Source organism: Massilia sp. TWR1-2-2 (genome assembly GCF_049897565.1).
Taxonomy (GTDB): Bacteria; Pseudomonadota; Gammaproteobacteria; order Burkholderiales; family Burkholderiaceae_D; genus JAFCUW01.
The window spans coordinates 1-93,248 of record NZ_JAFCWM010000020.1; the positions used below are offsets into that span (position 1 = coordinate 1).

A 93,248-nucleotide genomic window follows, 5' to 3' on the forward strand; every position below is an offset into this window, starting at 1 on the left:
GTCAAATGACCTCACCCGCAGCGCGTGCCGACATCATCGCAATGGTCGAAAAAGCGGTTGCCGAGGGGGCCCGTCAGTGCAGAGCATGCGCGATCGCCGGCTTGAGCCCGCGTACCCTGTAGCGCTGGCAGCTGGCCGGTGTTGAACCGGATGGCCGTACCACGCGTATCCAGGACCCGCGCAATCAGCTCAGCGCGTCAGAACGTGAACAGATCTTGGGGATTGTCAACTCAGCTGAGTTCGGCCAACTTCCGCCATGCCAGATCGTGCCGCGCCTGGCCGACCAAGGCATTTATGTCGCCTCTGAGTCAACGTTCTATCGGGTTATGAGAGACGCCAACATGGTCAAGCACCGGCAGCAGCGCGACCAGGACAAGAGCGCAGCAAGCCGCGTGCTATCTGCGCTACGGGACCGAACCAGCTCTACAGTTGGGACATCACTTATTTGCCGAGCGGGGTGAAGGGAATCTATTTTTACCTGTACATGTTCATCGATATCTACAGCCGGAAAGTCGTCGGCTGGCAGGTCTACCGGGACCAACAAAGCGGTCTGGCGGCCGAGGTCATGCGCGACATCTGCGGGCGGGAAAAAATCCGGCCCAATCAGGTCGCGCTGCACTCCGACAATGGCAGCCCGATGAAGGGGTCGACGATGCTGGCCACCTTGCAGGCGCCGGGCGTCATGCCGTCGTTCAGCCGGCCGGCAGTGAGCAACGACAACCCGTATTCGGAATCGTTGTTCAAGACGCTGAAGTATCGTCCTGATTACCCAGGCAAAGCATTTGCCGACCTGGCGCATGCACGCAACTGGGTAGCCAAATTTGTGCGCTGGTACAACGACGAGCACCGTCACAGCACGATTAGATTCGTCACGCCTGCTCAGCGCCATGCAGGCTTGGACAGTGTCCTGCTGGCAGCCCGTAAGGCGTTGTATGACGCTGCCCGCGCAGCCAATCCACTGCGGTGGACCGGCCCAACACGCAACTGGACGCCGGTCAACGAGGTGCATCTCAATCCAGACCAGACCATCAAGGAAACGCGAGCCCCGGCGCAAAATGCGTCGGAGTTCAAAAAGGCGGCTCAAAGGCGGCTCACGCGACAACTAGCTTGACAGCCACCGTATTCGGACATTTCGCTTTTTGAAATGTTCGAATGTCAGACCTGAACCCAGCGTTCAATCGTTAGCCCCTTCCGGTCGGGTATAATCGAAGGTTCGATTCAACCCAATTCAAGACCGGAAACGCCATGGAAGCCGAACGCATCAACGCCCTCTCCGCCCTGCTTAACGACCTGACTGGTCGCGAAGCCGAACTTCGGAGGTATCTTTGACTACGATAAAAAGTCAGAGAAGCTCGAACAAGTCAACGAAGAACTAGAAGATCCGACCGTCTGGAACGATCCAAAACGCGCCCAGGATCTCGGTAAAGAGAAAAAGGCGCTCGAAGGCGTCGTGCACACGCTGCAAAAGGCCGACGCCGACCTGAAGGACGCGCACGACCTGTTCGACATGGCGCGCGAAGAAAGCGACGACGACACGCTCGAAGCGGTCATCGTCGACGCCGACGCCATCAAGCTCGTCATCGAAGGCATGGAGTTCCGCCGCATGTTCGGCAACCCGATGGACCAGAACAACTGCTTCATCGATATCCAGGCCGGCGCCGGCGGTACCGAGGCGCAGGACTGGGCCTCGATGCTGCTGCGCCAGTACCTGCGCTATTGCGAGCGCAAGGGCTTCAAGGTCGACATCCTCGAGCAGTCCGACGGCGAAGTCGCCGGCATCAAGACCGCCACGCTCAAAGTCGAGGGCGAGTACGCCTACGGCCACCTGCGCACCGAAACCGGCGTGCACCGCCTGGTGCGCAAGTCGCCGTTCGATTCCGCCAACGGCCGCCATACGTCGTTTACCAGCCTGTTCGTCTACCCTGAGGTGGACGACTCGATCGAGATCGACGTCAACCCGGCCGACATCCGCGTCGACACCTACCGCGCCTCCGGCGCCGGTGGACAGCACATCAACAAGACCGACTCCGCGGTGCGCATGACGCACGCGCCGACCGGGATCGTGGTGCAGTGCCAGAACGACCGCAGCCAGCACCGCAACCGCGCCGAGGCGATGGAAATGCTGAAGGCGAAACTGTACGAGCACGAACTGCGCAAGCGCATGAGCGAGCAGCAGAAGCTGGAAGACTCCAAGACCGACGTCGGCTGGGGCCACCAGATCCGCTCGTACGTGCTGGACCAGTCGCGCATCAAGGACCTGCGTACCGGCTTCGAGACCGGCAACACCAAGGGCGTGCTCGATGGCGACCTCGATGACTTCATCGCCGCCTCCCTCAAGCAAGGCGTGTAAGCAATGAGCCTCGAGAAAAGCGCATTCATCTTCGACATGGACGGCACCATCGTCGACAACATGGCCTTCCATACGCAGTCGTGGATCACCTTCTTCGAACAGCGCGGCATGACGATCGATGCGGAAGAGTTCTTCCGCACCACCGCCGGCCGCCAGGGCAAGGAGATCATCCGCGCGCACATGGGCGAACACCTCAAGGACGACGAGGTGCTGGCGCTGAACCTGGAAAAGGAATCCGTCTACCGCGAGCTGTACGGTCCGCACCGCAAGACGGTGGGCGGCTTCGATGAACTGATCCGTCGCGCCAAAGAGCAAGGCGTGGTGCTGGCCGTGGCCACCGCCGCGCCGAACGCCAACATCGAGTTCACGCTCGATGGGCTCGACCTGCGGCGCCATTTCGATATCGTCGTCGGGGCAGCCGACGTCGCCCGCGGCAAACCGAATCCGGACGGCTTCCTGCTCGCCGCCGAGCGCTGCGCCGTGCCGCCGGAACGCTGTATCGTGTTCGAAGACGCGCCGCTCGGCGTCGAAGCGGCGCGCCGCGCCGGCATGCGCTGCGTGGTGCTGACCACCACCCTGCCGGCCAACGCCTTCGACGAGTTCGAGAACGTCATCGCCGTTGCCGCCGATTTCTCCGAACTCGATATCGACGCCCTGTTCGCAGACTGACCAGCGCAGCCGTTCAAATCAACCTACCAATAAAACTATCATGACCACCGACATCCAGGACCAAGCCACGCAGCCGGCCGACGAAAACAAGATCATCGCCGAGCGCCGCGCCAAGCTGGCCACGCTGCGCGGCAATGGCATCGCCTTCCCGAACGACTTCCGTCCGCAGCACAAGGCCGCCGCCATTCACGAGCAATTCGGCGCCAGGACGCGCGAAGAACTCGAAGCGAACCCGGTGGCCGTGGTCATGGCTGGCCGCATGATGCTCAAGCGCGAAGCCGGCAAGAAGGCCGCCTTCGCCACGCTGCAGGATTCGTCCGGCGCGCGCGCCGATGGCCGCATCCAGATCTACGCCACGCTGGACCTGACCGGCGCAGCCGCGATGGAAGCGCTGCATCACTACGACCTGGGCGACATCCTCGGCGTCGAAGGTACGCTGTTCAAGACCAAGACGGACGAACTGACCGTCAAGGTCAGCAACCTGCGCCTGATCACCAAGTCGCTGCGCCCGCTGCCGGACAAGTTCCACGGCCTGTCCGACCAGGAAACCAAGTACCGCCAGCGCTACGTCGACCTGATCATGAACGAAGAGACGCGCCGCACCTTCAAGGCACGCACCGCCGCGATGTCGTCGATCCGCCGCTTCATGGAAGAAAACGACTTCATGGAAGTCGAGACGCCGATGCTGCACACGATCCCCGGCGGCGCTGCAGCCAAACCGTTCATCACCCACCACAACGCGCTCGACATGGAGATGTTCCTGCGCATCGCGCCGGAGCTGTACCTCAAGCGCCTGGTCGTCGGCGGTTTCGACCGCGTGTTCGAGGTGAACCGCAACTTCCGCAATGAAGGCGTCTCGCCGCGTCACAATCCTGAATTCACGATGATGGAGTTTTACGCGGCCTACACCGACTACCAGTGGATCATGAACTTCACCGAAGCTGTGATCCGCCAGGCCGCGGTCGACGCGCACGGCACCGCTCTCTTGACCTACGGCGGGCGCGAGCTGGATCTCACCAAGCCGTTCCACCGCATGACAATCGTCGAGTCGATTAACAAGTTCGCACCAGGCTACACCAACGAGCAGCTGCACGACATGGACTTCCTGAAGGCCGAGCTGCTCAAGTTCGGCGTCAAGCCATTCGCCACGTCGGGCCTGGGTTCGCTGCAGCTGTCGCTGTTCGAAGAGACCGCCGAAGCGCAGCTATGGGAGCCGACCTTCATCGTCGACTACCCGGCCGAAGTGTCGCCGCTGGCGCGCGCATCGGACACGGCGCCTGGCATCACCGAGCGCTTCGAGCTGTTCATCGTCGGCCGCGAAATCGCCAATGGTTTTTCGGAGCTGAACGACGCCGAAGACCAGTCGGCGCGCTTCCTGGCGCAGGTAGCGGCCAAGGATGCGGGCGACGAGGAGGCGATGTTCTACGACGCCGACTACATCCGCGCGCTCGAATACGGCATGCCGCCGGCCGGCGGTTGCGGCATCGGCATCGACCGTTTGATGATGCTCATTACCGACTCGCCGAATATCCGCGACGTGATTCTGTTCCCGCACTTGCGCCGGGAAGAGTAAGGAAGCTTGGTTGGGATGAGGGCTCGGATGAGCCCCCTTTTAGTATCCCGCACGGGCAAGCAAATATACAGCCAGGACGAGCAATGAGACGATCCCGATAATCCGCCATGTTTGGGCATTCAAGCTCGTCTGAACCTGTGCGATCATCGCGTGCATTTCGGTCCGAAGCTTTTCGTTGTCGATCCTGAGTGCGCTGATGTCAGTTTCAAGGCGGCTCAGAATCTTCGATTCGACAGTTCTCAGTTCGAGGCGCCGGTCTTGGATTTCCGTCTTGAGTTCAAGTCGGACCTCTTGGAGGTCCGCCTTGGTGACGTAGTTTGAGCGCACGACCGCCACGTCCGCTTTCAGGGACGAGAGGTCGTCTTCAAAGGAGCGCGAGTCGTGGTTCATATGTCCATGATCCCGCTACGCGGGATCCGCGTCAACAGACGCACGATTGGATCGGCGCGACCGTCGACTCCTCTCAGCTAAGCTACTGAATCACGCGATAGCACGGAACATACGTCTTGCCCGGCAGTTTCATTCGGCTCTGCTCGACGAACGAAGACAGTAGCGCATCCATCGGTCCCATGATTGCCGGGTCGCCGTGGATTTCGAAATGGCCGAACTTCTCGATTGCCCGGATTCCCTCATCCTTGACGTTACCTGCCACCACGCCTGAAAACGCGCGCCGCAGGTTCGCAGCCAGCAGGTGCGTGGCCTGGTTCTTGTGCAGGCTAAGGCCGCGCATATTCTCGTGGGTCGGCTTGAACGGACGCTGGAACTCCTCGTCGATTTTCAGCAGCCAGTTGAAGTAATACGCATCGCTGCGCGACTTGCGGAATTCGCGCACTTCCTTGATCGCCGTTTGCATTTCGCGCGCCACCAATTCGGGGTCGTCGACGATGATCTTGTAGCGCTGCTGCGCCGCTTCGCCAAGGGTCGCGCCGATAAACTCGTTGATCTGCTTGAAGTAATCGCGCGATGTCTCCGGGCCGGTGAAAATGAGCGGGTAAGGCATATCGGCGTTATCCGGGTGCAGCAGGATGCCGAGGATGTACAGGATCTCTTCCGCGGTGCCGGCGCCGCCTGGGAACACGATGATGCCGTGGCCGGTACGCACGAATGCCTCGAGCCGCTTTTCGATGTCCGGCATGATGACCAGGTCGTTGACGATCGGGTTCGGCGATTCGGCCGCGATGATGCCAGGCTCGGAGATGCCCAGGTAGCGGCCACCGGTAAGGCGCTGCTTGGCGTGGCCGATGGTGGCGCCTTTCATCGGGCCCTTCATGGCGCCCGGTCCGCAGCCGGTGCAGATATCGAGGTCGCGCAACCCCATCTGGTAGCCGACTTCTTTCGAATAGTTGTATTCGATCCGGTTGATCGAATGGCCGCCCCAGCACACCACCAGGTTCGGATTGCGCTGCGGACGCAGCACGTTGGCGTTGCGCAGGATGTGGAACACCGAATCGGTGATGCCGCCCGACTGCGAATTGTCGAATTTTGGATTGTCGGTAATCTCGCTGTTGATGAAGACGATATCGCGCAGCACCGCGAACAGGTGCTCGTGGATCCCCTTTATCATTTTGCCATCGACGAAAGCGATCGCCGGCGCACCCTTGATATCGAGCTTGATGCCGCGCTCGCGCTGCACGATGCTGATGTCGAACGACTTGTACCGCTCCAGCAGTTCCTTGCCGTCGTCGATCGAACTGCCGCAGTTGAGCACCGCCAGCGCGCAATTGCGAAAAACCTGATACAGGCCGCCCTGGCTGGTGTCGAGAAGCTTGACAACTTCGGCTTTCGACAGCACTTCGAGCCGGCCTTCCGGCGAAATTAGGGTATCGACAACGTCGTGGTCCATAGTGCAAATTCCTTTTCTGATTCTGTGTAACGAACGAGCCTGCAATGCCAATATACGACAACTGAAGCTAGTTTGTGCAGCGCAGTTTGAGGCGGGGGTGCGCGCGGCCAAATGAGGCGCGTTTAACACATCCGGCAAAAATTCGCTTGCGCCGGCCGATTTACATTAAAATGCAGCGCATTGGATTAGATGGCCTCACTCATCGCACATCCGGCGGCGTGAGGGGCGATAGAAGCTCCATATGATTATCCATTCATAACTATATCCGGGAGATCCCGCATGAGCGGTGCAGCTACACCTACGACGCCTGTCGTAATACCAGAATTCAAGCAGATAATGGGTCATCCAAGTCCGCTGTGGATGTTGTTCATGACCGAATTTTGGGAACGCTTCGCGTTCTACGGCATTCGCTGGGCGCTGGTTCTCTACATCGTCACCCAGTTCCATGGCGGTGCAGCTGCCGGCCAGGCCGACGCCAACCTCACTTACGGCTCCTACCTGGCGCTGGTGTATGCGGGCGCAGTATTCGGCGGTTACGTCGCCGACAAAGTCATCGGCTACCAGCGCTCGATCCTGATCGGCGCCGCCTTCATGGCCATCGGCCTGTTCGCCATCGCGATTCCCGATCCTGATATCTTCAAGGTTGGCCTGGCCACGATCATCGTCGGTAACGGCATGTTCAAGCCGAACATCTCGACCATGGTCGGCAAGCTGTATGCGCTCGACGACACCCGCCGCGACAGCGGCTTCACCATTTTCTACATGGGCATCAACGCCGGCGCCTTCGTCGCGCCGATCCTGACCCAGCAACTGGCGCAGAAGGTCTTCAGCATCAACGACATCCCGGCCTACAAGGTCGTGTTCATCGCCTCCGGTATCGGCATGCTGATCAGCCTTTTCTGGTTCGCCGTGGGCCGCAAGGCGCTCAAAGGCATCGGCGCTCCGGAAGCGGACGCACAGAACCCGATGCGCATGGTGTACGTGATCCTCGGCGCCATCGCCGTGATCCCGCTGATGTACTTCCTGCTCAAGGCCGGCGCGGCCAACCTGCAGATCGTGCTGTCGATCCTGTTCCTCGGCCTCGTCGTCATGCTGATCCGCGAAGGCATCCGCGACGGCGCGGTCGCTCGCGACAAGACGATTGCCCTGCTGATCATCTTCGCCTTCAATATCCTGTTCTGGATGTTCTTCGAACAGGCCGGCAGCTCGTTTACCTTCCTGGCCGAGAATATCGTCAACCGCGCCGGCGTGTTCGGCATGACGGAATTCCCGACCGCCTGGTTCCAGAGCGTGAACTCGGTGGCGATCATTGCCTGCGCACCGATCATCGCTTGGATCTGGGTGGCCATGGGCCGCAAGAACGTGAACCCGTCGATCCCGCGTAAATTCGGCCTCGGCATTCTGTTCAACGGCCTCGCTTTCGGCCTGCTGATGTACGCCCTGTCGTTCCTGGTCGACCCGACCATCAACAAGATCCCGTTCTGGACCCTGTTCGCGGTGTACTGGATCCAGTCGATCGGTGAGCTGTGCCTGTCGCCGATCGGCCTGTCGATGACCACCAAGCTGGCACCGGTGCGCCTGGTTGGCCTGGGCATGGGAGGCTGGTTCCTGTCGACCGGTATCGGCAACAACCTGTCGGGCATCTTCGCCAGCCACGTCTCCGGTGAAGCCGGCATGTCGGTCGCCTCTGCGCTCTCCGGCTACACGTTCGGCTTCTGGTCGCTGATGGCCGGCGGCGTGCTGCTGTTCCTGCTCGCACCGATGATCCAGAAGCTGATGCACGGCGTAAAGTAAGCCAGTCGCATACAGTAAAACGGCGGCCTGCGGGCCGCCGTTTTTCATTTCCTGCTCGGATTAGTTCAGGTGTCAGGTCTGACATGTCAGACCTGACACCAGCATTTTTTTAGGCAATGGGCACGCCGGCGCGGCGCATGTCGTCCATCTCGGCCACCAGCCAGGCGCGAAAGCGCTGCACCTTCGTCATGCTCGCCTTGTTCGGGTTGACCATGAAGCGGTAGCCGCTGCCGAAAGGCGCGCTCTTGCAGTTGATCTGCCTGAGCGACCCCTTGAGGATGTCCTGGAACGCGATCCCGTACGCTACCAGCGCGATGCCCTGCCCCGCCACCGCCGCCTGCGCCAGCACGCCCCAATGGCTGTAGCCACGCGAGAAATCGTAGTTGCCCTTCAGCGCCTTGTTCTCGTTAAGCAGCTGCAGCCACGATTCCGGCGTCTTCTCGTACAGCAGCGGGAAATTCGGCAGGTCGGCCAGGGTCAGGTCGGCCTGGCCGGGCGCCAGCAGGTGCGGGCTGTAGACGGCGATGAGCCGCTCGCGAAACAGCAGCGCCGAGTCGCCATCGGACACCGGTCCGTAGCGCACCGCCACGTCGGTGCTGTCGTCTTCCAGGTTGGCCGGCGCATCGTTCGAATCGATGCGGATATCGAGCTCCGGATAGAGCTTGGTGAAGCGGTGCATGCGCGGCACCAGCCACTTGATGGCAAACGAATGGGTGGTCGAAATGCGCAGGATCGATTCCTCGTCGCCTTCCTGCAGCGCGCCGATCTTGGCGCGCAAATCTCCCAGCATGCGCCGCACGGTGATGGCCAGCTCGTGGCCTTTTTCGGTCAGCGTGACGTGGCGCGCGTGGCGGATGAACAGCGCAAAGCCGACTGTCTCCTCGAGGTGCTTGACCTGCTGGCTGATCGCCGCCGGCGTCTTGTGCAGCTCCTGAGCGGCCAGCTTGAAACTGCCCCAGCGCGCGGCGCACTCGAAGTCGATCAGCCCGGAGAGACTGCGCATGGGCTTCAAGTCGCCTCCATGCATAAGTTTATCTTGCTCATGGGCTAAATTTTTCTCGTTTGATGCTTCTGTGCCCGGGGAGGAAAATATAACCGATTCGATAAGGAAACGCCATGCGCAAGAATATATTGGTTATCGGCGGCACCCGCTATTTCGGCAAACTGCTGGTCCAGCGCCTGCTCCAGGCCGGCCACCGTGTCACCATCGCCACCCGCGGCCGCACCAGCGACCCATTCGGCAACCGCATCGAGCGTATCTGCGTCGACCGCCAGAACGAAACTGCCATGCGCGCCGCCTTCGCCAACGTGGCCGGCTATGACATCATTTATGACCAGCTGTGCTACAGCCCACTCGACGCCGCCATCTCGGCGCGCGTCTTTGCCGGCAAGGTCAAACGCTACATCATGTCGTCGACCATTGACCTCTACCGCCCGCTGCTGGGCAGCCAGGACGCGCCGTTCGCCGAATCGGCGGCCAGGGTGCTGGCGCAGCCGATCGACACCGGCTACCCATGGCACGACCCGCGACTGGCCTGCGAAAGCTACGTGATGGGCAAACTGCAGGCCGAAGCCTACCTGTACCGCGACGGCACACTGCCGGTCGTGACGGTGCGGATCGGCCACGTGCTGGCCGGCGCCGAAGACTTCACCGGCCGCCTGGCGCATTACGTCGACCTGGTGCGCCAGCAGGCGCCGCTGCGCTACTCGAATGCGGCCGCGGCCTCCTCGTTCATGTCGATGCAGTCGGTCAGCGACTTCCTGCTGTGGACCGGGGCGCAGGACTTCAAGGGCCCGGTCAACGCGGCCTGCGACGGCGCGCTGTCGGCCTTCGACCTGTACCAGCGCGTCGGCATGGCGCTGGGCGAACCGGTCAAGACGATCCCGGTGCAGAACGCCGCGCCGGCCGGCCAATTGAGCCCGTTCGACTTGCCGTCGCAGCTGATGGTCGACACCGGCCGCGCCACCAGGCTCGGTTACCGCTTCGGTCACAGCGACGAGTGGCTCGACACCCTGATCCGCCAGCACGACCTGGCGTACGTCTGAGCGGTACTCCTTCAAGGACTCGAAAGTATCGCCCCGCGCGCCTTTGCTGATTGCACTATGCGCGCGGCAGTACCATGGCTTAAGGTTGGCTTAACCGGTAGCGGCTTATAATTTGCCGCGCATCGCCATCATTACCGGTATGGCCTTACCTGGAGAGCAGAACTTGACATCACCTTACATGCGGCCTCGCACGGCGCGCGGATTTTTCCTGCTGGCCGCCATCGCCGTCCTGCTGATCATCGGCGCCATCATCTACGGCGTGGCGGCGCTGCTGCCGAACGTGCCCTCGATCGACGCCGTCACTGACTACCAGCCGAAGATCCCGCTGCGCATCTACACCGCCGACCATGTGCTGATCGGCGAGTTCGGCGAGGAACACCGCGATGTCGTCCCGATCGCCAAGGTGCCGGCGCTGATGAAGAAGGCGGTGCTGGCGATTGAGGACAAGCGCTTTTACGAACATGGCGGCATCGACTGGATCCGCGCGATGGGCGCTGCCAAGTCAAACCTGGGCGGCGGCTTTCGCCAGGGCGGCTCGACCATCACGATGCAGGTGGCGCGCAATTTCTTCCTGTCGCGCGAGAAGCTCATCGGCCGCAAGCTCAATGAGGTCGCGCTGGCCTACAAGATCGAGGGCAAGCTGTCGAAAGACGAGATTCTCGAACTGTACATGAACCAGATCTATCTCGGCCAGCGCGCCTACGGCTTCGGCAGCGCGTCGCAGATCTACTTCGGCAAGCCGCTTGCCAGCCTGTCGGTGGCCGAGATGGCGATGCTGGCCGGCCTGCCGCAGAACCCGGCGCGCCACAACCCGGTAACCAATCCGAAGCGGGCCCGCGAGCGCCAGCAGCTGGTCCTGAAAAGCATGCGCGAGCTCGATTACATCACCGAAGCGCAGTACCGGCAGGCGCAGGACGCGCCGCTGCGCATCAACCAGAAGGGCCAGGAATTCGGCACCCACGCCGAATACGTCGCCGAACTGGCGCGCCAGGTGGTGTACGCGCAGCTCAAGGAAGAGGCCTACACCCGCGGCGTCGTCGTCACCACCACCATCGTCAAGGCCGACCAGGACGCGGCTTACCAGTCGATGCGGCGCAACGTGCTGGCGTACGACCAGCGCCACGGCTACCGTGGCCCGGAAGCTGCCATCGAGCTGCCGGCCGATCCGCAGGAGCGCATGGATGCGATCGACGAGGCGCTGCAAAAGCGCCGTTCGAGCGACGGCCTGCTGCCGGCGGTGGTGCTGACTGCATCGCCCAAGCTGGTGCGGGCCGAGACGGTGGACGGCGACACCATCGACATTACCGGCGCCGGGCTCAAATTTGCGGCCGCGGGATTATCGGCCGGCGCCAAAAGCGCCGCGCGCATCGCGCCTGGCGCCATCATCCGGGTCAGCCAGGAAAGCAAGAAGTGGAGCATCGTTCAGCTGCCGCAGGTATCGGCCGCCTTCGTCTCGATCGATGCCGGCACCGGCGCCTACCGTGCGCTGGTCGGCGGTTTCGACTTCAACCTGCACAAGTTCAACCACGTCACGCAAGCCTGGCGCCAGCCCGGCTCCGCGATCAAGCCTTTCCTGTTTTCGTCGTCGCTCGAAAAAGGCTTTTCTCCGGCCACGCGTATCCTTGACGCGCCGCTCGACATGCCGGGCGAAGACGCCGGCAGGACCTGGTCGCCGCAGAACGACGACGGCGTGTTCGACGGCCCGATCACGATGCGCTACGCGCTGGCGCACTCGAAGAACATCGCATCGGTGCGCCTGCTGCGCGCGGTCACGGTGCCGGCCATGCATGCCTACCTCGGCAAGTTCGGCTTCGACCCGGCGCGACATCCGAAGAACCTGACGATGGCGCTTGGCACCGGCGCGGCGACGCCGCTGCAGATGGCCGGCGCCTACGCGGTGTTTGCCAACGGCGGCTTCCAGGTCAAACCTTACCTGATCAGCAAGATCGAGGATGCGCGCGGCGTGCCGATAGACGTGTTCAAGGCGCCGGTCGCCGGCCAGGAAGAGAACCGCGTGCTCGACGCGCGCAACGCCTTCGTTACCGACAGCATGCTGCGCGACGTGACCCGCTACGGCACCGGCGCGGCAGCCACGCAGAAGCTCGGCCGCAGCGACATCGCCGGCAAGACCGGCACCACCAGCGACGCGGTCGACGGCTGGTTTGCCGGTTACGGCGCCAACGTGGTGGCGGTGGCGTGGATGGGGTTCGATGAGCCGAAGTCGCTCGGCGGACGCGAGTTCGGCGCCACGCTGGCGATGCCGATCTGGATCGACTACATGCGCGTGGCGCTGGCCAAACGCCCGGAAGTCGCGCGCCGCGCGCCGGAAGGCGTGCTGCGCCAGGACGACGACTGGATCTACGCCGAATATGCCGATACCACCGAGTTCAAGTCGATCGACGTGCCGGCCGCGCCGCCACCGCCACCGCCAGGGTCAGACCCCGGGTCTTCCGTTGGGGGGGCTGATCCCGGTTGAGTTAGCGGCAGCACACCGGGGTCCGGCCCACAAAACGGGTCAGACCCCACCGGCGCTTGGGAATTTGCGATGTGGCGGTTATAATAAGACGCTTTTTCACAAAATAACCCTCATGGAGTGCTGCGCATGGCGACGGTGTCACTGGCTGGACCAAAGGAAATCACGATCCGGGGCATCCTGCTCGGCATTATCATCACCCTGATCTTTACCGCGGCCCAGGTCTACCTCGGGCTCAAGGTCGGGCTCACGTTCGCCACCTCGATCCCGGCCGCGGTGATCTCGATGGCGCTATTGAGCGCCTTCAAGGATGCGACGATCCAGGAAAACAACATCGTCCAGACCATCGCTTCGGCCGCCGGCACCTTGGCGTCGGTGATCTTCGTGCTGCCTGGCCTGTTGATGATCGGCTGGTGGGCCAACGTGCCGTTCTGGCCGACCTTCGGCGCCTGCGCCATCGGCGGCGTTCTCGGCGTGATGTACACGGTGCCGCTGCGGCGCGCCCTGGTGTCGCAATCCGACCTGCCATATCCGGAAGGCGTGGCCGCGGCCGAAGTGCTGAAAGTGGGCACCTCCTCGCGCAGCGGCGCCGCCGAAGGCAAGGCCGGTTTGCGCGCGGTGATCTGGGGCAGTGTCGCCTCGGCGGTGTTTGCCGCCTTCGCCGGCGCCAAGCTGATGGCCGCCGACGTCGCCGTCTACTTCCGCACCGGACAGGGCGCCACCGGCATCGGCGCATCGAGTTCGCTTGCGCTGATCGGCGCCGGCCACCTGATGGGCATCACGGTCGGCATCGCGATGCTGGTCGGCCTGGCAATCGCCTGGGGCGTCCTGGTGCCGATGCTCACCACCTGGAATCCGAATCCTGCCCTGTCGGCGGCCGACCTCGCACTCGGCGTATGGAAAAAAGACGTGCGCCTGATCGGCGCCGGCGCCATCGGCTTCGCCGCCATCGTCACGCTGGCCGGCCTGGCCAAGCCCGTCCTGGGCGGCCTGCAGTCGGCCATGGCCGCTGCCCGCCACGCCAAGACGGCCGGCGCGGTCATCGACCGCAAGGAACAGGACATCCCGATCTTCATCGTCGGCCTGGTCACGCTGATCATGATGGTGCCGGCCGGCTGGCTGCTGGCCACCTTCCTGCAAGGCGGCGTGCTGGCCAGCGTGTCGGTGACGCTGGTGGCCATCGGGGTCGGCTACATCCTCGTCGCCGGTATTTTCGCCGCCGCGGTGTGCGGCTACATGGCTGGCCTGATCGGCTCCTCGAATTCTCCGGTGTCCGGCATTGCCATCCTCACCATCCTTGGCGCCTCGCTCAGCGTCGGCATGGCCGGGCGCCACATGATGGGTCCTGAAGTGGCGCACGCGCTGATCGCCTTTGCGCTGTTCGTCACCACCGTGGTGCTGGCGGTAGCAGTCATCGGTAACGACAACCTTCAGGACCTGAAGACCGGCCAGCTGGTCGGCGCCACGCCGTGGAAGCAGCAGGTCGGCCTGTTGATCGGCGTCGCCGCCGGTTCGGCCGTGGTGCCGCCGGTGCTGGAACTGCTCAATCGCGCCAACGGCTTCGCCGGCGCGCCCAACCTGCAGGCGATTTCATCGACCCCGCTGGCGGCGCCGCAGGCGACCCTGATCTCGACCCTGGCCAAGGGCGTGATCGGCAACGACCTGCCATGGAACCTGCTCGGCTACGGCGCCATCATCGGCCTGATCCTCGTGCTGATCAACTTCGCGCTGAAAAAATCGAGCAATAACAAGTACAGCCTGCCGCCGCTGGGCGTGGGCCTGGCGATCTACCTGCCGAGCACTGTCACCTTGCCGGTAGTTGTCGGCGCCTTCGCCGGATTTTTCTTCGAGCGCGCGGTCAGCAAGCGCACCTGGGGCGAACCGGCCAAGCGCATGGGCGTGCTGATCATGTCGGGCTTTATCGTCGGCGAGAGCTTGTTCAACGTGGCGCTGGCCGGCCTGATCGTCTCGACCGGCACCGGCGAGCCGCTGGCGATCGCCAACGGCCTGTCCGAGACGCAGCTGATGCTGGTGGCGACGATCCTTGGCGCCACTATCGTGGCGTCGCTGTATCGCTGGGCCGCCAGCAATGCGAAGCGCGTTCATGTCTGACATGACAGGCTGATACGACAAAAGCGGGACCCATGCGATGCATCGGTCCCGCTTTTTACATCCGCGTCGCCCAGGCGATGGCCCCTATCCCGACCATGTTGTACAGGCAGTGCACCATGATGCTGCTGCCTAAGCCGTCGCGGATGCGCAGGTAACCCATGACGGCCGCGCCGATCGCCAGCGGGAACACCAGGATGAAGATCAGCGGCGCCTGCATGCCGACAAACTGGTACGTGCTGGCATGGGCGATCGCGAACAGGTAGCAGTTCAGGTGGAAGACCTTCGGATAGCCGTGGATAAACGCTTTCGCCATCTGCGTTCTGGCGCCCGCCGATGCAGCCGCGCGGCGGCGCGCCACGATGGCGATGGTCCACAGTGCCAGCGCCGTGAAGGAGCTCACTGCCGCTCCCGTCATCGACGGCGCGACAGTGGCGACGGCGACGACCGGAACCAGGATCAGGCAAAACACCGGCATGCGCAAGCCGGCCCGATACACCAGCTCCTCGATCATCGGCCCAAGCACGCCGATCACCATGACCGCGGCCAGTACGTCTTCCGTCAGGCGCGGCGTCTTGTAGCCGATGCCGGCCGCTGCTTCGAGCGAATTGAGTAGAGCTGCCAGCGGAAGGCTCACCAGCAGCCATGCCAGCGTGAAGAAGATGATGCGATTGATACGTTCCTTGCGGGTCGACGGTTTGCCCCGCGCGCGGCGCGGCCGCATGATGAAGCGCGCGAAGTCGCCTGACTCGCAGATGGCGTAGCGCACCGCTACCAGCAGTATCCGGAATCGATCGAAGAACGAGCTTGCTGGCATATTCTTGCTCCGATGGCGGCACGCGACAGGAAAATATACCTCCGGGGGCGACTGGTTCATTGCGCCATGGCAAGTCGAAGCGCCTTGGAACGACAATCGTGCCCGGCTGGCTTGTCGGGTAAAATGCTTGTTTAGCATCCTGTCCTCCGCGCCGATGATCAACTGGATCGCACGATGGTTTCGTCCCGCCGCCGCCAGCACTGCCGCCGCCGCGATCGTGGCGCAGCAGCAGCAGCAGCAGCAGCAGCAGCAGCAGCCGGTGCACGCGCAGTACGCCGCGCCTGCGCCGCAGCAGGATGACGTTCGCACGGTCTTCTATCGCTGGCTCGCCGGCCCGCCGCGCGACGACATCCTGCCGTCCACCGAAAAACTGATCCTCGAAGAATTCAAACGCCTGGTCGAAGCGCCGCAATCTGCGTCCGACCTGGTGCCGCGGGTGCCGGCGGTGATCCCGCAACTGCTGCGCAGCCTGCGCGACGACAGCGTCTCCGGCGCCGAACTATCGCGCCAGCTGGCGCAGGACGTGGTGCTGGTGGCCGAAGTGATCCGCGAGGCGAACAGCCCTTACTACCGCCCCGCCGCGCCGATCAAGACGATCGAAGGCGCGATCATGCTGCTCGGGCAGAACGGCATGCGCATGCTGCTCGCGCGCGTGGCCTTTCGCCCGATCATCAGCAACCAGCCGGGCCAGTTCGCGCACCAGGTCGCGCCCCAGGTGTGGCGCCAGTCCGAGGCTTGCGCGCTGGCCGCCAGCATGCTCGCTCCCGGCAGCGGCGCCAATCCCTTCGAGGCTTACCTGGCCGGCCTGCTGCACCAGGTCGGGCTGATCGTCGCGTTCCGCCTGATCGACCAGATCTACACCGGCGATGCGCTGCCGCAGTCGGACGAGTTCTGCGCCGCGCTGCTGGCCGACTCCCAGCTGCTGTCGGCCCGCATCGCCGCGCTGTGGGAGTTCCCTGTTACAGTATCGAACGCGATCGAACAGGCCGGCGCAAAGGACGCCCTTGCCCTCGCCCGCGTCCTTGACCAGGCCGACCGCATCGGCATGCTGCGCGTGCTGGTCGACGCCGGCCAGTACGCGCCCGACGATCCCTTCGTGCTCCAGCATCTCGATCCGGCGGCGACGGCGATCTACCAAAAACTCAGCGACGAGGAACACTGATGGCGTTTCAGATCGAGAACAAGCTGGTGATCGGGGTCGCCTCGAGTGCCCTGTTCGACCTCACCGGCTCGCACCAGGTGTACCAGGACAGCGGCCCGGACGAATACCGCAATTTCCAGGAACGCAATATCGACGTCATCCTCGGCAAAGGCGTCGCCTTCCCGTTCATCCGCCGCTTCCTCAACATTAACAAGTGCTTCCCGCGCCAGATGCCGGTCGAGGTGGTGCTCTTTTCGCGCAACTCGCCCGAGACCGGGCTGCGCGTGATGCGCTCGATCGCCCACTATGGCCTCGACATTTCACGCGCCGCCTTCATGACCGGCACCGCGCCCTACCCCTACCTGCCGGCCTTTAACACGTCGCTGTTCCTCTCCGCGAACGAGCAAGACGTCAAGAGCGCGATCGCCGCCAACTACCCGGCCGGCCTGGTGCTGCCGTCGAAAATCGTCGACGACGATGACGACGTCGAGCTGCGCGTCGCCTTCGACTTCGACGGCGTGATCGCCGACGACGAGGCCGAAAGCGTCTTCAAGAAGGACGGACTGGATCAGTTTCACGCGCACGAGGCGCTGCACGTCGACCGCCCGCATGCGCCCGGCCCGCTGGCCGACATGTTCCAGAAGCTGGCGCTGATGCAGCGCATGGAAGAACGCGCGCAGCGCCGCGATCCCGGCTACCGCAAGGTGCTGCGCATCGCCATCATCACCGCCCGCAGCGCGCCGTCGCACGAGCGCGTCGTCACCACGCTGAAAAGCTGGGGCGTATCGGCCAACGAGACGTTTTTCCTCGGCGGGATGGACAAGGCGCGCGTGCTGTCGGTGTTCAAGCCGCATATCTTCTTCGACGACCAGCTGACCCACCTGAAGTCGTCGCCCGGCGGGACCATCCCGATGGTCCATGTGCCGTTCGGGATCGCCAACCGGCGCCCTGAGGCCTAGCTCGGCGTGGCGCAAGCGCCCCGCTTCGATGGGCGAATACGACTATAATTAGTCATTAAAGCCCATCGCTTCGCCCCTCAATGCCCTTCGATTTAAAGAAATCGCTTCCCAAGCCCGGCGCCCGTTTTGCGCTGCCGGCCTCGTACGGATCGGCCGACGCGTATGCGCTGGCAGTGGCCGGCCTCGAACTGAAATCGCGCAGGCAGATGCTCACCGTGATCGTCGCCAACGCCAGCGACGGCCAGCGCCTGCTCGACGAGATTCCGTGGTTCGCCGACGGCAAACTGGCCTGCAACCTGCTGCCGGACTGGGAAACGCTGCCCTACGACGCCTTCTCGCCGCACCAGGACCTGGTGTCCGAACGCCTGGCGACGCTGCACGAAGTGCAAAACGGCCAGTGCGACGTGCTGATCGTGCCGGCCACCACGGCGCTGGTGCGCCTGGCGCCGCCTTCTTTTCTCGCTGCCTATACATTCTTCTTCAAGCAGGGCGAAAAGCTCGACGAGGCAAAGCTCAAGGCGCAGCTGACGCTGGCCGGCTATACCCACGTGTCGCAGGTCATGTCGCCGGGCGAATACTCGGTGCGCGGCGGCCTGATCGACCTGTTCCCGATGGGCTCCACGCTGCCGTACCGGCTCGACCTGTTCGGCGACGAGATCGAAACCATCCGTACCTTCGACGCCGACACCCAGCGTTCGCTGTACCCGGTGCGCGAAGTGCGCCTGCTGCCCGGGCGCGAATTCCCGATGGACGAACCGGCCCGCACCAGCTTTCGCAGCCGCTGGCGCGAACGCTTCGAGGGCGATCCTTCGCGCACGGTGGTCTACAAGGACATCGGCAGCGGCATCGCCTCGGCCGGCATCGAATACTACCTGCCGCTGTTTTTCGAAGAAACCGCGACCTTGTTCGACTACCTGCCACAGGAAGCCTCGCTCGCGCTGGTCGGCGACATCGACGCGGCCATCAAGCGTTTCTGGCTCGACACGCAGTCGCGCTACCGCTTCCTCAAGTCCGACCGCGACCGCCCGCTGCTGCCGCCGGATGAATTGTTCCTCAGCGACGAAACCTTCTTCACGCTGGCCAAGCCGTATCCGCGCTGGGTAATCGTCAAGGATGCCGACACCGCCGCCTCCGAGCTGTCGGCGCCGGTGCCGAACATCGCCGTCAACCGCCGCAGCGACGACCCGCTGGCCAACCTGCGCAGCTACCTGGCGCAAAACGACGGCCGCGTGATGATCTGCGCCGAATCGAACGGCCGCCGCGAAACGCTGCTGCAGTACTTCAACGAATACAGCCTGGCGCTGGCCGCGGTCGAAGGCTTCGAGGGCTTTTGCGCATCGAGCGCCAAGCTGACACTCGGCGTGGCGCCGCTGCAGGCCGGCTTCGAGCTGTTCGACAAAGGCGCCGGCCATATCGTCTTCATCACCGAGACGGAGCTGTATGCCGGCTCAGGGCGCCGCGTCGGCAAGAAAAAGCAGGAAACCGTCACCCAGGTCGAGTCGATGGTGCGCGACCTGTCGGAGCTCAAGATCGGCGACCCGGTGGTGCACATCAACCACGGCATCGGCCGCTACATGGGCCTGACCAGCATGGACCTCGGCGAAGGCGAGACCGAATTCCTGCACCTCGAGTACGCCAGGGACACCAAGCTGTACGTGCCGGTGTCGCAGCTGCACGTCATCTCGCGCTATTCGGGCGCTTCGCCGGAAGACGCACCGCTGCACTCGCTCGGCTCCGGGCAGTGGGAAAAGGCCAAGCGCAAGGCCGCCGAACAGGTGCGCGACACCGCCGCCGAGCTGCTCAACCTGTATGCCCGCCGCGCGCTGCGCAAGGGCCACTCGTTCGAGTATTCGTCGCACGATTACCAGAACTTCGCCGACAGCTTCGGCTTCGACGAAACGCCCGACCAGGCAGAAGCGATCAGGAACGTCATCAAGGATATGACCGGCGGCAAACCGATGGACCGGCTGGTGTGCGGCGACGTCGGCTTCGGCAAGACCGAAGTGGCGCTGCGCGCCGCCTTCATCGCCGTCATGGGCGGCAAGCAGGTGGCCATCCTGGCGCCGACCACGCTGCTGGCCGAACAGCACGCGCAGACCTTCGCCGACCGCTTCGCCGACTGGCCGGTGCGCATCGCCGAACTGTCGCGCTTTCGCACCGGCAAAGAGATCAATACCGCCATCAAGGGCATGGCCGACGGCACGCTCGACATCGTCATCGGCACCCACAAGCTGCTCTCGCCCGACGTCAAGTTCGAGCGCCTGGGCCTCGTCATCATCGACGAGGAACACCGCTTCGGCGTGCGCCAGAAGGAAGCGCTCAAGTCGCTGCGCGCCGAAGTGGACGTGCTGACCTTGACCGCAACGCCGATCCCGCGCACGCTCGGCATGGCGCTGGAGGGCCTGCGCGACTTCTCGATCATCGCCACCGCGCCGCAAAAGCGCCTGGCGATCAAGACGTTCGTGCGCAGCGAAGACAGTTCGGTCATTCGCGAGGCCTGCCTGCGCGAACTCAAACGCGGCGGCCAGATCTACTTCCTGCACAACGAAGTGGAAACCATCGAGAACCGGATGGCGATGCTGACCGAACTGCTGCCGGAAGCGCGCATCGCCGTCGCCCACGGCCAGATGCACGAGCGCGACCTCGAAAAGGTGATGCGCGACTTCGTGGCGCAGCGTTACAACATCCTGCTGTGCACTACCATCATCGAGACCGGCATCGACGTGCCGACCGCGAACACCATCATCATGCACCGCGCCGACAAGTTCGGCCTGGCCCAGCTGCACCAGTTGCGCGGCCGGGTCGGCCGCTCGCACCACCAGGCGTATGCCTACCTGCTGGTGCACGACGTGATGAGCCTGACGAAGCAGGCGCAGCGCCGCCTCGACGCCATCCAGCAGATGGAAGAACTGGGCAGCGGCTTCTTCCTGGCCATGCACGACCTCGAAATCCGCGGCGCCGGCGAGGTGCTCGGCGAGAACCAGTCCGGCGAGATGCTCGAAATCGGTTTCCAGCTGTACTCCGACATGCTGCACGAGGCGGTCAAGTCGCTCAGGGCCGGCAAGGAGCCGGACCTGGCCGCGCCGCTGGCGACCACCACCGAAATCAACCTGCACGTGCCGGCGCTGCTGCCCTCCGACTTCTGCGGCGACGTCCACGAGCGCCTGTCGATCTACAAGCGCCTGGCAAACTGCGCCACCGCCGACAAGGTCGACGACATGCAGGAGGAGCTGATCGACCGCTTCGGCAAGCTGCCCGACCCGGTCAAGGCGCTGATCGAAACGCACCGCCTGCGCATCGCCGCCAAGGCGGTCGGCATCGTCAAGATCGACGCGCATGGCGAAGCGGCCAACCTGCAGTTCATGGTCAACCCGCCGATCGACTCAATGCGCATCATCGCCCTGATCCAGAAAAATCGCCACATCAAGCTGGCCGGCCAGGACAAGCTGAAGATCACCGCCAGCATGCCCGACCTGGCCGCCCGCGTGACGCAGGTCAAGCAAACCATCAAACAACTGTTAGCGTAATTACCCATGACGATGAACCTGGTTTTGCAGGGCCCCGGCGCGACGCTGCCGGCACTTGAACGCATCGCCGCGCTGGCACATCCGGCGCGCTGGGCCAAACTGGGCTCGCACGCGCTGCGCGCCGAAACGGTCGACGATTTTCCGGCGACCCGCGCCGCGGTCGAACAGGCGGCCTTCGCGGCCGGCATCGACGCCACCTTCATCGCCGCCGGGCGCAGCCTGGCCGATTTCGGCCTGGTGGCGATGGACATGGATTCAACCCTGATCACCATCGAATGCATCGATGAAATCGCCGACATGCAAGGCCTCAAGCCTCAGGTGTCGGCCATCACCGAGGCCGCCATGCGCGGCGAGCTCGATTTTGCCGCCAGCCTGACCCAGCGCGTGGCGCTGCTGAAGGGTCTCGACGCCAGCGCACTGCAGCGCGTCTACGACGAGCGCCTGCAGGTGTCGATGGGCGGCGAAGCGATGCTGGCCGCGGTCAAGGCCGCCGGCCTGAAGACGCTGCTCGTGTCGGGTGGCTTCACCTTCTTTACCGAGCGCCTTCGCGATCGGCTCGGGCTCGACTATGCGCACGCCAATGTGCTGGAAATAGACGCCGGTAAGCTGACCGGGCGCGTTGTCGGCGGCATCGTCGACGCCGAGGTCAAGAAACAGACTGTGGAACGCGTCTGCGCGGAACTTGGCATCGGCACGCAGCAGGCGATCGTGATGGGGGACGGGGCGAACGACCTGAAGATGATGTCGGTCGCGGGACTGTCGGTGGCGTTTCGCGCGAAGCCGGTGGTGCGTGCCCAGGCGGGCGTGGCGCTGAACTTCTCCGGCCTCGATGGCCTTGTCGCCATCCTCGCATAAGCGTTGAAGAAGTCTGACACTATGTGTCAGACCCGTTTGAGAGCAGAAAGTTCGCGCGGACGTCGAGCGTTGATGCCGCATCGTCGCTGTCGTCTTTCAAGGCAATGCCGGACACGCCGCGCCGGCGCGCTTCGGCCACCAGGTCGTGAAGCCTGCGCGCGGCGGTATAGTAATCCAACCCTTCCGGCCGCACGTTCGAGATGCAGTTGCGCCGTTCGTCGGTCATGCCGACCCACGGCTGCCAGGTCAGGTAAAGGCCCATGCTGTCGGGCGAACTGAGGCCGGGGCGCTCGCCGATCATCACGACCACCAGTTCCACGCCTAACAGCTGCGCGACTTCGTCGCCGACCGCCACCCTTGCCTGCTTGACGATCGCCAGCGGCGCGACCGACAGCGATGCCGGCGCCAGCAAGTCGAGCCAGCAGCGCAGGAATGGCAAGGCATGCCGCTCGATCGCCAGCGCCGACAGGCCGTCGGCGATGACGAAGCCGATGTCGTAGCGTCCGTCCGTGCGTGGCGCGCGCCATCAGCGCGCGCAGGTCGGCAAAGGCTTAGGTCCTGGCGCCGACCATGTGCGAGTACTGGGTCATGTCCGCTCCAACACCGTGCGGCGCATGCGCACGACGGGCACCCGCACGCCGTCCGACAGCTGCAGGTCGAACGATTCGACGTCGGTGAAACCGAGCACGCGGTACAGCGGCACGCCCGGCAAGGTCGACACCAGTTCGAGGGCGCCGAAGCCGGCGGCGCTGGCCTCGGCGGCGCAGTGCGTCATCAACAGCGAGCCCAGGCCGCGGCGCACCCACGCCGGTTCGACGAAAAAGGCGCGGATCCTGGCCGCCTCGGTGGCCGGATCGAGCAGCGGTTCGGGCGCCGATTTGGCCTGGTCGCCGCCAAAGCCGGTCGAGCGTTTGCCCCAGCCTCCGCAGGCGGCGATGGCGCCGCCCGTTTCGACGACATAATAGGTGCCGTCTGCGAGCAGCTGGCTATCGACGCCGAACACTTCGCGGGTGACCGCAACGGTTTGTTCCTGAGTATAAAAGCCGACGCTGAGCGCCGCCGCTGAGCGCTCGATCAGGGCGCGCAACGCCGACCTGTCGGCAGCAGTTGCCGGGCGGATCAGAAAGGCCTGTTCCATATGTTTCCGTAACATGTGGTTTGTAACAAAAGCCAAATTGTGTGGCAGGCTAATCCTAAATTTCCTATAGTACTGGTAACAAATTCGTGAGGACATTATGAAATTCTTGCTGACAATTGCTGCCGCCGCTGTTCTGGCGGGATGCGCGACGGCGCCGGCCTCGCGCAACTATTCCACCCAGTATGCACCGGCGCCGGCAGATCCGAGCCAGTGGCACGTCGTTTCGGTAACGCCAGTGCCGCCGGGCACGCGAGACCGTTACGGCAAAGTCGATAATGGCTGGTCTGACCAGTACAGTTCGGGTGCGGTTGCTTCGACCTATGCGCCGCAAGCCGGCTATGCGCCAAACAACTACTACGCGCCAAACAACTACTACGCGCCGAACAACTACTACGCGCCGAACCCGTATTACGCGCCGCAGCCGGTGTACGTGGCGCCGCCGATGTATGCGCCGGCGCCGGCTTATTATTATCCACCGGTGTCAATTGGGCTCGACTTCATGTTCGGGCGCAGCTGGGGCGGACATGGGCACCGCGGCGGACGGAACTGGGGTGGCGTCGGTATTGGTTCTCGCTGGCATCGTTAAGCTGATTTGACCAACTCATTTCGCACCATATTGGGGAGGCCGCACACTGTTGCGGCCTTTATTGCTTTGCGCCATACCTCCCGTAGTTCCTACCCTTGTTTGCTTACCATTTCCTTACACGGTTGCGTGAGGTGATTTGTCACAGCAAATCATTGCTGTTAGCAAAATGGTCCCATACAATGAATCATCGGTGGGGCAAGGTGCACCAGCGTACGGCACTATAAAAACACTTCCGGAGACAACACAAATGAATTTCAAGTTGAAAGCAATCGTTGCGAGCGTAGCACTCGGTATTTCGATGTCGGCCGTGGCTGCCGATCCGATCAAGATCGGCGTCGCCGGTCCATTTACCGGCGGCTCGGCGCCAATGGGCGTATCGATGCGTGACGGCGTCAAGCTGGCCGCGGCGGAAATCAACGCCAAGGGCGGCGTCCTTGGCCGCCAGATCCAGTTGATCGAGCGTGACGACGAAGCCAAGCCGGAGCGCGGCGTACAGATCGCCCAGGAACTGATCAACAAGGAAAAAGTCGTCGCCACCGTCGGCTATATCAACACCGGCGTGGCGCTGGCGTCGCAGCGTTTTTACCAGGAAGCGAAGATTCCTGTGATGAACAACGTCGCCACCGGCTCGATCATCACCCAGCAGTTCGCCAAAGAGCCGGAGAACTACATCTTCCGCAATTCGGCCAACGACCAGATCCAGTCGGCGATGATCGTCGAGGAAGCCGTCGCCCGCCGCAAGTTCAGCAAGGTCGCGATCCTGGCCGACTCGACCAACTATGGCCAACTGGGCCGCGAAGACCTCGAGAAAGCGCTGAAAGCGAAAGGCATCACCGCCGTCGCCGTCGAAAAATACAACATCAAGGACGTCGACATGACGGCCCAGCTGCTGAAGGCGAAACAGGCCGGCGCCCAGGTCGTGCTGACCTACGGCATCGGCCCTGAGCTGGCGCAGATCGCCAACGGCATGGAGAAGCTGAACTGGACCGTGCCGCTGATCGGCAGCTGGACCCTGTCGATGGGTAACTTCATCGACAACGCCGGCAAGAACGGCGACGGCACCCGCATGCCGCAGACCTTCATCCAGGACGCCAACACGCCGAAGCGCAAGACGTTCATCGACTCCTACGTCAAGGCGTACAAGCCAGCGGGCGACCGCATGCCGTCGCCGGTATCGGCAGCACAGGGCTACGACTCGATCTACCTGCTGGCCGCGGCCATGAAGCAGGCCGGCAGCACCGATGGCCCGAAAGTGAAGGCAGCGCTGGAGAACCTGTCGGAGAAAATCGAAGGCGTCGTCACTACCTACAACAAGCCATACAGCAAGGACGACCACGAGGCGATCGGCCTGGATAACACCGTATTCGGTGAAGTCAAAGGCGGCCGCGTCATCCTCGCCAAGTAAAGCCTGCCAGCGCCGTTTCGTGGCCAGTCTTGAGCATTCAAGCCTGGCCATTTTCTTGTTGACCGGTGGCGTCAGCGCCGCCCATTGGATGAAATCATGGAAATTCTATTACAGCTAGTCTTTAGCGGAATCGCGCTCGGCATGATCTATGCCGTCATCGCGTTCGGCTACCAACTGACGTTTGCCACCTCGGGCACCCTCAACTTCGGCCAGGGCGAATCGCTGATGCTCGGCGCGCTGGTTGGCCTGTCCTTGGTGAGCACCTTCCACGGCGGCCCGTACATGAGCTACCTGTTGATGATCCCGATCGTGCTGGTGTTCGGCGCGCTGCAAGGCATCTTCGTCGAGTGGATCGGCGTGCGCCCGGCCATCAAGATCAAATCCGAATTCGGCTGGATCATGTCGACCATCGCGCTGGCGATCATCTTCAAGAACGTCGCCGAAAATATCTGGGGCAAGGACGACCTGACCTTCCCTTCCCCGCTCAGCTCCACGCCGTTCCAGATCTTCGGCGCCAACGTGCAGCAGATGCAGGTGGCGGTGATTGTCGGCGCGCTGGCGATCATGCTGGCGGTCGAACTGTTCAACCGCAAATCGATCTACGGCAAAGCCGTGGTGGCGACCTCCAACGACCGCGACGCGGCCGGCCTGATGGGCATTAACACCAGCATGGTAATCACGTTCTCGTATGCGCTGTCGTCGGCCACCGCGGCATTTGCCGGCGTGCTGGTGGCACCGCTGACCCTGACCGGCGCCACGATGGGCGCATCGCTCGGCCTGAAAGCGTTTGCGGTCGCCATCATCGGCGGCCTGACCTCCGGCATGGGCGCCATCGTCGGCGGCCTGATTCTCGGCATCGCCGAAGTGACCACCGGCTTTTACATCTCGACCGGCTACAAGGAAGTACCGGGCCTGCTGCTGCTGCTGCTGGTCCTGGCGGTCAAGCCGGCCGGCCTGTTCGGCAAAGCCACGATCAAGAAAGTCTGACGATGAACAAGAAATCCCTACTCCTTGGCGTGGCCGGTGCCGCCGCGCTGGCGCTGTTCCCGCAAGTGGTCACCAATCCGTACTACGTCCACCTGGCGCAGACGGTGCTGATCTACGCGATCCTGCTGTTCGGCCTGGACATCGTGGTCGGCTACACCGGCCAGGTATCGCTCGGCCACGCCGGCCTGTTTGGCATCGGCTCGTACATCACCGGCGTGCTGGTGTTTAAATTCGGCCTGGCCTGGTACCTCGCCATCCCCGCCAGCATCGCCGGCACGGCGCTGTTCGGCGCGATCCTGGCGTTACCGGCGCTGCGCGTGACGGGCCCCTACCTGGCGATGGTCACGCTGGCATTCGGCACCATCATCGCGATCCTGATCAATGAGATGACCTGGCTGACCGAGGGCCCGATGGGCATCAAGATCGGCAAACCCGTCATCATGGGCGCCAAGCTGCATGAAGTGGGCTACTTCTACATGGTCGCCGCATTCATGTTCGTGTCGCTCGTGCTGGTGCACCGCATCCTCAAGTCGCACCTCGGGCGCGCCTTCGAAGCGCTGCGCGACAGCCCGATCGCGTCCGACTGCATGGGCGTGTCGGTGTACCGCTACAAGGTCTACGCATTCGTCATCAGCGCCGGCCTGGCCGGCCTTGCCGGCAGCTTGTATTCCTATTCCGAGGAGTACATCAATCCGAGCAGCTACAACTTCGAGCTGACCATCCTGTTCCTGCTGGCGGTGATCATGGGCGGGCGCAAGAGCCGCACCGGTTCGCTGCTCGGCGCGCTGATCGTGGTGATGCTGCCTAGCCTGCTGGCCGACATTGAACTGTTCCGCCAGATCGCCGTCACCGCCGCGGTGCTCGGCACGATCGGCGCCGGTATCGCCATCGCGCGCAAGCGCATCAACCCGCGCACCGCGCTGGTGCCACTGGTGGCCACCATCGGCATGGCGATGTTCTCGTACAAGCTCGAAAGCGTGACCGACTGGCGCCTGACCATCTTCGGCCTGATGACGCTGTTCGTCGTCTACTACCTGCAGGACGGTATCGTCGGCTGGGTGCGCAGCATGCTCGGACGCGGCGCGGTGCACGACAAGTCGCTGGCGGTGGAAGCTGCCAACGCCGATCCGTTCGCCGGCATGAAGACCGGCACTGCCGGCGCCACCTTGCTGAAGGTGGACAAGGTGCTGATGCAGTTCGGCGGCCTGAAGGCACTCAACATGGTCGACCTGAACGTGGCCGAGCGCTCGGTGCACGGCCTGATCGGCCCGAACGGTTCCGGCAAGAGCACGATGATGAACGTGCTGACCGGGATCTACAAGCCGACCGCCGGCCAGGTCCATTTCGACGGCGTGGCGATTGCCGGCCGCACGCCATCGGAAATCGCCCTCGGCGGCATCGCCCGCACGTTCCAGAACGTGCAGCTGTTCGGCGAGATGACCGCCACCGAGAACGTACTGGTCGGCCTGCACCACACGTTCGACTCGAACGTGGCCGACGTGATGGTGCATTCGCCGCGCTACAAGCGCGAAGAGCGCGAAGCACGCCAGCGCGCCGCCAGCATCCTCGAATTCGTCGGCCTTGGTTCGCTTGCCAACGAGGAAGCGCGCAATCTGCCTTACGGCAAACAGCGCCTGCTCGAAATCGGCCGCGCGCTGGGCCTCAATCCACGCCTGCTGCTGCTCGACGAGCCGGCCGCCGGCCTGACCGCGCCCGACATCAAGGAGCTGATGGCGATCATCCGCAAGATCCGCGACCACGGCATCACCATCATCCTCATCGAGCACCACATGGATGTGGTGATGGCGATCTCCGACACCGTCACGGTGCTCGACTTCGGCCAGAAGATCGCCGAGGGCACGCCCGCATCGGTCCAGAGCGATCCGAAAGTGATCGAAGCCTACCTCGGCGGCAGCAGCGATGACATCACGCCCGCTGTCGCGGCGCATTGAAAGGACGGCCATGTTAAAGATTGAAAACCTCCAAGCTGCGTACGGCAAAGTCGAAGTCCTGCACGGCATTTCGCTGGAAGTCCCGAAGGGCAAGCTGGTAACCTTGATCGGCTCGAACGGCGCCGGCAAGACCACGACCATGCGCGCCATTTCCGGCATGATCAAGCCGAAGGGCGGAACCGTCACCCTCGGCGGTCGCGACATCACGGGCCTCGAGTCGCACAAGATCGCGCGCTGCGGCCTGGCCCATTCGCCGGAAGGGCGGCGCGTGTTCTCCACCATGAGCGTGACGGACAACCTGCTGCTCGGCGCCTTCCCGCGGTTTACCCGGGCGCGCCCGAAAGGCGACGTCAAGCACGACCTGGAAAAGGCGCTGGAGCTGTTCCCGCGCCTGAAGGAGCGCCAGCACCAGCTGGCCGGCACGCTGTCGGGCGGCGAGCAGCAGATGCTGGCGATGGCGCGCGCGGTGATGCTCAATCCGGAAGTGATCCTGCTTGACGAACCGTCGATGGGACTGGCGCCGATTTTGGTGGAGGAAGTCTTCCGCATCATCACGCGCCTGAAAAGCGAAGGCGTGACGATGCTGCTGGTCGAGCAGTTCGCCGCCGCCGCGCTGAATGTGGCCGACTACGGTTACGTGCTGGAGAACGGCAACATCTCCGTGCACGGACCGGCCGAGAGCCTGAAGACCGATCCGAAAGTGATTGCCGCCTACCTCGGCGGCGGACAGTCGCACTAGGCGTGAATGGCTCGCCGCTGAGCCTGCGCGACTACCTCGCCGCGCTGGGCGTCGTCCTGATCTGGGGCACCAACTTCATCGCCATGAAGTATGCCTTGCATCACATGACGCCGTTCCAGCTCGGCGCCGGCCGCTACCTGTTCGCGGTGCTGCCGCTGATCCTGTTCGTGCCGCGCCCGCAGCTGCCGGCCAAGTGGGTGATCCTGTATGGCCTGTTCCAGGGCGTCGGCCAGTTCGGCTTCCTGTTCCTGGCGCTGAAGGTAGGCATGTCGGCCGCGCTGGGATCGGTGCTGATGCAAACCCAGGTCTTTTTCACCGCGCTGTTCGGCTTCGTGCTGCTGCGCGAGCATGCCAGCCGTTCGCTGCTGGCCGGCCTGTTCATCGCCGCCCTCGGCATCACCTGCTTCGCCCTGAACTACCTGGCGCCGGGCGCCGACACCGGCGGCACCACGGCGGCCGGCTTCGTGCTGGTGCTTGGCTCGGCGGCGATGTGGGCGGCGTCGAACATCGTCGTGCGGCGCGCGCAGCAAGCCACGCCGCAGTTCGAGGTGGTGCCGTTCATGGTATGGAGTTCGCTCGTGCCGATCATCCCGTTTGCCCTGCTGTCGCTGGCGTTCGACGCGCCGGCCACGCGCTGGCAATGGACGTCGGCGCCGCCGTCGACGTGGCTGTCGCTGGCCTACCTGGGCTGGTTCGCCACCATCCTCGCCTATGCGCTGTGGACCGGGCTGCTGAAACGGCACGCGCTGAACCGGGTGGCGCCGTTCAGCCTCGGGGTGCCGGTGGTGGGCATCAGCTCCGGCATGCTGGTGCTGGGCGAATCGGTCAGCGCCTGGCAGTGGGCCGGTGTGACGCTGGTGGTGGCCGCTCTGGCGACCGTCATGTTTGGCCCGCGTCTGCTCGAAAAGCGCGGATAGCGCCTTCACCAGCGACTTCCAGTGCTGTAAAATTGGCGCCTGATCCCATGCGCCCCCACGCTCTTGCCATGCCCATCATCGACGCGCAGCATACATGAAGCTGCGTACCTACTACCTGCTGCTGGCTTTTTCGATCGTACTGCCGGCGGCGGTGTTTTGCACCATCGCCCTGAAGGTACTGCTCGAAGCCCAGCACGACTCGGCCATCGAACGCATTCAGGGCAGCGTGCGGCTGGCGTCGATGGTGATCGACAGCGATAAGCGGCGCGCCGAAGCGGTGCTGCGCGCACTGGCCGGCTCCGGCGCCATGGCCGACGGCGACCTGCGGCGCCTCCACGATGAAGCGCATGCGGTCAATGCCGGCAGCGGCGCGTGGATCATCCTGTATGACCGCAACGGCGAGCAACTGGTCAACACGCGCCACGCATTCGGCAGCGGAAAACTGCCGATCAGGCCCGATCCGCAGCAGGTGGCCACCCTGCTCGCCATCGGCAAGGCGCACGTCTCGGGGATGCGCTGGGGTGCTGAACTGAAGAACAATTTCGTCATGGTCGAAGTGCCGATGAAGTCGCGCTCGGGCGAACAGTACATCATCGGGCAGGCGTTCTCGCCGGCGTTTTTCAACCGTTCGTTCGCCGGCAACGCGATTCCGCCGAGCTGGCGCGTGATGGTGCTCGACTCGACCGGCACGGTGAATGCACGCAGCCTCAACTCGGCCGCGTAGGTCGGCACCAGGGCCAAACCGGAACTGCTGAAGGCGATCGCCAACTCCGCGGCCGGCGTACTGCGCCACGACACCGCGGAAGCGGTTGAAGTGTCCGACGTCTACACGCGGATGGCCGGATCGGAGTGCCCGATCATGGTCGGCGCGCCGGTGGCCGAGATTGACAGCTCGGTGTGGCGCGGCATCGGCGCCATCGCCATCGGCCTTTTCATCGCGATGGCGGCGGCGTCCTGGAAGCTGGCGACCGCCTGCAGGAGGAAGTGCAATCGCGTGCGGCCGCCGAGCGGGAACGCAACCAGTTGCTGGTGCTCGAGAAGGATGCGCGCGCGCCGAACAACAGAATGCGGCGAAAGACGAATTTCTCGCCATGCTGGGCCACGAGCTGCGCAATCCCTGTCGGCGGTGGCCAGCGCCGTGCACATCCTCGACAGCGAACGCGAAGTCGACCCGTCGCTGCTGGCGCGCGCGCGCAACGTGGTGCGGCGCCAGACCGATCACCTGCGCAAGCTGGTCGACGACCTGCTGGAAGTGAACCGCGCGCTGATGGGCAAGCTCACGCTCGACAAGTCGCTGGTCGACCTGGGCGAAGTGGCGCGGCGCTGCGTCGAGACGCTGCGGGCGGGCGCGCGCACCGCGCACTTCAAGTTTCACGTCGATACGGTGGCGGCGACCGTCGATGCCGATCTCACCCGGCTGGTGCAGATCATCGACAACATCCTCGACAACGCCGTCAAGTACAGCCCTGACGGCGGACGCGTCGACGTCGTCGTGCGCCACGCCGACGGCTGGGCCGAACTGGTGGTGCGCGATTCGGGCATGGGGATCGCGGTCGAACTGCTGCCGAAGGTATTCACGATTTTCGTGCAGGGCGCGCAGTCGCTGCAGCGCGTGCAAGGCGGCCTCGGGATCGGCCTGTCGCTGGTACGCCGGCTGGCGGAGATGCACGGCGGGACGGTGTCGATCGACAGCGCCGGCAGCGGCAAAGGCGCCAGCGTGACGGTGCGCCTGCCGCTGCTGGCGCAACCGGCACACAGCGCGCCGGCGAACGCCGCCTCAAGCAGCGCAGCGCTGCGCCGCGTTCTGCTGATCGAAGACAACGAGGACGCGCGCGACATGATGGCGGCGCTGCTCGAACTGCTGTCGTGCGACGTGGCCACCGCTGCCACCGTCCCGCAAGGCATCGCGCTGGCGCAGGCGCGCCAGCCGGAGATCGCCATCATCGACATCGGCCTGGCCGGCATGGACGGCTACGCGATCGCCAAGGCCTTGAAGGACGACCCGGCGACAGCGCTCATCGCGCTGACCGGATACGGCAGCGCGGCCGACCGCCAGCGCGCATTCGATGCCGGATTTCAGCATCACTTCACCAAGCCGATCTCGATCGAACAACTTGAGCTTGCACTCTCGCCAACTGCGTTGTGAGCGCACAACTGATCAGGGCGCCCGAGGCGATAGCCGACACATTGTGATTGCGGCAGAAATGTTTTTCGTGGGAGTATAGTCCTTCCTTGTTCCACCTCAACCCGGTGAAACGACGCGCGGCTCCGGCCTTGCGCGCAACTTGTGCTACCGCCAAAGGCCGCCATGCAGCTCGACCCCTTGTCCTTCCCCGACCCGCGTACGTTGGGCAACAGGGCCATGGCGCTGGCCATGCTGGACGCGCTGATCTGCCCCGAATTCGAGTACCGCTATTTCACGTTCGACGCCGCCTGGGGCGACGATGAGCAGATGGGCGCGATGCGCAACGGCGATGGCGACCACTGGTTCCTGCACCTGTCCGACAGCGGCGCCGCATTGAAGGGATACGTGCAGGAGCTCGAGCACAGCGACACGCGCGCACTGGCGCGCGAAGTGCAGCGCCGCGTCCCCGCCGACTTCAACTCCTTTCTGCACGAGCCGTCGTTCGCGATGGACGCGGTGAGTTACTTCTACTGGCGCCGCAGCGGCGACCACGCCTGGACCAAGGTCGCGCACCCGGAACCGGGCCTGACGCAGTGCGCCGACGGCTCTGTCGACTACCTGTCGATCCTGCTCGCGCCGGCCGACTGCTACTACGATTACGCCACCGACTACTTCGAATGCGAGCCGCCGATTGCCAGCATCGACCATATCTACGGCATGGCGCCGCTGACGCCGGCGATCGTCAAAAGCCTCAATCCCCAGCTGTCGATGGCGGAAGCGCAAGCGGCGGCCGCCGCGATTGGGTATCCGCGGGTCAGCGCTCGCGCCAGCCTGCCCTGTTAAAAGCTGGTGTCAGGTCTGACATTCGCACATTTCCTAAACTAAAAGCTGGTGTCAGGTCTGACATTCGAACATTTCATGAAGACGAAATGTCCGAATGTCAGACCTGACACCGGTGTTAACGCGGCCCCAGCAGATCCTGCAGCGCGACCGCGTTGGTTGTCGCCGCGCCCGCCGCCGTATTATCGAACACGACCCACACGGTGCGCCCCGCCGCGGTATGCAGCCGCAGGTCGACCGCCAGCTCGGCGATGTAGTGCGGCTCATACGACGAATAGTAGATGCGCGGTGAACCGTGCAGCCGCACGTACATATCGGCGGTGGTCGGCACGGGCGGCCCGTCTTGGCCCTTGGCCGGATCGGCGATCACGCGCGTGATGTCATGGTCGGCCAGCAGATGGGTGGCCTCGTCGCCAAACCAGCTCGGATGGCGCGCCTCGCACGCGACCATGCAGCCAAACGACTGCTTCAGCAGCTTCAGAAAATCGGCCGCCGGGGCAGTGTCGAACTCGAACTTGGGTGGCAGCTGCATCAGCACGCAGCCGAGCTTTTCGCCGAGCGCGCCCGCCTCGAGCGCGAACTGGCGCAGCAGCGGCTGGCACGCGAGCAGGCGGGCGTCGTGCGTGATCGCGCGCGGCAGCTTGACCGAAAAGCGGAAGTGCTCGGGCACGCTGTCGGCCCAGCGCGCGTAGGTCTGCACGCGGTGCGGCTTGTAAAAGCACGAGTTGATTTCAACGATAGGAAAGGTCGCGGCGTAGCGTTCGAGGTGGCTGCCCTCGTCGGAAAACGACGGTTTGTTCTCGCGCGGGATGGTCCAGCCGGCGCAGCCGATCAGCGCCCGGCCGGGTTCGACCAGCAGCGGGTGCTTAAGTTGGTTGTCAGTGAAGGACATCGTTAAATTTTACGACAGAAGAAAACTTCCCCCTGGCACGTTTGGCCACGGCTGGGCGCCGAACGGAACGCACAGTGCGCGCCGCTGGTCTTACAATAGCGATCACACCAGCATGATGGAGGCATCGATGAGCGACCCTGTACACGTAGTATGTCCGCACTGCGACGCGGTGAACCGGCTCAGCGCCGAGCGCCTGGCCGACCAGCCCGTGTGCGGCAAGTGCGCAAAGGGACTGTTCGTGGCCAAGCCGCTCGACGTCGACGGTGCGCGCTTTGCCAAGCACATCGGGCGCAACGACATCCCGGTGCTGGTCGACTTCTGGGCGCCGTGGTGCGGCCCGTGCAAGATGATGGCGCCGGCCTACAACCAGGCGGCGCAAAAGCTCGAGCCGAAAATGCGCCTGCTGAAGGTCGATACCGAGCAGGCGCAGGAGCTGGGGTCGCGCTACAACATCCGCAGCATCCCGACATTGGCGCTGTTCCTCAACGGTAAGGAAATCGCGCGCCAGGCCGGCGCCATGGATGCCGGCAGCATCGTCGCCTGGGCGCAGGCGAACGGCGCCAGGTAGATCCGTACGGCTGCCATGTCGAAACGTTAAGCAGTCCTGTTACAATTGTCGAATAGCCATCAAAGGAGAGACCATGTCGCAGCAATTGGTATTAGACACTAACAGCGAAGACGCCAAACAATTTGCCCGGCTGATGTACATCGCCCATGCGCTGACCTTCTTCTTCTCGCTTGGCATGCTGTCAATCATTCCGGTGATCATCAACTACGTCAAACGCCCGTACACCGAAGGCACGCTCGTCTACAGCCACCATACCTGGATGATCCGCTCGTTCTGGTATTACGTGCTGTGGATGGTGGTCGGCGGCGCGCTGTTCGTCACCATCATCGGCATTCCGGTGGCTTGGCTGGTGTGGGTCGGCGCCTGGGTGTGGAAGGCCTATCGCCTGATCCGCGGCTTCGTCGACCTCAACAACAACCGCCCGATGCCAGTCTGATCGCCCCACCTCGTGATGATTTTCAGCAAGGTGTTCATTGCCTTGCTGAATTACTGTCCCAAAGGACATTCACGACACGAGGACGAGCGACATGAAATCAGTGCAGCAGGAAGTCGACGAGCGCAGCAACCTGGCAGGCACCAACAAGTTCGAACTGTTGCTGTTCCGCCTCGGTGGCGACCACAACGGCGAACGTAGCGAACTGTTCGGCATCAACGTCTTCAAGATCCGCGAGATTGTCGCAATGCCGGAAATTACCGCGATCGCCGGTTCGATGCCGCACGTGCTCGGCGTCGTCAACCTGCGCGGCGCGATCATCCAGGTGCTCGACCTGCCGGCAATTGCCGGCTGCGTGCCCAAAACTGGACTCAATATCATGCTGGTCACCGAATTTGCGCGCACCACGCAAGCGTTCGCCGTCGAATCGGTGGAAGAGATCGTGCGGCTCGACTGGAGCCGCGTGCTGTCGGCCGAGCAAAGCGCCGGCAACGGCGGCCTGGTGACGAGCATCGCGCGGCTCGACGACGATGGCGGCCGGCTGGCACAAGTACTCGACCTCGAAACCATCCTGCGCAACATGACGCCGACCGACCGGCCAGACGTCAACCCCGGCACGATCGGCCCGGCGATCAAGCTCAAGCCCGGCGCGGTGGTGCTGGCCGCGGACGACTCGGTGGTGGCGCGCGCGCTGATCGAACAGGGCCTCGATGCGGTCGGCGTGCCGTTCATTATGACCAAGACCGGCAAGGAAGCGTGGGACCAGCTGCACGCCATCGCCAACCAGGCCGAGGCCGAGGGCAAGACCGTCTACGACAAGGTGGCGCTGGTGCTGACGGACCTGGAGATGCCCGAGATGGATGGCTTCACGCTCACCCGCAGCATCAAGAAAAGCGCGCGCTTCAATAACCTGCCGGTGGTGATTCATTCTTCGCTGTCGGGGACGACCAACGAGGAGCATGTGCGCAACGTCGGGGCCGATGCGTATGTCGCGAAGTTTTCGTCGGGGGAGCTGGCGAAGGCGATTCGGGCGGTGGCGAGTAACGAACCGTGAACCAACGGTTTTTCGTTAGCGGGCCACCGGTTTGACGTCGGGGGTACTGCGGCGGCTACACCGGGTCTGACCCCGTGGGGTCAGACCCCAGACCTGACCCCAGACCTACAGCGCGCTGAAGGCTTGCTCGATGTCGGCGATCAGGTCGACGGTGTCTTCGAGGCCGATGTTGAAGCGCACCAGCACCCCGCCATCGCTCCAGCCGCTGCGCATTGCCTGGATCCGGTACGGCATCACCAGGCTGTTGGCGCCGCCCCAGCTGTAACCGAGTCCAAACAACTCCAGCTGGTCGACGAAGCGGTCGGTCTGCGCTTCCGTGTACCTGGCGTCGAACACCACCGAGAACAAGCCGCCGGCGCCGCTGAAGTCACGCTGCCAGATGTCGTGGCCGGGGCAATCGGCGAACGCCGGGTGCAGCACCCGGGCGACTTCCGGGCGCGCCTTCAGCCAGGTGGCCACTTTGCGTGCACTGGCGTCGTGCGCTTCGAAGCGCAGCTTCATGCTCGGCAGGCCGCGCATGACGAGGTAGGCGTCGTCGGGACTGACGCCCATCCCCAGCCGCATGTGGGCCAGCGCCAGCCGGTCGTTCAACGCGCGGTCGCGCGTGATCAGCGCGCCCATCAACACGTCCGAGCCGCCCGACTGGTACTTCGTCAGCGCTTGCATGATGATGTCGACGCCACGGTCAAAGCCGCGCAGCGCGAGGCCGGCCGACCAGGTGTTGTCGAGTGCGACCAGCACGCCCTTGTCGTGCGCCGCCTTGCAGATCGCCGGCAGGTCCGGCACTTCCATCGACACCGAGCCAGGCGCCTCGGTCCAGATCAGCTTCGTGTTCGCCTGGATCATGGCGCCGATGCCGGCGCCGATCAGCGGATCGTAATAGCGCGCCGTGATGCCGAAGTCGCGCGTGAGCCAGGTGCCCAGCTCGCGGTTCGGATTGTAGACGTTGTCCGGCAGGAGCACATCGTCGCCGGTCTTGAGCAGCGCGAAGTCGACCATGGCGATCGCCGCCAGGCCGCTCGGCGCCAGCAGGCAGAAGCTGCCGCCTTCGATTTCGGCCAGCCGCGCTTCCAGCGTGAACGTGGTCGGCGTGCCGTGCAGGCCGTAGGTATAGGCGTTTTTCTCTTTCCACTCGCCCGAGCGCATGGCCTCGACGTCCTTGAACAGGACCGTCGAGGCGTGGTGGATCGCGGTCGGGAATGCGCTGAAGCCTTCGGGAGCTGCGTAGTCGCTGTGGATCAGCGTCGTTTGCGCGGACTTCTTCGCCATGGTCAAGCCACCGAGGCCCACAGGTCGTGCGCGTCGGCGGCGGTGACGACGACATCGGCGAATTCTCCGACCACCAGCTTCTTGCCCGGCATGAGCGAGCGCTTGATGTGGACCACGCCGTCGATTTCAGGCGCATCGGCCGACGAGCGGCCAACCGCTTCGCGGGCGTTGACTTCGTCGATCAGCACGCGCACGCTCTTGCCGACCTTGGCCTGCAGGCGCTTGGCGGAGATCTCTTCCTGCAGCAGCATGACGCGGGCGCGACGCTCTTCGCGCAGCTGTTCCGGCACCGGGTTATCGAGCAGGTTGGCGGTCGCGCCTTCGACGGGCGAATAGGCGAAGCAGCCGAGGCGGTCGATCTGCGCTTCCTTCAGGAAGTCGAGCAGATATTCGAATTCGGTCTCGGTCTCGCCGGGGAAGCCGGCGATGAAAGTGGAGCGAATCGTCAGGTCCGGGTTCATCGCGCGCCATGCCTGGATGCGGTCGAGGTTCTTCTCGCCGCTGGCCGGGCGCTTCATGCGCTTCAAGACGTCCGGGTGGGCGTGCTGCATCGGGATGTCGAGGTAAGGCAGCACGTGGCCGCCGCTCATCATCGGAATGACCTGGTCGACGTGCGGGTACGGGTAGACGTAATGCAGGCGCACCCACGCGCCATACTGCGCGGCGAGCTGGCCGAGCGCCTCGACCAGCTGCGTCATGTGGGTCTTGACCGGGCGGCCGTTCCAGAAGCCGGAGCGGAACTTGACGTCGACGCCGTAGGCACTGGTGTCCTGCGAGATGACCAGCAATTCCTTGACGCCGGCCTTGAACAGGTTCTCAGCTTCAATCATCAGGTCGCCGATCGGACGCGACACCAGGTCGCCGCGCATCGACGGGATGATGCAGAAGCTGCAGCGGTGGTTGCAGCCTTCGGAGATTTTCAGGTAGGCGTAGTGTTTCGGGGTCAGCTTGACGCCTTGCGACGGCACCAGGTCGAAGAACGGCTCGTGCGGTTTCGGCAGGTGCAGGTGGACCGAGTCCATCACTTCGGCCAGCGCGTGCGGGCCGGTCACTGCCAGCACCTTCGGGTGCACCTTCATGATGATGTCGTCGCCGGCGGCGTCCTTCTTGGCGCCGAGGCAGCCGGTGACGATGACCCTGCCGTTTTCCGCCAGCGCTTCGCCGATGGCGTCGAGCGACTCCTGCACCGCGGCGTCGATGAAGCCGCAGGTGTTGACGATGACGAGGTCGGCGCCCTCGTACGACTTGGCCGTTTCATAACCTTCGGCGCGCAGCTGGGTCAGGATCTGTTCCGAGTCGACCAGCGCCTTCGGGCAGCCGAGCGAAACGAAGCCGACCTTGGGAGCAGCCATGGGCGCGGTAACAAGTGAATTGGGTGCGGCGACGATTGGAATACGGCGAAGTTCGGACATGGTATGGGGAGGGACGCAGGCAGACGAATCTGCCATTGTACCGCGCCGACGGGCTGGAAGGCAAAACGGGGTCAGACCTAGGTCTGACCCCGTTTTGCCACCCCGGTGTAGCTGCGGGTTACTTCTTTTCGACGGGCGGGAACGGGAAGGCGCCGAAGATGCTCTTGCTTTGCGCTTGCATCTGCTCCTGCATCTGCACGAACAGGTTCTTGCTCTGGTCGACGTAGTTGTTCATCATGCCTTGCATCATCGGGCCTTGGACGTTCATGAACTGGGTCCACATTTCAGGGCTGAACGGCTTGCCTTCGAAGCCGCCGGCCTGGCCGGTGGTGAACTTGGCCTGGATGTCAGTAAACGCCTGGACGTTTTTCTCGAGATAGGAACCCATCATGCCCTGCATGGCGTGGCCGTAGTAACGGATGATTTGCGACAGCACCACGCTGGAGAACATCGGCGCGCCATTGGCCTCTTCTTCCAGGATGATCTGCAGCAGGATGCTGCGCGTGAGGTCCTCGCTCGATTTGGCGTCGACCACGGTGAACTCGTCCGCATCGAGTACCAATTGCTTTACGTCTGTCAGCGTGATGTACGAGCTGGTCTGCGTGTCGTACAGCCGACGGTTAGGGTATTTCTTGATCAGGCGTTCGGTACTTTTTTTCGCACTACTCATCTCGAGTTCCACTTATTGCGCCGCAGCGCTTGCTTTGAAAAAGCGGGCGTCGCCCGCTCCTGGCAGCCTGCTTCATCCATCGCAGGTTCATGTATTCATCAAAATACCATGTTGCGCGCGCAGACGCAGCATTTATTGCAGCGCAACTACTCGTAAATACAGAGCAACGAGCATTGCCATTCACATCACGCCTGTTCGGCCCTGACTTTGACGTACCGGCCGGGCGCGGCTTCGATCGGCGCGTACTGCTTGTTGCCAAGTTTTGCAGGCGGCTTCACATTCTTGCCGCCGTGCTCGGCCAGGAAGGCGGCCCAGGCCGACCACCAGCTGCCCTTGAGCTCGGTGGCCCCGGCCAGCCAGGCGTCCGGATCGGCCGCCGCGCCTTTGCCGTTCGGCTTGGCCTTGGCGATCCAGTGGCTGCGCTTGCCTTTGGCGTGCGGGTTGATGACGCCGGCAATGTGGCCGGATGCGCCCAGCACGAAGCGGTTGTTGTTCGGCTTGCCGGGATTGAGCAAGCCCATCGACTTGAACGCGGCAGTCCACGGCACGATGTGGTCGTCGCGCGAACCGTAGATGAAGGTCGGCGCGTCGATGGCGCCAAGATCGACCTTCACGCCGGCGGTGGCGACCTTGCCCGGCATGCGCAGGTTGTTCTCGAGATACATCTGGCGCAGGTAGAAGGTGAACATGGGGCCCGGCAAATTGGTGCTGTCGGCGTTCCAGTACAGCAGGTCGAATGCCGCCGGGTTCTTGCCCTTGAGGTAGTTCGACTGCACGTAGTTCCACACCAGGTCGTTTGGCCGTAACGATGAAAACGTCGTCGCCAGGTCCTTGCCCGGCAGCAGGCCGCCATTGGCCAGGCTCTTCTCCCGCTTGGCGACCTGGTTCTCGTCGATGAAGACGTCGAGCACGCCGGTGTCTTCGTAGTCGAGCAAGGTCGTCAGCAGCGTCAGGCTGGCGGCCGGCTGCTCGCCGCGCGCGGCCAGCACCGCCAGCGCCGAGCTGGCAATAGTGCCGCCGACGCAAAATCCGAAGACGCTGACCTTGGCGCTGCCGGAAATGGCGCGCGATACATTGATCGCCTGAATGGCGCCCATTTCGACGTAGTCGTCCCACGTGACGTTCTCGAGTTCCTTGCCGGGATTGCGCCACGACACCAGGAACACCGAATTGCCCTGCTCCACCGCGTAGCGCACCACCGAATTTTCCGGCTGCAGGTCGAGGATGTAGAACTTGTTGATACAAGGGGGAATCATCACCAGCGGCACCGCATGCACGGTCGCCGTCGACGGTGCGTACTGAATCAGCTGGAACAGTGCGTTCTCGAAGACGACCTGGCCGGGCGTGGTGGCCACGTTGCGGCCGACCTCGAAAGCGGACTCGTCGGACTGCGAGATGCGGCCCTTCTGCAAATCGGCCAGCATGTTGGTCAAGCCCTTGGTCAGGCTCTCGCCCTTGGACTCGATCAGGTGCTGCTGCGCTTCCGGATTGGTGGCGAGGAAGTTGGCCGGCGACATTGCGTCGACCATCTGCTGCACGGCGAAGCGGATCTTCTGCTTGTCGCGCGGGGTCGCTTCGACCGCTTCGGCCATCTCCAGCAGGAAGCGCGAGTTCAGCAGGTAGGACGCGGCGCTGTAGGCCGACAAAGGATTGGCCTGCCACTCGGGGGCGGCAAAGCGGCGGTCATTTAGCTCCGGCGTTTTCATCATGACCATGTCCTGCCATAATGCAGCGGCCTTTTGCAGGTAGTCGGTCTTGATGGCGTCCAGCGCGGCCGGGTTGATGTGGGCGCCGACGTCCTTCAGGATGCCGGCCAGCGGATTGATGTCCGGCTCGGGAAGCTTCATCCAGGATTGCCAGGTGGCGGGATCGGCAAACTGGCTCATCCAGTTGCTGGTCATGGCTTGCGGATCGGGCATATTCATGGTTCGTCCAATGTTTACAATGTCAATTTCTACCGAAGGAAATGTATGTGGATTGTCGCCGTTGCTTGGATCTATGTGGTCGGTCTGATGGCTCTGACCGAAACTTCGGTGGTCGCCGGAATTATGACCTTTTTGTTCTACTGTGTGTTGCCATTATCTATACTGTACTACCTGTCAGGATCGAAGGCCAGACGGTTGCGAAACGAGGCGGCCATGCGCGAGCGCATGCGCCAGATGGCGGCGGCCGAGGCGGAGGGGTCAACCCCTGGTGCAGATACGCCAACGCAGCCGGGACCCGAGCCCAAGTAGAAACCGGGAGTCGCCGACCCGTCACAGTTCGTTGAGCCACACCATGCTGGCGAGCCGGCCGGTGACGCCGTCGCGTCGGTAGGAATAGAACAGGTCGCGCGAAGTCGCGGTGCAGTAGTTGCCACCCCACACACGCGTGACGCCATCGCGCGCCAGCAGCATGCGCGCCAGCGCGTTCATGTCGGCCAGATACTTTCCGGCATGCCCTTCGAACGGCTGAAACGCCGCCCTCACCTGCGCCGCTTCATCATCGCCTGGCGCCGCGGACAGGAAACTGTCGAGCACATCGGCGCCCACTTCAAACTGCGACGGCCCGATCGCAGGCCCCAGCCAGGCAGTAATCTCGCCGGCGCCGGCGGCGCGCATCGCGGCCACCGTTTCACCGAGCACGCCGGCGGCCAACCCACGCCAGCCGGCATGCGCGGCGCCAACGACCGTGCCGGCCAGGTCGGCAAACAGCACCGGCAGGCAATCGGCGGTCATCACGGCGCACACGACGCCAGGCGCGGTGGCAATGCTGGCGTCGCCCACGCGCACCGGCTGGCCCGGCTGCACGCTGGCAGCGTCGACCACGGCGACGCCGTGCACCTGCGAAATCCACGCAGGCGGGCCGGGCAGTTCGGCCGCCACCAACGCGCGGTTGCGCCGAACCGTGTCCGGGTCGTCGCCGACATGCATGCCCAGATTGAGGCCGCCGCCGCCGGCGCCGTCGTCATACGGGCCGCAGCTGTTGCCGCGCTGGCGCGTGGTGGCCAGCGCACCGACATTGGCCGGCGCGTCCGGCCACTCCGGTCGGATCAGTCCGGCGTCCATGTCACCAGGTCGGGCTCGGGGATGCCGGCCTTTTCGATCAGTTCGGCGAAATCGTCGGCCAGCGGCACGATCCATTCGCACTCCTCGCCGGTGGCCGGATGGACCAGGCCGAGCCGGCGCGCCTGCAGCGCCTGGCGCGGGAACACCGGCACCAGGTGCTGCTTGCCGTACACCGAGTCGCCGACCAGCGCGAAGCCGAGGTGCTGCATGTGCACGCGGATCTGGTGGGTGCGGCCAGTTTCGAGCTGGCACTGCACCAGGCTGACCGGGCGGCGGTCGAGCAGGCCGCTGCCGATCAGCTGGAAGTGCGTGATGGCCGGCTTGGCCGAGAAACTGCTCGACACCGCCATCTTGACGCGGTCCTTCGGGTGGCGCCCCATCGGCGCGTCGATGGTGCCGCTGATGCGCGGCGTGCCCCACACGAGCGCGAAATACTCGCGCTTGACGCTGCGCGCGGCCAGCTGGCGCACCAGGTCGGTCTGCGCAGCCAGCGTCTTGCCGACCACCATCAGGCCGCTCGTATCCTTGTCGAGGCGGTGGACGATGCCGGCGCGCGGCACGCCGGCCAGCTGCGGCGCATGAAACAGCAGGCCGTTGAGCAAGGTGCCCGACCAGTTGCCGGCGCCAGGATGGACGACCAGCCCGGCCGGCTTGTTGATAACGAGGATGTGTTCGTCTTCGAAGACGATGTTGAGTTCAATTTGTTCCGGCGTATAGGCGGCGTCTTCCGGCGCGCTCTGCGGTGTGATGACTACCGTTTCGTCGCCATACGCGGTATCCTTGCCGCGCGCCGGCTTGCCGTCGACCATGACGTGGCCGGCATCGAACCACAGTTGCAAGCGGCTGCGCGAAAATTGCGGCACCAGGCCGGCGATGACCTTGTCGAGGCGGTGGCCGCACGCTTCCGGGGTCAGTTCGAGGGTAATCGGCGACAGGTCGATGCCTGGCTCGAGGGACGCGAAGTCGGCGTCGATCTCGTCTTCAACATCAGGGTCTAAAGGTAAATCCGCCGAATTCGGCGTTGGAGTTAATATCACAGCAGTCCCATCGGCTATAATCAGCCTTTCGTTGAATCTCGGTAAATACTCTCTTGCAAAAAGTCATGCAAAAAAAATTATCTCTGTTTGTTGCTTCGTTCGCACTGCTTAGTTTGTCAGCTTGCGGCTTACTGCCGGAAAAAACCGACGAGACCAAAAATTGGTCGGTAACGAAATTATACGCTGAGGCGCGCGAGGAAATGGCGGGCGGCCACTACGAGGCTGCCGTCAAGCTGTTCGAGCGGCTCGAGTCGAGCTATCCGTTCGGCACCTACGCGACCCAGGCGCAGATGGAAATTGCTTACGCCCATTACAAGTCGCAAGACCAGGCACAGGCGCTGGCGGCGGTGGAGCGCTTCATCAAGCTGCACCCGAACCATCCGGCGGCCGACTACATGTACTACCTGCGCGGCCTGATTACGTTCAACGACCAGATCGGTTTCATCTCGGCGATTTATTCGCAGGATCCGACCGAGCGCGATCCGAAGGCGACGCGTGAATCGTTCGCCGCGTTCAAGGCGCTGGTCGACAAGTTCCCGAACAGCAAATACGCGCCGGACGCGATCGCGCGCATGAGCTATCTGGTCAATGCGATGGCGCAGTATGAAGTGCACGTGGCCAATTACTACTTCCGCCGCGGCGCCTACCTGGCCGCGCTGAACCGGGCGCAGGGCGCGGTGGCCGATTTCACCGACGCGCCTGCGCGCGAAGAGGCGCTGTTCCTGATGGTGCGCGCGTATGACAAGCTCGACATGCCTGATCTGCGCGACGATGCGCGCCGCGTGTTCCTGAAGAACTACCCGAACAGCCGCTTCCTGAACCCGAATGCGAAGCATCAGGCGTGGTGGAATTTCTGGGCGAAGAAGGCGGATTAAGCACACGTCATCCTCGCGCAGCGGGGATGACGTGAAGTTTTATGTCGCAGGCTGGGCGACTAGCTCAGAGCTTGCGGCGGAATACCCAGTCGCTGTCGGTCGAATCGCGCTTGCTGAACGCGTACCCGTCAACCTTGAAGCGCTTCAGCTTCTGCGCGTCCACGATCCCCTTCTCCGCCGCGTAGCGCGCCATCATCCCGCGCGCCCGCTTCGCATAGAACGAAATAATCTTGTACTTGCCATCTTTCCAGTCTTCGAACACCGGGTTCACCACCGGCACCGGCAACAGCTTCGGCCTGACCGACTTGAAGTACTCTTCGGACGCCAGGTTGACCAGCGTTTCGGCGCCGTTCGCGGCGATCGCCTCGTTGAGCCGCTCCGTCACGCTGTCGCCCCAGAAACTGTACAGGTCCTTGGCGCCTGCGGTCGGCAAGCGCGTGCCCATCTCCAGCCGGTGCGGATGGATCAGGTCGAACGGGCGCAGCACGCCATACAGTCCGGACAGGATGCGCATGTGCGTCTGGGCAAAGGCCAGCGCCTTCGGCTTGAGCGTGCGGGCGTCGAAGCCATGGTAGACGTCGCCATTGAAGGCCATGATCGCCTGGCGCGCATCCTTCGGCTCCGGCGACCAGGTCGCGTAGCGCGCCACGTTGAGCATGGCCAGCGGATCGGACAGCTTCATCAGGTCGGCGATCTGGCCCGGCGAATAGCCGCGCAGCACGTCGATCAGCGCGCCGGAACGCTCCAGCATGTCGGGGGTGGTGGTCAGTTTGGTGGTGGGGCGGCTTTCAAAGTCGAGGGATTTTGCAGGCGACAAGACAATCAGCATAAGATTCGATCAATATCCAACAAATTAGAATTGCCGACATGATACCCGTACCAGCCGAACGCATCGTCATCGATACCAATGTCTGCCTCGACCTGCTGGTGTTTAACGACCCGCGCTGGGCCAGCCTGCTCGCCGCGCTCGAGAGCGGCGCCGTCGAGGCCGTGACGCGCGCCGATTGCCGCGACGAATACAACATCGTTCTGCACTACTCCCACCTGCCGCTCGACGACGACAGCCGGCCCGTGGCCGCCGCCCGCTTCGACGCGCTGGTCAAGGTGGTGGCGCCGGCTGCCAGCCCGGTGCGCCTGCCGTTGTGCACTGACCGCGACGACCAGAAATTTCTCGAGGTAGCGCGCGACAGCCAGGCCGCCGTGCTCATCACCAAGGACAAGGCGCTGCTGAAGCTGGCGCGCAAGACCGTCCAGGCCGGTTTGTTTCGCATCATGCTGCCCGAGGCATGGGTCAAGGCGCAGGCCGGCGCTGCGCTAGAATAGCCGTATCGACACTACGCATTCGCCCATCATGACGACACCCGTTCTTCGCACCAAACTGCCGGCGGTCGGCACCACGATCTTCACCCGGATGTCGGCGCTGGCCAACGAGCACGGCGCGGTCAACCTGGGCCAGGGCTTTCCCGATTTTGAATGCGACCCGGCGCTGCCCGGCATGGTGGCAGACGCCATGCGCGCCGGCCATAACCAGTATCCGGCGATGGCCGGCGTGCCGCAGCTGCGCGAGGCAATTTCCAGCAAGATCAGCGCGCTGTATGGGCGCAGCTACGATGCGGCCAGCGAAGTCACGGTGACGGCCGGCGCCACCCAGGCAATCACCACCGCGATCCTGTGCTGCGTGCATCCTGGCGACGAGGTGATCGTCATCGAGCCAGCGTACGACGCCTACGCGCCGGCCATCGAGCTGGCCGGCGGCGTCATGGTGCCGGTGTCGATGCAGGTCGGCGAGGACGGCTACAGCATCCCGTGGGACAAGGTTGCGGCCGCTGCCGGCCCGCGCACGCGGCTCATCGTCATCAACTCGCCGCACAACCCGACTGGGTCCGTGCTGCGGCGCGCCGACATCGACACCCTGGCCGCGATCGTGCGCGGCACCGACATTTTGCTGCTGTCGGACGAAGTCTACGAGCACATGGTGTACGACGGCGCGGTGCATGAGTCCGTGTGCCGCTATCCGGAACTGGCCGAGCGCGCCTTCGTCGTGTCGAGCTTCGGCAAGACGTATCACGTCACCGGCTGGAAGATCGGCTACGTGGCGGCGCCGGCAGCGCTGATGGCCGAGTTCCGCAAGGTGCACCAGTATTACGTCTTCACGGTGAACACGCCGATGCAGCACGGCATCGCCAAGTATATGTCCGATCCGGCGCCCTACCTCGAGCTGGCCGCGTTTTACCAGCGCAAGCGCGACCTGTTCCGCGACGGCCTCCAGGGCAGCCGCTTTACCTTGCTGCCGGCTGACGGCACCTACTTCCAGTGCGTCAGATACGACGCCATCTCGTCGATGCCGGAAGCGGACTTTGCCGAATGGCTGACGCGCGACGTGAAGGTCGCCGCGATTCCCGTATCCGCGTTCTATAGCCAGGCGACGGAATCGGGCATCGTGCGGTTCTGCTTTGCGAAAAAAGACGAGACCTTGCGGCTCGCGCTGGAGCGGCTGGCCGAGCTGTAAAACGCCGGTCTGCCGGGCTAGCCTAACAACAGCAGGCCGACAATGTAGGCGCCGAGCGCGAGCGTGATGCCGACCAGCGGCACGCGGAACCAGTAGCGCCAGGCCAGAACTGCATACGCGACGAGCAAGGCGGCGCCGAGCAGCGCGAAATAGGAGCCGTGGGCCAGCAAGGCCGAGTGTGCCAGCGCCAGTTGCAGGTACACCAGGCCGAACAGCATCGCGCCCAAGCTGTGACTGGCGTTAAAGCCCGTCCAGGCCCGCCACATGCTCGTATCGGCCGAGATGCGCGGCGCCCCCGACTGCATCGCCACGTTGACCGCGGGGTCGCGGCAGTGAAATTTGCGCGAGAAAAACGTGTAGGCCAGGTGGACCGAGCCCATCAGTTAAACGATTGCGGCGCTGACTGCGATGAGAGTTGCTCCCATGCGTGGCCCATTACCGAGCCATACGAGCGTTGTCGCCATGATGTTTTCTTTCGATTGGTGAGGTTCGGGAGATCCTAAATCGGCACATCCTTATGACGCACTGACGATCAGGCTGCTCAATAGCATGAGGATCACGACCGGAGACCACAGCGACCGCTCGGGTCGACTCGGAGAGTTCAGGTTTAATACGGTACCGATCGCGCAATAACCGATAACGCCCCACACCATCCAATGCGAAGATTCTCGAATGGATTTGAACGCTATTCCCGCGCGTGCCAAAACGATCGCTGCAAAAGCGATGAGCAGGATCGCGGAGAAGATCGATACGATGCGGATCGGGCGTGGAAGCTTTCCAGGATATTTACCGCCACCTGATTATGTTCACTCGTCAGAACTAAGGCGACCCTGCTGACCTGAAAACAGCCTTGTCCGGAACTCATCACGCGTTTAAATTTGCGAAGTACGCCCGGCGCTATCTCGCCGAGGTCCAATACCGCTTCAATCGCCGCGCTGATATGGCCGCCATGGTCCCGCGACTGGCAGTCGCCATGGCACAGACGAGACCGTGTCCAAAATGGATGGTGCTGGGAAAGGCTGAGGCAAGAACATAATCAGGTACCGCCAAGCGTGAACTCTCCCCAGGGAGCACCGAATACCAAGGCAACCTGAAAAACCACAACAGCTAAAGTGAGAAAAGCGAAAATCACTGCTGCCAGATTGCTCACCATTTTCATTTCCATAGTTTTAAGCGCTAGGGCAGCAGCGAGAATAGCATGGTGTAATGACATGTAGACCGATTTTCTCCGCGCCGGACTCAAGGAGCCCGCATCACGTTGCTGCCAGCCGACGGCATCTGTATTGATGCGTCAAAGTCGAAGCAATCTCCTCTATACTGAAAGCGGACTTTGCCGAATGGCTGACGGGTGAAGTCGAGGTCGCCGCGATACCTGTATCGGCGTTCATCAGCCAGGGGACGGAACCGGGCATCGCGGTTCTGCTTTGCAAAAAAGACGAAACGTTGCGGCTCGCGCTGGACCGGCTTGCCAAGCTATGTATGACGACAGCAAACCCTCCCATCGCACCGGTCTCGGTGCTGCGCACGCTGAACCTGGTCACCGCACAGCTGGACCGGGTATTGTCGGGGCTGTCCGCCTACAGCGACGCCGACCGGGCGCTGCGTCAGCTGGCGCATGAACTGGCGGCGGCCTGTGCGCTGTCCGCTGACGTTGCCGTCGCTTCCGTTCTCCTCAATCAGATTGCCGGGCGTTACGCCGTGCGGCATTGCGTCGACACGGCGGTGATTGCCTGCGTGGTGGCCCAGGCGATGGGCAGGCCGCCTGAGGAAGTGCTGGTCATCGCGGCGGCATCGCTGACGATGAATGTCGGCATGATGCGGCAGATTGAAACCTTTCAGAACCGGTCGTCCGCGCTGACGCCGGACGAGCGGGAAATCGTGCGGCGACATCCGAGCCAGAGCGTGGCGCTGCTGCGAGAGGCCGGCGTAACGGACGAAGACTGGCTGGTGTGCGTGATGCATCATCATGAAAACGACGCCAGGAGTGGGTGCCCGGAGGGGCGACCTGAAAATGCAATTTCCGCCAACGCCAGGTTGATCGGACTGGCGGATCGCTACTGCGCGTGCGTTTCAGCCCGCAACTATCGGAGATCGATGCTGCCGCCGGTTACGCTTGACATTCTTCGACGCGATGCCGGGCACGATCCGGAGTTGACGCGACATTTCCTTGAGCAGATCGGGCGGTATCCGCCGGGGACACTGGTGAAGCTGGCAAATGGCGATACAGGAGTAGTGACCGGAAGGGATGCGTTATTTGTACACACGCTACGCGATGCAGCAGGGGCGCCACTGTCAATCGTGCGCTACGCTGAGGGGCGCATGCATGAAATTTGCGTAGCCCTTCACGAAGACGAAGCGCGCTTAAGATTCAGCATGAAAACGGTTTGGGGTCAATTGGCCGCGTTATAACAGCAGTAAATGCCCCGCAAGGCAACGCTTGCGGGGTGTTCCGTCGGCTTACTTGTTGAAAGCAGCTTGCAAGTCGGCCTGGCTCGTGACGCCGCTCTGCAGTAGCAGCATCAGCAGAATGCGTGCCTTGGCCGGTTTCAAATCATCGGCCATGACAGCGCCAGCGTCGAACGTCGTCTTGCCTCCCCCGACAAAGCCGTAACTTGGCAGCACCCGTCCATTGTGGACTCGGGTGGATACGACCACGGGCACTTTCTTCGACAGCGCATACCTGACGGCTTCATACATCGGCTCGTTCATGTTACCCATACCCAAGGCCTGCACGACGATTCCTTTGGCGCCGCGGTCGACGGCACTGCGCAGGGCCATGCCATCAGCGCCGCCGTACATCGCGACGATTTCGACCGTCGGCATTTTGTCGGCGCTGATCGCAATATGCTGCCGCCGCATCGGCGCGCTGGCATACGTTACGCGATCCGGGTACACCTCGCCAATGAAGCCGAAGTCGCCTGAATTGAACGTCTCCACGTTGCCGGTATGGGTCTTCGTCACGTAGCGCGCAGCATTGATCTGGTTGTTCATCGCCAGCATGACGCCCTTGTCCTTCGACTGCGCGTCGACAGCGATACGGGCTGCATTGAGCAGGTTGCGCGGGCCGTCAAAGTCCGCCGACGAGGCGTTTCGCTGTGCGCCAATCAGGACGATGGGCTTGCTCGAGTTGACGGTCAGATCCAGCCAGTAGGCGGTTTCTTCCAGCGTGTCGGTACCGTGCGAGACGATCACGCCAGATACTTCGGGACGCGCCAGCGCCGTTTGTACTGCCTTCGTCAGCTGGATCCAGCGCGGCGGATCCATGTAGTCAGACGGCACGTTCGACAGGTTGTTGACCTCGATGGTGGCGTACTTGCCTATATCAGGAACGGTGGCCAGTAAATCGTCGCCAGAAATTGCAGGAACCGGTGCTTTCTTCACAGGATCGATTTTCATGGCGATGGTGCCGCCGGTGGCGATAAACTCAATTACCGGCTTGTTTTGCGCGAATGCCGTGGAAGCAGCCGTTAAGGCGACGCCCAATATCGTAGCTTTCAATTTCATTTTGTCTCCTAAAGGTGCGAAGTAACGATGGTGAAACCATCTAGCCGCCACTGACAATTGCCGGGCAGCTTATTATGCCATTTGCAACGTTGCCGCACCTTCCAGGATTCATGCGTCACTATCAGCCGTGATAGGTGGGCCCCGATATCGCAGTTGATATCATATATTTCTTCTTCAACGCAGGATGAGACAGACAGAGACAGCGATCACAAAAGTCGCTCCTGCCGAGGCGGCGGTCGCGAAACGTATGTTGGTGACGGCTGACCGCCGATTGGTTGCTGCATTGGTGAAAGTCATGCCATGGACAACAGGGAAGAGGCCGGCGCACCTGACGGCGAAAAATCATCAGCCGCGCTGCTTCGCGTGCCCGTACTGGAATGACGAGTCGCAGCGCTGGAAAGGGTAGTTGCCATCGAGCGACGGCGGCCGGGCCGCAAGCGCGTCCGCGAAGCTGAGCTGCTCGGCTTGCTGCAGCCGCTACTCGATGGGCTGGCCGTGGTGCACGCCGCGGGTTTCCTGCACCGCGACATCAAGCCCGACAACATCTACGTGCGCAAGGACGACGGCAGCCTGGTGCTGCTCGATTTCGGCGCCACGCTGTACTGGATAATTTCCGGCACCAAGCCGCCGGCGGCGCTGGCCCGGACCAGCGGCGCGGCGCAGATGATGCCGGCGCAGCAAGCGGGCCAAGACAGATTCAGCGATGCGTTCCTGGCCGCGGTCGACTGGGCGCGGCAAGCGGACCCGGTGGCGCGGCCGCAGGACCTGCGGGCTTTCTCGCAGAAACTGAGTGCGTCGCACGCCGTTAGCCTGGCACTGCGCGACGCATTGAACGACGGCGAGGCCGCGCCGCGCTTCGCCAACGAAAGTTTTCGCGCGCTGATCAATTCGCCGAAGTTGTTCGCCAGGCGCTCGCTACATTTCCTACGCGCCCTGCTCCACCTCTCCTCGTGGCCGATGGTGGTCAAGATGGCGGCGGCGATGGTGCTGGCGGCGTTGCTGCCGATGCTCATTACCGCCTACTACAACCTGAACGGCTCGGTCCGAGCGGTGTCGGCCGGCGAGATGCGCAACCTGACGCGCATGGCCGAAAGCACCGCGGGGCGCCTGTCCCAGCTCATCATCGATTACGAGAATCTGGCGAAGCTTCTCGCCACCGAAGAGGACTTGATCGATTACCTGAAACAGCCCGACGCCGCGCGCAAAAAGGACGCCGACGCCAAGCCTGGCGTGCTGGTCAAGACAAATCCAAACCTTCATTTGATTTCGCTGGTCGATTCCAAGGGCATTGCGCTCATCGCGAGCGAAGCGGCGCTGGTGGGCAGGGATTTCAGTTCGCGCGAATACTTCAGGCAGCCGATGCGCGGACGCGCCTGGCAGACCAGTATTATCAGGGGCGTCATTCCCGGCGGGCGCGGGATGTATTACGCCCATCCGGTAGTCGACGAGGGCGGGGTCGTCATTGGCGTGCTGGTAATGCGCATCGAGGCTGCAACGTTCGACGGCATCGTGCATGCGGCCACGCGCGGTACCGACCGGGTGCCGCTGATGATCGATGGCGACGGCTTGCTGATTCATTACCGCGATGCGGCCAAGATCAATCACAGCCTCGATACACTTAGCGAAAGCGCGCAGCAGCGCATCGCCGCCGATCAGCGCTTTGGCCAGCCGCGCATCGAGAGCCTGGGCATGCCGGTGCTGGCGCGCACGCTCATCAAAGCCAGACAGCCGGGCAGCCTGAGTTACTTGGCGACGCTGTCAGGGACGGAGGAGCACACTGGCTATGCGCCGGTACCGGGGCAGGATTGGGTGGTGGCGCTGACCGAATCGCGCGACGTATTCGAGTCGCCATTGCAGCAGCTGTTTTCGAATGTCCTGCAAAGCGTGGTGATGGTCGGCGTGCTGTTCATGGTGTTTGCGGTGCTGTTTGCACGCAGTATTGTGCGGCTAATCGCGCGGCTGACGCAGGCAGCCACCGCACTCAAGGACGGCGAATACGACCGGGCGACGATCGCCGTCACGTCGAACGATGAAATTGGCCGCCTGTCGCGCACCTTCAATGTGATGATTGACGTGCTGCGCCAGCGCGAGCGCGAAAAAGGGCGCGGCACACGGCCTGGCGACAAGGACGACGTCGGCGACGATCAGACCTAAAAGCGCTTCGATCAGATCAGTGGGAAAGCTGCTGCACCTTGCGGTCGACAAACCCCTGCAGGTCCGGCGTCAGGTTGGCCGACGCGCGCGCTTTCTGGAACGCGTCGAAGGCTTCCTTGTTGCGTTTATCCGCCTGCAGCGATATGCCCAGCCCCATCAGCCAGACGCCGTTATTCGGCATCGTTTGCAGCGCCGCCTGGAATTGCTCGGCCGCCTCGCGGTGACGGGCCTGGCGCTGCAGCGCGCTGGCCAGGAAGGCATGATATTCGGCGTTGCCGGTAGCGTAAGGCAAGGTGCGCTGCAAGGTCTCGATGCCGGTCCAGCCGCGCTCGATCTGCAGCCGCGCCAGCAACATGGCCAGCGTCGGCTGGCGCGGATCGGCACCCAGACCCTGCTGCAACTGGCGCGCCGCTTCATCGGGCCGGCCCGCTTCGATCAGCAGGCTGACCAGGGTCTGGCGCGCCGCCTCGTGACGCGGATCCGTGCGCAGCACCTGTTCGAGCGAGGCGATGGCATCGCCGGCGCGCCCGTCCTGCAGGGTGACCAGCGCGCGGCGGTATTCCGCCTCGGCACGTTGCGGGACGCCCATGCCGTGGCGAACCGCCGCGCCCGCTTGCTCGGCTTTTTCCGGCGCCTCTCGCTGCTCGGCCGCCAGGCGGCGTTTTTCTGTGCGCTGTTCTTCGGCAAGCAATTTTTGTTCACGCAGTTTTTCCTCGCGCAGTTGCTTGCGGGTCGGGCGCGGCGCGGCCTCGACCACCTCGACCGGCTGCGCAAGCGCACGCGGCGCCGCTTCCCTGGACGCCGGCAAGGACTCCGGCGCCGGCTCGCTGGCAACCGCTGCGGCCGGCTCGCTGACGACAGCGACAGGCGCCGGCTTGATCATCGGCGGCAGCAGCACCGTGCGTACCGCCGGGACCGGCGGCACGACAACGGCCGTGACCGGCGCGGGCCGCTGCAGCATGCGCCAGCCGACGTAGCCGGCGCCGGCCAACGCGACAGCCACTGCCGCCGCGCCTGCCAGCAGCCACGGCGTGCGGCGCCGCTCGGCGACTACGGGCCGCACGTGTATTGGCGAGCCGGCCGTGGTCGGCACGCCGCCACGCGCGTCCAGGTCTTGCAGCATCTTGTTGATCAGGCTCATCGGATCAAGGCCCAGCCGAGGCTGGCCACGGCGGCCACTGCCGACGCGCTGGCCATCCATGGCCACAGGCGCCGCCTCGGCGGCAAGGTGTCGCGCGCGGCAATGGCGATGTGTTTGCGTTCCACTTCGTGCCGGCCCTGCCCGTAAGCAAGCATCAACGACTTGTGGGCGATGATGTTGATCAGGCGCGGTACGCCACCGCTGGCGGCGAACAGCTTGGCAATGGCGCCCTTGGTAAACATGCGCGAACCGGTGAAGCCGGCGATGCGCAGGCGGTGCGCCAGGTAGTACTCGAGGTCGTCGCGGCGCAGCGGCCCAAGATGATAGTGAAACGAAATGCGCTGCGCCAGCTGGCGGATCGAATCGAGCGCCAGCTTACGGTTCAGCTCGGGCTGGCCGAACAACACAATTTGCAGCAGCTTGCGCTTTTGCGTTTCCAGATTGGTGAGCAGGCGCAGCGCTTCCAGGCTTTCCACCGGGATCGCCTGCGCCTCGTCGAGGCACAGCAGCACGCGCTTGCCCTGCGCGGCGAAGCCGATCAGCTTGTGGGTAATCGATTTGAGCAGTTGATGCTGGTCGACATCCTTGTCGAGCTTGAGTTCGAGTTCGTCGGCGAGCGCCAGCATCAAGGTGCGCGGCTCGAGGTAGGGATTCGGGATGTAAGCGGTGACGAAATCGTCGCCGAGGGTGGCGATGAACTTGCGGCACAGCAGCGTCTTGCCGGTGCCCACTTCGCCGATGATCTTGATGAACCCTTCGCCACCGCGCGCGGCCACCAGCAAGGTGTTGAGCGCTTCCTGCGAATGGGCGCTGGTAAAGAAGAAGCTGGTGTCGGGCGTGATGCTGAACGGCATCTCGCGCAGGCCGAAGTGTGCGGTGTACATGTTACTTGCGTCCCCGCGCGGAAGGATCGAGTTGCTCGATGCGGCGGCCGGCGTCGAGCAGGTCCGCGTTCCAGCTGCTGGCGCCTTCGACGATGGTCGGCTTGATCAGCACCACCAGTTCGCGCTTCTGGTTGACGTTGCTGCGGTTGCCGAACAGCGCGCCGACCAGCGGCAGGTTGCCGGCGCCGGGAATCTGGCCGCGGTCGGACGTCGACGACTGGCGCATCAGGCCGCCGATGGCGACGACCTTGCCGTTCTGGCCGCGCACCATGCTGTCGATCTCCGACGTCGATGACGCCGCCAGCGGCAGGTTGAAGTTGCCGACGCTGCCGAGGTTGATCGACTTGGTGACGGTGGTGACCTGGCTGACCGACGGGTGCACGTGCAGCAATATGTTGCCGCGGTCGTCGATTTGCGGCGTCACGTCCAGCACCACGCCGGAAAAGAACGGCGTCAGGGTCACGTTCGGCGACGTCGTGTTGCCGGCCGCGCTGGTGTTGGTGACGGTGCTCACGCCGGTGACGAAGAACTCATCGGTGCCGATCTTCAGCACGGCCTTTTCATTGTTCATCGCCGCCACGCGCGGGCTCGACAGAACGTGCACGGTGCCCTGCGACTCGAGGAAGGAAATCAGCGCGGCGAAATTGCTGGTCTGGAATGCCAGGCCGAACAGCGAGTTGGCCGCGTCCGCCGCATTCGACAGCGAGAAGCCGGTCGCCGAGGCAAGACCGCTGCCGTTCTGGATCAGCGGCGCCTGGCCTGGCGGCAGCTGCACCGGCAGCCGCGCCAGCGCCGTGCCTGGCGACAGCAGGCCGGCCGACGCGCGTGAATTGCCGTTGGCGCCAAAAGCGGCCCAGTTGATGCCGCTCTGGAAGCTGTCGTTCAGTTCGACTTCGAGGATCTTCGCTTCGAGGATCACCTGGCGGTCGACCGACAGCTGGGTCGCCTTCAGGTACAGGTCGACGCTGCGCAGTTCGTCAGGCATCGCGCGCACCACCAGCACGCCCGATTGCGGGCTGACCACCACGCTGCGCCCGCCGTCCTTGCCGCCGGAGCGGACGATGGCGTCGAGCGCGGCCTTCAGGTCGCCCCAGAAATCGCTCGCCGTCGTCGTGCTGACGTTGGTGCTGTCGTTCTGGGTGACGCGGTTGGCGCCGCCCTGGTCGCCGCCCTGGTTGTTCTGGCCGTTCTGGTTATTCTGCCCGCCCTGATTCGAGCCGCCCGCGTTCGCCACCGACGTCGACGACACCCGCAGGTTCGACGAGCCCTTGCGGCTGCCGACCAGGTAATTGACGTGAAACATGCGCGTCTGCATCGTCAGCGGGCGGATCGAGATGCGGGTGCCGTCGATGCGGTAGTCGTAGCCGTACATCTCGCGGATCGCGTCGAGCGTCTCGATCAGCGTGACATCTTTCAGGTTGGCGCTGATGATGCCCGACACTTCAGGGTGCACCAGCATGTTGTAACGCGTGCCGGCAACGATCGAGTGGAAGAACTTGGGCGCCGGCACGTTGTTGAAGGCGACGTTGAACCGCTCGTCGAGCGCCTGGCGCGCCTTCGGCAGCTGGCCGGCCAGCGCCGCCACCGGCGGCATCAGCGCGTCGGCAACGGCCGCATCGGTGACGGGCGCCTGGCGCGCGGCCGCGGCGATCTGCGCATTGATGGCGTCGTAGGTGTCGCGCTTGGGCGTGGCGCTGCCGCAACCGGCCAGGCTGGCCGCCAGCGAGATCGCGGCCGCTGTCATCAGGTAAGTATGCATGCTGGAGCTGGACTTTCTCATTTGGAGCGGGGAATCGGGATGCTGGCCGGGCCGGCAAACAGCTTGAGCACCTGGCGCTGCTGGCCGCGTTGCAATTCAACTTCGCCGTCGCTGATGCGCACCAGCACGGCGCCGCGGAAGGCGCCACCGAGGCGCACTGCCTCGCCGTCGATCACCGCGACCTGGCGCCCGCCCGGCTCGCGCGCGACCAGCACCGACTGCAGCACGGGCGCGGAAGGCGCGTCGGCAACAGCGGCGGCGCCAGGTTGCGGCTTGATCATCGATGCCGGCGGACGGGTCGGGTCCTGCAGCGCCTGCGCCGAAGCGCCGGCGCCGGCATGGAGCAGCACCGAAAACCAGACGGCGCGTTTCATAGCGTGATCCATCGGCGCTCCAGGCTCAGGGTGTAGATGGTCAAGCTCAGGCGCGCGTTCGGATACTCCTCGACCTGCAAGCCGGCCTGTCCCCAGAACAGCTGCGTGGGCATCGCTTCGAGTGCATCGAGGTAATGGACCATGTCGAGATAGTTGCCGCGCACTGTCAGCTGGACGCCGTGGCGGTACAGCAGCGGCGGCGGGAGCGACGCCGCAGCGGTGGCGGCCGGCGCGCCGACGCGCACGGCGGCGCCAACCGGCGTGGCCGGCAAGGTCGCCATTGCCACCATCTGCAGGCGGCCGTTGGCTTTCAGGATCGTTTCGAGCAGCGGCGCAATGCGCTCCGGCGGCACCAGGCCTTTTTGCATGGCGCGCAAGCTGGTGGACAATTGCTCGCTGTCGGCCTTGAGCGTGGCCAGGCGCGTGCGCGCCGCGACATCCGGGTCGAGCGCGTAAATCTGCACCTGCTGGGTGATGGCGGTGTCGATGGCGGCGATGGCGCGTTTCTGCTGGTTCAATTCGGCGCGCAGCGCGTCGCGTTTCACCTGCATGGGATTGAGCACCAGCGCGAACAGCAGAAACACGATCGACACGGCCGCGGCGGCGAACAGCATGGCCCGCTCGCGCGCGATGAGGGCGTCGACGCGGGCAACGAACAGGTGCAGGCGCTGCTTCATTTGGCCACCTCCGCCATGGTCGACTCGAGGTTGAATTCGACGAATCGCGCCGCTGTTGCGCCCGGCTCGCCGGCGGCGGCCGGCGGGCCGATCTTCAGGCTGCCGAACGCTTTGCCGCGCATGACCTGCTCTTTGGTCAGGCGACCCAGGTAGGCCGGCACCAGCGCCGGGTCGAGCGCCCTGCCCTGCACCGCCAGGTCGGTGCCGCCGGCGCCGATCGACACGCCGGTCAGCCAGACTCCGGCAAGCTGCTGGCGCGCGAGCGCCTTGAAGTAGCCGGCAAATCCGATCGTGTTGCCCAGTTCGCCGCGCTCGAGCACGGCGGCGGCGTCGCGCAACGCTTGCAGGCGCGTTTCGGCTTCGGCGAGGTCGAGCGCTACCTCCGCGCTTTTGCCGCGCGGCGCAAATTCGGCCTTCACTTTGGCAAGGCGCACTTCGCGTTGTGCCAGCATCTGGCGGCCCAACTCGGCTTCGCGTTGCAGCGTGGCAACGTTTTGATTGGCATACCAGGCCGTCAGCAAGGCGCCGACCAGCACGGCCGCCAGCGCCTGGCCCAGCACCGGCGTGGTCCACAACTGCGTCTGCTTGCGAAACAGCGGATTGAACAGATTGATCTGCTGGCCCGGCTCGGACTCGTCGTGACGCAGGGCGGCGCCGAGGGCGAGGAAAAAGCGCTGCTGCTCGGCGGCGCCGGCCAGTTGCGGCGCCTGGCCCAGGTCGAACACGTCGGCCAGGTCCATCGTCGACACCGGCGTGTAGAGGTTGCTCGACAGGTATTCTTCGAGGCCGCTGGCGCCGCTCGGCGCGAGCACCAGGCTGGCCACGCTGATGAAGTGGAACTGGCGGTCGAAGTGGTCGAGCGAGCGCTGCACTTCCAGCGTGATCTTGTCGAAGCTGGCATGCTTGCGATCGAAATCGGCATCGAGCACGTCGGCCAGCGGCACGTCAATGCGGCGCGACAGGTACAGCTCGCCCATGAACGTCACGGTCAGCAAGGCGCCGTCGTCGCCGAACGACAGCATGGCCACGCCGCGCCCTTCGGGCTCGATCATGGCCGAGATGTTCCGCTGCGCCATTTCCGGAATGTCGATCGCGTCGAGCCCGATCTTGGCGGCGGTGAACCGTTCCTGGCGCGGCTTGATAATGCTGTTGCGCGCGGCGAGCGCGAACAGGCTGTGACTGGCGCGCACCGCGGCGCTGGTGTCGACCGGAATATCGAGCACGTCGACGGTGGCGTCGTCGACCGGGAAGTCGAGCATGTCCTTCAGGCGCCAGCGCACCGCCGTGCGCAACTCGTCGGCCGGCACGTTCGGCGCGTCGACGGTGACGATCTGGTATTCGCCGCCGGCGAGCAAGACGACGCTGCGGTACTGGCTGGCGTGCAGTTCGCGGCCGACTTTGTCGAGCGCATCGGCGCCATTGCCGCCCAGCGCGAAGTGGCTGATGGCCACTGCCGGCCGGGCCGACGGCGCGCACCGCACGCTGGCGGCAGCAATGCCGTCGGCGAGCAAGGCAAAGCTCAGCCAACCGTCACTTTTCCTGGTTTTCTTAAGAAAAAACATGCCTGCAGTCGGAAATGTTAGTAATCCAATTAACTTCACGCGGTAGATAGTTGATTATATTCATGTTTTACACAGAATATATACAAATTTTGCATCATGGAAAAAAATATGTGCCAAGTGCACGCTGGTGCGGGCTGGTAATGCCCCGTTCAATACACCTCGCGCACGTAGATCAGCGGGCTCTTGTAGATACCGAACACGGCGCGCCCGATCGTGCTCGGCAGCCAGGGCGGATTATTCATCTGGAACTCGCCGCTGCCGACATTGCCGGCGCCCGGGGCGCGCAACCAGAACAGCGTGGCGCCATTCTTCATCGTCAGGGTCGCGCTGGCGGTAACGCCGAGCAGCGCCAGGTTGCAGGGAGTGCCGAGCTGCTTGCGGCAGTTGGCAAACGTGATGCCGCCGCTCAGCACGGTCGAGACATTGTCCTTGTCATTGCTTTCCCAGCGCCCGCCAGGAGCCCAGTATTGCGCCACCGCCTTCACCGGCAGCTTCAGCAGCTCGGACCCGTGCGGGCTCGACAGCGAGAGGCGGCCGCTGACCACCGTCACGCCGATTTCGACACTGCCTGCGGGGCGCGGCGACGTCACCGTGGCCGTATCGGCGGCACTGGCGCGCACGAACACCGGTGTCGGCGCCGTCCAGTTGCGTGCCCTCGGCGCCGTGTTGCTGAACGGCACAGGCAGCGTGTAGACCGGTTTGGCGATGATGGGCTGCCCGGCAACCATCGCCGTGGTCGGGATCATGTTGGCCGAAAGCACTCCGCCGGCCGGATTGGTCGTCGCGCCGCCCGATGCGCTGAACGCTGTCAGCGTGATCGTGCGCGCCAGCACGCCGTTAAAGTTCTTCAGCTCGGCGCCGGCCGCACTCATCGGCATGACGGTAACGCTGAACGGCTGGCCGGAATACGCCGCGCCGCTGACGCTGGCCGGACAAGCCATGTTCGGCATGCACTGCATCGCCGCGTTGGCAACGGTATCGAAATGGTGCGGATAGAAGCGGCCGACCAAGGTCGCCACGCTCGCCGGCGCGCCGGCGCCGAGGTAACTATTGTCAGTCAGAAGCGGTGTCAGCGTCACGATGCCGGCGTCGCCGATGGTAAATTCAGTGCCGACGAACACGCCGCCGACGACGGCCGTAAATTGGCCTCCCGGATCGTTCACGACGACCATCGCCGCCTGCACCTCGCTGTCTGCGCCGCGCGCAGCGACGAGCTTCAGCAGTTCCCCTTCGTTGCCGAAATTGGGCGCCTGCGCGCCGCTCTTGGTAAACGCCGCAGCGCGCACGGTGAACGGGTCGCCGACGCGGACGAAGACGGCGCCGGCGCCGGTAGTCGCCTGCGGGTTGGCAAAACCGTCGGCGCTGCGGGTGACCGCGGTGATCGCCAGCGAGGAAGGCTTGACGACGAACGGCAGCGCGCCGACCACACGCGCGCTGGCGTCGCGCAAGTACAACTGGACCTTGCCGACGTCGGCATAGTCGAAGCTGGCGTTGGCCACCGCCGACGCCGCGCCGCTCTTGAACAGCATGTCGGCCAGCGGCGACCATTGCGCAGCGGCCGCCGCCGGCACGGCGCCGTTGGCGCCGCACAACTGCAGCTGCACACCGGCGTAGTTGGCCTTGACGCCGGCGTCGCTGACCGGAAGGATGCAACTGAGCGCAAACGCCATCTTGACGACCGTGTCGGCGGAGGCGCTCAGGCGCGTCGGCACGCCATTCACCAGCGCCGTCACGAACAATGGCGTCGCTTCGCCGGCGACGGCGGGGGCGCCCGCCAACAGCTTGCATGGCTGCTGGGCGGCGCCGAAGGCGACGCCATGCTGGCAGGCCGCGTCGGTAAACACGTACGACGCTGCCGACCCGCTGACAATGGCGCTGTCGCTGGCACTGTTGTTGCTCATGATGTAGTCGAACTGCTTGCCCTCGACGCTGGCCGTATTGACCTGGGTGCCGGTGGCGTCCACCGACACCGTCAGTGTCAGCGTCGGCAAGGAACCGCCCGCCGCCAGGCTGGCGCTGTTGCTGCACGTGACGACTTTGCCGGAACTGGTGCACGACCAGCCGGTGCCGCTGCTGCCAACGAAGGACAGCCCGGCCGGCAAGGTGTCGGTGACGATCACCGGGCCGGTCTCGACGCTCGGGCCGCCATTGCTGACGGCCAGCGTGTAGGTGGCGTTCTGGCCGAGCACCAGCTCGCTTGTGCGCGTCATCGCAATGGCAAGGTCGGCCGCCGGCACGTTCGGTACCGCGATGATCTGCGCGTTCAGCAGCACCAGATCCTGCCCGGTCTGGTAGTACGCCGTGGCGCTGGTCTGGCCGTCGCCGATGCCGGGCTTGCCGATCGTGTAGGCGTCGAAGTCGATCCCGTACGAGGCGTTGTCGTCGTTGACGTTGCTCGACGAGTTGAACTGGTTGTGCGCCGGATTGAGCGAATCGACCAGCTCGACGTTATTGAACTCGAGGTCTTCGCTGCTGCTGAGCGTGGGGTCGCCTTCCCAGCTGAGGTGGCCGACGCGCGCCGTGGCGGTGCCGATCGGCGTCGGCATGCGGAAATTGCCGAGGGTGAGCGTGATGCTGCCGTTCTGGACGTACTGGAATCCTTCGTACAGGTTCAACAGCCGGAACGGCTCGCCCGGATCGGAGAACACGACCAGCAGGGCGAAGCCGCCGAGCACGCCTTCGACATCGCAGTATGGAGCGCCATTGTTGATCGTCAGGCCGGAAAAGCGATAGGTGCCGTTGCCCTTGGCGGCAACCTGGGCCGTCACATCGACCGCGCCGCCGAAATACACGTAACCGGCGCCGGTGGTGTTCGAGCCATACTGGCGACTTGCCGGCGCCGTCACCCCGACGCCGTCGAACGTGACGGTATTGTCGCGGGTGGCCGACGAACCGGCCCAGTACAACTGGGCGCTGAGCACGGTGGCCCCGCTCGGAATGCCCGACAGCACCGCGCTGATGTCGGTGCCGGACGCCGTCACGGCGCACGCCTTGGCGGCGTTGCCGCCGCCGTTGGCCCGGGTGCGCATGGTCTTCTGCGTGCCGACGAAATTGACGTTGCCGGCGAAGCTCTTGAAGATCGCCAGGGGCGTGTCGGCCCGCGCGGCGCCGCACGCCAGCGCCAGCACGACAGCGCCCAGCAGCGTGGCGATGCGCGCCTGCAGCAGGCCGGCCATCACAGGATCACCTTCACCTGGCGCTCGACATAGTCGGCGTTGTTGCCTGCATTCTGGCATGGCGCGGGCGCCGCCTGCAGGTTGCACGCAGTTGCCGTCAGCACCGAACGCGGCTGTGCGGCCGGGCTGCCGGGCGCCGCGCCGGCAGCTCCCGCCACCGAAGTGCAGTTGACGGTGACGACAAAGCCGCGCAGGCTGCCGCTGGCAGGCAAGGCAAACGAAGTGTTGCCGTTGCAAACGAAGGCCGGATTGCGCAGGCTCTGGAACAGGCCCCACTCGACGCCGGCGCGCGCCGCCTGGTAGGCGCGCGCGCCCTGCACGTCGAGCGCCGAAGCGCTGTTCTGCGCGGTGGAGATGCCGACCAGCGCCACCGCCAGCGCGGCCAGCACCACCAGCAGGAAGATGGCGGTGACGATGCCGACGCCGGCGCTGCGCCGCACGAGGCGGTAGATCTGGCTGCGCGCGCGCATCATGGCGTGTTGTCCACGTGGACCTGGTGCACCAGCCGGATGACGGCATCGGTGCTGTTGTACGGCTGCAGTTCGAGCGTCAGGATCACCAGCGCGCTGCGCAGGTTGACGGCGGCCTCGTACTGAAAACTGCAGCTGCGGACGTTTGAGGCCAGCAGGCCGCGCACGCCGGACGCGGCGCCCGCCGGCACCGGGTTGACCACCTGGTTGACAGTGATCGGATAGCCGGACTGGCGCGTCAGCAGGCGCAGCGTGCCGCCCGGCTCGACGCCGCAGTAATACGTCACCGGCCCGCTGACGATGTAAAAGCGCTGGTCCGGCGAGATCGACGGCGCGTCCTGCAGCGCGAACGGATTGTCGTCGAGTTCGAGCAGCTTGCCGGCCGCATCGGCCGAGCTGACGCGTGCGATGTTGCGCTTCGGATTGAGCAGGTCGTAGGCGTCGCCCGCCGGAAAGCCCGGACCGAGGTTATTGACGACAAAGTAATCGCGGCCAGGCGTAAGCTCTGCCGCGCCAGGCATCGGGCCGACCACGGTCAGGCTTTTCTCGGCCGGGTCGAGGAAATCGAGCACCTTCAGACCGTCGACTGCGTCGTCGGCCGACAGGTAGCGCCCGCCCGTGCGGGTGATCAAAAATTCGAGCGAATCGCCGGACACGCGGATGCTGTTGGGCAGCGCCAGGCGCAGATCGCGCGCCATGCGGCGCAGCGCGACGTCGGCCGTGTCGCTCAGTTCGGCGCGGCCCACGCTGTCGGCATAGGCCTGCACCGGCGCGCGGATGAACAGCGCGACCATGCTGCCGACGACGCCGATGATGACGATGACGATGACGGCCTCGACCAGCGTGAAGCCGCGCTGCCCGGTGCGGTGGCGCGGCGCCGTCATGGCGAGTTCGGCGCGTAGCGCGTGCGGTAGCCGTCCAGCACAAGCGTCTGGTTGTCGTAGCTGACGGTCACAGAAATGCGCAGCACGTTGCCGACATCGGCGGCGGAGTTGCCCGACGCGATGTTGTGCAGCGCTTCCGGCACGATGGTCAGGCGCACGGTGTAGCCTGGCAGATCGAGCGGGTTGCCGTTGGCGTCGCTGAGGGCGCCGGCGGTGTCGAACGCGGCCGCCGGCGTGTTGAACGCGGCGACGTAATCGTTGACGTTGTCGAAAGGGCGCAGGCCGGTCGGCTCCTGCGCCGCGCCGGCGCCGGCGCCCTGCCCGACCCGCTCGGGCACGCTGCAGTCGGCCGTGCTGGCCGCTTCGGTCGCGTTGTCGGCGGTCGGATCGCAATACGTGAACTTGGCCAACTGCACTTCTTCCATGACGCCTTCGGCAATCATCAACGCCTGCTTGCGGCGCAGCGGATCGACAGTGGCCCCGCTGCTCACCCGCATGGCCGCCAAGGTGCCGGCCACGGCCACCGACACGATGACGATGAACACGATCAGTTCGATCATCGTCACGCCGCGCTGGCACCGGCCGCTACAGGACATGGCCGGTCTGCGCGCTGACCGCAATGTCGCGGTTGGCGCCATCGCCACTGATGCGCACCACCAGGCCGCGGAAGCTCGACGTACCCGACGCAATCGCGTCGCCGGCGGCATACGGCACGCCGAGGCCATCGAAAGCAAAACTGCCGGGGCTGGCGCCTTGCAGCGTGTAGGCCAAGGTGTCCGGTGTGCCTTCGCAGTACCAGTTGACCGCGGCGCAGCTGGCAACGGTCGCCTTGCTGCCGCTGTTGGCGCCGCCGGCGCCCGGCACCCGCCCGGCCACACTGCAGGCGAGATCGAAACACAAGGCGATGCGGCCAGTGGAGAACACGACGAACACTGGCCGGCGCTGGGCGACTGCGATCTTCTGGCCGTAGCGCAGCATCGCCCGGCTCTGCTCGGCGTAGGCGGACGCATCGAAGCTGCCGCGGTCGGCATAGCGCGCTGTTGCGACGGCGCCAAGGATGCCGACCAGCACGATGACGACGACCAGCTCGACCATTGTGAAGCCACGCTGCCGACGCAAAAAAAACAGGCCGGGACGCAGCACGGCCTGACCTGTTCGATGCAACACGGAACGCTTTTCCTGCGCGGCTTACTTGCAGTTTGTCAGCGTCAGCCGGGTGGCGTCGACTACTGCGGGGGACGCGGCTGTGGCCTGCGTGTACGTGAAATAGCAATTTGCGCGGTTGGCCAGGTCCGACGCTTCCGGGCGCACGGTCAGCACCGTCGCGGTCGGCGCCGTCGCGCTGAGGTCGTAGCCGTTCAGGCCGCCGGCGGCGACGACGATGCCGGAGGTGGCCGCAGCGACGCCGGCATCGGTGAAGCCATCGCCACCGACATCGGGATAACCGTTAATGAAGGCGACCGGCAGTCCTTCAGCCTTGATGACGCTGTTGGCCGATGTCGAATTGCCAGCGGCGGCGACCGGCGACGCATTCACCATCCAGGTGCCATGCACCAGCGAGGCGGCGCTTTGCACGGCGCCGGCGCCGGCCTGTATCTTGGCCAGGCGGGCGTCACCGCCCAGGTCGGCAAAGCGCGGCAGTGCGGTAGCGGCGAGCACGCCGAGGATGACGATGACGACGATCAGCTCGATCAAGGTGAAACCGGCTTGTGCGTGGTGTTTGATGCTCTTGTTCATTTGAATCTCCAAACGGGCGATGTGCGGGAAAGAATCGATGTCGACTAAAGCCCGCCTTTGCTTACTGATCGGAGATTTGGATCAGCGCAACGTTTGCGACACGGCCGGACGGGGCTTGCAGGGCGGGGTCCAAGGGCAAGCGTGTCGATTCTACCTTGAATATAAGCAATATCAATGGCCCGGGTGCAAAACTGTCAGGTATTGACAACAACAAGTAGATCAACTTGCGCTCCCCTGGGTCGTAATACCAATTACCCGGCGCGAGGGTGCGCGGATCGGGAGAGCGCAATTCGCCCAGATAATTGCGCGGCGGGCGCTGCAGCCAGCCGATCGGATTCTCGTCGGCGATAGCGCCGGGCTCTCCCAGGCGCTGCTGCGCATACAGCTGCACCACACGCATCTGCAGGGCCAGCCGCATCGCCGCTACCACCTGCTCGGCGGCGAGCTTTTCTGCGTGGTGCTGATAGATGTGCAGGCGGTTCAGGCCCACCCCGACGAGCAGCGCGAAGATCGCCGCGACCACCGCGAACTCGAACAGCGTGACGCCGCGCTGGCGCCGCAACCCGGCGCGCGGGGCATCCGTGCGTGGCATTCCTGCCCACTGGTTGATCATTTGTGCAATGCTGCTTTACCAAGATCCCAGATCGGCAGGAAGATGCCCAGCGCCAGGATCAGCACCATGACGCCGAGGAAGGCGATCAGGATCGGCTCGATCTGGCTCGACAGCGTTTTCAGTTCATAGTCGACTTCGCGCTCGTACATCTGCGCCACCTCGTCCATCAGTTCGTCCAGCGTACCCGATTCCTCGCCGACGGCGATCATCTGCAGCACCACCGGAGTGAAGATCGCCGCCGTGATCGACGTGCGCAGGATGCTCTCGCCGCGCTCGACGCCGTCGCGCATCTGCTCGATGCGCGAGGCCAGGTAGGCGTTGTCGACCGTCTGCGACACCAAGGTCAGCGCCTGAACGATCGGCACGCCGCTGCGCTGCGACAGCGCGAAGCTGCGGGCAAAGCGCGCCATCGTGCCCTTGACGATGATCTTGCCGGCCAGCGGCAGGCGCAGCTTGTACATGTCCCAGCTGAAGCGCCCCGCCGGCGTGGCGATCCACGCGCGCACCCCCAGCACCGCGGCGACCAGCGCGCCGAGCAGCACCGGCCACCAGTTGACCACAAAGGCGGAGCTGCCGATCAGCAGGCGCGTCATCAAGGGCAGCTCGGTGTGGAAGCTGGCGAACACCTTGACGAACTGCGGGATGACGAACACGTTGACGACCGCAATCGCCGCCACCATCGCCACCACCACGAACGTCGGATAGCGGGTGGCGCCCTTGACCCGTTCGCGCATCGAGCGGTCGAACTCGAGGTGGTCGAACAGGCGCAGGAACACTTCCTCGAGGCGGCCGGTCATTTCGCCCACCCGCACCATCGACAGGTAGAAATTCGAGAACACCGCCGGGTGGCGGCTCATCGCCGACGACAGCTCGCGGCCCGAATCGAGCGACTCGCGCAGGTCCTTGATGACGCGCCCGAAGGCCGCGCTGATGGCCGACTCCTGCAGGCCGGCCAGCCCGCGCATGATCGGCACGCCCGACTTGAGCAGCGTATGCAGCTGGCGGCTGAACAGCTGGGTGTCCATCGAGGTGATCTTCTTTTCGGTCAGCTTGTCCCACCAGCCCTGGCGCTCGGCGTCGCCGGCGGCGCGGCTGGTGATCTCGATCTCGAGCGGCGTGACACCCGTGGCGAACAGCTGGCCGGCGACGGCGCCGCTGTCGGCCCCCTCCAGCACGCCGCGCATCAGCTCACCGTTGGCGCTGCGGCCCTTGTACGAGAAAAATGGCACCTTAGTCCTCTAGCTGGTGGGTGATGCGCATCGCCTCGGCGAGGGTGGTGCGGCCCTGCACCACCAGTTCGACGGCGTGGTGGCGCATGGTGTCGCCGCCCATCTCGGCCTGCGCGATCTTGAGGAAATGGCTCGGATCGGGATGGTTGGCCGCCTCGGTGACGCGGCGCGTCATCTCCAGCAGCTCGAACACGCCGGTGCGGCCGCGGTATCCGAGGCCGTTACAGTGCGAGCACCCCCTGCCGTGAAAGGTCGGGGTGCGTTCGGCCAGTTCGCCCAGTTCGGTGCGCAGCCATTCCTGCTGCGCCGGCGTCGGCGTGTACGGCTCGGTGCAGCTTTCGCAGATCACGCGCACCAGGCGCTGCGCCAGCACCGCCTGCAGCGAGCTGCCCACCATATAGCGCGGCACGCCCATGTCGACCAGCCGCAGCGGGGTGGAGGCAGCATCGTTGGTGTGCAACGTCGACAGCACCAAGTGACCGGTCATCGCCGCGCGCAGGCCGATCTGCGCGGTTTCCTGGTCGCGCATCTCGCCAACCAGCACGATGTCGGGATCCTGGCGCAGGGCCGAACGCAGCACGCGCGCGAACGACAGGTCGATCTTGTCGTTGACCTGCACCTGGTTGATGCCGGCCAGCCGGTACTCGACCGGGTCTTCGACGGTGATCAGCTTTTTCTCGACCGAGTTCAGTTCGGCCAGCGCGCTATACAAGGTGGTGGTCTTGCCGCTACCGGTCGGGCCGGTGACCAGCACCAGGCCGTTGGGCCGCTGGACGATGGCGCGAAATTTATCGACCAGCCGCGCCGGCATGCCGATCGCGTCGAGCCGCAAGGTGGTGCCGCCCTGGTTCAGCAATCGCATCACCACCGATTCGCCGTACTGCGTCGGCATCGTCGAAATACGCACGTCGACCCGCTGCTGCTTGACCTTCATGGCAAAGCGGCCGTCCTGCGGCAGGCGCTTTTCCGAGATGTCGAGATCGGCCATCAGCTTCAGGCGCAGCGCCAGCGGCGTGGCGATCTTGATGTCGGCCTCGGTCTGCAGGTGCAGCACGCCGTCGATGCGAAAGCGAATCTGCAGGCGCGACTCCTGCGGCTCGATGTGGATGTCGGACGCGCGCACCTGGGTGGCGTCGTCGAACACCGACTGCAGCAGCTTGACGATCGGCGCCTCTTCCAGGCCCGGGTTGGTGGCCATGGCGCCGAAGTCGACCAGGCTGTCGCCAAGGTCCTGTTCCAGTTCGCGCGCAAAGTCGGTGATCTCGTCGGTGCGGCGGTAGATGCGGTCGATCGCCTCCAGCACTTCCGTTTCGGTGACCACCGCCAGTTCGACGGTCTTTTTCAGCAGCCGCGCGATTTCGTCGTAGGCGAACAAGTCGGTCGGATCGGACATGCCGACCAGCAGCGACGCGCGGCGGTCTTCCAGCACCAGCGCGCGAAAGCGCCTGGCCTGGGTTTCCGGCAGCAGGCGCACCAGCACCGGGCTCGTGTTGTAGAACTTCAGATTGATGTAAGGGATGTCGAGCTGGCGCGCGATGGCGCCGGAAATTTGCTCTTCCGTGACGAAGCCGTTCTCGACGAACACGCGGCCGAGCTTGCGGCCGGTGCGCTTCTGGTCGACCAGGGCCAGCCCCAATTGCTCTTCAGAGAGCAGCTTCTGCTGGACGAGAATCTCGCCGAGTCGGATTTTTTCGGGTCTTGCCATGGACTACCTTCGAATGAGTGAACTTGCTGCGAGGACATTCTATGACAAAACAAGCGCAAAATATTACTTCGGGCACTATATTTAAGCAGGCCGGCAACGCCGTGGCCGCTGCGCGCCCGGTGTAATATGGCGTGATGACCAGCCCACATTCCTCCCGCCGCCGCGTGTTCCTGATGCGCCACGGCAGCGTCACCTACTTCGACGAATCCGGCAAGCCCTTCTTGCCCGAATCGGTCCCCCTCAACGAACAAGGGCGCGCCCAGGCCAGCGCCGCCGGCCAGGCATTTGCCGCGCACGACGTGCGCTTCGACCGCGTGATCGTCTCCGGCTTGCCGCGCACGGTCGAAACGGCGCGCCGCGTGCTGGCCGAAACCGGCCAGCAGATCGCCATCGACGCGTGGCCCGAGCTGGAAGAAATCCGCGGCGGGCGCCTGTCGGCGATTGCCGACGCCGACCTGCGCGACGCCTTCACCGGCGCGTTCGAAGGCGTGGTCAGCGCCGACAAGCGCTTTCTGGGCGGCGAGTCGGTCGGCGAACTGATGGACCGCATCCACCCGGCCATCGCCCGCCTGCGCGCCGATCCGGATTGGGACACGGTGCTGCTGGTGCTGCACGGCGGCGTCAACTGCGCGATCTTGTCGTTGGCACTGACCGGCCAGCGGATGTTCCTCGGCGCGCTGGCGCAGACGGCCGGCTGCATCAACGCGCTCGACGTCGGCAGCGATGACGCCGACTGGGTGGTGCGCTGCGTCAATTACGTCCCGCCGGCGCCGCTGCACGGGCAATCGCGCAGCACGACCATGGAGGCGCTGTTCGACCAATACAAGAAATCGCGCCCGAAATAAATAGTACGATCGTTCCATTTCATCGGCTAGAATAAGCCATCACACTAGAAAAGCAGGAGACACCATGTTCGAAGAGATGATGGGCACCAAGCCCGTGTCGGGGCGCCAGCGCTTCGACGTCGAGGCGCTCGGCGCCTACCTGCGCGCGCACATCGCCGGCTTTCCCGCAGGCGACGTGGCGGTCGAGCAGTTCAAGGGCGGCCAGTCGAACCCGACTTTCAAGCTGACCGCCGGCGGGCAGTCGTTCGTGCTGCGCACCAAGCCTGGGCCGGCCGCCAAGCTGCTGCCGTCGGCCCACGCAATCGACCGCGAATTTCGGGTCATGGATGCGCTCAACAAGGCCGGCTTCCCGGCCCCGCGCCAGTTCTTGCTGTGCAACGACGAGGCGGTCATCGGCCGCGCTTTCTTCGTCATGGAATTCATCGAAGGCCGGGTGCTGTGGGACCAGGCGCTGCCCGGCATGACGGCGCCCGAGCGCGCCGCCATCTACGACGAGCTCAACCGCGTGATCGCCCAGCTGCACAGCATCGATTACGCCGCCATCGGCCTGGCCGACTACGGCAAGCCGGGCAACTATTTTGGCCGCCAGATCGAACGCTGGACGCGCCAGTATCAGGCCTCGGCCACCGAAACGATCGAGGCGATGGACCAGCTGATCGAATGGCTGCCGCACAACATCCCGGCCGGCGAAGCGACGTCCATCGTCCACGGCGACTTCCGCATGGACAACATGATCTTTCATCCGACCGAGCCGCGCATCCTGGCCGTGCTGGACTGGGAGCTGTCGACCCTGGGCCATCCGCTGGCCGACTTTTCCTACCATTGCATGAGCTGGCACATCCGCCCCGGCCAGTTCCGCGGCATCGCCGGGCTCGACCTGGAAGCACTCGGCATTCCGTCGCAGGAGCAATACATCGCGTCGTATTGCGCGCGCACCGGCGCCACCATCCGGCCCGAGGATTTCAACTTCTATCTCGCCTACAACATGTTCAGGCTTGCCGGCATCATGCAGGGCATCATGAAGCGTTACGTCGACGGCACCGCGTCGAGCGCGCAGGCGCTGGAAAACGGCAAGGCCGCGCGGCCGATGGCCGAACTGGGCTGGCAGTACGCGCTGGCCCGCATGGCTTGATTCTTCCCTCTTCTTCACTCCCAGGACCGACACATGAATTTCGACTATTCCGAGCGCTGCAAGGAACTGCAGGGACGCCTGCTCGCCTTCATGGACGAGCACATCTATCCGAATGAAAAAGCGTTCAAGCAGGAGATCGACCGCAACGGCGTGGAAAAAGGCAACCGCTGGATTCCGACCGCGCTGATCGAGCGGCTCAAGCCGCTGGCGCGCGAGCAGGGCCTGTGGAACCTGTTCCTGCCGCAGTCGGCGCGCGCGCCGGAAGGCTTGTCGAACCTCGACTATGCGCCGCTGTGCGAAATCATGGGCCGCGTGGTGTGGGCGCCGGAAGTGTTCAACTGCGCCGCGCCCGACACCGGCAACATGGAAACGATCGAGCGCTATGGCAGCGAAGCGCACAAGCGCGAGTGGCTCGAGCCGCTGCTGCGCGGCGAGATCCGCTCGGCGTTCGCGATGACCGAGCCGAACGTCGCCTCGTCGGACGCGACCAACATCGAGACGCGCATCGAGCGCGATGGCGGCCACTACGTCATCAATGGCCACAAGTGGTGGATCTCCGGCGCGGGCGACCCGCGCTGCAAGGTGTTCATCGTGATGGGCAAGACCGATATGTCCGCGGCGCGCCACGCGCAGCAGTCGATGATCCTGGTGCCGGCCGATACGCCGGGCATCACCATCGTGCGACCGCTGCCGGTGTTCGGCTACGACGACGCGCCGCACGGCCACTGCGAGATCCTGTTCGAGAACGTGCGGGTGCCGGTGGCGAACCTGCTGCTGGGCGAAGGGCGCGGCTTCGAAATCGCGCAGGGGCGCCTGGGGCCTGGCCGCATCCACCACTGCATGCGGGCGATCGGCGTGGCCGAGCGCGCGCTCGAGTTGATGTGCAAGCGCCTGAACAGCCGGGTAGCGTTCGGCAAGAAGATCTCCGAGCAGGGAGTCTGGCGCGAGCGGATCGCCGAGTCGCGCATCAGGATCGACACGGCGCGGCTGCTGACCTTGAAGGCGGCGTTCATGATGGACACGGTCGGCAACAAGCAGGCGGCGGCGGAGATCGCGATGATCAAGGTGCTGGCGCCGAACGTGGCGCAAGACGTGCTGGACTGGGCGATCCAGGCGCACGGCGCGGCGGGCGTATCGGACGACTTCCCGCTGGCGTCGCAATGGGCGATGAACCGCACGCTGCGCCTCGCCGACGGCCCGGACGAAGTGCACCGCAACGCGGTGGCCAAGCTGGAGCTGGCCAAATGGATCACGCTGGGCGAAGACGTGTCGCTGCCGATCACCCGCAGCTAAGGCGCCGACGGTGGCCGAGGGGTCTGACCCGATTTTGCCGTCAGGGTCAGACCCCGGTGTCGGTGACGCTTGCGACGCCGGGCTCTGACCCCAAAAGAACAATCGGGTCAGAGCCCTCGGCGCGTTACGGGTAGCGGCGCATGACGAATTCGGCGACGCATACGGGCCGCGGCGCGCCTTCGCACTCCACCACCACGCTCCATGTCAGCTGGGCGCCACCTTCGATCAGCTCCACGCTTCCCAGGGTCAGCCTGGCCCGCAGCCGGCTGTTTACCGGCACCGGCGCCGGGAAGCGCACCTTGTTCAAGCCGTAGTTCAGCGCCATCTTCACGTCGACCATGCGTACCGCGTTCTCGAACAGCGCCGGCAGCAGCGACAAGGTCAAGAACCCATGCGCCACCGGAGCGCCAAACGGCGACTCGGCCTTGCAGCGCTCCATGTCGACGTGGATCCACTGGTGGTCCGACGTCGCGTCGGCAAACGTGTTGATGCGTTCCTGCGTGATGGCGATCCAGTCGGATACCGCGACCTCGGTGCCGACCAGCGTCTGCAACTCGTCCAGGTCGGCGATGTCACGCATCGGGACGACGCCCGAACATGCCCATCCCTTCGATCGTGCAGACCGGCTGGCCGTGCTGGTTGACCGCGGTCCAGGTCGACCAGACCACGCCGCGGTCGCTCTTGGTCGTCGATGCCTTGACCTGCCTGGTCAGGTAGGTCACCGTGATGGTGTCGCCGGCGCGCACCGGCAGCAGCCAGCGCACGCCTTCGAGGCCGGGCGAGCCCATGCTGGACGATTTGACCATCATCGAATCGACTACCATCCGCATCATCAGGCTGCAGGTATGCCAGCCGCTGGCGATCACGCCGCCATAAATCGACGCCGCCGCAGCGTCGTGATCGACGTGGAACGGCTGCGGATCGAATTGCGTGGCGAAGGCGATGATCTCGTCTTCGCTGACCGTGCGGCTGCCCAGCGCGATTTCCTGGCCGGGATGGAAATCCTCGAAATACCAGCTGGCCTGCTTCATGCCGCTTCCTGTTCGAAGCCTGGCTGCGCCATGAAGCGCCGCATGTGGTGGTCCGAGTCGCCCATCGTCAGCTCGATCATCGTCAGGCGCTTGAAGTAGTGCGCGGCCGGCAGCTCGTTGGTCACGCCCATGCCGCCGTGCAGCTGCACCGACTGCTGGCCGACGAACTTCATCGCCTGGCCGACGCGGTACTTCGCCGCCGACACCGCGCGCCGGCGCTCGGCCGCGTCGCCCGAGGCCAGCTTGACGGCGGCCAGCAGGGCGATCGAGCGCGCCTGCTCCAGGTGGATGTACATGTCGGCCATGCGGTGCTGCAGGGCCTGGAACTTGCCGATCGGCGCGCCGAACTGGGTGCGCGTTTTCAGGTAGTCGAGCGTGGCGGCGAAGATCGCTTCCATCGCGCCGAGCGCTTCGGCGCACAGCAGGCCGGCGCCGTAATCGGCGGCGGCGTCGAGAATGTCCCAGCCGGCGCCGGCGGCGCCCAGCAGCGAGGCAGCCGGCGCGCGCACCTTGTCGAACACGATGTCGGCGGCGCGCTGGCCGTCAAGCGTGCGGTAGCCGGTGACGGTAATGCCGGCGGTCGCCAGCGGCAGCACGAACAGCGAGATGCCGCCGGTGTCGCGCTGGGCGCCGCTGCTGCGCGCCGAAACGATCACGCTGCCGGCCTGCGCGCCATGCACGACGACGCTCTTGCGGCCACTGATCACGTAGCCGCCGGCGTCGGCGCCGGCGGTGGTGGCGATATCGGCCAGGTCATGGCGCGACTGCACCTCGCCCAGCGCGCACGCCAGCTTCAGTTCACCGGCGGCGACCTGTTCGAGCAGCGCGTCGTGGCCGCCGGCGAGCTTGAGGAACTCGGCGCCGATCACGGTGGCCAGGTACGGCTCGACCACCAGGCCCCGGCCCAGCTCCTGCATGACAACGAACATGTCGACCGCCGTGCCGCTAAAGCCGCCCTGCTGTTCCGGCACCGGCAGCGCCGTCATGCCCAGTTCGACCAGCGTGGCCCATGCCTGGTCCGATACGCCTGCGACCGAGCCGATGATCCTGGCGCGCTCGTCGAAGCTGTAGTCCTTTGCCACCCAGCGCTTGAGGGCGTCGGCGAACTGCTGCTGTTCTTCTTTGAAGTTGAAATCCATTCAGTGCCTCACAGTCCAAGGATCATCTGCGTGATGATATTGCGTTGAATCTCGTTCGAGCCGCCGTAGATGGAGGTCTTGCGGACGTTGAAGTAGTGCGCGGCCAGCGGCGCGGCATCGTCGTCGAGGATGCTGTGCGCAGTGTCGCCTTCGAGGTAGGCCGGGTCGAACGGCAGCGCCAGCGGGCCGGCCGCTTCGACCATCAATTCGGTGAGCGTCTGCTGGATCTCGGTGCCGCGCACCTTCAGCACGGACGCTTCGGGACCCGGCCCCTTGTGCGCCTGCGACAGCACCCGCAGCACCGTCATCTCAAGCGCCATCAGCTCGATCTCGAGCGCGGCGACCTTGGCGCCGAACAGCGAGTCGGCCAGCAGCGGCCTGCCGTTGACCGATTGCGCGGCGGCGAAGCGCTTGAGGAAGCCCAGCTCGCGCTTGGAACGGCCCACCGCGGCAATGCCGGTGCGCTCGTGGCCGAGCAGGTATTTGGCGTAGGTCCAGCCCTTGTTCTCCTGGCCGACCAGGTTCTCGACCGGCACGCGCACGTTATCGAAGAACACCTCGTTCACTTCATGGTCTTCGTCGAGCATGATGATCGGGCGCACCGTGATGCCTGGCGCGTGCATATCCATCAGCAGGAACGAGATGCCTTCCTGCTTGCGCACGCCGCTGTCGGTGCGCACCAGGCAGAAGATCATGTCGGCGTGCTGCGCCAGCGTGGTCCAGGTTTTCTGGCCGTTGACGATGTAGTGGTCGCCGTCGCGCACTGCGGTGGTCTTCAGCGATGCGAGGTCGGAGCCGGCGCCCGGTTCCGAATATCCCTGGCACCACCAGTCCTCGCACGACAGGATGCGCGGCAAAAAGTAGTCTTTTTGCGCCTGGCTGCCGAAGGCCATGATGACCGGGGCGACCATGTTGACGCCGAACGGCAGGATCGGCGGCGTGCCGGCGCGGGCGCATTCTTCTTCCCAGATGTGGCGCTGCACCGCGCTCCAGCCGGGACCGCCGAATTCGACCGGCCAGCCTGGCGCGACCCAGCCCTGCTTTGCCAGCGTCTTGTGCCAGCGCACATAGTCGTCCTTGGCCAGGCGCAGGTGCTTGCGCACTTTCTGCTGCAGGTCGGCCGGCAGGTTCTGGTCGAGGAAGCTGCGCACGCTATCGCGAAACGCCAGGTCCTCCGCCGAGTAGTTCAAATCCATACTGTCTCCTTGTTATCGTCGCGCGGGCGCCGCTTAAAAAAGCACGACCGTTCACAAGAATTGTACCCGAAAAAAACCGAAACGAAAAAATGCTGGGGTCAGGTCTGACATTCGGACATTTCGTCCATGGAATGTCCGAATGTCAGACCTGACCCCAGAACCGTGACCCCAGAACCGAGGGGCGAAAAAAAGCCCGCCGGGCGGGTTGCCGGGCGGGCTTTCGGTCGAGCGAAACGCGGTCAGTCGGGGAGCTTGATCGCGGCGCGATACGGCATCACGCGCGAGGCCAGGCGGGTGTCGGTCTTGAACATCGCCACTTCGTCGCTGAGGATGTGCGCCGCTTCCTGCAGCATCACGTCCTTGGCGTTCTTGGCAGCTTTTTCGGCAGCCAGTTCGGCCGCCAAGCTGCGCTCGTCCGCCTGCAGGCCGTCGTCCTGGCGCGGCGAGCCCTTGACGGCAACCGCCTTGGCCGGCCTGGTCGTCGGATCAGGCACCTTGCTGCGCGCTTCCTTGTCGTCGACCGTGCCTTGCGAAGCGAGCCGCGCTTCACGCAGCTTGGCTTTCGCCTCTTGGGTATCGCGCTCCTTGCGACGCACCACTTCGTTGAGCGAAATGGCGTTTTCCTTGCGCAGCTTGCGCATCTCGGCAATATCTTCCTGCAGGTACTGGAAGTCCTTGTCCTTGGCGATGCGCGCTTCGTGCCGCTTCTGCAGCGGTGCGATCAATTCCTTCAGGTCGCCCGAAGCGACATAGCTGGCCGGCTTGATCGACACGTACGGCAACGCGTTGTCGTAGCTCGACTCGCCGAAGTTCTCGTTGTCGGACGTCACCGGCAGCTTGATGTCGGGCGACACGCCGCGCAGCTGTGTGGTGCCGCCGTTGATACGGAAGAACTGGGCGATGGTCATCTTCAACTCGCCGTAATGCACCTTCTCGCTCGGCGGCGCGAAACGGTCGAGGTTGATCATCGTCTGCACGGTGCCCTTGCCGAAGCTCGGCTCGCCGATGATCAGGCCGCGGCCGTAATCCTGGATGGCGGCGGCGAAAATTTCCGACGCCGATGCTGAACCGCGGTTGATCAGCACGCCGACCGGTCCGTCCCACGCCAGGCCAGCGTTGGTGTCGCTCTCGACTTCGATGCGCCCTTCCGCGGTGCGTTGTTGCACCACAGGACCCTTGTCGATGAACAGGCCGGTCAGCTCGACCGCCTCGATCAGCGAGCCGCCGCCGTTGTTGCGCAGGTCGATCAGCACGTTGTCGACTTTTTCTTTCTTCAGCTCGCCGAGAATGCGGGCGACGTCGCGCGTGGCGCTCTTGTAATCCTTGTCGCCGCGGCGGCGGGCGTCGAAATCGAGGTAGAACGTCGGCAGCGAAATGACGCCGACGCGGCGCTTGACGCCGCCGTCGCGCACTTCGATGATCGATTTCTTGGCCGACTGCTCTTCCATGCTGATCTTCTTGCGCACCAGCGACACGGCTATGTGCTTGCCGTCGGTGCCGGCATCGGCCGGCAGCACGTCGAGCCGCACGGCCGAGTCTTTCGGGCCGCGGATCAGTTGCACGACGTCATCGATGCGCCAGCCGAGCACGTCGGTGAAGGCAGTATCGCCCTGGGCCACGCCGACGATGCGGTCGCCCACCTTCAGCTTGCCGGACAGGCCGGCCGGGCTGCCGGCGACGATCTCGCGAATCACCGTGTACTCTTCGCGCGTTTGCAGCACCGCGCCGATGCCTTCGAGCGACAAGCGCATGGCGATGTCGAAATTGTCGGCGGCGCGGGGGCCGAGGTAGTTGGTGTGCGGCTCGATCGACGTCGCGTAGGCGTTCATGAACATCTGAAACACGTCTTCGTTGTTCAGCTTGCGCAGGCGCACCTGGTAATTGTCGTAGCGCTTGTCGAGCGCTTCGCGGATCGCCTTGTCGTCCTTGCCGGCCAGTTTCAGGCGCAGCCAGTCGTTCTTGACGCGCTTGCGCCACAGTTCGCGCGCCTCGTCTTCGTTCTTCGGCCAGGCCGCTTTTTCGCGGTCGAGCATGTACGTCTCGTCGGTGGTGAAGTCGAGCTTGGTCTTGAGCAATTCGCGCGCATACGCCATGCGCTCGGTGAAGCGCTGCTGGTAGACGTTGAACAGGACGAACGGCAAGGTCAGATTTTCGTTGTTGATCGCATCGTCGAGCTTGTTGCGGACGACGTCGAACTGGTCGATGTCGCTCTGCAGGAAGTACATCTTCTCGCCGTCGAGCGTCTTGAAGTAGCGGTCGAAGATCTTCTCGGACATCGCGTCGTCCAGCGGGAGTGCCTTGTAGTGATGGCGCGCCAGCATTTTCGACGCCCACAGCGCCGCGCTCGCCTGCGACGGGATCGGCTTGAGCTGGGTGACGCCGACTTTGTCGGGCTGGGCGAAGCTAGCCGGGGCGGCCAGGGCGACCGCCAGTGCAACGATGAACATCTGCTTCTTCATTCTTGGTCTCTCCATGCGTGGTGCTGGTAACTGCGGCCGGGACTGTCTGTTCACAAGGGTGCGTGCGCGCCGAACGGGCTATCTGAGCGATTCTACCAGCATAGCGCGTCCGCACAGGGGCGGCTTGCGTAGTTTCACGTGGCAAGCTTACGAGGCGCCCTGCCCGCGCGTTCAAGGTCTTACAAATTGAAACAGACTGGGGCGCACAGCCGACGCCAGCGCGGCGACGGCGCCGATGATCAACAGGTACGGCCAGGAGCGCAAGGCGATGCGCCAGTCGACCCTCGACGGCCAGAACGACAGGAACTGCGGCGCCAGCGCGAAGGCGATCGCCAGGTCGACCGGCTGGAACGTCCAGCCCGGCGTGGTGCGCCATCGTGCCACCAGCAAAGGCAGCGCGATGATCAGGAACGGCGCCAGCGCGGCCGGCGCGGCGTTGTACCAGCGCACCCGCATCAGCGTCACCGAGCCGAGTTCCCAGTTGTGGCCGACGCGGCGGGGGATGATCGTGAGCGAACTGGGCCGCGCGCCAGTCAGCAGCCCGACCGTGAAATGCGCCAGTTCGTGGCAGATGGTGCCGGCCACGGTGAACAGGAAGAAGAACGGATGGGTGCCGGCCAGCAGCCGGATCAGGAACGCCAGCGCCGCCGATGGCACCAGGTACAGCAGCAGGTCGCTGTGCTGGCAGGCAAAGGCCGGCACGATGGCCCGGCAGCCGGCGAGGAACGGCATCGCCACGCCCGCTTATGCGTAGAAGCAGCGGCCGCAAGCCTGGAGATAGCGCTCGTTGCCGCCGATGCTGACCTGCTCGCCTTCGCGGATGCGGCGTCCTTCTTCGTCGACGCGCACGTTCATCGTCGCCTTCTTGCCGCAGGCACAGATATTCTTGAGCTCTTCGATATCGTCGGCCAGCGCCAGCAGGTAGGCCGAGCCGGGAAACGGATCGCCACGGAAATCGCTGCGCAGGCCGTAGCAGATGACCGGCACGCCGCGCACCTGGGCCAGCTGGTGCAGCTGCTGGACCTGGACGGTGCTGAGGAACTGGGCTTCGTCGACCAGCACGCAGGCCACCTGCGGCACTTCGGCGAGGAAATTATAATCGGCGTCAAAGGTATCGACCTGGCGCTGCGGGCCTAGGCGCGAGGTAACCTGGCCGACGCCGTAGCGGCTGTCGACAGCGGCGGTGTAGAGCTTGACGCGCTGACCCTGCTCTTCGTAATTGTGCGCTACCTGCAGCAGCGCGGTCGATTTGCCGGCGTTCATCGCCGAGTACCTGAAATAAAGTTTTGCCACTGCCCGCCCTGTAGCCTGTTGGAAGCCGCAATTATAGCAAGCGCGGATACTGCCGAGCCAGCATCGGGCGGCAGTATCAATCAATGGCAGCCGCGGTCAAAGCGCGCGGCCGCGGCGCGCCGCGAACCCGACTACGCCGAGGCCGACGAGCAGCATGCCGTAGGCGCCCGGTTCCGGCACCGCCAGGGTCAGGTCGTTGGCGGTGGGCCAGAGCGCAGTGCCGTTCTGCGCCGCCGACAACACCAGCGAGACCAGCGGTGCGTTCGAGGTGAAGCCGAGGAAGCTGCTGGTCATCGGGTCGTTCAGCGTCACCGTCCGGGTAGCGCCGGACAGCGCCGTGAGGGTCAGCATGCTGCCTGGGGTAAATTGGCCATCGGCATCGGAGCCGAACAAGAACCCGCCGAGCGCATATACGCCTGGCGAAAAGCCGGAGAAGGTGATCGAGTCGCTCGAGACGGCCGTCGACAGCCAGCGATCGGTACCGGTACCGGCCGGGAAGAAGATCGACGCCGGACCGGCGCTGGCGGAGTAGTTGTACATGCCGGCCACGCGCGCGAGCGGCGTTGGCAGCGGCGACATCGGCAGGTCGTCGAAGGTGTCGGTGGCGGCGTTGGTTGAAAATTGCCGTGCCCGTCAACCGGCGCGGCGGCGCGCCATGAAGCCGACCAGGCCAAGGCCCAGCAGCAGCATGCCGTAGGTTTCCGGCTCCGGCACAGGCATGCCGATGGTCACGTTGTTGGCCGTCGACCAGTAGGCCGTGCCGCCGGGGATGGCATCGGTGTGCAAGGTCACCGTCAACAGCGCAGCGGTGGAAATGAAGCCGAGGAAGGTCGATATGGTCGTGTCGTACAGATTGACCGTGCGCGTGGTGGCGCCGCCGGTGGCGGTCAGGGTGAGGGAGCGGTTGGGCGAAAAAGCGCCGGCCGCATCCGAGCCGAAGAAGTTGCCACCGAATGCGCGCAGGCCGCCGAAGTTGTCGAACGTGATGATGTCGTTGCTGACGGTCGGCGCCAGCCAGACATCCCCGCCGGTGGTGCCAGCCGGCCAGAAATTTGACACCGGCCCGACGCTGGCGCGATAGCTGTAGGCGCCGGCGATGCGCAGCAAAGGCGAGCTGGTCTGGCTGACGGTGAGGTCATCGAAGCTATCGGTGCCGGAAGAACTGAGCGCGGCCAGAAAGGCTGCGCGGTCGGTGAAGATGGTGATTTCGGCCTGCGCCGCCGCTACCACGCACAGCAGCGCGGCAGCGAAGGACAGGGATTTAAGCGACAACGATTTCGGTTTCACAATTGCACTCCTGAGAAATGGTTAGGTCGAGCCAGCGAAAGAAGCCAGCTCAGGTTAATCCGATTTCAGAAGTCATTGCAATAACCTTAACTTTTATTTAAATACATCTTGCGCAAAGTGGAACATGCGAACTCTGTCGGGAACCTATTTGCCGGGATGATACTTGCGCTCGAGGGAAGCCTCGATGTCGGCTTTGTAGAACAGCACGTCCTTGAACTGCCCCTTGCTGTACATCTCGGCCTGGTCGCTGAAGTGCTTCGACGCCGGGTCGGCGCTCTGGCCGCCGGCCAGGATGCTTTTAGCGCGCAGGCGCGGGCCGAATTCAACCACCGCCACGAAGCTGTTGCCACGGTCGCCGTAAATGCGCTTCGTCTTCTGCTTCGCGACCATGCCGAACGACGCCAGCGAACCCCAGTTAGCCGACGTAAATGCCACCGGGTAACTCGGCTTGCTGTCGTCGTACTGCTGGTCGACCGCGCCGCTGATGCGCTGGAAGCGGTTGATCTCGCCCCATGGCGTCTGCCAGGTGCCGAAGTCCGCCGCCAGCTTGTCCGACGCGCGCGCCAGCGCCTGCAGCCGCTCCTGCGCGGTGATACTGCTGCCGATGTAGTCGACCACCGGTATCTCTTTGGCGCGCGCCGCGGCTGATGCGCCGGCCACCATCTGCTGGCCCCAGTACACCGCCAGCGCCGTCGGCACCGACGTCACCGAAAAGCGCAGGTCCCAGCCGCGCAACGCCGCTACCTGCGCGGCCAGTTGCGCCTTCTGCGGATCGTTTTCAGGCAGCGCCTCCCAGTCCTTCACCAGCGCCGGCACCAGCGGTTCGAACGCGGTCAGGTAGCTGTCGTAGGCGGCGGCGACCAGGCTGTCGAGGGTGAAGCCTTGGGCGTCCTGCAGTACCTTGATGGCGTGCAGGCCGCGCGCGTTTTCCGGCAGCGTCCACATGTAGGCGGCGTAGTCCTTCTGGCGCGGGCTGTCGGCGCCGGCCGCGGCGAACGGCCAGTTGTTGGTGTTGAGGATGTAGCCGCTTGCCGGATTTTTCAGAATGATGGTGTCCTTGACGTCGTGCAGGCCACGCCACTCGGTGGCGGGATTGGCGCCGTCAACGGCATGCGCCCAGTCGAACGACGGGTCGCGCTTCGGCACGAAATTACCGTGGAAGTAGGCGATGGTGCCGTCGGCATCAGCATACACGGTGTTGTTCGACGAGTTGGTGCGCAGCTCCATCGACTTGTAGAACTGCTTGTAGCCGGTCGCCTTGGTGCGGGTGTACGATTGCGTCAGCGCCTTCAGCGGCTCCTCCATCAGCTTGACCGACACCCATTTGCCGCCGGCTTCACGCACCACCGGACCGTGGTGGGTGAAGTACGCGGTGACCGTCTTGCTGGCCATGCCGGTAGCGGTCTTGTACGGCAGCGTAATCGGCACCGCGCGCATCGGCCGCTGTTCGGCGCCGTACTTGTAGAAGAATCTGCCGTCCTTTTCGACCACCGTTTCGAGGTATTCGTCGATGACGTCGCCGCCGCCGGAGGTGTGCATCCACCCTGCCCGCTCGTTGAAACCCTGGTAGACGAAAAACTGTCCCCAGGTCACGGCGCCATACGCGTTCAGGCCTTCCTCGCTGACCATGTGCACTTCGGGGCGGAAGTAGAACGACGTGTGCGGATTAATCAGCAGCAGCGCGTGGCCGGACGCGCTGCGTTTCGGCGCGATGGCAAAGCCGTTCGAGCCGCGCGGCTCAGGGCCGAAGCCGCTGCCGGCGTCGGCGTCGGCCAGCTTGACCGCGGCGCCGCTGCCGTACATTTTTTCGAGCTGCTTCAGGTCGATCGACTCGATGTCGCCGCCGATGCTGCCTTCGCTGAACGCCAGCGCCATCCACGGCTCGAAGTGCGAGATCAGCTTCGGCTTCACTTCCGGGTGCGTGTGCAGGTAGAAGTTGAGGCCATCGGAAAAGGCCACCATCAGCTTTTTCAGCCACGCCGGGCTGGCCGCGTATTTTGCCTGCATGTCCTGCGGCGTGATGAACATCTTCATGCGCAGGTCGCGCCACAGCTCCTTTTCGCCCTCGACTTCGGCCAGGCGCCCAAGCGCATTGATGTAATTGAGTTCGACGCGATTGAAGTCGTCCTCCGCCTGCGCGTAGAGCAGGCCGAATACCGCGTCGGCATCGGTCTTGCCGAACACGTGGGGAATGCCCCACTTGTCGCGCATGATGGTCACGCGTTGCGCCATCGCCTGCCAGCGCGCCTGCTCGGCATTGGGCTTGCCGGCTTTGGCCGGCTGCTGCGCCTGTGCCGGCAACGCTGCAAACAAGGAAGCGCAACCGAGCAGCGCGCTGAAGACGAGGCGTTGTGAGAACATGCGGACTTTACTCCTGGTGTGGGGGTGTGACTTAGAGGCCCAGCTGTTGTTTCAGCGCGGCGTTTTCGAGTTCAAGCGCATCGACCTTGTCGCGCAGCCCGGCGACCTGCGCGCGAAGGTCGGCCGCTTCATCGGCTGGCGTCTCTTTTGGCGGGCGGCTGCCGGCCTTCTGTTCGCGCACCTGGCGCGCGGCCAGCTGCAGCTCCTTGCGCCCGCCGGCCACCGCGACGATCTGTTCCGAAGGCGGCAGCGAGGCGACGTTGGCGGCGGCGTTGATCGAGATCGTCCCGGCGCGCACCGCTTCCACCAGCTGCGGCGTGGCCGCCTTCTGGATCCGTTCGATCTGGCTGATGGTATTGCTCGACACGCGCGCCGCCTTGGCGACGTCTTCGCGCGTATTCCACGGCGGCGATTCGGGTGCGGCCGCTGGTGCGGCGTCGGTTTCCGGCTCCGCCGCGGCGCGCTGCGCCACGCGCGCGGTGACGATGTCCTTCTTGCGCAGCGCGAGCACGCCGCGCTGGTAGTCCGACACGCTGCGGCGCGCCAGGTGGTTATCGATCATCCACAGCATGACGTCGTCGAGCGAGCTGAAAGTGGTGTTCTGGACGGTGCGAAATTCGATGCCGTGGCGGGTACAGATGTCGTAGCGGTTGTGACCATCGATCAGCGTTTCGCCCCATAGCACGAGCGCGTCACGGCAACCTTCGGCCAGCAGGCTGCGTTCAAGCGCGGCGGATTCATTGGCCGTAAGCGGGTCGATAAACGAACGCAGTTCTTCGTTAATAGTGATATTCAATTCTTGTCCTTGGATGTTCAGGCGCTCCGGGACCGCCGGTGCGCCGCCACGAATGCTACACCATCCGCGGCGGCGGCCAAAGCAAGGTGGGGTTGCTACCGGGAAGGCGCTTCAGTTGAGCACACACAGAAATGGGGTCCCTGCGTGCGCAAGGACGGCGCCGCCTGGGCTGTTAGCCTGAAGACCGTCGTCCACGCGCACGCGGGCACCCCATTTATCAGATCAACGAGGCACCATATCGCAGCCGAAGGACCTGCTCCCTGTGCTAGAATATCGCCCGTTGCCCGGGTGGTGAAACTGGTAGACACCCGAGACTTAAAATCTCGTGTCAGAAATGGCGTACCGGTTCGATTCCGGTCCCGGGCACCAAGCACCTGATTCATGTTGTGTCATGCAGCATCAAAACCCGCCTTCTTCATAGGGAGCGCGGGTTTTTTGTTGTCTCATACAGTGTTGGGCAGTATTATCGAATGCCAACAAGTTGATGGTACTTTTGTTGGCATCTTTAAACCGCCTTAAATGAGATACCAACAACGAGGGAAACATGGCGCTTACAGATACATTCATTCGCAAGGTGAAGCCCAGCGGAGCCTCCGCGGGAGACAAGCACACGGACGGTCAAGCGCTCCACTTGCTTGTGAACGCAGCTGGAAAGTACTGGCGTTTAAGCTATCGATTTGACGGCAAACAGAAAACTTTGGCGCTGGGGGTCTATCCCCAAGTATCGCTTGCCCAAGCCAGAACTCGGCGGGATGAAGCACGCAAACTAATCGCCGATGGCGTCGACCCCATGAGGGCGAGGAGCGACAACAAACTTGCGAAGGCCAACGAGGCCGCGACTACATTTGAATCAGTTGCACGAACCTGGCTCACCAAGACCGCGCCGAGCCGCGCAGAGAGTACGCAAAAAAAGAATACCACCTGGCTGGAGCGAAACGTTTTTCCATGCATTGGAGGAATGCCGATTTCCACAATCGGCCCGCGGGATGTGCTCCGAGCTGTCCAAACGATGGAGAGCCGCGGCGCGATCGAATCGGCACACAAAGTGAAGCAGCTTTGCGGTCAGATATTTCGTTTCGCGGTTGCTGGGCAACTCGCCGATCGCGACGTGACAGCAGACCTCCGAGGCGCATTGGCAGTGATACCACGATCGCACTATGCTGCGATCACTGAGCCGAAGGATGTCGCTAATCTGATGCGGTCCATCTTCGGTTACGCGGGCCATCCATACGCGGTTGCTGCCCTGAAACTATCGCCCCTGGTTTTCGTGCGGCCGGGGGAATTACGTTCGGCAGAGTGGACGGAGCTCGATCTAGATGCAGCTGAATGGCGTATCCCAGGGAGTAAGATGAAAATGAAGGCCGATCATCTCGTCCCCCTCTCTGCCCAAGCCGTAGCGCTGCTTCGCAGCGTACATCGGATGACTGGAGACGGAAGGTATGTATTCCCAAGCATCCGGTCAAGCGACCGATGCATGAGTGAGAATACCATCAATGCAGCCCTGCGCAGCATGGGCTATAGCAAAGAGGTCATGACAGCGCACGGATTCAGGGCGATGGCGCGCACGATCTTGGATGAGGTCTTGGGCGAACGCGTTGACCTTATCGAACACCAACTCGCCCATGCCGTCAAGGACCCGAATGGGCGCGCATACAATCGAACAGCGCACCTGCCCGCACGCCGATCCATGATGCAGCGCTGGGCCGACTACTTGGACGCCTTGCGCAACGATGCGTGCAATCGCCAAATATGCCTCGCTTAACAGCCGACATTCAATGCTCGGAAACGGTAACTCCACTCCCCACCTAACCCTATGCAAAAAAAACTATCCGTCGAACCAGCAAACCCAGATCCCATCTTCGCCGCAATCGTGAGCCAGGGCGAGAAGATCGGGCGTCTATTGCAGAAAGTCGCTCATCCGCCCGCACGGCAAGCACTGACGGAATATTTCTTCACCCCTAGCGAGGAAACGTTTGACCGCGCGTTGCAAGTGGTGACCACGGGCGACGCCCCGATACAGGAGTGGAATTTTGGTAATGCAGCCCTTTGTAGAGCTATCGACGATTATTTCGCCGCCGGTGCCGCCCTAGAGGCTGGGAATTTGGAGGAAGCACTCGCAGCCCTCATCGGTTGCGCGACATCCTTGGGGGTCCACGAAGGCGTTCTTATAACATCTCTCTTGCGAGCAAAGAAAGGAGGGGTGGCGCGACACCACGATACACCGAATTTTCTTGCCAAAAAATTCATACGCGAGTGTTGGGATGAGTGGCAAAGCAACCCCATGCTGTATAGAACCCAGACCGATTTTGCAACCGACATGATGTCGAAGGTGCCGACTGATCACTCAGGCAAGCCCGTCGTGTCATTCGACACGATCGTGAAGAAGTGGGTTCCCATGTGGGTGAAAGCGAAAAAGTAACTCAGCCGGCTGAGTGGGAACTCTGCCGGCTGGGTGGTTCTCATTTGTACTGCTCCTCTCTACCCTTCGTGTCGTGGAAGCGCATATTGCGTTACCAAACAACGTTAAGGGGCATCAGGTGGCACAAAAAGTAATCCGAATCAACCAATTGGCGAGCACGCCGGCCAAGGCGGCCAAGTCGAACAAGGCTGGCCAGCCAGTGTCAACAAAGAGCGCAAAGGTAGGCTTGCTGCCCGTCAGCCCAGCTACCGTCTGGCGCTGGGTTCGCGAAGGAAAATTCCCCAAACCATTCAAGCTGGGCACATCGGTGACGGTTTGGGACCTAGATCAGGTTGAAGCTTTCATTGCCCAGCGCGCTCGCGACGCACAAGAATAGGCCACTGATGAGCCAACACGCCTGGGAGGGCCGCGCGGCCCCTCATACCGTCCCCATCCGTGCCTGCTCTCGCGTTGAGTTCTTTGCGGCAGAATCTCACGACACAGTCAGTATGGCCATGTCCGAACGAGCTCATGTCGCAAATACCGAGTTCCATAAGTTCAGCTGGTCAAAAATGAGCATGGCCGCCGGGGGCCAAAATGTCTAAAAAACGCAAAGACGTCATTGTCGGTGCATTCCTCGCAGTTCCGCTGGCTGTGCTTAACAGCCCGAAATACCGCGCATTGTCTGGAAGCGCAGTGAAGTTGTTGTTTGACATTGCGAGCCAATATAACGGCAAGAACAACGGCGACCTGTCTGCGGCGTGGAAAATCATGAAGCCAAAGGGCTGGCGCAGCGAGGGAACGCTTGATCGGGCCAAGAAGGAATTGCTGGCAGCTGAATTTATTGATGAGACACGAAAGGGCCAATTCCCTAATACTTGCAGTTTGTACGGACTAACTTTCAAGGCCCTCAATCCCAATCCAAAACTCGACGTCGGGCCGAACGGATTTGCTGCTGGCGCATGGGCAAACCTTCCCCGCGAAACGAAGCAAAAAATTGCGATTGCCACTACCAAAACTGTAGTAGAGGAGCCCAGCACAGCTACAGATATGGCAGTAGAGGAATTTGCGTAGCTACCAAAATAGGAGCTATTGGCACCGAAATCTCGATTGTCTAGCTACAGAAATGGTAGCCCTTTATAGAAGTTACCATACGCTATAGGTTCCAACGTGAAGAACACGACGCGAGGGCAAACATTCGACGCTCCTTTGCGCGCCACCTTCCAGGGAGCAAACGACGGAAAGCTGAAGGGATGAAATGCAACCTTTGAGGCGTGCCGGGTAAATGGTCGGTTAAGTTAGCGTTGAGGTTAGTGCCAAACCACCTTAAATCTCTAACCAACTGCCCCCCGATCTCCAAAGGTCGTGCGTCTCAGTCTACCGAGGTTCGCAGGGCGGCGGTTAGCAAGCAAGTTAACGTACAAACTGTTGCTCACCGAGTTCCTTCCGCGGCAGCGACTGGCCAAAACCCCTTCACGTGCAGGGTCCAGAATCTTAGCTGCATTGGCTTATCCCGTAGGTGCGCTGCCAAATCGGCCGGCAACTTCCATCTAGGCTCTCCCGCGAGTTATGTCGACGTCATCCTCCTCAGCTCGGCGAGTTAGCTGTCACGTTCCCCGACTAGCGAACTTATGCTGGCCATGTTGACGGCGGTGGCCGAGTTTTAGACCGATCTGTCTAGGTTTTGCATTGGGTTGGGTCGAGACCAATCAGAACATGCAGTTGAGTTGCATATCAAAATCAGAACAGAGCGCCGAGGTCGCACGAATCAGGCGCCAAGTCGGCCCTACCCATCCTAGGCAGGACAAGATTGACGCCGAACGCTCGGCCCCCGGTTTAGTCTTCGATCTGCGGAAACGGGACGGATGCAGCCCTTGCACTAGCTCGCACTTTACGCGCGGCGACGCGCAATGGCCGGTAGGTCCCTTGCGCTCGACATGCCCGCTTCGATGTCCAAAAATAGCGCAACCCCGCTTCTCGATATCACAGAATTAGGGCATGCTAACTCGACAATACACGACAGCATATGACGAAACCACATGACGTCCGCGCCCATCGGTGGAATTGCATGGACTTCACCCAGATATCGGACTGCCCTGGTTACAAGGTTTGGATCAAGATCGCGATCCGACAGATTTTCGACGTGAAAGAAGCACTCCTCTTGGAACTTATTGGCCAAGGTGTCAGCCATGTCAGTGGAGACATCCCGATTACTTGTGTAAATGCACAACGCCACTTCCATACACGCATCTTTAAGTGCACTAGTTTGGAGTTTAGCAAGCATTTTTCTGTCTTCGGCTATTGGAGATTAGAGCGAGACGCTCCGAGGTCCCATGCTTGGGTATGAGAGCTAACTGTGATGCTAGATTACGCGCTTCTAACAATGAAGCAGCTCCAGTGTCAACGAAGTTCGCGCGCTCTTGACTGCGCTGAGCCGTGGCGACGGGGGGCATATACCCGTTTGCGGCACTCGCGAGCTCACCTTCGACCATACCTTTGACAATCGATTTGAACACGTTGAGAGCTATCCCTTCCCCGAAGAGGGCCACCGTATAGTCAAAGGCCAGTCCACCAACATCGACGTTGGAGGCAAGGTAGCCGCTGCCCTGCAACTGTAAGAATAACGTTTCGGCTATCAAGTAACGGTCAATCGCACGTGCGACATCTTCTAGAGGATTCATTCGGTTCCTTCCTGTGATTGAAAAATGGACTGACAAATGTCCTGAAGCTGATATTGTGACTTAAACACGGCTGACTTAAAAGCACGTTCTAGAGACACTGGGAGGAATGTCGCTACCTCCTCCGCCGCCACCCGTCAACCAGCCTTCTGCACGGGCTATCCTGGCAACCAACTTGGTTCGACTTCGAGCCGAACGCCATTGGTCTCAGGAAGAGCTAGGATTTGCGACCGGCTTGCATCGGACCTTCATCGCTCATGTGGAACGTGAAGCGAGGAACATTTCAATCGACAATATTGAGAAGATTGCTAAAGCCTTCAACGTAACGTGCTCGCAACTCCTGACGGGTTGACTGTGGGCTGTCCCGTGCTACGAGCGGTAAACGGCAATTCAGGCCGCGCAACACGGAAAAAATTGTAATAGTCCAAGTAGGCGGCGAGCTCTCATAGCGGGAAATCTCCCGAAAAAATTGCAGCAACTCACCGACCCGACCATCTGTCTACTTCCTATGTTGACGAATTTGGGCCGACCTGCACACGAAGTGTGCTGTCAGCGTAGGCCCGATCATTCGGACAAGTAGATTGATGTAATTTGGTAAGAGACAGCGCGTCGCGCGCATGAGATCTTCGGGACTCTGTTTTAAGCCATCGACTCATAGGATTTAAGCGATTGCTCTGCAGCGTTGCCACGACACAGAAACGTCGGGTGCATAGCTTCAGCACCTTGGACGATATTGACGAGTCGAGAAAAGCTGTCGATCCGAGCTATCAAATTATCATGGTCAATATATTTTGATATGTTGACAAAATTTAACTTGCAATAATACTATCATTGATCTGTGAACAGAATTTCAACTGCATTTCCTCATTAAGGAAGTCAAATGTCGAAGGTCGCCAATACAGTTCGTACTGTTTTGCTCTTGGCCCTGGTTCACGTCGGGGTAGTCAATGCGCAGCACGTCAACCCCAAGCAGGACGTTGTGGACGCAGCCAAGGACGAGACTGCCCTCAACGAAGCCCTTGCTGCGAAAAACAAGTCTGAAGCGACGCTAGCAGCATCCCAGTTTCCACCATTTCCCGATGGTTTCGGCAAAGCGGGAACGGTGACCGTCGACGCGGCCGACCGTGACAAATTTCACGTAACCGCAAGAACCGCGGAGTCTTTTAAGAAAGCAGCCGACGCGCTCGCCGCAACACTTCCCGCTGCCAAAGACGGTAAAATGAGCATACTGCTGACCGATGCAGACCGTATGGCCATCGCCGTCTACTTTAAGGAAAACGGGCGGATTGTCGCTATCACCTCGGAAATGTGCGCGTTGGTCAATGAGCAGCCTTTCGTTAAGCCTGAGGCGTTCGGCCCGGAACTGATCGGGGTGGGCACCTTGCTCAACGAAATCGCGCAGTTCACCAAGTTGTTTCGTACCGATAAAGCCGTCTCTTTCACAAGCACCGATCTTGCCGACGACATCCTGTTCGATCTGCTCGCCGTCGCAGCCAGCGACAAGTTGATCTACCCTGCGGGCAGCCTCGATGCGCTGCTTGACGGCAGCTATGCGACCGACTTCGCGAGAGCGGTGCGCACCATGACGCAGTGCCGTTCGGCGCAGCTTAAAGCGCCGATCACCTCTGACAAGGACAAGGCGACCGTGGCGGCAGTCGACGCCCTGGCGACCGAGCTGGCTAGCACCGATACAACGACTAGATTGCCGGTCCTGTTATCGGCACTGCGTGGTGAACTCGTGAAGAACTCACTTGCCGCAGCTAACGCCTTCCTCAGCGTCAAAGTTGCCGCCAGAGGCGGCGCTTCCCTCAAAACGTCGAGCATCTGGCGTAGCGATCGGCTCTACGCAGCCGGCGGCGTCGTGGTCGCCTATCGCCTGACCGAGAAGCTCGATGGACGAAGCAATCTCTCCATTCCTAAAGTGCTCATGGCGGACGTGATCACCCAAGAGACGGAATTCGTTCAAGTACCGCTCGGAAAGTAACTTATAAGGGGTTGGCCATGTCTACGTCGCGCAGGCAGTTCGTAGCTAAGGGATTCGGATATGCGGCCGGATCGTCGCTTCTTTCGCTGGTCGGCGAGCGCGTAAGCGCTGGCCCCGGACCCGCGCTAGGCGCCCTACCCATCGCTCGCCGCGTTTCCATCGATAAGATCGCGCCTGTGCAGCTGGCAAAGATTGAGGAGGTAGTCGGCGACATGATGGCGCGATCGGTAAAAAACCCTCGCGACCCGAGCGGCTGGCTAATTAATGCCGATCCGCACCGTGAGTTCTGCGCCGCGCCAGGAACGGGCGGTCTGGCGCAAATTCATTTCTGTTACTGGTTTCTTCCATGGCATAGGGCCTATCTGACCGTGCTCGATCGCAAGCTTCGTGCCTTGAGCGGTGATGCAAGTCTGTCTTTCCCGTACTGGAACTGGTCATCGACGCGCCGGCTGCCTGCTGCGTTGACCCGGCAGGGCAGTTCGCTGGCGCGGGCAGTTCGGTTCACGCCCGCCCGTGCACTTGGACCAGACGAAGTCGACTTTTTCAAAGATGATCCGGTTCTCAGCGCACTCGGCGTCGCCGCGCTCAGTGCGACGAAGTTCGTTGCGCATGCTACATCTGACCCGGTTGCGCTTGCGCTTGAAATGAGGGACAGCATCGGCGGACTGGTGCGCCCCAATGCCAGCAATATCTATCGTAACAGCCGCATGGAAGGCTCACCGCACGGTCCGGTTCATGCTTATGTTGGCGGCGTCACTGCGACGGGAAAGCTCGGCGACATGGCCAACTTCGCCACCGCTGCCCGCGACCCGGCGTTTTTTGCACATCACGGCAACCTAGACCGGCTGTGGGAGATATGGCGCAGTAAGCCGGGTAATCGCGCCAAGGAGCCGACTACCTCTGATTTTCTCGACCACGTCTTTGCCTTCCCCTGGCTGGACGGCACGACGATGCAGATCAGCGTAGCTGACACGCTCGACACGGCGAAGCTGGGATACACGTACGACAATCTCAATGTTTTTGAGGACGTTTCCCCAGCTTTCGTGCCCGAAGCCGCGCCAACCAGGCTGCCTCCAATCATCGACACCACGGTCAAGCTACCGCCCAAACCGGAGATGATTATCGGCAGCCCACCTCGGTATTTGCTGGTCCTTGAAGGCGTCGCCACCCCTAATCGTCCGTTGTCCGCCGGCGTGTTTCTGTCGCCGCGTTTGGGCGGCCCCACCATTCTCATCGGTTCGGTAAGCATCGTCGCCAGCGGCAGTAATTTCAAGCCGATCGATCCCGTGCTGGTGTTCGATATCACTGCTGCCGTCCAGTCCTTACAGTCACCCGATTACCGCGTTCAAGTGATTCCCAATGAGCTCGGGGATGAAGCAACGCGGCCTTATCAACACTTGCGATTCAAGCGCGCTTCCGTGATTGCACCATGATATCTCCCCGCATTGGCTGGCTCGCTGGCCTCATGATCAGTTCGTACAGTGCCTCCGCCATCGGCCAGGTCAAGTTAGACGGCTTCGTGTCGACGGGCGTGTTAAAAGAGCAAATCGACTTTAAGAAGTCAGTCAAGTACCTGACGTCTGGCGAGCATGACGCCATTGCTAACGTCGACGGTAAAATACTAAAAATGGTGCCGCTTCTCGGCTCTAACGGGAAGGCTCCTGTTACTGAGCTGCGGCCGAGCGACATCGCGCCGGTGTCGCTGTCGAAAACGCTCATGCGCTTGAGCGACCAGCAGCGCTCTACGGTGTCGATGTCGATGCAGGATGACATCGCACGAATGACGATACAGCTTGCCGAGCTTTTGGCGAAAGACGTTAAGACGCCGATCGATCTCGAAGTGATCGATGAGATCAACAAGACGCTGACCGTCAAGCGCCAGGCGCGAGATTTTACGTTAGGGAACCTCACCGTCGTCAGCAATGCCGGCGCCGAATCATTCGCCAACACCAGCAATCCTTTCTTTATCATTTGCGGGGACACACTGTGGACACGCAACGACCCGCTGCGGTGGGTAGACATGGTGACGCCACAGCGTACCGCGCTCATCGAGGCCGGCAAGAGCGTTGGCCTATTGTCGGTAAAAGACCGCCCAGCCGGGACAGCGTTTGTGGTGGGCAAAAGCCACGTGATCACCAACATGCATGTGGTGCAACTCATCGCAGACTACGATCAGAAAGCGAAGCTCTGGCGAGTGAAGCCTGACGTTAAAATTAAGTTCAATGCTGAGTATCCTCTGGGCGCCGTTGGCAATTGTCCGGTCGACCCAATCCCCACCACATATTTCGTGAATGGCGTATTCGCCGTGCCGCCAAAGGACAATAAGGATGACGTTGCGATCCTGCTGACTTCGACGGACGAACAGTTTCCGAAGCCGCTGAAAGTGCATAAACGCGACCCTAAGCAGTACGCCGGGAATATGGTCGTGGCCATCATCGGTTACCCAGGACCACCATCCGACATGACGCCGTCTGAACAAACCCAGTTCTTCTCCACGCCAGACAAACAAAACCCCCAGTTCGTGTATAAGCGACTTTCAGGAGGGTTTAGCGGTGATGACGCTGTCACGTCCGAAGGCTTTTTTGTTCATAAGGCGAATACTGCCGGCGGGAATTCGGGGAGTCCCATATTTGATCTCAAGAATGGAGAGGTTGTCGGCATTCATGTCGCCGGCCGCGATCGGTTCAACTCTGTGATGGGATACAACATTGGCCTCGTCGGCGAACGAGTAGCGAATCTGATCCAAAGGGCTGGACTCTAGCAGGCTGTTGAAAAATCCCGCCGCCCTGTCAACGGGACGGCGGGGGTATACGTTGTGTAATGAGAACAACTTTCCCCTTCGAAACTATGCGCAAGACCGACGTCACCCAGCACGC

The 93,248-nt window shown here is 63.3% G+C and carries 83 protein-coding genes, 1 tRNA gene and 3 pseudogenes; 43 read left to right on the top strand and 44 right to left on the bottom strand.

Annotated elements, in window-relative coordinates; all coding sequences use genetic code 11:
* Nucleotides 1-397: 397 nt before the first annotated feature.
* From ACP7DD_RS18295 to lysS, 4 genes and pseudogenes are all read left to right on the top strand, one after another.
* Nucleotides 398-1,021: pseudogene (locus ACP7DD_RS18295) on the top strand (transposase); the annotation flags it as partial.
* Between the two features lie 224 nt (nucleotides 1,022-1,245).
* A protein-coding gene (prfB, locus tag ACP7DD_RS18300) for a peptide chain release factor 2 (RefSeq protein ID WP_131021856.1) occupies nucleotides 1,246-2,350 on the top strand; the annotation gives its coding sequence in 2 pieces (ribosomal slippage) (nucleotides 1,246-1,326 and nucleotides 1,328-2,350; 1,104 coding nt in all).
* 3 nt (nucleotides 2,351-2,353) lie between these two features.
* Nucleotides 2,354-3,019: an HAD family hydrolase gene (locus ACP7DD_RS18305; protein ID WP_426176233.1), complete on the top strand. Its 666-nt coding sequence runs from the start codon at nucleotides 2,354-2,356 to the stop codon at nucleotides 3,017-3,019.
* 40 nt (nucleotides 3,020-3,059) lie between these two features.
* On the top strand, nucleotides 3,060-4,592 hold the full coding sequence (gene lysS, locus ACP7DD_RS18310) for a lysine--tRNA ligase (RefSeq protein WP_426176234.1): 1,533 nt from the start codon (nucleotides 3,060-3,062) through the stop codon (nucleotides 4,590-4,592).
* A 39-nt stretch (nucleotides 4,593-4,631) separates the two neighbouring features.
* On the opposite strand, the gene ACP7DD_RS18315 is transcribed toward lysS, so the two are convergent.
* Both ACP7DD_RS18315 and ppnN read right to left on the bottom strand, forming a co-directional pair.
* Nucleotides 4,632-4,982: a hypothetical protein gene (locus tag ACP7DD_RS18315; protein ID WP_426176235.1), complete on the bottom strand. Its 351-nt coding sequence runs from the start codon at nucleotides 4,980-4,982 to the stop codon at nucleotides 4,632-4,634.
* An 82-nt stretch (nucleotides 4,983-5,064) separates the two neighbouring features.
* Nucleotides 5,065-6,435, bottom strand: coding sequence for a nucleotide 5'-monophosphate nucleosidase PpnN (gene ppnN / locus ACP7DD_RS18320; protein ID WP_426176236.1), 1,371 nt, complete (start codon nucleotides 6,433-6,435; stop codon nucleotides 5,065-5,067).
* 279 nt (nucleotides 6,436-6,714) lie between these two features.
* Between ppnN and ACP7DD_RS18325 the strand changes: the two genes are divergently transcribed.
* On the top strand, nucleotides 6,715-8,229 hold the full coding sequence (locus ACP7DD_RS18325; protein WP_426176237.1) for a peptide MFS transporter: 1,515 nt from the start codon (nucleotides 6,715-6,717) through the stop codon (nucleotides 8,227-8,229).
* Between the two features lie 109 nt (nucleotides 8,230-8,338).
* Here the strand turns inward: ACP7DD_RS18325 and ACP7DD_RS18330 are convergent, their stop codons facing one another.
* Nucleotides 8,339-9,232: a LysR substrate-binding domain-containing protein gene (locus ACP7DD_RS18330; RefSeq protein ID WP_426176238.1), complete on the bottom strand. Its 894-nt coding sequence runs from the start codon at nucleotides 9,230-9,232 to the stop codon at nucleotides 8,339-8,341.
* A gap of 113 nt (nucleotides 9,233-9,345) precedes the next feature.
* Between ACP7DD_RS18330 and ACP7DD_RS18335 the strand changes: the two genes are divergently transcribed.
* The 3 genes from ACP7DD_RS18335 (at nucleotide 9,346) to ACP7DD_RS18345 (ending at nucleotide 14,860) form a co-directional block, all read left to right on the top strand.
* Nucleotides 9,346-10,275 carry an NAD-dependent epimerase/dehydratase family protein gene (locus ACP7DD_RS18335; protein WP_426176239.1) on the top strand — a complete coding sequence of 310 codons (930 nt, stop codon included), beginning with the start codon at nucleotides 9,346-9,348 and terminating at the stop codon, nucleotides 10,273-10,275.
* A gap of 178 nt (nucleotides 10,276-10,453) precedes the next feature.
* Nucleotides 10,454-12,751 (top strand): penicillin-binding protein 1A, encoded by a 2,298-nt coding sequence (locus ACP7DD_RS18340; protein WP_426176310.1) that lies wholly within the window; start codon nucleotides 10,454-10,456, stop codon nucleotides 12,749-12,751.
* Between the two features lie 126 nt (nucleotides 12,752-12,877).
* Nucleotides 12,878-14,860, top strand: a complete 1,983-nt coding sequence (locus ACP7DD_RS18345; protein WP_426176240.1) for an OPT family oligopeptide transporter — start codon at nucleotides 12,878-12,880, stop codon at nucleotides 14,858-14,860.
* A gap of 55 nt (nucleotides 14,861-14,915) precedes the next feature.
* Here ACP7DD_RS18345 and ACP7DD_RS18350 read toward each other — a convergent pair whose 3' ends face one another.
* Nucleotides 14,916-15,674, bottom strand: coding sequence for a hypothetical protein (locus tag ACP7DD_RS18350; RefSeq protein WP_426176241.1), 759 nt, complete (start codon nucleotides 15,672-15,674; stop codon nucleotides 14,916-14,918).
* 127 nt (nucleotides 15,675-15,801) lie between these two features.
* Here ACP7DD_RS18350 and ACP7DD_RS18355 point away from each other — a divergent pair, with 127 nt between their 5' ends.
* The 4 genes from ACP7DD_RS18355 to serB all read left to right on the top strand — a co-directional run bounded on the left by ACP7DD_RS18355 (nucleotide 15,802) and on the right by serB (nucleotide 22,156).
* Nucleotides 15,802-16,836, top strand: coding sequence for an HDOD domain-containing protein (locus tag ACP7DD_RS18355; RefSeq protein ID WP_426176242.1), 1,035 nt, complete (start codon nucleotides 15,802-15,804; stop codon nucleotides 16,834-16,836).
* Nucleotides 16,836-17,774 (top strand): 5'-nucleotidase, encoded by a 939-nt coding sequence (locus ACP7DD_RS18360; RefSeq protein ID WP_426176243.1) that lies wholly within the window; start codon nucleotides 16,836-16,838, stop codon nucleotides 17,772-17,774. The genes ACP7DD_RS18355 and ACP7DD_RS18360 overlap by 1 nt, the downstream gene beginning before the upstream one ends.
* Nucleotides 17,775-17,854: 80 nt before the next feature.
* Complete coding sequence (gene mfd / locus ACP7DD_RS18365) at nucleotides 17,855-21,301, top strand: transcription-repair coupling factor (RefSeq protein ID WP_426176244.1); 3,447 nt, start codon at nucleotides 17,855-17,857, stop codon at nucleotides 21,299-21,301.
* A 12-nt stretch (nucleotides 21,302-21,313) separates the two neighbouring features.
* Nucleotides 21,314-22,156: a phosphoserine phosphatase SerB gene (gene serB / locus ACP7DD_RS18370; RefSeq protein WP_426176245.1), complete on the top strand. Its 843-nt coding sequence runs from the start codon at nucleotides 21,314-21,316 to the stop codon at nucleotides 22,154-22,156.
* A gap of 19 nt (nucleotides 22,157-22,175) precedes the next feature.
* Here serB and ACP7DD_RS18375 read toward each other — a convergent pair.
* Both ACP7DD_RS18375 and ACP7DD_RS18380 read right to left on the bottom strand, forming a co-directional pair.
* Nucleotides 22,176-22,652: pseudogene (locus ACP7DD_RS18375) on the bottom strand (ethanolamine ammonia-lyase light chain EutC); the annotation flags it as partial.
* A gap of 90 nt (nucleotides 22,653-22,742) precedes the next feature.
* Nucleotides 22,743-23,294, bottom strand: a complete 552-nt coding sequence (locus tag ACP7DD_RS18380; RefSeq protein WP_426176246.1) for a GNAT family N-acetyltransferase — start codon at nucleotides 23,292-23,294, stop codon at nucleotides 22,743-22,745.
* Nucleotides 23,295-23,391: 97 nt separating this feature from the next.
* Here ACP7DD_RS18380 and ACP7DD_RS18385 point away from each other — a divergent pair, with 97 nt between their 5' ends.
* From ACP7DD_RS18385 to ACP7DD_RS18415, 7 genes are all read left to right on the top strand, one after another.
* Nucleotides 23,392-23,880, top strand: a complete 489-nt coding sequence (locus ACP7DD_RS18385; protein ID WP_426176247.1) for a hypothetical protein — start codon at nucleotides 23,392-23,394, stop codon at nucleotides 23,878-23,880.
* 247 nt (nucleotides 23,881-24,127) lie between these two features.
* Complete coding sequence (locus tag ACP7DD_RS18390) at nucleotides 24,128-25,285, top strand: ABC transporter substrate-binding protein (RefSeq protein WP_426176248.1); 1,158 nt, start codon at nucleotides 24,128-24,130, stop codon at nucleotides 25,283-25,285.
* A 96-nt stretch (nucleotides 25,286-25,381) separates the two neighbouring features.
* Nucleotides 25,382-26,272: a branched-chain amino acid ABC transporter permease gene (locus ACP7DD_RS18395; RefSeq protein WP_426176249.1), complete on the top strand. Its 891-nt coding sequence runs from the start codon at nucleotides 25,382-25,384 to the stop codon at nucleotides 26,270-26,272.
* Between the two features lie 2 nt (nucleotides 26,273-26,274).
* Entirely contained in the window at nucleotides 26,275-28,224 is a 1,950-nt protein-coding gene (locus ACP7DD_RS18400; RefSeq protein WP_426176250.1) for an ABC transporter permease subunit, read from the top strand.
* 10 nt (nucleotides 28,225-28,234) lie between these two features.
* Nucleotides 28,235-28,963: an ABC transporter ATP-binding protein gene (locus tag ACP7DD_RS18405; RefSeq protein ID WP_426176251.1), complete on the top strand. Its 729-nt coding sequence runs from the start codon at nucleotides 28,235-28,237 to the stop codon at nucleotides 28,961-28,963.
* Between the two features lie 17 nt (nucleotides 28,964-28,980).
* Entirely contained in the window at nucleotides 28,981-29,880 is a 900-nt protein-coding gene (locus tag ACP7DD_RS18410; protein ID WP_426176311.1) for an EamA family transporter, read from the top strand.
* 94 nt (nucleotides 29,881-29,974) lie between these two features.
* A complete protein-coding gene (locus ACP7DD_RS18415; RefSeq protein ID WP_426176252.1) occupies nucleotides 29,975-30,604 on the top strand; it encodes a hypothetical protein in 630 nt (209 codons plus the stop codon).
* A 101-nt stretch (nucleotides 30,605-30,705) separates the two neighbouring features.
* Here the strand turns inward: ACP7DD_RS18415 and ACP7DD_RS18420 are convergent, their stop codons facing one another.
* Nucleotides 30,706-30,870 (bottom strand): hypothetical protein, encoded by a 165-nt coding sequence (locus ACP7DD_RS18420; RefSeq protein ID WP_426176253.1) that lies wholly within the window; start codon nucleotides 30,868-30,870, stop codon nucleotides 30,706-30,708.
* A 148-nt stretch (nucleotides 30,871-31,018) separates the two neighbouring features.
* Here ACP7DD_RS18420 and ACP7DD_RS18425 point away from each other — a divergent pair, with 148 nt between their 5' ends.
* Nucleotides 31,019-32,026, top strand: a complete 1,008-nt coding sequence (locus ACP7DD_RS18425; RefSeq protein ID WP_426176254.1) for a hybrid sensor histidine kinase/response regulator — start codon at nucleotides 31,019-31,021, stop codon at nucleotides 32,024-32,026.
* 162 nt (nucleotides 32,027-32,188) lie between these two features.
* Nucleotides 32,189-32,848 (top strand): hypothetical protein, encoded by a 660-nt coding sequence (locus tag ACP7DD_RS18430; RefSeq protein WP_426176255.1) that lies wholly within the window; start codon nucleotides 32,189-32,191, stop codon nucleotides 32,846-32,848.
* Between the two features lie 115 nt (nucleotides 32,849-32,963).
* Here ACP7DD_RS18430 and ACP7DD_RS18435 read toward each other — a convergent pair whose 3' ends face one another.
* Nucleotides 32,964-33,737: a DUF72 domain-containing protein gene (locus ACP7DD_RS18435; RefSeq protein ID WP_426176256.1), complete on the bottom strand. Its 774-nt coding sequence runs from the start codon at nucleotides 33,735-33,737 to the stop codon at nucleotides 32,964-32,966.
* A gap of 127 nt (nucleotides 33,738-33,864) precedes the next feature.
* Here ACP7DD_RS18435 and trxC point away from each other — a divergent pair, with 127 nt between their 5' ends.
* The 3 genes from trxC (at nucleotide 33,865) to ACP7DD_RS18450 (ending at nucleotide 35,792) form a co-directional block, all read left to right on the top strand.
* Entirely contained in the window at nucleotides 33,865-34,305 is a 441-nt protein-coding gene (gene trxC, locus ACP7DD_RS18440; RefSeq protein WP_426176257.1) for a thioredoxin TrxC, read from the top strand.
* Between the two features lie 73 nt (nucleotides 34,306-34,378).
* Entirely contained in the window at nucleotides 34,379-34,741 is a 363-nt protein-coding gene (locus tag ACP7DD_RS18445) for a DUF4870 family protein (protein ID WP_426176258.1), read from the top strand.
* A 91-nt stretch (nucleotides 34,742-34,832) separates the two neighbouring features.
* On the top strand, nucleotides 34,833-35,792 hold the full coding sequence (locus ACP7DD_RS18450; protein WP_426176259.1) for a chemotaxis protein: 960 nt from the start codon (nucleotides 34,833-34,835) through the stop codon (nucleotides 35,790-35,792).
* Between the two features lie 105 nt (nucleotides 35,793-35,897).
* On the opposite strand, the gene ACP7DD_RS18455 is transcribed toward ACP7DD_RS18450, so the two are convergent.
* The 4 genes from ACP7DD_RS18455 to phaC form a co-directional block, all read right to left on the bottom strand.
* The gene (locus tag ACP7DD_RS18455) at nucleotides 35,898-37,061 is read right to left on the bottom strand and encodes a cystathionine beta-lyase (protein ID WP_426176260.1); all 1,164 of its coding nucleotides are present in this window, start codon (nucleotides 37,059-37,061) and stop codon (nucleotides 35,898-35,900) included.
* Between the two features lie 2 nt (nucleotides 37,062-37,063).
* Complete coding sequence (rimO, locus tag ACP7DD_RS18460) at nucleotides 37,064-38,413, bottom strand: 30S ribosomal protein S12 methylthiotransferase RimO (RefSeq protein WP_426176261.1); 1,350 nt, start codon at nucleotides 38,411-38,413, stop codon at nucleotides 37,064-37,066.
* A gap of 178 nt (nucleotides 38,414-38,591) precedes the next feature.
* Nucleotides 38,592-39,143 carry a polyhydroxyalkanoate synthesis repressor PhaR gene (gene phaR, locus ACP7DD_RS18465; RefSeq protein WP_099787868.1) on the bottom strand — a complete coding sequence of 184 codons (552 nt, stop codon included), beginning with the start codon at nucleotides 39,141-39,143 and terminating at the stop codon, nucleotides 38,592-38,594.
* A gap of 185 nt (nucleotides 39,144-39,328) precedes the next feature.
* Complete coding sequence (gene phaC, locus ACP7DD_RS18470; RefSeq protein ID WP_426176262.1) at nucleotides 39,329-41,068, bottom strand: class I poly(R)-hydroxyalkanoic acid synthase; 1,740 nt, start codon at nucleotides 41,066-41,068, stop codon at nucleotides 39,329-39,331.
* A gap of 45 nt (nucleotides 41,069-41,113) precedes the next feature.
* Here phaC and ACP7DD_RS18475 point away from each other — a divergent pair, with 45 nt between their 5' ends.
* Complete coding sequence (locus ACP7DD_RS18475; protein ID WP_426176263.1) at nucleotides 41,114-41,377, top strand: hypothetical protein; 264 nt, start codon at nucleotides 41,114-41,116, stop codon at nucleotides 41,375-41,377.
* A gap of 21 nt (nucleotides 41,378-41,398) precedes the next feature.
* On the opposite strand, the gene pgeF is transcribed toward ACP7DD_RS18475, so the two are convergent.
* Nucleotides 41,399-42,190 (bottom strand): peptidoglycan editing factor PgeF, encoded by a 792-nt coding sequence (gene pgeF / locus ACP7DD_RS18480; RefSeq protein ID WP_426176264.1) that lies wholly within the window; start codon nucleotides 42,188-42,190, stop codon nucleotides 41,399-41,401.
* On the bottom strand, nucleotides 42,175-43,227 hold the full coding sequence (locus ACP7DD_RS18485; RefSeq protein ID WP_426176265.1) for an RluA family pseudouridine synthase: 1,053 nt from the start codon (nucleotides 43,225-43,227) through the stop codon (nucleotides 42,175-42,177). Before ACP7DD_RS18485 ends, pgeF begins: the two co-directional genes overlap by 16 nt.
* A gap of 65 nt (nucleotides 43,228-43,292) precedes the next feature.
* Between ACP7DD_RS18485 and ACP7DD_RS18490 the strand changes: the two genes are divergently transcribed.
* Nucleotides 43,293-44,102 (top strand): outer membrane protein assembly factor BamD, encoded by an 810-nt coding sequence (locus tag ACP7DD_RS18490; protein WP_426176266.1) that lies wholly within the window; start codon nucleotides 43,293-43,295, stop codon nucleotides 44,100-44,102.
* Nucleotides 44,103-44,166: 64 nt separating this feature from the next.
* Here the strand turns inward: ACP7DD_RS18490 and yaaA are convergent, their stop codons facing one another.
* Complete coding sequence (gene yaaA, locus ACP7DD_RS18495) at nucleotides 44,167-44,931, bottom strand: peroxide stress protein YaaA (RefSeq protein ID WP_426176267.1); 765 nt, start codon at nucleotides 44,929-44,931, stop codon at nucleotides 44,167-44,169.
* Between the two features lie 38 nt (nucleotides 44,932-44,969).
* Here yaaA and ACP7DD_RS18500 point away from each other — a divergent pair, with 38 nt between their 5' ends.
* Both ACP7DD_RS18500 and ACP7DD_RS18505 read left to right on the top strand, forming a co-directional pair.
* On the top strand, nucleotides 44,970-45,425 hold the full coding sequence (locus ACP7DD_RS18500; protein WP_426176268.1) for a putative toxin-antitoxin system toxin component, PIN family: 456 nt from the start codon (nucleotides 44,970-44,972) through the stop codon (nucleotides 45,423-45,425).
* 28 nt (nucleotides 45,426-45,453) lie between these two features.
* Nucleotides 45,454-46,611, top strand: coding sequence for a pyridoxal phosphate-dependent aminotransferase (locus ACP7DD_RS18505; protein ID WP_426176269.1), 1,158 nt, complete (start codon nucleotides 45,454-45,456; stop codon nucleotides 46,609-46,611).
* Between the two features lie 17 nt (nucleotides 46,612-46,628).
* Here ACP7DD_RS18505 and ACP7DD_RS18510 read toward each other — a convergent pair whose 3' ends face one another.
* Complete coding sequence (locus ACP7DD_RS18510; RefSeq protein ID WP_426176270.1) at nucleotides 46,629-46,991, bottom strand: LIC_13387 family protein; 363 nt, start codon at nucleotides 46,989-46,991, stop codon at nucleotides 46,629-46,631.
* Between the two features lie 452 nt (nucleotides 46,992-47,443).
* Here ACP7DD_RS18510 and ACP7DD_RS18515 point away from each other — a divergent pair.
* Nucleotides 47,444-47,647: pseudogene (locus ACP7DD_RS18515) on the top strand (transposase); the annotation flags it as partial.
* 443 nt (nucleotides 47,648-48,090) lie between these two features.
* Nucleotides 48,091-49,020 (top strand): HD-GYP domain-containing protein, encoded by a 930-nt coding sequence (locus tag ACP7DD_RS18520; RefSeq protein WP_426176271.1) that lies wholly within the window; start codon nucleotides 48,091-48,093, stop codon nucleotides 49,018-49,020.
* Nucleotides 49,021-49,068: 48 nt separating this feature from the next.
* Here ACP7DD_RS18520 and ACP7DD_RS18525 read toward each other — a convergent pair whose 3' ends face one another.
* Entirely contained in the window at nucleotides 49,069-50,115 is a 1,047-nt protein-coding gene (locus ACP7DD_RS18525; RefSeq protein WP_426176272.1) for an asparaginase, read from the bottom strand.
* Nucleotides 50,116-50,526: 411 nt separating this feature from the next.
* On the opposite strand from ACP7DD_RS18525, the gene ACP7DD_RS18530 reads away from it, so the two are divergent.
* Complete coding sequence (locus tag ACP7DD_RS18530) at nucleotides 50,527-52,269, top strand: cache domain-containing protein (protein ID WP_426176312.1); 1,743 nt, start codon at nucleotides 50,527-50,529, stop codon at nucleotides 52,267-52,269.
* A gap of 16 nt (nucleotides 52,270-52,285) precedes the next feature.
* On the opposite strand, the gene ACP7DD_RS18535 is transcribed toward ACP7DD_RS18530, so the two are convergent.
* The 15 genes from ACP7DD_RS18535 to ACP7DD_RS18605 form a co-directional block, all read right to left on the bottom strand.
* On the bottom strand, nucleotides 52,286-53,470 hold the full coding sequence (locus ACP7DD_RS18535) for a tetratricopeptide repeat protein (protein ID WP_426176273.1): 1,185 nt from the start codon (nucleotides 53,468-53,470) through the stop codon (nucleotides 52,286-52,288).
* Nucleotides 53,407-54,294, bottom strand: a complete 888-nt coding sequence (locus ACP7DD_RS18540) for an ExeA family protein (RefSeq protein ID WP_426176274.1) — start codon at nucleotides 54,292-54,294, stop codon at nucleotides 53,407-53,409. The genes ACP7DD_RS18535 and ACP7DD_RS18540 overlap by 64 nt, the downstream gene beginning before the upstream one ends.
* A 1-nt stretch (nucleotide 54,295) precedes the next feature.
* Nucleotides 54,296-56,053, bottom strand: a complete 1,758-nt coding sequence (locus ACP7DD_RS18545; RefSeq protein ID WP_426176275.1) for a secretin N-terminal domain-containing protein — start codon at nucleotides 56,051-56,053, stop codon at nucleotides 54,296-54,298.
* A gap of 17 nt (nucleotides 56,054-56,070) precedes the next feature.
* Nucleotides 56,071-56,439: an MSHA biogenesis protein MshK gene (locus ACP7DD_RS18550; protein ID WP_426176276.1), complete on the bottom strand. Its 369-nt coding sequence runs from the start codon at nucleotides 56,437-56,439 to the stop codon at nucleotides 56,071-56,073.
* Nucleotides 56,424-57,104, bottom strand: coding sequence for a type II secretion system protein GspM (gene gspM, locus ACP7DD_RS18555; protein ID WP_426176277.1), 681 nt, complete (start codon nucleotides 57,102-57,104; stop codon nucleotides 56,424-56,426). Before gspM ends, ACP7DD_RS18550 begins: the two co-directional genes overlap by 16 nt.
* Entirely contained in the window at nucleotides 57,101-58,666 is a 1,566-nt protein-coding gene (locus ACP7DD_RS18560; RefSeq protein WP_426176278.1) for a hypothetical protein, read from the bottom strand. Before ACP7DD_RS18560 ends, gspM begins: the two co-directional genes overlap by 4 nt.
* Nucleotides 58,667-58,815: 149 nt before the next feature.
* Nucleotides 58,816-61,842 carry a DUF6701 domain-containing protein gene (locus ACP7DD_RS18565; protein WP_426176313.1) on the bottom strand — a complete coding sequence of 1,009 codons (3,027 nt, stop codon included), beginning with the start codon at nucleotides 61,840-61,842 and terminating at the stop codon, nucleotides 58,816-58,818.
* Nucleotides 61,842-62,315, bottom strand: coding sequence for an agglutinin biogenesis protein MshP (locus tag ACP7DD_RS18570; RefSeq protein ID WP_426176279.1), 474 nt, complete (start codon nucleotides 62,313-62,315; stop codon nucleotides 61,842-61,844). Before ACP7DD_RS18570 ends, ACP7DD_RS18565 begins: the two co-directional genes overlap by 1 nt.
* Nucleotides 62,312-63,196 (bottom strand): PulJ/GspJ family protein, encoded by an 885-nt coding sequence (locus ACP7DD_RS18575; RefSeq protein WP_426176280.1) that lies wholly within the window; start codon nucleotides 63,194-63,196, stop codon nucleotides 62,312-62,314. Before ACP7DD_RS18575 ends, ACP7DD_RS18570 begins: the two co-directional genes overlap by 4 nt.
* Entirely contained in the window at nucleotides 63,193-63,834 is a 642-nt protein-coding gene (locus ACP7DD_RS18580) for a type IV pilus modification PilV family protein (protein ID WP_426176281.1), read from the bottom strand. The genes ACP7DD_RS18575 and ACP7DD_RS18580 overlap by 4 nt, the downstream gene beginning before the upstream one ends.
* Nucleotides 63,782-64,363 (bottom strand): prepilin-type N-terminal cleavage/methylation domain-containing protein, encoded by a 582-nt coding sequence (locus tag ACP7DD_RS18585; protein ID WP_426176282.1) that lies wholly within the window; start codon nucleotides 64,361-64,363, stop codon nucleotides 63,782-63,784. Before ACP7DD_RS18585 ends, ACP7DD_RS18580 begins: the two co-directional genes overlap by 53 nt.
* Nucleotides 64,364-64,384: 21 nt before the next feature.
* Entirely contained in the window at nucleotides 64,385-64,933 is a 549-nt protein-coding gene (locus tag ACP7DD_RS18590; RefSeq protein ID WP_426176283.1) for a type II secretion system protein, read from the bottom strand.
* Between the two features lie 61 nt (nucleotides 64,934-64,994).
* Nucleotides 64,995-65,546 (bottom strand): pilus assembly FimT family protein, encoded by a 552-nt coding sequence (locus ACP7DD_RS18595; RefSeq protein WP_426176284.1) that lies wholly within the window; start codon nucleotides 65,544-65,546, stop codon nucleotides 64,995-64,997.
* Entirely contained in the window at nucleotides 65,543-66,775 is a 1,233-nt protein-coding gene (locus tag ACP7DD_RS18600; protein ID WP_426176285.1) for a type II secretion system F family protein, read from the bottom strand. Before ACP7DD_RS18600 ends, ACP7DD_RS18595 begins: the two co-directional genes overlap by 4 nt.
* A gap of 1 nt (nucleotide 66,776) precedes the next feature.
* A complete protein-coding gene (locus ACP7DD_RS18605) occupies nucleotides 66,777-68,480 on the bottom strand; it encodes a GspE/PulE family protein (protein WP_426176286.1) in 1,704 nt (567 codons plus the stop codon).
* 134 nt (nucleotides 68,481-68,614) lie between these two features.
* Between ACP7DD_RS18605 and ACP7DD_RS18610 the strand changes: the two genes are divergently transcribed.
* From ACP7DD_RS18610 to ACP7DD_RS18620, 3 genes are all read left to right on the top strand, one after another.
* A complete protein-coding gene (locus tag ACP7DD_RS18610; protein ID WP_426176287.1) occupies nucleotides 68,615-69,325 on the top strand; it encodes a histidine phosphatase family protein in 711 nt (236 codons plus the stop codon).
* A 64-nt stretch (nucleotides 69,326-69,389) separates the two neighbouring features.
* Nucleotides 69,390-70,457, top strand: a complete 1,068-nt coding sequence (locus ACP7DD_RS18615) for a phosphotransferase (protein WP_426176288.1) — start codon at nucleotides 69,390-69,392, stop codon at nucleotides 70,455-70,457.
* Between the two features lie 33 nt (nucleotides 70,458-70,490).
* Complete coding sequence (locus tag ACP7DD_RS18620; RefSeq protein ID WP_426176289.1) at nucleotides 70,491-71,750, top strand: acyl-CoA dehydrogenase family protein; 1,260 nt, start codon at nucleotides 70,491-70,493, stop codon at nucleotides 71,748-71,750.
* A 124-nt stretch (nucleotides 71,751-71,874) separates the two neighbouring features.
* Here ACP7DD_RS18620 and ACP7DD_RS18625 read toward each other — a convergent pair whose 3' ends face one another.
* The 11 genes from ACP7DD_RS18625 to ACP7DD_RS18675 all read right to left on the bottom strand — a co-directional run bounded on the left by ACP7DD_RS18625 (nucleotide 71,875) and on the right by ACP7DD_RS18675 (nucleotide 83,312).
* On the bottom strand, nucleotides 71,875-72,330 hold the full coding sequence (locus tag ACP7DD_RS18625; RefSeq protein ID WP_426176290.1) for a MaoC family dehydratase: 456 nt from the start codon (nucleotides 72,328-72,330) through the stop codon (nucleotides 71,875-71,877).
* The gene (locus ACP7DD_RS18630) at nucleotides 72,323-72,781 is read right to left on the bottom strand and encodes a MaoC family dehydratase (protein ID WP_426176291.1); all 459 of its coding nucleotides are present in this window, start codon (nucleotides 72,779-72,781) and stop codon (nucleotides 72,323-72,325) included. The genes ACP7DD_RS18625 and ACP7DD_RS18630 overlap by 8 nt, the downstream gene beginning before the upstream one ends.
* The gene (locus ACP7DD_RS18635; RefSeq protein ID WP_426176292.1) at nucleotides 72,778-73,920 is read right to left on the bottom strand and encodes an acyl-CoA dehydrogenase family protein; all 1,143 of its coding nucleotides are present in this window, start codon (nucleotides 73,918-73,920) and stop codon (nucleotides 72,778-72,780) included. Before ACP7DD_RS18635 ends, ACP7DD_RS18630 begins: the two co-directional genes overlap by 4 nt.
* Before the next feature lie 8 nt (nucleotides 73,921-73,928).
* The gene (locus tag ACP7DD_RS18640; protein ID WP_426176293.1) at nucleotides 73,929-75,116 is read right to left on the bottom strand and encodes an acyl-CoA dehydrogenase family protein; all 1,188 of its coding nucleotides are present in this window, start codon (nucleotides 75,114-75,116) and stop codon (nucleotides 73,929-73,931) included.
* A 239-nt stretch (nucleotides 75,117-75,355) separates the two neighbouring features.
* Complete coding sequence (locus tag ACP7DD_RS18645) at nucleotides 75,356-77,575, bottom strand: carboxy terminal-processing peptidase (RefSeq protein ID WP_426176294.1); 2,220 nt, start codon at nucleotides 77,573-77,575, stop codon at nucleotides 75,356-75,358.
* 171 nt (nucleotides 77,576-77,746) lie between these two features.
* Nucleotides 77,747-78,307, bottom strand: a complete 561-nt coding sequence (locus ACP7DD_RS18650; RefSeq protein WP_426176295.1) for a hypothetical protein — start codon at nucleotides 78,305-78,307, stop codon at nucleotides 77,747-77,749.
* Nucleotides 78,308-78,319: 12 nt separating this feature from the next.
* Entirely contained in the window at nucleotides 78,320-78,868 is a 549-nt protein-coding gene (locus ACP7DD_RS18655) for a thymidine kinase (RefSeq protein WP_426176296.1), read from the bottom strand.
* A gap of 96 nt (nucleotides 78,869-78,964) precedes the next feature.
* On the bottom strand, nucleotides 78,965-79,447 hold the full coding sequence (locus ACP7DD_RS18660; RefSeq protein ID WP_426176297.1) for a PEP-CTERM sorting domain-containing protein: 483 nt from the start codon (nucleotides 79,445-79,447) through the stop codon (nucleotides 78,965-78,967).
* 54 nt (nucleotides 79,448-79,501) lie between these two features.
* Nucleotides 79,502-80,155: a PEP-CTERM sorting domain-containing protein gene (locus tag ACP7DD_RS18665; RefSeq protein ID WP_426176298.1), complete on the bottom strand. Its 654-nt coding sequence runs from the start codon at nucleotides 80,153-80,155 to the stop codon at nucleotides 79,502-79,504.
* A 144-nt stretch (nucleotides 80,156-80,299) separates the two neighbouring features.
* Nucleotides 80,300-82,516: a penicillin acylase family protein gene (locus ACP7DD_RS18670; RefSeq protein ID WP_426176299.1), complete on the bottom strand. Its 2,217-nt coding sequence runs from the start codon at nucleotides 82,514-82,516 to the stop codon at nucleotides 80,300-80,302.
* Between the two features lie 31 nt (nucleotides 82,517-82,547).
* The gene (locus ACP7DD_RS18675; RefSeq protein ID WP_426176300.1) at nucleotides 82,548-83,312 is read right to left on the bottom strand and encodes a hypothetical protein; all 765 of its coding nucleotides are present in this window, start codon (nucleotides 83,310-83,312) and stop codon (nucleotides 82,548-82,550) included.
* Between the two features lie 282 nt (nucleotides 83,313-83,594).
* On the opposite strand from ACP7DD_RS18675, the gene ACP7DD_RS18680 reads away from it, so the two are divergent.
* From ACP7DD_RS18680 to ACP7DD_RS18700, 5 genes are all read left to right on the top strand, one after another.
* Nucleotides 83,595-83,681, top strand: a tRNA-Leu gene (locus ACP7DD_RS18680).
* 175 nt (nucleotides 83,682-83,856) lie between these two features.
* Entirely contained in the window at nucleotides 83,857-85,074 is a 1,218-nt protein-coding gene (locus ACP7DD_RS18685; protein WP_426176301.1) for a tyrosine-type recombinase/integrase, read from the top strand.
* 51 nt (nucleotides 85,075-85,125) lie between these two features.
* A complete protein-coding gene (locus tag ACP7DD_RS18690) occupies nucleotides 85,126-85,731 on the top strand; it encodes a hypothetical protein (protein ID WP_426176302.1) in 606 nt (201 codons plus the stop codon).
* 118 nt (nucleotides 85,732-85,849) lie between these two features.
* Entirely contained in the window at nucleotides 85,850-86,107 is a 258-nt protein-coding gene (locus tag ACP7DD_RS18695; RefSeq protein ID WP_426176303.1) for a helix-turn-helix transcriptional regulator, read from the top strand.
* 200 nt (nucleotides 86,108-86,307) lie between these two features.
* Nucleotides 86,308-86,784: a hypothetical protein gene (locus ACP7DD_RS18700; RefSeq protein ID WP_426176304.1), complete on the top strand. Its 477-nt coding sequence runs from the start codon at nucleotides 86,308-86,310 to the stop codon at nucleotides 86,782-86,784.
* Between the two features lie 1,199 nt (nucleotides 86,785-87,983).
* Here the strand turns inward: ACP7DD_RS18700 and ACP7DD_RS18705 are convergent.
* Nucleotides 87,984-88,391, bottom strand: a complete 408-nt coding sequence (locus tag ACP7DD_RS18705) for a hypothetical protein (RefSeq protein WP_426176305.1) — start codon at nucleotides 88,389-88,391, stop codon at nucleotides 87,984-87,986.
* Between the two features lie 106 nt (nucleotides 88,392-88,497).
* On the opposite strand from ACP7DD_RS18705, the gene ACP7DD_RS18710 reads away from it, so the two are divergent.
* The 4 genes from ACP7DD_RS18710 (at nucleotide 88,498) to ACP7DD_RS18725 (ending at nucleotide 93,133) form a co-directional block, all read left to right on the top strand.
* Nucleotides 88,498-88,740, top strand: coding sequence for a helix-turn-helix domain-containing protein (locus ACP7DD_RS18710; RefSeq protein WP_426176306.1), 243 nt, complete (start codon nucleotides 88,498-88,500; stop codon nucleotides 88,738-88,740).
* Nucleotides 88,741-89,268: 528 nt separating this feature from the next.
* A complete protein-coding gene (locus ACP7DD_RS18715; RefSeq protein ID WP_426176307.1) occupies nucleotides 89,269-90,372 on the top strand; it encodes a hypothetical protein in 1,104 nt (367 codons plus the stop codon).
* 17 nt (nucleotides 90,373-90,389) lie between these two features.
* Nucleotides 90,390-91,805 (top strand): tyrosinase family protein, encoded by a 1,416-nt coding sequence (locus ACP7DD_RS18720; RefSeq protein WP_426176308.1) that lies wholly within the window; start codon nucleotides 90,390-90,392, stop codon nucleotides 91,803-91,805.
* Between the two features lie 32 nt (nucleotides 91,806-91,837).
* Nucleotides 91,838-93,133 (top strand): trypsin-like serine peptidase, encoded by a 1,296-nt coding sequence (locus ACP7DD_RS18725; protein ID WP_426176309.1) that lies wholly within the window; start codon nucleotides 91,838-91,840, stop codon nucleotides 93,131-93,133.
* Nucleotides 93,134-93,248: the final 115 nt, after the last annotated feature.

Excerpts from the sequence above, each read along its gene's own strand:
- ACP7DD_RS18305 (WP_426176233.1), top strand. The coding sequence starts at position 2,354 with ATGAGCCTCGAGAAAAGCGCATTCATCTTCGACATGGACGGCACCATC.
- lysS (WP_426176234.1), top strand. The coding sequence starts at position 3,060 with ATGACCACCGACATCCAGGACCAAGCCACGCAGCCGGCCGACGAAAAC.
- ACP7DD_RS18315 (WP_426176235.1), bottom strand. The coding sequence starts at position 4,982 with ATGAACCACGACTCGCGCTCCTTTGAAGACGACCTCTCGTCCCTGAAA.
- ppnN (WP_426176236.1), bottom strand. The coding sequence starts at position 6,435 with ATGGACCACGACGTTGTCGATACCCTAATTTCGCCGGAAGGCCGGCTC.
- ACP7DD_RS18325 (WP_426176237.1), top strand. The coding sequence starts at position 6,715 with ATGAGCGGTGCAGCTACACCTACGACGCCTGTCGTAATACCAGAATTC.
- ACP7DD_RS18330 (WP_426176238.1), bottom strand. The coding sequence starts at position 9,232 with ATGCGCAGTCTCTCCGGGCTGATCGACTTCGAGTGCGCCGCGCGCTGG.
- ACP7DD_RS18335 (WP_426176239.1), top strand. The coding sequence starts at position 9,346 with ATGCGCAAGAATATATTGGTTATCGGCGGCACCCGCTATTTCGGCAAA.
- ACP7DD_RS18340 (WP_426176310.1), top strand. The coding sequence starts at position 10,454 with ATGCGGCCTCGCACGGCGCGCGGATTTTTCCTGCTGGCCGCCATCGCC.
- ACP7DD_RS18345 (WP_426176240.1), top strand. The coding sequence starts at position 12,878 with ATGGCGACGGTGTCACTGGCTGGACCAAAGGAAATCACGATCCGGGGC.
- ACP7DD_RS18350 (WP_426176241.1), bottom strand. The coding sequence starts at position 15,674 with ATGCCAGCAAGCTCGTTCTTCGATCGATTCCGGATACTGCTGGTAGCG.
- ACP7DD_RS18360 (WP_426176243.1), top strand. The coding sequence starts at position 16,836 with ATGGCGTTTCAGATCGAGAACAAGCTGGTGATCGGGGTCGCCTCGAGT.
- mfd (WP_426176244.1), top strand. The coding sequence starts at position 17,855 with ATGCCCTTCGATTTAAAGAAATCGCTTCCCAAGCCCGGCGCCCGTTTT.
- serB (WP_426176245.1), top strand. The coding sequence starts at position 21,314 with ATGAACCTGGTTTTGCAGGGCCCCGGCGCGACGCTGCCGGCACTTGAA.
- ACP7DD_RS18380 (WP_426176246.1), bottom strand. The coding sequence starts at position 23,294 with ATGGAACAGGCCTTTCTGATCCGCCCGGCAACTGCTGCCGACAGGTCG.
- ACP7DD_RS18385 (WP_426176247.1), top strand. The coding sequence starts at position 23,392 with ATGAAATTCTTGCTGACAATTGCTGCCGCCGCTGTTCTGGCGGGATGC.
- ACP7DD_RS18390 (WP_426176248.1), top strand. The coding sequence starts at position 24,128 with ATGAATTTCAAGTTGAAAGCAATCGTTGCGAGCGTAGCACTCGGTATT.
- ACP7DD_RS18395 (WP_426176249.1), top strand. The coding sequence starts at position 25,382 with ATGGAAATTCTATTACAGCTAGTCTTTAGCGGAATCGCGCTCGGCATG.
- ACP7DD_RS18400 (WP_426176250.1), top strand. The coding sequence starts at position 26,275 with ATGAACAAGAAATCCCTACTCCTTGGCGTGGCCGGTGCCGCCGCGCTG.
- ACP7DD_RS18405 (WP_426176251.1), top strand. The coding sequence starts at position 28,235 with ATGTTAAAGATTGAAAACCTCCAAGCTGCGTACGGCAAAGTCGAAGTC.
- ACP7DD_RS18415 (WP_426176252.1), top strand. The coding sequence starts at position 29,975 with ATGAAGCTGCGTACCTACTACCTGCTGCTGGCTTTTTCGATCGTACTG.
- ACP7DD_RS18430 (WP_426176255.1), top strand. The coding sequence starts at position 32,189 with ATGCAGCTCGACCCCTTGTCCTTCCCCGACCCGCGTACGTTGGGCAAC.
- ACP7DD_RS18435 (WP_426176256.1), bottom strand. The coding sequence starts at position 33,737 with ATGTCCTTCACTGACAACCAACTTAAGCACCCGCTGCTGGTCGAACCC.
- trxC (WP_426176257.1), top strand. The coding sequence starts at position 33,865 with ATGAGCGACCCTGTACACGTAGTATGTCCGCACTGCGACGCGGTGAAC.
- ACP7DD_RS18445 (WP_426176258.1), top strand. The coding sequence starts at position 34,379 with ATGTCGCAGCAATTGGTATTAGACACTAACAGCGAAGACGCCAAACAA.
- ACP7DD_RS18450 (WP_426176259.1), top strand. The coding sequence starts at position 34,833 with ATGAAATCAGTGCAGCAGGAAGTCGACGAGCGCAGCAACCTGGCAGGC.
- ACP7DD_RS18455 (WP_426176260.1), bottom strand. The coding sequence starts at position 37,061 with ATGGCGAAGAAGTCCGCGCAAACGACGCTGATCCACAGCGACTACGCA.
- rimO (WP_426176261.1), bottom strand. The coding sequence starts at position 38,413 with ATGGCTGCTCCCAAGGTCGGCTTCGTTTCGCTCGGCTGCCCGAAGGCG.
- phaR (WP_099787868.1), bottom strand. The coding sequence starts at position 39,143 with ATGAGTAGTGCGAAAAAAAGTACCGAACGCCTGATCAAGAAATACCCT.
- phaC (WP_426176262.1), bottom strand. The coding sequence starts at position 41,068 with ATGAATATGCCCGATCCGCAAGCCATGACCAGCAACTGGATGAGCCAG.
- ACP7DD_RS18475 (WP_426176263.1), top strand. The coding sequence starts at position 41,114 with ATGTGGATTGTCGCCGTTGCTTGGATCTATGTGGTCGGTCTGATGGCT.
- pgeF (WP_426176264.1), bottom strand. The coding sequence starts at position 42,190 with ATGGACGCCGGACTGATCCGACCGGAGTGGCCGGACGCGCCGGCCAAT.
- ACP7DD_RS18490 (WP_426176266.1), top strand. The coding sequence starts at position 43,293 with ATGCAAAAAAAATTATCTCTGTTTGTTGCTTCGTTCGCACTGCTTAGT.
- yaaA (WP_426176267.1), bottom strand. The coding sequence starts at position 44,931 with ATGCTGATTGTCTTGTCGCCTGCAAAATCCCTCGACTTTGAAAGCCGC.
- ACP7DD_RS18500 (WP_426176268.1), top strand. The coding sequence starts at position 44,970 with ATGATACCCGTACCAGCCGAACGCATCGTCATCGATACCAATGTCTGC.
- ACP7DD_RS18505 (WP_426176269.1), top strand. The coding sequence starts at position 45,454 with ATGACGACACCCGTTCTTCGCACCAAACTGCCGGCGGTCGGCACCACG.
- ACP7DD_RS18510 (WP_426176270.1), bottom strand. The coding sequence starts at position 46,991 with ATGGGCTCGGTCCACCTGGCCTACACGTTTTTCTCGCGCAAATTTCAC.
- ACP7DD_RS18520 (WP_426176271.1), top strand. The coding sequence starts at position 48,091 with ATGACGACAGCAAACCCTCCCATCGCACCGGTCTCGGTGCTGCGCACG.
- ACP7DD_RS18525 (WP_426176272.1), bottom strand. The coding sequence starts at position 50,115 with ATGAAATTGAAAGCTACGATATTGGGCGTCGCCTTAACGGCTGCTTCC.
- ACP7DD_RS18535 (WP_426176273.1), bottom strand. The coding sequence starts at position 53,470 with ATGGATGGCCAGCGCGTCGGCAGTGGCCGCCGTGGCCAGCCTCGGCTG.
- ACP7DD_RS18540 (WP_426176274.1), bottom strand. The coding sequence starts at position 54,294 with ATGTACACCGCACACTTCGGCCTGCGCGAGATGCCGTTCAGCATCACG.
- ACP7DD_RS18545 (WP_426176275.1), bottom strand. The coding sequence starts at position 56,053 with ATGCATACTTACCTGATGACAGCGGCCGCGATCTCGCTGGCGGCCAGC.
- ACP7DD_RS18550 (WP_426176276.1), bottom strand. The coding sequence starts at position 56,439 with ATGGATCACGCTATGAAACGCGCCGTCTGGTTTTCGGTGCTGCTCCAT.
- gspM (WP_426176277.1), bottom strand. The coding sequence starts at position 57,104 with ATGAAGCAGCGCCTGCACCTGTTCGTTGCCCGCGTCGACGCCCTCATC.
- ACP7DD_RS18560 (WP_426176278.1), bottom strand. The coding sequence starts at position 58,666 with ATGTTTTTTCTTAAGAAAACCAGGAAAAGTGACGGTTGGCTGAGCTTT.
- ACP7DD_RS18565 (WP_426176313.1), bottom strand. The coding sequence starts at position 61,842 with ATGGCCGGCCTGCTGCAGGCGCGCATCGCCACGCTGCTGGGCGCTGTC.
- ACP7DD_RS18570 (WP_426176279.1), bottom strand. The coding sequence starts at position 62,315 with ATGATGCGCGCGCGCAGCCAGATCTACCGCCTCGTGCGGCGCAGCGCC.
- ACP7DD_RS18575 (WP_426176280.1), bottom strand. The coding sequence starts at position 63,196 with ATGACGGCGCCGCGCCACCGCACCGGGCAGCGCGGCTTCACGCTGGTC.
- ACP7DD_RS18580 (WP_426176281.1), bottom strand. The coding sequence starts at position 63,834 with ATGGCGCCAACCGCGACATTGCGGTCAGCGCGCAGACCGGCCATGTCC.
- ACP7DD_RS18590 (WP_426176283.1), bottom strand. The coding sequence starts at position 64,933 with ATGAACAAGAGCATCAAACACCACGCACAAGCCGGTTTCACCTTGATC.
- ACP7DD_RS18595 (WP_426176284.1), bottom strand. The coding sequence starts at position 65,546 with ATGATCAACCAGTGGGCAGGAATGCCACGCACGGATGCCCCGCGCGCC.
- ACP7DD_RS18605 (WP_426176286.1), bottom strand. The coding sequence starts at position 68,480 with ATGGCAAGACCCGAAAAAATCCGACTCGGCGAGATTCTCGTCCAGCAG.
- ACP7DD_RS18610 (WP_426176287.1), top strand. The coding sequence starts at position 68,615 with ATGACCAGCCCACATTCCTCCCGCCGCCGCGTGTTCCTGATGCGCCAC.
- ACP7DD_RS18615 (WP_426176288.1), top strand. The coding sequence starts at position 69,390 with ATGTTCGAAGAGATGATGGGCACCAAGCCCGTGTCGGGGCGCCAGCGC.
- ACP7DD_RS18620 (WP_426176289.1), top strand. The coding sequence starts at position 70,491 with ATGAATTTCGACTATTCCGAGCGCTGCAAGGAACTGCAGGGACGCCTG.
- ACP7DD_RS18625 (WP_426176290.1), bottom strand. The coding sequence starts at position 72,330 with ATGCGTGACATCGCCGACCTGGACGAGTTGCAGACGCTGGTCGGCACC.
- ACP7DD_RS18630 (WP_426176291.1), bottom strand. The coding sequence starts at position 72,781 with ATGAAGCAGGCCAGCTGGTATTTCGAGGATTTCCATCCCGGCCAGGAA.
- ACP7DD_RS18635 (WP_426176292.1), bottom strand. The coding sequence starts at position 73,920 with ATGGATTTCAACTTCAAAGAAGAACAGCAGCAGTTCGCCGACGCCCTC.
- ACP7DD_RS18640 (WP_426176293.1), bottom strand. The coding sequence starts at position 75,116 with ATGGATTTGAACTACTCGGCGGAGGACCTGGCGTTTCGCGATAGCGTG.
- ACP7DD_RS18645 (WP_426176294.1), bottom strand. The coding sequence starts at position 77,575 with ATGAAGAAGCAGATGTTCATCGTTGCACTGGCGGTCGCCCTGGCCGCC.
- ACP7DD_RS18650 (WP_426176295.1), bottom strand. The coding sequence starts at position 78,307 with ATGCCGTTCCTCGCCGGCTGCCGGGCCATCGTGCCGGCCTTTGCCTGC.
- ACP7DD_RS18660 (WP_426176297.1), bottom strand. The coding sequence starts at position 79,447 with ATGTCGCCGCTGCCAACGCCGCTCGCGCGCGTGGCCGGCATGTACAAC.
- ACP7DD_RS18670 (WP_426176299.1), bottom strand. The coding sequence starts at position 82,516 with ATGTTCTCACAACGCCTCGTCTTCAGCGCGCTGCTCGGTTGCGCTTCC.
- ACP7DD_RS18685 (WP_426176301.1), top strand. The coding sequence starts at position 83,857 with ATGGCGCTTACAGATACATTCATTCGCAAGGTGAAGCCCAGCGGAGCC.
- ACP7DD_RS18690 (WP_426176302.1), top strand. The coding sequence starts at position 85,126 with ATGCAAAAAAAACTATCCGTCGAACCAGCAAACCCAGATCCCATCTTC.
- ACP7DD_RS18700 (WP_426176304.1), top strand. The coding sequence starts at position 86,308 with ATGTCTAAAAAACGCAAAGACGTCATTGTCGGTGCATTCCTCGCAGTT.
- ACP7DD_RS18705 (WP_426176305.1), bottom strand. The coding sequence starts at position 88,391 with ATGAATCCTCTAGAAGATGTCGCACGTGCGATTGACCGTTACTTGATA.
- ACP7DD_RS18710 (WP_426176306.1), top strand. The coding sequence starts at position 88,498 with ATGTCGCTACCTCCTCCGCCGCCACCCGTCAACCAGCCTTCTGCACGG.
- ACP7DD_RS18715 (WP_426176307.1), top strand. The coding sequence starts at position 89,269 with ATGTCGAAGGTCGCCAATACAGTTCGTACTGTTTTGCTCTTGGCCCTG.
- ACP7DD_RS18720 (WP_426176308.1), top strand. The coding sequence starts at position 90,390 with ATGTCTACGTCGCGCAGGCAGTTCGTAGCTAAGGGATTCGGATATGCG.
- ACP7DD_RS18725 (WP_426176309.1), top strand. The coding sequence starts at position 91,838 with ATGATCAGTTCGTACAGTGCCTCCGCCATCGGCCAGGTCAAGTTAGAC.